At 53.5% G+C, this 113668-nt stretch carries 123 protein-coding genes and 2 pseudogenes; 75 read left to right on the forward strand and 50 right to left on the reverse strand.

Going from position 1 to position 113668, the window contains the following annotated elements; all coding sequences use genetic code 11:
* Positions 1-862 precede the first annotated feature (862 nt).
* The 9 genes from OS112_00005 (at position 863) to pdxT (ending at position 8202) form a co-directional block, all read left to right on the forward strand.
* Positions 863-2155 (forward strand): ORC1-type DNA replication protein, encoded by a 1293-nt coding sequence (locus OS112_00005; GenBank protein ID WAC05043.1) that lies wholly within the window; start codon positions 863-865, stop codon positions 2153-2155.
* Positions 2156-2161: 6 nt separating this feature from the next.
* Positions 2162-2653, forward strand: coding sequence for an Lrp/AsnC family transcriptional regulator (locus OS112_00010; GenBank protein WAC05044.1), 492 nt, complete (start codon positions 2162-2164; stop codon positions 2651-2653).
* 9 nt (positions 2654-2662) lie between these two features.
* Complete coding sequence (locus tag OS112_00015; GenBank protein ID WAC05045.1) at positions 2663-3820, forward strand: aminotransferase class I/II-fold pyridoxal phosphate-dependent enzyme; 1158 nt, start codon at positions 2663-2665, stop codon at positions 3818-3820.
* Between the two features lie 206 nt (positions 3821-4026).
* On the forward strand, positions 4027-5040 hold the full coding sequence (locus OS112_00020; protein ID WAC05046.1) for an adenylosuccinate synthetase: 1014 nt from the start codon (positions 4027-4029) through the stop codon (positions 5038-5040).
* Positions 5037-5219, forward strand: coding sequence for a methytransferase partner Trm112 (locus OS112_00025; GenBank protein ID WAC05047.1), 183 nt, complete (start codon positions 5037-5039; stop codon positions 5217-5219). The genes OS112_00020 and OS112_00025 overlap by 4 nt, the downstream gene beginning before the upstream one ends.
* Positions 5220-5230: 11 nt before the next feature.
* Positions 5231-5803 (forward strand): hypothetical protein, encoded by a 573-nt coding sequence (locus OS112_00030; protein ID WAC05048.1) that lies wholly within the window; start codon positions 5231-5233, stop codon positions 5801-5803.
* Positions 5782-6729, forward strand: coding sequence for an adenosylcobinamide-phosphate synthase CbiB (gene cbiB, locus OS112_00035; protein WAC05049.1), 948 nt, complete (start codon positions 5782-5784; stop codon positions 6727-6729). Before OS112_00030 ends, cbiB begins: the two co-directional genes overlap by 22 nt.
* The gene (gene pdxS, locus OS112_00040; GenBank protein WAC05050.1) at positions 6726-7622 is read left to right on the forward strand and encodes a pyridoxal 5'-phosphate synthase lyase subunit PdxS; all 897 of its coding nucleotides are present in this window, start codon (positions 6726-6728) and stop codon (positions 7620-7622) included. Before cbiB ends, pdxS begins: the two co-directional genes overlap by 4 nt.
* Positions 7612-8202, forward strand: coding sequence for a pyridoxal 5'-phosphate synthase glutaminase subunit PdxT (gene pdxT / locus OS112_00045; GenBank protein WAC05051.1), 591 nt, complete (start codon positions 7612-7614; stop codon positions 8200-8202). Before pdxS ends, pdxT begins: the two co-directional genes overlap by 11 nt.
* Before the next feature lie 156 nt (positions 8203-8358).
* Here pdxT and OS112_00050 read toward each other — a convergent pair whose 3' ends face one another.
* Positions 8359-8601, reverse strand: a complete 243-nt coding sequence (locus OS112_00050; GenBank protein ID WAC05052.1) for a DUF504 domain-containing protein — start codon at positions 8599-8601, stop codon at positions 8359-8361.
* A 65-nt stretch (positions 8602-8666) separates the two neighbouring features.
* On the opposite strand from OS112_00050, the gene OS112_00055 reads away from it, so the two are divergent.
* The 5 genes from OS112_00055 (at position 8667) to OS112_00075 (ending at position 11254) form a co-directional block, all read left to right on the forward strand.
* Positions 8667-9344, forward strand: coding sequence for a methyltransferase domain-containing protein (locus OS112_00055; GenBank protein WAC05053.1), 678 nt, complete (start codon positions 8667-8669; stop codon positions 9342-9344).
* A gap of 194 nt (positions 9345-9538) precedes the next feature.
* On the forward strand, positions 9539-9904 hold the full coding sequence (locus tag OS112_00060) for a hypothetical protein (GenBank protein ID WAC05054.1): 366 nt from the start codon (positions 9539-9541) through the stop codon (positions 9902-9904).
* 102 nt (positions 9905-10006) lie between these two features.
* The gene (locus OS112_00065; protein ID WAC05055.1) at positions 10007-10294 is read left to right on the forward strand and encodes a DUF2769 domain-containing protein; all 288 of its coding nucleotides are present in this window, start codon (positions 10007-10009) and stop codon (positions 10292-10294) included.
* A gap of 215 nt (positions 10295-10509) precedes the next feature.
* On the forward strand, positions 10510-10989 hold the full coding sequence (locus OS112_00070; protein ID WAC05056.1) for an AAA family ATPase: 480 nt from the start codon (positions 10510-10512) through the stop codon (positions 10987-10989).
* A complete protein-coding gene (locus tag OS112_00075) occupies positions 10970-11254 on the forward strand; it encodes an AAA family ATPase (GenBank protein ID WAC05057.1) in 285 nt (94 codons plus the stop codon). Before OS112_00070 ends, OS112_00075 begins: the two co-directional genes overlap by 20 nt.
* A gap of 8 nt (positions 11255-11262) precedes the next feature.
* On the opposite strand, the gene OS112_00080 is transcribed toward OS112_00075, so the two are convergent.
* The 5 genes from OS112_00080 to OS112_00100 form a co-directional block, all read right to left on the reverse strand.
* A complete protein-coding gene (locus OS112_00080) occupies positions 11263-11661 on the reverse strand; it encodes a DUF3795 domain-containing protein (GenBank protein ID WAC05058.1) in 399 nt (132 codons plus the stop codon).
* 24 nt (positions 11662-11685) lie between these two features.
* The gene (locus OS112_00085) at positions 11686-12399 is read right to left on the reverse strand and encodes a DNA alkylation repair protein (protein WAC05059.1); all 714 of its coding nucleotides are present in this window, start codon (positions 12397-12399) and stop codon (positions 11686-11688) included.
* Positions 12400-12515: 116 nt separating this feature from the next.
* Complete coding sequence (locus tag OS112_00090) at positions 12516-13943, reverse strand: amino acid permease (GenBank protein ID WAC05060.1); 1428 nt, start codon at positions 13941-13943, stop codon at positions 12516-12518.
* Complete coding sequence (locus OS112_00095; GenBank protein ID WAC05061.1) at positions 13940-16249, reverse strand: arginine decarboxylase; 2310 nt, start codon at positions 16247-16249, stop codon at positions 13940-13942. The genes OS112_00090 and OS112_00095 overlap by 4 nt, the downstream gene beginning before the upstream one ends.
* A 478-nt stretch (positions 16250-16727) precedes the next feature.
* On the reverse strand, positions 16728-17681 hold the full coding sequence (locus tag OS112_00100; protein WAC05062.1) for a hypothetical protein: 954 nt from the start codon (positions 17679-17681) through the stop codon (positions 16728-16730).
* A 194-nt stretch (positions 17682-17875) separates the two neighbouring features.
* Between OS112_00100 and OS112_00105 the strand changes: the two genes are divergently transcribed.
* Both OS112_00105 and OS112_00110 read left to right on the forward strand, forming a co-directional pair.
* Complete coding sequence (locus tag OS112_00105) at positions 17876-19009, forward strand: aryl-sulfate sulfotransferase (GenBank protein ID WAC05063.1); 1134 nt, start codon at positions 17876-17878, stop codon at positions 19007-19009.
* 487 nt (positions 19010-19496) lie between these two features.
* Positions 19497-19829 carry a DUF1622 domain-containing protein gene (locus OS112_00110; protein WAC05064.1) on the forward strand — a complete coding sequence of 111 codons (333 nt, stop codon included), beginning with the start codon at positions 19497-19499 and terminating at the stop codon, positions 19827-19829.
* 65 nt (positions 19830-19894) lie between these two features.
* On the opposite strand, the gene OS112_00115 is transcribed toward OS112_00110, so the two are convergent.
* Positions 19895-20398 (reverse strand): flavodoxin domain-containing protein, encoded by a 504-nt coding sequence (locus OS112_00115; GenBank protein ID WAC05065.1) that lies wholly within the window; start codon positions 20396-20398, stop codon positions 19895-19897.
* 5 nt (positions 20399-20403) lie between these two features.
* A complete protein-coding gene (locus tag OS112_00120; protein ID WAC05066.1) occupies positions 20404-20970 on the reverse strand; it encodes a hypothetical protein in 567 nt (188 codons plus the stop codon).
* Positions 20971-21178: 208 nt separating this feature from the next.
* On the opposite strand from OS112_00120, the gene OS112_00125 reads away from it, so the two are divergent.
* Together OS112_00125 and OS112_00130 are read left to right on the forward strand one after the other, a co-directional pair.
* Positions 21179-21895 (forward strand): DUF6498-containing protein, encoded by a 717-nt coding sequence (locus OS112_00125; GenBank protein WAC05067.1) that lies wholly within the window; start codon positions 21179-21181, stop codon positions 21893-21895.
* Positions 21896-21976: 81 nt separating this feature from the next.
* Entirely contained in the window at positions 21977-22162 is a 186-nt protein-coding gene (locus tag OS112_00130) for a YHS domain-containing protein (protein WAC05068.1), read from the forward strand.
* 259 nt (positions 22163-22421) lie between these two features.
* Here the strand turns inward: OS112_00130 and OS112_00135 are convergent, their stop codons facing one another.
* The gene (locus tag OS112_00135; protein WAC05069.1) at positions 22422-23672 is read right to left on the reverse strand and encodes a PAS domain-containing protein; all 1251 of its coding nucleotides are present in this window, start codon (positions 23670-23672) and stop codon (positions 22422-22424) included.
* Between the two features lie 9 nt (positions 23673-23681).
* Here OS112_00135 and OS112_00140 point away from each other — a divergent pair, with 9 nt between their 5' ends.
* From OS112_00140 to OS112_00150, 3 genes are all read left to right on the forward strand, one after another.
* On the forward strand, positions 23682-24095 hold the full coding sequence (locus OS112_00140; GenBank protein ID WAC05070.1) for a hypothetical protein: 414 nt from the start codon (positions 23682-23684) through the stop codon (positions 24093-24095).
* Positions 24043-24483, forward strand: coding sequence for a HEAT repeat domain-containing protein (locus tag OS112_00145; GenBank protein WAC05071.1), 441 nt, complete (start codon positions 24043-24045; stop codon positions 24481-24483). The genes OS112_00140 and OS112_00145 overlap by 53 nt, the downstream gene beginning before the upstream one ends.
* A gap of 73 nt (positions 24484-24556) precedes the next feature.
* Complete coding sequence (locus OS112_00150) at positions 24557-24886, forward strand: hypothetical protein (GenBank protein ID WAC05072.1); 330 nt, start codon at positions 24557-24559, stop codon at positions 24884-24886.
* A gap of 91 nt (positions 24887-24977) precedes the next feature.
* Here OS112_00150 and OS112_00155 read toward each other — a convergent pair whose 3' ends face one another.
* Positions 24978-27065, reverse strand: coding sequence for a sodium-translocating pyrophosphatase (locus OS112_00155; GenBank protein ID WAC05073.1), 2088 nt, complete (start codon positions 27063-27065; stop codon positions 24978-24980).
* A 559-nt stretch (positions 27066-27624) separates the two neighbouring features.
* On the opposite strand from OS112_00155, the gene OS112_00160 reads away from it, so the two are divergent.
* Genes OS112_00160 through OS112_00225 form a run of 14 tightly spaced genes read left to right on the forward strand, consistent with a single transcriptional unit; the run spans position 27625 to position 35743 of the window.
* Positions 27625-28152, forward strand: a complete 528-nt coding sequence (locus tag OS112_00160; protein ID WAC05074.1) for a Na+/H+ antiporter subunit E — start codon at positions 27625-27627, stop codon at positions 28150-28152.
* Positions 28149-28406: a monovalent cation/H+ antiporter complex subunit F gene (locus OS112_00165; GenBank protein WAC05075.1), complete on the forward strand. Its 258-nt coding sequence runs from the start codon at positions 28149-28151 to the stop codon at positions 28404-28406. Before OS112_00160 ends, OS112_00165 begins: the two co-directional genes overlap by 4 nt.
* 1 nt (position 28407) lies before the next feature.
* Positions 28408-28767, forward strand: a complete 360-nt coding sequence (gene mnhG / locus OS112_00170) for a monovalent cation/H(+) antiporter subunit G (GenBank protein ID WAC05076.1) — start codon at positions 28408-28410, stop codon at positions 28765-28767.
* Positions 28764-29018 carry a DUF4040 domain-containing protein gene (locus tag OS112_00175; GenBank protein ID WAC05077.1) on the forward strand — a complete coding sequence of 85 codons (255 nt, stop codon included), beginning with the start codon at positions 28764-28766 and terminating at the stop codon, positions 29016-29018. Before mnhG ends, OS112_00175 begins: the two co-directional genes overlap by 4 nt.
* Positions 29015-29302, forward strand: coding sequence for a hypothetical protein (locus OS112_00180; GenBank protein ID WAC05078.1), 288 nt, complete (start codon positions 29015-29017; stop codon positions 29300-29302). The genes OS112_00175 and OS112_00180 overlap by 4 nt, the downstream gene beginning before the upstream one ends.
* The gene (locus OS112_00185) at positions 29295-29756 is read left to right on the forward strand and encodes a sodium:proton antiporter (GenBank protein ID WAC05079.1); all 462 of its coding nucleotides are present in this window, start codon (positions 29295-29297) and stop codon (positions 29754-29756) included. The genes OS112_00180 and OS112_00185 overlap by 8 nt, the downstream gene beginning before the upstream one ends.
* 1 nt (position 29757) lies before the next feature.
* Positions 29758-30102: a cation:proton antiporter subunit C gene (locus tag OS112_00190; protein ID WAC05080.1), complete on the forward strand. Its 345-nt coding sequence runs from the start codon at positions 29758-29760 to the stop codon at positions 30100-30102.
* Positions 30099-31676 (forward strand): proton-conducting transporter membrane subunit, encoded by a 1578-nt coding sequence (locus OS112_00195; GenBank protein ID WAC05081.1) that lies wholly within the window; start codon positions 30099-30101, stop codon positions 31674-31676. The genes OS112_00190 and OS112_00195 overlap by 4 nt, the downstream gene beginning before the upstream one ends.
* Position 31677: 1 nt before the next feature.
* Entirely contained in the window at positions 31678-32025 is a 348-nt protein-coding gene (locus OS112_00200) for a hydrogenase (protein WAC05082.1), read from the forward strand.
* The gene (locus OS112_00205) at positions 32022-32453 is read left to right on the forward strand and encodes an NADH-quinone oxidoreductase subunit B family protein (GenBank protein ID WAC05083.1); all 432 of its coding nucleotides are present in this window, start codon (positions 32022-32024) and stop codon (positions 32451-32453) included. The genes OS112_00200 and OS112_00205 overlap by 4 nt, the downstream gene beginning before the upstream one ends.
* The gene (locus OS112_00210; protein WAC05084.1) at positions 32450-33103 is read left to right on the forward strand and encodes an NADH-quinone oxidoreductase subunit C; all 654 of its coding nucleotides are present in this window, start codon (positions 32450-32452) and stop codon (positions 33101-33103) included. Before OS112_00205 ends, OS112_00210 begins: the two co-directional genes overlap by 4 nt.
* Entirely contained in the window at positions 33100-34344 is a 1245-nt protein-coding gene (locus OS112_00215; protein ID WAC05085.1) for a nickel-dependent hydrogenase large subunit, read from the forward strand. Before OS112_00210 ends, OS112_00215 begins: the two co-directional genes overlap by 4 nt.
* Complete coding sequence (locus tag OS112_00220) at positions 34335-35336, forward strand: NADH-quinone oxidoreductase subunit H (GenBank protein WAC05086.1); 1002 nt, start codon at positions 34335-34337, stop codon at positions 35334-35336. The genes OS112_00215 and OS112_00220 overlap by 10 nt, the downstream gene beginning before the upstream one ends.
* Before the next feature lie 2 nt (positions 35337-35338).
* The gene (locus OS112_00225; protein ID WAC05087.1) at positions 35339-35743 is read left to right on the forward strand and encodes a 4Fe-4S binding protein; all 405 of its coding nucleotides are present in this window, start codon (positions 35339-35341) and stop codon (positions 35741-35743) included.
* Positions 35744-35863: 120 nt separating this feature from the next.
* On the opposite strand, the gene hycI is transcribed toward OS112_00225, so the two are convergent.
* Both hycI and OS112_00235 read right to left on the reverse strand, forming a co-directional pair.
* The gene (hycI, locus tag OS112_00230; GenBank protein WAC05088.1) at positions 35864-36310 is read right to left on the reverse strand and encodes a hydrogenase maturation peptidase HycI; all 447 of its coding nucleotides are present in this window, start codon (positions 36308-36310) and stop codon (positions 35864-35866) included.
* Positions 36311-36359: 49 nt separating this feature from the next.
* Positions 36360-37757 carry a DNA-directed DNA polymerase II small subunit gene (locus OS112_00235; protein ID WAC05089.1) on the reverse strand — a complete coding sequence of 466 codons (1398 nt, stop codon included), beginning with the start codon at positions 37755-37757 and terminating at the stop codon, positions 36360-36362.
* A 225-nt stretch (positions 37758-37982) separates the two neighbouring features.
* Here OS112_00235 and OS112_00240 point away from each other — a divergent pair, with 225 nt between their 5' ends.
* Complete coding sequence (locus OS112_00240; GenBank protein ID WAC05090.1) at positions 37983-38924, forward strand: S26 family signal peptidase; 942 nt, start codon at positions 37983-37985, stop codon at positions 38922-38924.
* Between the two features lie 96 nt (positions 38925-39020).
* Here OS112_00240 and OS112_00245 read toward each other — a convergent pair whose 3' ends face one another.
* Positions 39021-40055, reverse strand: coding sequence for an AbrB/MazE/SpoVT family DNA-binding domain-containing protein (locus tag OS112_00245; GenBank protein ID WAC05091.1), 1035 nt, complete (start codon positions 40053-40055; stop codon positions 39021-39023).
* A gap of 125 nt (positions 40056-40180) precedes the next feature.
* Between OS112_00245 and OS112_00250 the strand changes: the two genes are divergently transcribed.
* From OS112_00250 to OS112_00270, 5 genes and pseudogenes are all read left to right on the forward strand, one after another.
* A complete protein-coding gene (locus tag OS112_00250; protein WAC05092.1) occupies positions 40181-41185 on the forward strand; it encodes a phosphate ABC transporter substrate-binding protein in 1005 nt (334 codons plus the stop codon).
* A gap of 38 nt (positions 41186-41223) precedes the next feature.
* Complete coding sequence (gene pstA / locus OS112_00255; protein WAC05093.1) at positions 41224-43203, forward strand: phosphate ABC transporter permease PstA; 1980 nt, start codon at positions 41224-41226, stop codon at positions 43201-43203.
* A gap of 1 nt (position 43204) precedes the next feature.
* The gene (pstB, locus tag OS112_00260; GenBank protein WAC05094.1) at positions 43205-43966 is read left to right on the forward strand and encodes a phosphate ABC transporter ATP-binding protein PstB; all 762 of its coding nucleotides are present in this window, start codon (positions 43205-43207) and stop codon (positions 43964-43966) included.
* Between the two features lie 10 nt (positions 43967-43976).
* Positions 43977-44627 (forward strand): phosphate signaling complex protein PhoU, encoded by a 651-nt coding sequence (gene phoU, locus OS112_00265; protein WAC05095.1) that lies wholly within the window; start codon positions 43977-43979, stop codon positions 44625-44627.
* Positions 44628-44678: 51 nt separating this feature from the next.
* Positions 44679-44828, forward strand: a pseudogene (locus tag OS112_00270) (inorganic phosphate transporter).
* A 291-nt stretch (positions 44829-45119) separates the two neighbouring features.
* On the opposite strand, the gene OS112_00275 reads toward OS112_00270, so the two are convergent.
* Positions 45120-45419: a YunC family protein gene (locus tag OS112_00275; protein WAC05096.1), complete on the reverse strand. Its 300-nt coding sequence runs from the start codon at positions 45417-45419 to the stop codon at positions 45120-45122.
* Positions 45420-45535: 116 nt separating this feature from the next.
* Between OS112_00275 and cofH the strand changes: the two genes are divergently transcribed.
* Positions 45536-46624, forward strand: a complete 1089-nt coding sequence (gene cofH, locus OS112_00280) for a 5-amino-6-(D-ribitylamino)uracil--L-tyrosine 4-hydroxyphenyl transferase CofH (protein ID WAC05097.1) — start codon at positions 45536-45538, stop codon at positions 46622-46624.
* Positions 46625-46773: 149 nt separating this feature from the next.
* On the opposite strand, the gene OS112_00285 is transcribed toward cofH, so the two are convergent.
* Positions 46774-49482, reverse strand: coding sequence for a PAS domain S-box protein (locus OS112_00285; protein WAC05098.1), 2709 nt, complete (start codon positions 49480-49482; stop codon positions 46774-46776).
* A gap of 26 nt (positions 49483-49508) precedes the next feature.
* Entirely contained in the window at positions 49509-49640 is a 132-nt protein-coding gene (locus OS112_00290) for a hypothetical protein (GenBank protein ID WAC05099.1), read from the reverse strand.
* Positions 49641-49939: 299 nt separating this feature from the next.
* Here OS112_00290 and OS112_00295 point away from each other — a divergent pair, with 299 nt between their 5' ends.
* On the forward strand, positions 49940-50398 hold the full coding sequence (locus OS112_00295; protein ID WAC05100.1) for a pyridoxamine 5'-phosphate oxidase family protein: 459 nt from the start codon (positions 49940-49942) through the stop codon (positions 50396-50398).
* 4 nt (positions 50399-50402) lie between these two features.
* Here OS112_00295 and OS112_00300 read toward each other — a convergent pair whose 3' ends face one another.
* The 3 genes from OS112_00300 to OS112_00310 are packed head-to-tail and all read right to left on the reverse strand — an operon-like array spanning position 50403 to position 52004.
* Positions 50403-50957, reverse strand: coding sequence for a flavodoxin family protein (locus OS112_00300; protein WAC05101.1), 555 nt, complete (start codon positions 50955-50957; stop codon positions 50403-50405).
* On the reverse strand, positions 50954-51409 hold the full coding sequence (locus OS112_00305) for a DUF123 domain-containing protein (GenBank protein WAC05102.1): 456 nt from the start codon (positions 51407-51409) through the stop codon (positions 50954-50956). Before OS112_00305 ends, OS112_00300 begins: the two co-directional genes overlap by 4 nt.
* Positions 51402-52004 (reverse strand): MBL fold metallo-hydrolase, encoded by a 603-nt coding sequence (locus OS112_00310; GenBank protein ID WAC05103.1) that lies wholly within the window; start codon positions 52002-52004, stop codon positions 51402-51404. The genes OS112_00305 and OS112_00310 overlap by 8 nt, the downstream gene beginning before the upstream one ends.
* 25 nt (positions 52005-52029) lie before the next feature.
* Here OS112_00310 and thiC point away from each other — a divergent pair, with 25 nt between their 5' ends.
* Positions 52030-53319: a phosphomethylpyrimidine synthase ThiC gene (gene thiC, locus OS112_00315; GenBank protein WAC05104.1), complete on the forward strand. Its 1290-nt coding sequence runs from the start codon at positions 52030-52032 to the stop codon at positions 53317-53319.
* A gap of 12 nt (positions 53320-53331) precedes the next feature.
* On the opposite strand, the gene OS112_00320 is transcribed toward thiC, so the two are convergent.
* The 3 genes from OS112_00320 to asnB all read right to left on the reverse strand — a co-directional run bounded on the left by OS112_00320 (position 53332) and on the right by asnB (position 57118).
* Complete coding sequence (locus OS112_00320; GenBank protein WAC05105.1) at positions 53332-53769, reverse strand: LEA type 2 family protein; 438 nt, start codon at positions 53767-53769, stop codon at positions 53332-53334.
* A 99-nt stretch (positions 53770-53868) separates the two neighbouring features.
* The gene (locus OS112_00325; protein ID WAC05106.1) at positions 53869-55215 is read right to left on the reverse strand and encodes a mannose-1-phosphate guanylyltransferase/mannose-6-phosphate isomerase; all 1347 of its coding nucleotides are present in this window, start codon (positions 55213-55215) and stop codon (positions 53869-53871) included.
* Between the two features lie 70 nt (positions 55216-55285).
* Positions 55286-57118, reverse strand: a complete 1833-nt coding sequence (gene asnB / locus OS112_00330) for an asparagine synthase (glutamine-hydrolyzing) (protein WAC05107.1) — start codon at positions 57116-57118, stop codon at positions 55286-55288.
* 158 nt (positions 57119-57276) lie between these two features.
* Between asnB and OS112_00335 the strand changes: the two genes are divergently transcribed.
* Together OS112_00335 and OS112_00340 are read left to right on the forward strand one after the other, a co-directional pair.
* Positions 57277-60111 carry a DEAD/DEAH box helicase family protein gene (locus OS112_00335; protein ID WAC05108.1) on the forward strand — a complete coding sequence of 945 codons (2835 nt, stop codon included), beginning with the start codon at positions 57277-57279 and terminating at the stop codon, positions 60109-60111.
* A gap of 3 nt (positions 60112-60114) precedes the next feature.
* Positions 60115-61347, forward strand: coding sequence for a restriction endonuclease subunit S (locus OS112_00340; GenBank protein WAC05109.1), 1233 nt, complete (start codon positions 60115-60117; stop codon positions 61345-61347).
* Between the two features lie 14 nt (positions 61348-61361).
* Here OS112_00340 and OS112_00345 read toward each other — a convergent pair whose 3' ends face one another.
* Positions 61362-63179, reverse strand: a complete 1818-nt coding sequence (locus tag OS112_00345) for a DUF4209 domain-containing protein (GenBank protein ID WAC05110.1) — start codon at positions 63177-63179, stop codon at positions 61362-61364.
* Positions 63180-63217: 38 nt separating this feature from the next.
* Here OS112_00345 and OS112_00350 point away from each other — a divergent pair, with 38 nt between their 5' ends.
* Entirely contained in the window at positions 63218-63418 is a 201-nt protein-coding gene (locus OS112_00350; protein WAC05111.1) for a hypothetical protein, read from the forward strand.
* A gap of 15 nt (positions 63419-63433) precedes the next feature.
* Here the strand turns inward: OS112_00350 and OS112_00355 are convergent, their stop codons facing one another.
* Positions 63434-64261 (reverse strand): hypothetical protein, encoded by an 828-nt coding sequence (locus tag OS112_00355; GenBank protein WAC05112.1) that lies wholly within the window; start codon positions 64259-64261, stop codon positions 63434-63436.
* A 272-nt stretch (positions 64262-64533) separates the two neighbouring features.
* On the opposite strand from OS112_00355, the gene OS112_00360 reads away from it, so the two are divergent.
* The 3 genes from OS112_00360 to OS112_00370 all read left to right on the forward strand — a co-directional run bounded on the left by OS112_00360 (position 64534) and on the right by OS112_00370 (position 66833).
* Entirely contained in the window at positions 64534-65733 is a 1200-nt protein-coding gene (locus OS112_00360) for a hypothetical protein (protein WAC05113.1), read from the forward strand.
* Between the two features lie 132 nt (positions 65734-65865).
* On the forward strand, positions 65866-66510 hold the full coding sequence (locus tag OS112_00365) for a Panacea domain-containing protein (GenBank protein ID WAC05114.1): 645 nt from the start codon (positions 65866-65868) through the stop codon (positions 66508-66510).
* The gene (locus tag OS112_00370; GenBank protein ID WAC05115.1) at positions 66495-66833 is read left to right on the forward strand and encodes a type II toxin-antitoxin system PemK/MazF family toxin; all 339 of its coding nucleotides are present in this window, start codon (positions 66495-66497) and stop codon (positions 66831-66833) included. Before OS112_00365 ends, OS112_00370 begins: the two co-directional genes overlap by 16 nt.
* Before the next feature lie 176 nt (positions 66834-67009).
* On the opposite strand, the gene OS112_00375 is transcribed toward OS112_00370, so the two are convergent.
* Complete coding sequence (locus OS112_00375; GenBank protein WAC05116.1) at positions 67010-67189, reverse strand: hypothetical protein; 180 nt, start codon at positions 67187-67189, stop codon at positions 67010-67012.
* 121 nt (positions 67190-67310) lie between these two features.
* Between OS112_00375 and OS112_00380 the strand changes: the two genes are divergently transcribed.
* The 3 genes from OS112_00380 (at position 67311) to OS112_00390 (ending at position 70666) form a co-directional block, all read left to right on the forward strand.
* Positions 67311-68819, forward strand: a complete 1509-nt coding sequence (locus tag OS112_00380; protein ID WAC05117.1) for a class I SAM-dependent DNA methyltransferase — start codon at positions 67311-67313, stop codon at positions 68817-68819.
* 310 nt (positions 68820-69129) lie between these two features.
* Positions 69130-70155, forward strand: coding sequence for an XRE family transcriptional regulator (locus OS112_00385; GenBank protein ID WAC05118.1), 1026 nt, complete (start codon positions 69130-69132; stop codon positions 70153-70155).
* A 7-nt stretch (positions 70156-70162) separates the two neighbouring features.
* A complete protein-coding gene (locus tag OS112_00390; protein ID WAC05119.1) occupies positions 70163-70666 on the forward strand; it encodes a hypothetical protein in 504 nt (167 codons plus the stop codon).
* A 265-nt stretch (positions 70667-70931) separates the two neighbouring features.
* Here the strand turns inward: OS112_00390 and OS112_00395 are convergent, their stop codons facing one another.
* Together OS112_00395 and OS112_00400 are read right to left on the reverse strand one after the other, a co-directional pair.
* Complete coding sequence (locus tag OS112_00395; protein WAC06178.1) at positions 70932-71408, reverse strand: pyridoxamine 5'-phosphate oxidase family protein; 477 nt, start codon at positions 71406-71408, stop codon at positions 70932-70934.
* Between the two features lie 313 nt (positions 71409-71721).
* Positions 71722-72408 carry a DUF6293 family protein gene (locus OS112_00400; protein ID WAC05120.1) on the reverse strand — a complete coding sequence of 229 codons (687 nt, stop codon included), beginning with the start codon at positions 72406-72408 and terminating at the stop codon, positions 71722-71724.
* Positions 72409-72605: 197 nt separating this feature from the next.
* On the opposite strand from OS112_00400, the gene OS112_00405 reads away from it, so the two are divergent.
* The 13 genes and pseudogenes from OS112_00405 (at position 72606) to OS112_00465 (ending at position 79557) form a co-directional block, all read left to right on the forward strand.
* Positions 72606-72938: a hypothetical protein gene (locus tag OS112_00405; GenBank protein ID WAC05121.1), complete on the forward strand. Its 333-nt coding sequence runs from the start codon at positions 72606-72608 to the stop codon at positions 72936-72938.
* A 122-nt stretch (positions 72939-73060) separates the two neighbouring features.
* Positions 73061-73279, forward strand: coding sequence for a hypothetical protein (locus tag OS112_00410; protein WAC05122.1), 219 nt, complete (start codon positions 73061-73063; stop codon positions 73277-73279).
* A gap of 69 nt (positions 73280-73348) precedes the next feature.
* The gene (locus tag OS112_00415) at positions 73349-73477 is read left to right on the forward strand and encodes a hypothetical protein (GenBank protein WAC05123.1); all 129 of its coding nucleotides are present in this window, start codon (positions 73349-73351) and stop codon (positions 73475-73477) included.
* An 89-nt stretch (positions 73478-73566) separates the two neighbouring features.
* The gene (locus OS112_00420) at positions 73567-74094 is read left to right on the forward strand and encodes a hypothetical protein (protein ID WAC05124.1); all 528 of its coding nucleotides are present in this window, start codon (positions 73567-73569) and stop codon (positions 74092-74094) included.
* Positions 74091-74450, forward strand: coding sequence for a hypothetical protein (locus tag OS112_00425; GenBank protein WAC05125.1), 360 nt, complete (start codon positions 74091-74093; stop codon positions 74448-74450). Before OS112_00420 ends, OS112_00425 begins: the two co-directional genes overlap by 4 nt.
* Before the next feature lie 15 nt (positions 74451-74465).
* Positions 74466-74672: a hypothetical protein gene (locus tag OS112_00430; protein ID WAC05126.1), complete on the forward strand. Its 207-nt coding sequence runs from the start codon at positions 74466-74468 to the stop codon at positions 74670-74672.
* Positions 74669-74998: an MBL fold metallo-hydrolase gene (locus tag OS112_00435; GenBank protein WAC05127.1), complete on the forward strand. Its 330-nt coding sequence runs from the start codon at positions 74669-74671 to the stop codon at positions 74996-74998. The genes OS112_00430 and OS112_00435 overlap by 4 nt, the downstream gene beginning before the upstream one ends.
* Before the next feature lie 74 nt (positions 74999-75072).
* A complete protein-coding gene (locus tag OS112_00440; protein WAC05128.1) occupies positions 75073-75384 on the forward strand; it encodes a nucleotidyltransferase domain-containing protein in 312 nt (103 codons plus the stop codon).
* Positions 75385-75433: 49 nt separating this feature from the next.
* Positions 75434-75718: pseudogene (locus tag OS112_00445) on the forward strand (DUF86 domain-containing protein).
* 150 nt (positions 75719-75868) lie between these two features.
* On the forward strand, positions 75869-77416 hold the full coding sequence (locus OS112_00450; GenBank protein WAC05129.1) for an MBL fold metallo-hydrolase: 1548 nt from the start codon (positions 75869-75871) through the stop codon (positions 77414-77416).
* Complete coding sequence (locus OS112_00455; protein WAC05130.1) at positions 77406-77897, forward strand: hypothetical protein; 492 nt, start codon at positions 77406-77408, stop codon at positions 77895-77897. The genes OS112_00450 and OS112_00455 overlap by 11 nt, the downstream gene beginning before the upstream one ends.
* Entirely contained in the window at positions 77894-78904 is a 1011-nt protein-coding gene (locus OS112_00460; GenBank protein ID WAC05131.1) for a PIN domain-containing protein, read from the forward strand. Before OS112_00455 ends, OS112_00460 begins: the two co-directional genes overlap by 4 nt.
* Positions 78868-79557, forward strand: a complete 690-nt coding sequence (locus tag OS112_00465; protein ID WAC05132.1) for an HAD family hydrolase — start codon at positions 78868-78870, stop codon at positions 79555-79557. Before OS112_00460 ends, OS112_00465 begins: the two co-directional genes overlap by 37 nt.
* A 721-nt stretch (positions 79558-80278) precedes the next feature.
* On the opposite strand, the gene OS112_00470 is transcribed toward OS112_00465, so the two are convergent.
* From OS112_00470 to OS112_00540, 15 genes are all read right to left on the reverse strand, one after another.
* Positions 80279-80713, reverse strand: a complete 435-nt coding sequence (locus tag OS112_00470; GenBank protein WAC05133.1) for a hypothetical protein — start codon at positions 80711-80713, stop codon at positions 80279-80281.
* A complete protein-coding gene (locus tag OS112_00475; GenBank protein WAC05134.1) occupies positions 80710-80955 on the reverse strand; it encodes a hypothetical protein in 246 nt (81 codons plus the stop codon). The genes OS112_00470 and OS112_00475 overlap by 4 nt, the downstream gene beginning before the upstream one ends.
* A 200-nt stretch (positions 80956-81155) precedes the next feature.
* Positions 81156-81467: a hypothetical protein gene (locus OS112_00480; GenBank protein ID WAC05135.1), complete on the reverse strand. Its 312-nt coding sequence runs from the start codon at positions 81465-81467 to the stop codon at positions 81156-81158.
* 359 nt (positions 81468-81826) lie between these two features.
* On the reverse strand, positions 81827-82159 hold the full coding sequence (locus OS112_00485) for a type II toxin-antitoxin system PemK/MazF family toxin (protein WAC05136.1): 333 nt from the start codon (positions 82157-82159) through the stop codon (positions 81827-81829).
* Positions 82144-82329, reverse strand: coding sequence for a hypothetical protein (locus OS112_00490; protein ID WAC05137.1), 186 nt, complete (start codon positions 82327-82329; stop codon positions 82144-82146). Before OS112_00490 ends, OS112_00485 begins: the two co-directional genes overlap by 16 nt.
* A gap of 61 nt (positions 82330-82390) precedes the next feature.
* On the reverse strand, positions 82391-82957 hold the full coding sequence (locus OS112_00495) for a DUF2281 domain-containing protein (protein WAC05138.1): 567 nt from the start codon (positions 82955-82957) through the stop codon (positions 82391-82393).
* Positions 82958-83139: 182 nt separating this feature from the next.
* Entirely contained in the window at positions 83140-83625 is a 486-nt protein-coding gene (locus tag OS112_00500) for a carboxymuconolactone decarboxylase family protein (GenBank protein ID WAC05139.1), read from the reverse strand.
* Complete coding sequence (locus OS112_00505; GenBank protein WAC05140.1) at positions 83626-84564, reverse strand: methanogenesis marker 7 protein; 939 nt, start codon at positions 84562-84564, stop codon at positions 83626-83628.
* Positions 84561-85145, reverse strand: a complete 585-nt coding sequence (locus tag OS112_00510; protein ID WAC05141.1) for a methanogenesis marker 17 protein — start codon at positions 85143-85145, stop codon at positions 84561-84563. Before OS112_00510 ends, OS112_00505 begins: the two co-directional genes overlap by 4 nt.
* Entirely contained in the window at positions 85146-86384 is a 1239-nt protein-coding gene (locus tag OS112_00515) for a methanogenesis marker 15 protein (GenBank protein WAC05142.1), read from the reverse strand.
* On the reverse strand, positions 86381-86827 hold the full coding sequence (locus tag OS112_00520) for a methanogenesis marker 5 protein (protein ID WAC05143.1): 447 nt from the start codon (positions 86825-86827) through the stop codon (positions 86381-86383). Before OS112_00520 ends, OS112_00515 begins: the two co-directional genes overlap by 4 nt.
* 6 nt (positions 86828-86833) lie before the next feature.
* A complete protein-coding gene (locus OS112_00525; GenBank protein ID WAC05144.1) occupies positions 86834-87292 on the reverse strand; it encodes a methanogenesis marker 6 protein in 459 nt (152 codons plus the stop codon).
* Positions 87289-88815 carry a methanogenesis marker 3 protein gene (locus OS112_00530; GenBank protein ID WAC05145.1) on the reverse strand — a complete coding sequence of 509 codons (1527 nt, stop codon included), beginning with the start codon at positions 88813-88815 and terminating at the stop codon, positions 87289-87291. Before OS112_00530 ends, OS112_00525 begins: the two co-directional genes overlap by 4 nt.
* Before the next feature lie 8 nt (positions 88816-88823).
* On the reverse strand, positions 88824-90437 hold the full coding sequence (atwA, locus tag OS112_00535) for a methyl coenzyme M reductase system, component A2 (protein WAC05146.1): 1614 nt from the start codon (positions 90435-90437) through the stop codon (positions 88824-88826).
* A gap of 92 nt (positions 90438-90529) precedes the next feature.
* Positions 90530-91357, reverse strand: a complete 828-nt coding sequence (locus OS112_00540) for an HAD family hydrolase (GenBank protein WAC05147.1) — start codon at positions 91355-91357, stop codon at positions 90530-90532.
* Between the two features lie 59 nt (positions 91358-91416).
* Here OS112_00540 and OS112_00545 point away from each other — a divergent pair, with 59 nt between their 5' ends.
* The 5 genes from OS112_00545 to OS112_00565 all read left to right on the forward strand — a co-directional run bounded on the left by OS112_00545 (position 91417) and on the right by OS112_00565 (position 99501).
* On the forward strand, positions 91417-92379 hold the full coding sequence (locus OS112_00545) for a ribose 1,5-bisphosphate isomerase (protein ID WAC06179.1): 963 nt from the start codon (positions 91417-91419) through the stop codon (positions 92377-92379).
* Between the two features lie 4 nt (positions 92380-92383).
* On the forward strand, positions 92384-93583 hold the full coding sequence (locus tag OS112_00550; GenBank protein WAC05148.1) for a RuBisCO large subunit C-terminal-like domain-containing protein: 1200 nt from the start codon (positions 92384-92386) through the stop codon (positions 93581-93583).
* Between the two features lie 32 nt (positions 93584-93615).
* The gene (gene dapF / locus OS112_00555) at positions 93616-94434 is read left to right on the forward strand and encodes a diaminopimelate epimerase (GenBank protein ID WAC05149.1); all 819 of its coding nucleotides are present in this window, start codon (positions 93616-93618) and stop codon (positions 94432-94434) included.
* 488 nt (positions 94435-94922) lie between these two features.
* Entirely contained in the window at positions 94923-97940 is a 3018-nt protein-coding gene (locus tag OS112_00560) for a PAS domain S-box protein (protein ID WAC05150.1), read from the forward strand.
* A 652-nt stretch (positions 97941-98592) separates the two neighbouring features.
* Positions 98593-99501 carry a PAS domain S-box protein gene (locus tag OS112_00565; protein WAC05151.1) on the forward strand — a complete coding sequence of 303 codons (909 nt, stop codon included), beginning with the start codon at positions 98593-98595 and terminating at the stop codon, positions 99499-99501.
* Positions 99502-99664: 163 nt separating this feature from the next.
* Here the strand turns inward: OS112_00565 and OS112_00570 are convergent, their stop codons facing one another.
* From OS112_00570 to larC, 3 genes are all read right to left on the reverse strand, one after another.
* Positions 99665-102073 (reverse strand): PAS domain S-box protein, encoded by a 2409-nt coding sequence (locus tag OS112_00570; GenBank protein WAC05152.1) that lies wholly within the window; start codon positions 102071-102073, stop codon positions 99665-99667.
* Positions 102074-102138: 65 nt separating this feature from the next.
* Positions 102139-102816 (reverse strand): DNA repair and recombination protein RadB, encoded by a 678-nt coding sequence (gene radB, locus OS112_00575; GenBank protein WAC06180.1) that lies wholly within the window; start codon positions 102814-102816, stop codon positions 102139-102141.
* A complete protein-coding gene (gene larC / locus OS112_00580) occupies positions 102806-104008 on the reverse strand; it encodes a nickel pincer cofactor biosynthesis protein LarC (protein WAC05153.1) in 1203 nt (400 codons plus the stop codon). The genes radB and larC overlap by 11 nt, the downstream gene beginning before the upstream one ends.
* Before the next feature lie 46 nt (positions 104009-104054).
* Here larC and OS112_00585 point away from each other — a divergent pair, with 46 nt between their 5' ends.
* Positions 104055-106472, forward strand: a complete 2418-nt coding sequence (locus OS112_00585) for a CDC48 family AAA ATPase (protein ID WAC05154.1) — start codon at positions 104055-104057, stop codon at positions 106470-106472.
* Between the two features lie 23 nt (positions 106473-106495).
* On the opposite strand, the gene OS112_00590 is transcribed toward OS112_00585, so the two are convergent.
* Positions 106496-107302: a sulfite exporter TauE/SafE family protein gene (locus OS112_00590; GenBank protein ID WAC05155.1), complete on the reverse strand. Its 807-nt coding sequence runs from the start codon at positions 107300-107302 to the stop codon at positions 106496-106498.
* 190 nt (positions 107303-107492) lie between these two features.
* Positions 107493-108545: a hypothetical protein gene (locus OS112_00595; protein ID WAC05156.1), complete on the reverse strand. Its 1053-nt coding sequence runs from the start codon at positions 108543-108545 to the stop codon at positions 107493-107495.
* A 183-nt stretch (positions 108546-108728) separates the two neighbouring features.
* Here OS112_00595 and OS112_00600 point away from each other — a divergent pair, with 183 nt between their 5' ends.
* Together OS112_00600 and OS112_00605 are read left to right on the forward strand one after the other, a co-directional pair.
* The gene (locus tag OS112_00600; protein WAC05157.1) at positions 108729-108854 is read left to right on the forward strand and encodes a hypothetical protein; all 126 of its coding nucleotides are present in this window, start codon (positions 108729-108731) and stop codon (positions 108852-108854) included.
* Positions 108855-108879: 25 nt separating this feature from the next.
* The gene (locus tag OS112_00605) at positions 108880-109500 is read left to right on the forward strand and encodes a hypothetical protein (protein WAC05158.1); all 621 of its coding nucleotides are present in this window, start codon (positions 108880-108882) and stop codon (positions 109498-109500) included.
* A 21-nt stretch (positions 109501-109521) separates the two neighbouring features.
* On the opposite strand, the gene OS112_00610 is transcribed toward OS112_00605, so the two are convergent.
* Together OS112_00610 and aspS are read right to left on the reverse strand one after the other, a co-directional pair.
* Complete coding sequence (locus tag OS112_00610) at positions 109522-110427, reverse strand: methionine synthase (protein ID WAC05159.1); 906 nt, start codon at positions 110425-110427, stop codon at positions 109522-109524.
* 61 nt (positions 110428-110488) lie between these two features.
* Complete coding sequence (gene aspS, locus OS112_00615) at positions 110489-111781, reverse strand: aspartate--tRNA(Asn) ligase (protein ID WAC05160.1); 1293 nt, start codon at positions 111779-111781, stop codon at positions 110489-110491.
* An 89-nt stretch (positions 111782-111870) separates the two neighbouring features.
* Between aspS and OS112_00620 the strand changes: the two genes are divergently transcribed.
* Positions 111871-112404, forward strand: a complete 534-nt coding sequence (locus OS112_00620; protein WAC05161.1) for a hypothetical protein — start codon at positions 111871-111873, stop codon at positions 112402-112404.
* A 130-nt stretch (positions 112405-112534) separates the two neighbouring features.
* Here OS112_00620 and OS112_00625 read toward each other — a convergent pair whose 3' ends face one another.
* Entirely contained in the window at positions 112535-113440 is a 906-nt protein-coding gene (locus tag OS112_00625; GenBank protein WAC05162.1) for an IS5 family transposase, read from the reverse strand.
* Between the last annotated feature and the right edge of the window lie 228 nt (positions 113441-113668).

A 113668-nucleotide genomic window follows, 5' to 3' on the forward strand; every position in this document is an offset into this window, starting at 1 on the left:
TTCCACTGGAACCTGCGTCGGGGCTCCAGATCCCTGCAAGTATTATTTATAGATTTAAACAGGGGTTCGACTGGTCACCTGTTGCAATTATCAAATCCAGTACGGTCCATATTTACCATTTTATTAGAGTATCAAATCACAAAATCCACTGGTATTGATAATCTGAATCCATCCTTTAAATAAAAAATCAAATGACCGGTCTTTTTTCATCATACGTTTTTTTGATCTTGTTTCGAACAGGCACTTGGGAGTGTCCCGGGAATACTTTTAATTGGTAATTCTTTTTTTTTCCGGTCCTGATGGATTATCCGGTAAGAGAATTACTGAAATACTGTTTTTCCTATCAGCAGATTTATGTGATAAACACTTGGAATTGGGATCTTTGTTGGATCCTGTTGAGAAGAATATCAATTTGGTTTTCCTGATAAGTAGCGGAGTAATTGACGAGATGTGGTTTTCTGTAACTTCTTATCAATTCGTTTGTTGAGACTTTTCAAACACCCATTTTAATCAATTTTTCAGAACAATTTCGATTTATTTTTATAGGATAAACGAGAGAATTACCAAATGCTTGTGATATAACAAAAAATTTTGATGTGTCTGGTTAATATCGTCCATTTCCAAGCGAAACAAAGGGGTCCCCCTCTTTTTCCTTTGAGAGGCAAAATCTCCTGATTTTCCATAGCACTCTTTAAAATATAATTTATCAGAATATTACATCAGAAATTACTAAAATCGAGCCCAAATGCAAAAATCACCAAATATTTGAGTGTGTTCCATAGGAAACAAAGGGGTTTATAAATCAAACAAACAATCACATTTTTTACTTCAAACCACCAAGTCTCAGCTCCTTAGTGACATTATGCCCGAAATCGAAGACCCTGCAACCGGACTTTTTAAAAAATACCTGACGAATAATAAAATATTCAAAGACCGGGAGGTCCTCCGGCACTCCTACCGACCCCAGATCCTTCCCCACCGCAAACCCCAGATTGATGAAATTGCCTCTATCCTTGCACCATCACTGCGCAACGAGACCCCATCAAATATCCTCATCTACGGCAAGACCGGCACAGGAAAGACCGCATGCGCACGGTATGTCGGGACCGAACTTGAAAAAGCAAGCAGCAACATGGGGACCAGCTGCCAGATTGTTCACCTGAACTGCGAAGTGATCGATACCCAGTACCGTGTACTTGCACAGATCGCAAAATGCCTTGATCCTGTGGATGAAGGGGGCAGCGACAAGACCCGTACCCACATCCCTATGACCGGCTGGCCCACCGACCAGGTATATTCCGAACTCAAGAACCAGCTCGATTCCCGCGGCGGGGTGCTTGTTATCGTACTGGACGAAATTGACAAGCTGGTGAAAAAGAGCGGGGACGACACACTCTATAACCTGACACGTATCAACTCCGACCTCAAGAACTCCAAGGTGAGCATTATCGGGATCTCAAATGACCTGAGTTTCAAGGACTTCCTTGACCCCCGCGTCCTCTCCTCTCTTTCGGAAGAAGAGATTGTATTTCCTCCCTATAATGCCCCGCAGCTTGTTGACATCCTTACGCAGCGCGCGGAGGCAGCATTTGTACCGGGCGCGATCACGGAGGGGGTTATCCGCCTCTGTTCCGCCCTTGCCGCACAGGAACATGGCGACGCACGGCGCGCTCTCGATTTACTCCGCATTTCAGGTGAACTGGCAGACCGTGACGAATCGGAAAAGGTCACCGAGGACCATGCGAAACAGGCGCAGGCCAAGATGGAAACCGACAGCATGATCGAGTGCATTTCGACGCTGCCGACGCAGAGCAAACTCATACTGTATTCGATGCTGATCTTAGAGCAGCTCGGACAGAATATCTTTACGAGCGGGGAAGTTTCACGTATATATCAGGATATTGCGCCGACAATCCAGCTCGATGTGCTCACCCACCGTCGGATTACAGACCTAATTTCAGAGTTGAACATGCTCGGTGTCATCAACACCCGCGTGGTGAGCCGTGGGCGCTACGGGCGGACAAAAGAGATGTGGTTTGACACTAACACCGGCAAGATCCGCGAAGTTGTCCTCAAAGACCCGCGGTTGAACGGGTTAAAGGACCTTGACGTAGCCCAGATGGGAACAAAATGGTTAAAGACATGGTTCAGGTGACGTGGAATGGATGAAAAAGATCTCGAAATCCTGCATATTCTCGAAGAGAACGGGCGGATCTCACCAGAAGAAATCGCGAATTTGATCACGCTTCCGGCAAAGGATGTTGCCGGCAGAATCTGCGCACTTGAAGAAGCACGCATCATCAGGAAGTATACCGCTGTCATCAACTGGGAAAAGGCTGGCAACGGGCAGGTTTCTGCAATCATCGAGTTAAAGGTCAGCCCCGAACGCGATTTTGGCTACGACCGGATTGCAGAGCGCCTCTCACGGTTTAACCAGGTCAAGAGCGTACGCCTCATCACGGGCACGTATGACCTCCAGGTCCTTGTCACGGGTAAGGATATGCAGGAGGTCTCCCGGTTTGTCTCGGAACATGTTGCACCGATGGACCGTATCCGCGAGACGGCGACGCATATTATCATGAAGCCGTACAAGGAAAACGGGAACATACTTTTTGAACAACCGGAAGCGGAACGGCTGCCCTACTCTTTTTAAGGTGCGTAAATGAGAGATTTTATTTCAGGGCGTGCGCAGGAAATTCCCCCGTCAGGGATCCGAAAATTTTTTGATCTTGTACTCACGATGCAGGACGTGATATCGCTGGGAGTAGGAGAGCCGGATTTTTCCACCCCGTGGAACATCTGTGAATCAAGCATCTACTCGATCGAGCAGGGGTCGACTTCATACACGTCAAACAAAGGTCTGCAGTCGCTGCGGGAAGCGCTGTCCCGGTATCTTGACCAGCACTACTGCCTGAAGTATGACAGCGAGGACGAGATCATCATCACGAGCGGCGTATCGGAAGCCCTGGACATTTCAATCCGTGCAATCACTGACCCCGGTGATGAAATTCTCATTGCCCAGCCCAGTTATGTCTCCTATGCGCCCTGTGTCACCCTTGCAGGGGGGATTCCCGTCCCGGTTGAATGCACGGAAAAAGACCGTTTCAAGCTCAACTCCGACACCCTCGCTGAAAAGATAACCAGGAAGTCCAAGGCGCTCATGATAAATTTCCCCAACAACCCGACAGGGGCCGTCATGCGGGAGGAGGATCTCAAGCCAATCGCTGACCTTGTCATCGACAATGACCTATTGCTTATTTCCGACGAGGTGTATGCAGAGCTTACCTATGAAGGAAGGCATGTCGCCACCGCGACTATTCAGGATCTCCGGGAACGGACGATCACGCTCAACGGGTTCTCCAAGGCATATGCGATGACCGGGTGGCGTGTCGGATTTCTCTGCGCCCCCAAACCGCTCTGCGAGGCGGCGCTTAAAATTCACCAGTACGTGATGCTCTGTGCCCCGGCGATGGGGCAGGTTGCGGCGCTTGAGGCGATCCGGTCTGCGGAGGAGGAGAAGAACAGGATGGTGGATGAGTATCGGCTCCGGCGCAACATGTTTATTGCCGGCTTAAACCGGATCGGGCTTCCCTGCCATACTCCGGACGGGGCGTTCTATGCGTTCCCATCGGTGAAGGAGACCGGGCTTTCCGATACGGAATTTGCCGAACGACTCTTAAAGGAACAAAGGGTCGCCGTTGTCCCCGGCAGTGTGTTTGGAGCTGGCGGAAAAGACCATCTCCGCTGCGCCTATGCAGTTTCCCGGAAACAACTGACTGATGCACTGGGGCGGATAGAAAAATTCATGGCAGACCTCTAGGCCTGTCCGGCGCAGGAAACGATCCTTATTTTGCCGGTTAAAAAAACCCGGGATTTTTTTAAAAAATTGCATGTCCTGCCAAAACGACAATTTCTTACTTGTTCTCATGGAATTTCCCTGATTTTTTTTATCGCGTCATTCCGTTCGCGCATTTTAGCTGAGGGATATTTTATTTCCAGATTCAACCAACACTACTTGATATCTCAATGAGCTGTTCAATTATCGTTGGTGGTTTTTTTGGTGATGAGGGGAAGGGCAAGATCGTCGCCCACATCGCTTTCAAGGACAAACCCGTCATCATTTCCCGCGGCGGTGTCGGCCCGAACGCCGGGCACACCGTAAAAGTCGGCGAGAAGGAATACGGGGTCAGGATGGTCCCGTCAGGTTTTGTATACAAGGATGCGAAACTCTGCATAGGGAGCGGCGTACTCGTCGATCCCCGGGTCCTCAAACAGGAGGTGGAACGCCTCAATGTCCGGGGAAGGGTCTTTGTTGACCGGCGGTGCGGTATTATAACCGAGGACCATATCGCCCGGGACAAAGGCAGCGCTCACCTGTCAAAGAAGATCGGCAGCACTGGTTCCGGCTGCGGCCCCGCAAACTCGGACCGGGTGATGCGGGTAGCCCCGCAGGCAAAGGATGTGCCGGAGCTTGCAGAGTACCTGCTCGATGTGCCAAAGGCGATCGACGACGAACTGAAGGCAGGAAACGTCGTCCTGCTGGAAGGGACCCAGGGGTTTGGGATCTCGCTCTATTACGGTACGTACCCGTTTGTCACGAGCAAGGATACATCCGCATCCCAGATCGCGGCGGACAACGGTGTCGGCCCCACCAAAATCGATGACGTTATCGTAGTCTTCAAGGCATACCCGACCCGTGTCGGGGAAGGACCGTTCTCCACCGAGATGACTGCCGACACGTCAGATGCGATGGGGATCCAGGAGTTTGGCACGGTGACCCACCGCAAGCGCAGGATTGGCGGGTGGGACGGCGGGATGGCACGGTATTCCGCGATGATCAACGGATGCACCCAGGCGGCAATCACGGGAATTGACAGGGTGGACAAGTCCTGTTTTGGTGTGACCGAATATGAAAAACTCACAAAAAAAGCAAAAGACTTTGTAAAACAGGCTGAAGCAGATATCGGATGCCCCGTCACCCTCATCTCTACCGGCCCCGAGATCACCCAGATCATCGATATCAGGGATGAAGTCCGATGAGGCGCAAGCTCCTCGATATTCTCTGCTGCCCCGTCTGCAAGGGAGACCTCGGGCTCACTGTTGGCGAAGAGAACGAGCACGAGATCCTTGAGGGAGTGCTTGCCTGTAAAAAGTGCGGGGTCGATTACCCCATACATGAAGGCATCCCCGATCTCCTTCCCCGCCCCCTCAACGAATAACAGGTGTTTACATGTCGCTGCCGTTGTCTGTTGCCTCCGTCCTGCAGGGGCAGGGAGCACCGGACAACGCGTATGATATTTACTTAAACAGGAGCGGGATCAATGCCATCGAGGTCCCGAAAGGACCTGTCAACGTGGAGATCGGGGGTATCCTGACATTAAAATTTTTAAACCGCGGATCACCGATCCATATCACGATCACCACCTCAAATGCCGGGATGTATACCTCCTTTTTTCACGAAAACCTCTATATTGTCGATGAGACGCACTTCTCGATCTCCATAAACCCGGACTGCCCCGCAGGGTTCTTTGACATCGAGATCATCACCGGGTATGGCGTGATGAAGGCAACGTTCCGTGTCGAAGTTGTCCGCGGGCTCCTCCAGCCCGCATCACAGAGGATCCGGGAACCGCCACTGCAGCCGGTTGCCCGCGGCCGCCCGCACCCCCTCATGATATCCATGGGGATTGCCCTCATACTGTATTCTGCCTGGCTGTACCTGAAGATCGATCTCCTCAACACGGCCTCATTTCTCACGCTGATCATCGGGGCTGTCTATACATGGTACCGGCAGACCCTGTGATAGCGCTCCCGGTATTCGTGCTCGCTGCTGCTCTTATCATCGACCGGTGTATCGGGGATCCGCACTCGCCACTCCACCCGGTTGCCCTCATCGGCCGGTTTATCGCATGGTGGGGAAAACCCGGGCGATACGATGCGGGCCTGCAACGCGCCACCGGTGCAGTCCTCTGGGTTGTGACGGTGACAGTCGTTGCAGTCCCCGTCTTCCTTTTCGGGAAATTCGCACCCTGGTACCTGTATCTTCTTATTGCACCGTTCCTGCTCAAGTACTGTTTTGCCTGGCGGTCTCTTGAGGAACATGCAGGTGCTGTAATCGAAGCGCTCAAAGATGGAGCGGACGCCGGGAGAGTCCGGGTGCGGATGCTTGTCTCCCGGGATACAGCAACCCTTGACACGGACCAGATCCTTTCTGCTGCCTACGAGTCACTGGCCGAGAACCTTACCGACAGCATCGTCTCCCCGTTTTTCTGGTACTCACTCTTCGGGCTTGCCGGGGCAGCGGTGTACCGTGCGGCAAATACGATGGATGCGATGCTCGGGTACCGCGACGAGCGGGAACGGCTCGGCTGGTTTTCTGCCCGGATGGACGACATCCTCAACTGGATCCCGGCCCGGGTCACGGTCATCCTCCTTTTTGTCTATTTTGCCTGCCGGGGCAGGTTAACGCCATCCTATCACATGATGCGGCGTGACGGGGCGCACCGCCCCGGCTTCAATGGCGGGATCGTAATGGCAGCGATGGCGGGCGGGGCAGGGGTCAGGTTCGAAAAGCCCGGTGTGTACACCATCGGTGACGGTGAACGGTCTCTTGAAGAGGGCGGCAGGGAGATTTTAAGGGCGGTCCGTGCGGTTACGCTGATGGCGGCTCTTGCTGCCGCTTGTACTCTGATTTTATTGGGAACATGGATCAATAGTATGGGCATATGAAACTTGAGGAACTAAGGTTCGGGACCGAGCTTCTCAAGCGCGGCTTTGCATCCATGCAGAAGGGGGGCGTTATCATGGATGTCGTCAATGCCGGGCAGGCAAAGATTGCCGAGGAGGCGGGTGCCGTGGCAGTCATGGCATTGGAGCGGGTGCCAGCCGATATCCGGAAGACAGGGGGGGTCGCCCGCATGGCAGACCCCCAGATCGTGGCAGAGATCATCGATGCGGTCTCTATTCCGGTGATGGGCAAGGTGCGGATCGGCCATTTTGTCGAGGCGCAGGTGCTGGAGACCCTTGGCGTTGACATGATCGACGAGAGCGAGGTGCTGACACCGGCAGACGAACAATACCATATCGATAAGAAAAAATTCACTGTCCCCTTCGTCTGTGGTGCGCGCGACCTCGGCGAGGCGCTGCGAAGGATTCACGAGGGTGCAGCGATGATCCGGACAAAAGGAGAGGCAGGCACGGGCAATGTTGTCGAAGCAGTCCGGCACATGCGTGCGATCATGGGGTCAATCCGGGCCCTTAAAGGGATGGACAAGCAGGAGATGACTGATTATGCCCGCGATATCGAAGCACCGGCCGAGCTTGTCATCGAATGCTCCGAACGCGGCAGGCTCCCGGTAGTAAACTTCTCCGCGGGTGGGATCGCCACACCTGCAGATGCAGGGCTCATGATGCAGCTTGGTGCAGATGGCGTATTTGTCGGCTCCGGGATTTTCAAGTCCTCAAACCCCCAGAAGATGGCAAAAGCGATCGTCGAAGCGGTCAACCATTACGAGGACGCAAAAGTCATCGCCTCTGTCAGCAGGGGGCTCGGTGACGCAATGCCCGGGCTCGATGTCCACACGCTGCGCGAGGACGAGGTGCTGCAGTACCGTGGGCGTTAGGATCGGCGTGCTGGCCCTGCAGGGTAATGTGAGCGAGCACATCGATGCGTTCGTGTGTGCTCTCGGGCGCACAGGGCAGGCGCCCCATTCCTTTGTTTTTCCAGTTAAAAAAGCTAAAGAGATATCCGGGTGCGATGCGCTTGCTATTCCTGGTGGCGAGTCCACAACAATTTCCCGGCTGATTGAAAAGAACCAGCTCTATGAACCTATCCGGAACTTTTCCGGGGGCATTTTTGCGACCTGTGCAGGGATGGTGCTCATGGCAACCCGTGTGGACGATCCCCGCGTCCGCCCGCTCGGGCTCATTGATATGGCCGTCGACAGGAATGCATTCGGACGCCAGAAGGATTCATTTGAGGCAGATCTCTTCGTGCAGGGGATTGTAGGTGGGCCGTTCCATGCCATCTTCATCCGGGCGCCGGTTGCAACAGATGCAGGTACCGGTGTGCATGTGCTTGCCCGCATCAGCCAGGGAATTGTTGCTGTAGAGCAGGGGAAACACATGGCGCTTGCGTTCCACCCGGAACTTGTCAGTGATACCCGGCTGCATGAGCGCTTTTTAACAAAACAGGTATTATAACACATCCATCCGGATACAACCAAAAACCATTATCTCTCCCCTAGATCATGCTCTTTGAATGGCGGCAAAAAAGAAGCGCCATCCTTTCCCCGGACTAATACGGCCTGATTATTTTCAGGAGACCTGATCAGGAAAAGAGGGGTTTATCGTTCCCTTTTATCTTTCCCATATGGTTTCGTTGTCATACAGGATCTTCCGTATCCGGTGATAGGGGATATATTTTGCACCGGATTCCATTTGGATCTCGAAATAATAAGGTCCGAGGGTGCGTATTTCTCTGCCCCTGACACATGAGCGGTCTCCGGGTGCACCCCGGTCAACATACCATATAAGCAAATCTGAAAAATCATATCGTGCATCGTGCCAGTATTTCAAGAGAAGTTCATGGCTTGTCAGCATTGGCCACCAGCACTGAATTGATTACATAGTGTGCACCACATATCAGGAAAAAGGAATCCTGCATCATGGAACACATTCGCACCGCGTTTGACGCTGTCGCATCTGAGTATGACGCCCAACGGCAATATGTGATCCCCGCGCTTGACACATTTTACGGGACCGCTGTCTGGGCGGCGGACTGGACTGGGCCCAGCCCGGCGATTCTGGACATCGGAGCAGGCACGGGCCTGCTCAGCGCCCTGATGCTGCAGAGATACCCGGACGCGGCTCTCACACTCCTTGACATATCCGATGAAATGCTCAAGGTTGCACGACAGCGTTTTTTTAAAAATACGAAAGTCCGTTATATTGTCGGTGATTATGTTAAAACGGGTCTTGAAGGCCGGTACGACCTGATTTGTTCTGCGCTCTCGATCCATCATCTCACACACGAGGACAAGGAGCACCTTTACCGGCGGATTTACATGGCACTGAACCCGGGCGGCGTTTTTGTGAATGCCGACCAGGCGGCAGGGGAGACCCCTGCGCTGGACCGGCACTATATGCAGTACTGGGATGAATTTGTCCGCAACGGCCCGCTGGGTGCAGATGAGCAGGCCGCGATCCTGAAGCGGCGGGCTGAGCTGGATCGGAACGCGAAACTTTCCGTGCAACTGGGATGGCTGCGGGACTGCGGTTTTTCTGATGTGGATGTCGTATACCGGAACCGGATTTTTGTTGTGCTGACGGGCAGGAAGGAATAAACCGACGCCATTAGTGGGTGAGGCAGGTTTCAAAACGGGCCGATAAATGAGACCCGGTTGCACGAAGGCTTTTTTACCGGAACGTACGGGTTTCAAGGCACCCCGGCGCTGCAACCCTGCAATTTGTTTCGAGGTGAGAGTCCGGCTGATCCCAAGCCTTAAAGCCTGAAAAAGAGAGGGACTGGTATATGCCAATGGGAAGATCACTTGTTTTTGTCTATAATGCTGACAGCGGGATACTGCCGAGGATGAAGGACCAGATCAGCAGGCAAGAAACAACCGGGACGGACCGGTGCAACCTCTGGACCCTTACCTTCAGCCCGATTGGCATGAAGAAAGAATGGAAGCGTGTTGTCCATGACCTTGGCATACCGGTGAGGTTTCTCTCCCGGGATGAGTTTGCACGTGAGTTCCGTTCTGTTGCTGCCACATTTCCTGCTGCATTCCTTCAGACCGGAAACGACCTGTTCCATTTCATCAGTACCGATGAGATCAACCAGTGTGCCCAGCTCGAGGACCTCATCACTATAGTCCGGCAACGCCTTGCCAAAATCCCCTAAAAAAAAATCAGAAAATGCCTACAACAGGCGGCCGAACCGCTGCATTATTATTTCATGGTGGGAAATATGCACGTATTCCCGTATACCGGGCAGAGGTGTTGTGTGGACAAATTCGAGGAAATGATGCAGAAAATGGCAAAGATGACTGATGCAGAACGCACGATGATGATGGATAAGAACAAGGTGTTGTGCATCTGCGGGAAATGTCCGACCTACAATGATTGCGCAAAGGAAAAGACGGAGATCCTGTACTGTGTGACCGGTAAAAGCGCCTGCACGCTTTCAAAGACAGGATGTATCTGTCCGGCCTGCCCGATAACCCCGATGCTGGGGCTAAAGCACGCATATTATTGTACCAACGGGTCTGAACCCGAACTGCGCGGGATGTAATATCCACATTATCCTTTCAGGCATCAGTCTTTAATTGTCGCCCTGGATTCTGCTTTACCGGCATCAACCAGATCGTGAACACCAGCATCACCAGTGTACTGGCAGCCCGGCTCCTGTGAGTTTCTGTAGAGCCGTTTCGCATGATCGCCCGGATTCTAAAAAAAATCCAATTTTTACAGGCTGCGGTTTTATGACCGCCAATAACAACAATTGTAGTGAAAACCGTGCATATAACAAAAATACATCTTCTCAGGGACAGATTTCCGACATTGGAATATTACCCGTTCAGTCTTGGCGTATTCAATACAACAGAAACCTTTGAATTTACAAAACCCGTGACTTTTTTTGTCGGTGAGAACGGAACCGGCAAATCCACGCTGTTACAGGCAATTGCCAGGTGCTGCAACATCCATATCTGGAAAGATGAAGAACGGACGAGATACCATTACAATAAAATCGAGGACGGTCTCTATACCTGCTTAAAGGTCGAGTGGAACGAAGAAAAGGTGCCGGGAGCTTTCTTTGCATCGGAATTCTTCCGCCACTTCACTGAAATCCTCGACGAATGGGCGGCTGCCGATCCGGGTGTTTTGAACAGTTTTGGCAGCGAATCGCTGGTGAAGAAATCCCACGGGCAGCGCCACATGGCATATTTTAAGAACCGTTTCAGGATCAGTGGGGCTGTATCTCCTTGATGAGCCTGAGAATGCATTCTCCCCGAAAATGCAGCTTGCATTACTGGACCTGTTGCGGGAAATGAGCTCGGCCGGGAACGTCCAGTTCATTATCGCCTCCCATTCGCCTATCCTGCTCGCATATCCCGACGCCGATATCTTCAGTTTTGATTACAGCCCGATCCTTAATGTCAGGTATGAGGAGACCGATTATTACCAGCTCTATAAGGATTTCCGCAATAACCGGGAGCGGTATCTGGGCGGGACGAACGCGGGCGGTACCTGAACGTCCCGCTATTTTATAACTTTCCCACACCCGTAACACGTGCGTTTGTAGGGATCGATACACTCTCCACAGGAAGGGCACATGTGCTTTAACCGTGACTGCTGCACCCATTCCTCCGGCCCGATCTCAGCAAGGAGCCTGCAATTCTCCTGAAGATCGATACAATAAGCGTCAAGATATCGTTTGTCAAGATTTCTTCGGATTGAACAGGGGAATTCTTTGCACTTACCGCAGTGGTTCAGCCTTCTCTCAAGAACGCAGGTGCGGATCCGGCACTTCCATTTGGAGGTGCGTGGCTGGCGGGGATTGTCTGACCAGCAGCCACGACACCGTCCGGTCCGAAAGCAGGATGCAAGAGAGCAGTAAACGCCACACATGCCGATGGTATCAAGATAGGGCGGTGTCATGATACTACTCATATATCGATTGTATCACCAGTCCTTCCTCATAGCCTCTGCCTTCAGATCCTTTGGCATCAGCTCAATAGCATACCGGAGCGCTGTCCGTGGCATTGCTTTCTTATTTCTCATGATATAATCGAACACTTCCTGCTGGTGCTGCCGGCTTGCCTCCTTGAGCATCCAGCCATAACCTTTCTGCACCATGTCGTCGTTATCGGTCAGGAGCAGATCAGCAATTTCCAGGACATCGTCAAAAAATTTCCCGTGTTTTGCCGGCACAATCAGCGATACTGCCGCCGCCCGGCGCACCCACCGGTTCTCTGACCTCGTCCAGTCTTTCAGTTCCTTCACGTACTCAGGGTATTTCTCAATAAAGTTCCCGACGGCATGGTTGCATAACCCGTCGCAGGCAGCCCAGTTGGTGATGTAGCTGTCGATGAAGTGCCGGAGCGTGCGGATGTCCGAGGGTTCGAACCTTTTTGAAATGAGTGCAGCCCACGTCGAGACGACAAACGCCTCCTCGCAGTAGCCGGATTTGTAGAGTTCCTCGCAGAGCGAGAAGATCTCTTTCTTGTCGCGGGATTTGATCTCGTTCCAGTACTTCTTTGCGATTTTTACAACTGGCCCGGTCTTTACGCCGTAATACCTGACCTCCTCCTTAAAAAACCGCTGGAAATTCTGTTGAGTCTTTGGATCTGCGTTCCTTATGAGTTCATTTCGGATTTGGGTGATGAGCGGGTCCATGGGTAAAAATGGGGTGGGGACCGGCATAAAAGATACGTAAAATATCTTCCAAGGAAATCCAGACAGGAGCTGTACCAGTACTATTCAGTCGAGAAAAAAAGATGATAAAATTGCATTTATTCCTTTACAGGTTTCCTGCCCCACTCCGGTTTCTTGAATTTTAAAAAGATCATCGGCGGCACCGCGAGCAGGAACGTTCCTAGCAGCACTGCACCAATATAGACCGGGGCGTTGGGGAAGAAGGAGGGTGGCATGAGTCCAACGATAAAGGCAAAACAGACGCCAAACAGGCCAAGTCCCCCCACCAGCCAGACCCCCGCCATCCCGCCGGGGATCCTGAACGGTCGCGGCACGTCAGGTTTTGTATACCGGAGCTTGATCAATGCCGCAAAGACAAAGAAATACACGATACAGAGCAGCTCGGTTGTCATCGCCGACAAGATCCAGTACGCCTGGTTGACCGACGGGAGGAACACATACAGGAGCGATATCCCCGAACCGATCAGCGCCTGCATGACAAGGATCGCCACCGGCGCCCCGTACTTGTTTGTGCGGTCAAATACCGGGGGCATGTTGCCCTCCTCGGCGACCACGCCCAAGCCCAGTGCCGGGCCAATCAGCCATGCTGCAAGCGATACAACGCCGCCAATCGTGATCAGGACAGCCATCGGGGCTACATATTGTGAGAGCCCGGCGGCTTCAAAGAAGTACTGGATCGCCTGCATAACCCCGGAAGCGAGGTTCAGTTTATCAGTAGGTATTACAAAGGCGATGGCAAGCGTTGCAAAGACCGTACAGATGAAGATGATAACAGCGGAAAACGCCATTGCCACCGGGTAGTCCTTCTGCGGGTTCTTTGTTTCAAGTGCATGGAACCCTGCCATCTCCATGCCGGCAAAGAGCAGGATGATGGTTGAGAAGAACGGCAGCGTGGCAAGGCTGATTGCCGGGACCATTGCTGCCGGTGAGAACGGCGGCAGGACGATTGCGGAGCCGGAAGAAAACCACCAGATACCAAGGAATATGATCAGGATTGAGGGGATGATGCTCCCGAGGATGACGCCGATGTTGCCAAACTTTGTGGAAACATCAGGGCCGAAATAGGCGATCAGAGTTGTCCCCCAGAACGCAATCATCATCACTGAGAACATGTATATGTGGTTGTTTGCAAGGTCCGGGGTCAGGGCAAAGGCAAGGGTGGATGCGATAAATGACAGGACGGTAGGGAACCAGACAAGGTTGTTGGACCACTCGCAGAAGAGCGCGGTAAACCCGCCCTTGTCGCCAAATGCCTGTTTGACCCAGGCGTAGATACCCCCGCCCTCAGGCCAGCCGGTCGCAAGTTCCGCACCTGCAAGCGAGATGGGGATAAGGAAGAGAACCGTACCTAAGATGTACCACCCGATACTCGACCACCCGTACTCTGCCATCGACGGGAAATTCCGAATAGACAGTACTGCCGCGACGTTGATCATCGCGAGCGCAAAGACACCAAGGATCTTTCCCGACGGGGCTTTTCCTTCTGCCGCATCAGTATCGCTCATCTCTTCCGCTCCTTTGTGCAATACATCCTGTACTCACCGTTGATCATTTCGATGCCATGGATATCATGCGAAAAGCCGGGGAAGCGGTTATCGAAGTCCTGTAAGGCAATCAGGTACTGGAGCACCGGGCCATCCCGCCTGCCGGTCCGCTCACCCGGGGTGAGTATGGGGATACCCGGTGGGTACGGGACGATCCCGGTCGCAACGACATGGTCAGCTGCCTTTGCAACCGGTATGTGTTCGACCTCGTTGTGCACGAGGTCCCTGAATGCTTCGACATAGGTGACAGCCGGCTCCGGCAGGAGCGAGAACGCTTCCTGGAGGAGTTCGCACATCCTGTGTTCTTTTTTGAATGCATGCATCTCATCTGCAAGGTCTTTGAGCGTCATGCCACCGTACCGGTCCGGGTATCCCTTGATGAGATCCGGGAAAACCTCCTCAAGCGGGGCTTTTTCATCATATAATCGTTTGAACTCGAAGAGCTCGGTGATAAGCGTCCCCCATTTGCCCTTCGTAATACCCATCGAGAAGAGAAACAGGATGGAATAATCGCCGGATTTTTCATTGATGATCCCCCGCGTGTCAAGGAATTTTACGACAATAGCCGCCGGGATGCCCCATGTGGCAAGGGTCCCGCCATCGTTGACTCCGGGCATGAGCACGGTCACCTTGATAGGGTCGAGCATGCAGTAATTGTCCGGGAGGTCTGGAAAACCGTGCCATGTCTCACCGGGGTGAAGGACCCAGCACGAGGGGTTATCGCGGAGCGTGTCGAGGTGGGCATCGGCAAAGGACACGGGTTTCCCGGTTTTGGGATCGGTAACAGTGTCCGGCTGCCACATCGGGAACCACCAGTCCTTTTTTGTCTTCTTTGTCCCGACCTCCTGCATGATGCGTGCCATCGTCCGCCGGAACCGGATCGCTTCTTCGATGCTTTCGGTAGTAAGCACCTTTCCTGATGCGCCGTCCATCATCTTTGAGGAGACATCCAGCGATGCGATGATGGTATAGAGCGGGGAGGTGGAGGTGTGCATCATGAACCCCTCGTTGAACCGCCCGTGTTCCATGGGAACTCTGCCGTTCCTGATATGGATCATGGATGCCTGCGAGAGTGCTGCAAGAAGTTTATGGGTGGACTGGGTCGCAAAGACTGTCGGTCCCCTGCTGCTCTTGGCCCCGTCCCGCATCGCAAACCGGTCGCGGTAGAGTGGGTTGAACCGTGCGTAGCCGTACCACGCCTCGTCAAAGTGGATGGTGTCCACGCTCTTTCCCAGCAGTTCCTCAACGTGTGAGGCATTGTAGCAGAGCCCGTCGTAGGTGGAGTTTGTTATGATAGCATGGACTGGCTTTTTGCCGGATGCCGTCTTTGATAACGGGCATGCGGCAATCTTTGCCTTGAGCGCCCCGGGAGCCATTTCGTCCGGGGGGATCGGCCCGATGATGCCGTACCTGTTCCTCGTCGGGATCATGTAAACTGCGACCGAGTGGGTCATCGTGAGTGCATGTTCGGCGGATTTGTGGCAGTTCCGGTCTACAAGGACGACATCGTCCTTTGTTACCCGCCCGAAGAATACGATCTTGTTTGCCGTGGAGGTCCCGTTTGTGACAAAATAGGTCATGTCAGCGCCAAACACCTTGGCTGCGTACTTCTCCGCTTCGCCGACCGGCCCCGAATGGTCAAGGAGCGAGCCGAGCTCCCCGACAGAGATGGAGAGGTCCGACCTGAAGAGCTGTTCGCCAAAGAACTTGAAAAACGCCCGTCCCGCCGGTGATTTCCTGAATGCCGTCCCGCCGGCATGGCCCGGGGTGTGCCACGAATACTCGAAGTCACGGGAGAACCGTACAAGTTCGCCAAAGAACGGGGGGAGGATCCGGTCCCGGTACCGCTTTGCGGCAGCAGTGATCCTGCCGGCGATGAACTCCGGCGTATCCTCCATCACCCAGATGTACTCGCTGATCTCTCTCACGAGATGGACGGGCGGGAGGTGTGCGGACTCCTTTGGCGGCTCGGCCATGAGAAATACCGGGATCGTTTCGTTGATCTTCCGGAGGTCATGGATGAGGTCGGCTGTTTCCTTGTGTTTCTTCTTTGTATCCCCGCCCAGGTTCCAGTTGATGAGTATACAATCGAGCTCCGGCAGCGCGGCATACGCCGCCCTTGCATCTGCGGGCGATGCGACTTCCCCGACCCGGATGCCAAATCCCTTCACGCCGTCAATGATGCGCTGGATGGCACGCCCCTGCGGGGTATCGGTCTTGTGGACATCATCGATGACCGCGATCGTCAGCTGTTCTTCAGGGTTCATAAAAAATCCTCCTTGCAGGCCTGCCGGATCCCCCGGCCGATTATGCCGGAACTGCAGGAACCATATGTGCAAAAAACCGAATCGTTCATTCTTATCCCGTCTCCTCCTGATGTCTCTTCTCGACGATCCGACGGGTTTCTTTGCCTGATCCGGTGGTTTGCCTGAGCTTGTGCCGGATACCTGTTACGTAAGAAATGTAGGAACTGCGAGAAATGCCTGAAGCGATTTTGTGGGCAATGACTGGTTGTTGAAGAAATACATTCGGATTATCCGCCGGCTATCCCCGATTAGTAGAACATCAATAGAATCGGTATTTAACCTTTCGTGGTTCAAAGAGAAGGGCTCCCCCTCTGCACAACCGGTGACCGGTATAAACCCTGCACAGAACAGGAGTACCGGAAAAAGAGTTTTATTTATCATTATAACGGTATGACCGGCTGCAATTGAATGTTTCAGAACCCCAAAAATAATAATAATATTATGTCGTATTCCTTGCTGCAAAATAAATATCTGCCTCGACCATCTTGTCGTCTTTAAAGAAGTGGTGCACGAAGTACACGTTTCCCTGCCTGTCAATCGATGCCTCTCCAGCAAGTGGGGAAAACATTTTTTCAGGAGCTGTCCATTCTCCGTTTGCCTTTTTTGAGCGCCAAACGCTGTAATCCTTGCTGATCCAGAGCTCGCTCCCGTCCGGGCTGAGTGCCGGCCACCCCTCGTCTCCCAAAGTGTTGACCGCTGCCACATTCTGGGGCTGTTGACAGTTCCCGTTCGCCTTTTTTAAAACCCAGATGTCCAGACCACCTTTGCCCCCCGCCCGGTCCGAGTGGTAGTACAGCTCATTGTTGAAGATGTGGAGTTCGCCTACTTTATATTCCGGGTTGAAATCAGCGTTCTTCCAGTTGGTCCACGACCCGCCCACCAGATCTGCGGTGAACCAGTGTATTCCTGAATAACCCTCCCTTACCGAGCAGAACCACATGGTGTTGCCTAAGACAAATTCGCACCCGTCACCGGAGACCTTGCCGCTGTCCTGCAGGACCACCCTCTCCGGTTTCTGCCAGACGCCTTTTACCTTTTTTGACACCCAGATACCGGTAACCCCGTCGACGATCTGCTTCTCGACCGGCACCCGGACATCGGGTGTGAAGAAGACATAGAGCGTGTTGCCGTCAGGCAGGACAAACGGGGAATCCTCTGCCCCGGCCGTGTTGATATCCCCCGTCACCGGCTCGGGATCCTTGTAATCCGTCGAAAGGGATTCTGGCGGATTGGGGTCTGTCTGCGGTGTCACCTTCACTGCATCGGCTGGGATTTTACTCTCGCGGTCTGCAGGAGGGCTGCTTATGGCATCCGGTTGCTCTGCACAACCTGCGGAAAAAATGACGACAATACAAAGCAGGAAAACGAGGAGATTTAAGTTTGTGCTCATCATGTAAACGATGCATTACCGTGAAATTTAAATGTTTCAGGACCTGTCCGGGATTCCTTGACATACTATGAACCTGACAGCCCCCCTCACTGTATGAATGCGGTGCCGGACCAGGTTGCGGCAATCCTGCCCAGGAGAAGAATAGCTGAGGAGGAGAAATCGACAACTTGAAATTACAATATACAAACTTCAATTATATGAGACGATGTTACTCCCTCTCTCTTTGCTCTCTGGCTCTCATTGTAATCCTTGTCACCGGTTGCACGCAGCCCGGCACGGATCCGCAAAAAGCAGTCACCCCGGCACCCGCTGTGGCTGGATCTTCAGCCGGGGAAATCTCCCCGCAGACAACAACATCGCAGATCACGCGGCTGGCCTCACCGGCTGTAACGGTTACTGAAGTACAGAAACGCGGCACACCGGACCCGGATTTTATCGTTGACATTTCTGTTCCGGAGAAGATCTGGCCGGGGACAACAATACTCCCCGACAACCATGATGCCGCCCACCCCCGGATCATCGAGGTTAACCAGCTGGGGGAGATTGTCTGGGAGTACCCGCTGCCCGATGAACTGAAATCCTATACAAACCCTGGATGGGACGTAGAGGTACTGCAAAACGGCAATATCCTGACCCTTCTTCCAAGGAACGGGGTGTACGAGATCAACCGGGACAAACAGGTCGTGTGGAAATACATTGACTCAAAGGTCTCTCACGATGCCGACAGGATTGGGAATGGCAACACCCTGATTGCGTTTGGGGGTGGCGATACGGCAGGAGATGCACAGGTTAAAGAGATCGATCCGGATGGGAAACGGGTATGGTCATGGTATGCAAAGGATGTGTTTACCGGGGCAGAATATACAGGCATATCGAATGAGGGATGGACGCATACGAACGCGGTTTCAAGGCTGGAGTCCGGCAACACGCTGATCAGCCTGAGAAATTTCAATGTGATTGTCGAGGTCGATCGCAATGGAAAACTTGTGCGGACGATAGGCAAAGGGCTCTTTGAGGCACAACACGATCCCCTTGTACTGTCAAACGGAAAACTCCTTGTAGCAAACCATGTTGAACCGCATGAAATACTTGAGCTCGATCCATACGGTGCCGTGATATGGCGGTATACAATTATGAGGAAGGGTTCCTGGCCGGTTCGTGACGCCAATCGTCTGCCAAATGGCAACACCCTGATCACTGCATCCGACAGGATTATCGAGGTGACCCCCGATCTCCAGGTAGTCTGGCAGTTCAGGCTTGTTGCGGGCCCGTTCACTGATAAGACGGCCCCTGCAAGGGGTTTTTACAAGGCCGAGAGGATATCCGGATAATTTTTTTCATTCATTGTACCACGATAATTGAACGACAGACTCCCCTTCTATCAGCATGAGTGACCTCCCTTTAAGGGGGGTCGCGGCTTTTCCAGCTGGAAAATGACCCGGCTTTTGCGCTTGGCTAATATCGACTAATTGATACCCGGTGAGACCGACAGGAAATAAAAAAACCACAGTTGACTGTGCATAATCTGATGAGTTCTCCTTCTCCTCGTGATTCTGATGAACCTCCCGGAATTTACCAATACCGCAATCGTGTTCCAGTCACAGAAGTTGGACGCGGGAATTTTTACCATCTCGATAAATTTCCGTTTTAAAAAATTGGGCTTTACATAATCCAGCTGATCCCCAGACAGGGTTGATGCCCCCGGTGCAAGGAAGAAAGTGATTTATAAAGTGTTTTTGTGCTCCCTTTGATCTGCCGGGTCACCTTTGAGATTGGGGCAACCCCAAGGTTCATGTGGTCGTATGAACCTGTTCTGGTATGGATATTCCCACGATCTTCAATATTATCCATCTCTGTGCTGAAATCCTCGGGTATGCAGGGGCGGTACTGATCATCTACGGGGGATTCCGGGCGATTGTCAAGGTCCTCTTTCTTGAATTTTCAAAGCCGGTATATACCTATAACCTGATCAAGCTGGAATTTACGGAAAAGATTGTCTTCGGGCTGGAATTTCTTATCGCGGGGGATATACTCTCCACGCTGCTCTCACCGACCCAGCAGGACTTAATCAACCTCGCCGTCGTCGTTGTTATCAGGACGGTGCTTGGTTATTTCCTCTCAAAGGAAGCGCCGGAATCCGGTCTCCACTGACATTATCATCTTTTTTTAAAAGCGTCACTGGAGAGCGGTTTTTTTTAGCCGTGTTCACCATCGGCTCACACCTTCAGCTTTTCCGGCAGCCCCTTTGCCCACGCAGAAATTGCACTCCAGTCACGGAAGTCACCTACCGGAGCCTTGACAAACCCGGTCATCATCCGCTGGACAAACGAGAGATTTGCCGGGTCCAGCTTACCCGCAAACACGGTTGATGCCATTGGCAGCAGTGGAGCAAGTGATGCATGGAGGGCTTTTATGCTATCTTCGATCTTTTGGGTATCCTTTGAGACCGGGGCAACCCCGACCGCAAACGCTGCGACCGGGATTTTTACAAGCTGGTCGCGGTACCGGCCGACAAATGTTCCTGCGTCTTTTACAATACTTCCCATATAGAGTGGCGCCCCGATCACCACCGCATTGTATCCCGAGACATTTGTAACCGTTTTCATCTCGGTGACATCGACGCTGTACCCTGCGGATTGCAGTTCCTTTCCAACCGCCTGTGCAATCCCGGCAGTCGACCCCTTCCGCGTCGCGTACGCGACAAGAATACGCCCGGCCATCACAATCACTGACGTTTATTGTCTGGGGGGGCATCAAGGTATGGTTTCCCGGTTTCTGCTGCCGGGGAAGCCCGCCAGCTCCTGTACTCCGGTGCCGTTTCCCTCATATCCTCCCAGAGCCACACCATCCGGTCAAGGAACCAGAGCTTGCTCAAGTAGACAACCGCGGCACCGGACAGGGTTGGCCAGATGCTGAATTCGAGCACCCCCCAGATCACGAGGAGCATCCCGATCCCGCCAACTGCCGAGAGGACATTCGGAACCGTCCGGTGGTGCACCGGCACGGACACAACGTCGCGGTTCAGCCAGACCCGTTCTCCCAGTACGGCTTTCGATGCCCAGTGGTCGAGCGTGTCAGGAGCCTTAAAAAGACGGGGGTTAAGCCACATCCAGAGAAGAGCAAGGCTGATCGGAACGACCGCCCACCACCCGAGCCAGAGACGGCTCCAGAACGCAATGATGAGAGCCGGCAGCACGGTGTTGCGCAGGAATACACTCCACGGGCTGGCGTGGCGCATCCACGTGTCGTCGTCCAGCTGGAAGAGCCCTGCAATCGTCCGCTCGACCGTCATACCTGTAATTATCCGGTTATTACGATTTGGTTGTTCCGGTTGCGGGAATGACATTAAAAGGGAGGATGTGCCGGTGCCGGAGGCAATCGCGGATCAGGCCCTGACTGCATTGAAGAATCATTCGCAGTCCCGGTTATCGTGCGTCTGGGACATGGGAGCACCCGCCCGTCCCCAGCAGCTTTTTGTTGCGACAGACATACTGTAGTTCATGCGAATGCCGGTCCCGGTCTCCCGCCTCCTTCCCGGTGAGAACGCGCTCACCCCGCCGGTCATCTCGCTGCTCTTTGCCAATCTTGTCACCATTGTCCTTGCCATCGTCCAGCACTGGGACCTTGCAACAGTGATGTTCATCTACTGGGCGCAGAGCGTCATCATCGGCATCTTTACGGTCGTCTCGCTCTTGAATGCCGATACTGCAGCCCTTGCAGAAAACATGGAGAAATCCATGAGGGAGAAGGGTGGATCGGGAACAGTCAGCACCCGTTTTGTCCAGGCCTACATGTGCCTCCTTGCCGGGTTCTTTGCCCTCCATTATGGCCTTTTCCACTGGGGATATTACGGATTTATCGTGGAGTCCGGGCTCTTTGGCCCCGTGAATTTCTCGGACCCGAACATCTGGTTCTCCTGTGCTCTCTTCTTTGCCAACCACCTCTATTCGCATATCCGGTACCGGCATGAGGGGCCAAAGGGAGTGGATTTTGTCAACGAGGAGTTCTTCCGGCCGTACCAGCGGATCATCCCGATGCACCTCACCATCCTCTTTGGCAGCATCATCGTGCTGGTCCTTCAGTTCTTCGGTATTGACGCAACCATGCCGGTCCTTTTGCTCTTCCTCCTCCTCAAGACACGGTCCGATATTTTTTCCCATCTCTTCAAACATGCGCAGCAGGAGCACCCGGACGAACCTGTCCGGTATATCGGATAACCCAAAAATGCCAGGCTAAAAAGACGATACCACGAAAGTAAATAACCACGATCCGAATACATGATACTGAGGTAAAGTACGATGGCAACCGATCCCGTCTGTCTGGCAATCGTTGATGAAGACGACGCGAAATTTTCGAGCACACACAGGGAGCAGAAATATTATTTCTGTTGCAACTGGTGCAAAAAGAAGTTTGACGAAAACCCAAGGAAATATACCAGGATCGCATGTGATCTCAATATCTCACTAAGTAAGGAATCGTGCTGAACGAAGTATCGCGGAGCACAAAGCTGCATAACCCACCCTTTCGTCAGGATCCACTGGAAGGAGAACTCAAAAGATACGCTCCGCATCATCATTAGTGAGAACTGATAAATCAGAAAAAAGTCGCTTTTTTGGCCTCCCGTTTGCGGAGCTCGATGCGCCAGCTGGGGGGCCGGTTTTTCCATGGATCCGGGGTGGATTTATTCCCCAATGGGGCCAAGATATTTTTAAAAGTTAACCAATCCGTAAAATCTATGGCTGTCTATGGCTGGTGGTTTGTAAACCCGGTGATATCCTGCACGATGCCGTTGATGAAGACAAGGTTCTTGTTCTCGTCAAATTCCGCAAGTGCCGTGACACTGACGCTCACAGGCGTCCCGTTCTGCCGTTTGAGATGAAGAACCCGGTTTTTCACAAACCGGTGTTTTCGAAGCTCATCAAGAAGTTCAAGGCGTCCATCCGGTTTTGAGAACACATCGATGACACGGGCCTCCTGGAGATCGGAAAAGGAATCATATCCAAGGATGTTTAGCAGTGCCGTATTGCCCCAGACAAACCTGCCGTGAGGGTCACCGGTGCTCCGGTAAATGCCTACGTTGAGATCCTCAACAAGCGTGCGGTACTGGTCCTCGTGTTCCCGCAGGCACTGTTCCATTCTCTCTCCGGTAATGTCCCGGGCGATCGACGACGCCCCGGCGATTGCCCCGTTATCATTTATTATCGGTGAGATCGTTATCAGGACATCGAGGGGGGCTCCGCCTTTTCTGAGCATTTTCATTTCGTGCCGCCGGACACTGTCTCCCCTCTCCACTTTTTTTAAGATAGCATCAAGATCTCCGTGATTGCCGGGCGGCACGAGCATATGGACTGGATTTTTCAGCACCTCTCCTTCGCTATACCCAAAGAGACGTTCTGCGGCAGGATTCCAGCTGATGATGCTGCCGTCTGATCCATTGCCGATAATTGCCTCGCCCGATGACTGGACGAGCCCGCGGTACCGGGCCTCGCTTATTTTAAGCATCTCCTCGTACTTTTTCCGGGGCGTAATATCTTCGACGATATACGTGAAACCGTCGCTCCCGTCTTCAAACACGGTGGGAACCTGTTTTGCCCGGAAATAATGCTCCTCATCCCGGATCCGGCAGCTTATTTCGGTCGCCTGTTCGCTGCCGTCAGGCTGTTTGATCCTTGTCCCGCTTTGAAAAAGGGCACGGAGCAGGGGATTGTTGATCTCTTCAAGGCGTTTTTTGATCAGCGATTCCTTTGTCTCATCCAGCAGGAGGGGGACCTGCTCGTTTACCTGAAGGATCCGCTGGTCCTTATCGACCACTATTACAAGATCTGAAGAAAATTCAAGGAGTGCAGAGATGGGAACCCGGCGGGAGACAAAAAATACTTTTGCAGCACCGATGACCTGCATCTCTACCTGGCCGGAGATCAGGAGCATATCAAGGTATTTTGCCACAAGGTTCCTGTTCATGTTCATTTCGGACGCAAGATCCGAAATCGTCATACCCCTTTGATGCCATTTGAGAACTCTTTTAATCTTGTCGACCCTCTCCTGATCGAGGACTCCCATAGTAGATACTTGAGCAGTACTGATAGTAAATATATTGACTTAAGCGATATTTTAAAAAAGGCGGGATTTTTTACCATAGCAATGAACCGCAGATATGAGAGGGGGTTCGCTCTTTTAAAACACATAAAATATCCTGCAGATAACAAAAAATCTGCCTGTTTTCACAGGGAACCAAAATTTGCATGGCAGATATCTGTACAATTCGTGATTGCAGTCCTGTATGGCGTAGTTATTGTGCAAATTTTGATTATAACCCCCCAACCAACAACGGTTATACTCTCTAGTATGAGCGGGTGGAGGGGGTATGGAATACAAACCAGAAAAAATCAAAGGGGAGCACTTAACCGGTTGTATTGAATCGGCAACTGCATTAAAAAAATTCAGGAAGCCTCTCGTCGAGTACCTCATCAGCGGCCTTGAAGAAAAGGACAAGTGGGTACGGTGTATGGCTGCGGGGATGCTCGGGGATCTCGGGGACTCCCGGGCAGTTGACTCCTTAAAACCTCTTCTTGCTGACCCGGACCCGGACCTCCGTGCAGTAGCAGCATATGCGCTGGATATGATCTGCTATAACCGGGCACCGGTTGACGGGTCACGGACAGGGATTTGCGAACACTGCATGGTCCGGTTCATTGCTGATGAAGCGCTCAACCAGATGAAATCACAGACAGAGAGTTCATATCATGCATACTGGAAGGGAGAAACGGCATATCAGAAGGAATTTCCGGACAATTCTCGGGTTTGAAGAACCCCCGGTACCGGAAAGGAAAACCAACGACACCTGCCAAAAAGAGGAAAAAGAGAAGGAAGGAAAGTAAATGAACATTTATGGCACGAACGGGATCCCGCTGGAAGCACAATACCTGTACCGGCGGGGGATGGAAATGCTGGGCCGGCAAAAGGATGAACTCGCAATGAAATACTTCAGACAGGCGGTCTTTATCGCCCCGGGCTTTTCAAAAGCATACCATGAACTGGCAAACTGCCTCAGGAAACAAAACCGGGCAGACGATGCTGCGATATATGAGATGAAGGCATGGAGAAATGACCCGTTCACAAGGGGAATAGCTCATAACGGGTTTAATATGGAGAGACCAGATGTGGAAATGAAGGACTCGCGGATAATCTCTCCGCAATTAACCTGTTAAAAATCCACTATTTTGCAGTTTTAAAAATACAAGAACAATTTTCCGGCTGTCTGGGAATAACGTACGTAAGAAAAAGGTTTGGATATCAATATCAGATAAACAGCGGTGCAAAGACCACAGATACGATCGCCATCAGTTTTATCAGGATGTTGAGTGCCGGGCCTGCGGTGTCCTTGAACGGGTCGCCGACGGTATCCCCTGTGACTGCTGCCTTGTGGGCAGGCGAGCCCTTTCCGCCGAGGTGTCCTTGTTCGATGTATTTCTTCGTGTTGTCCCATGCACCTCCGGTATTTGCCATCATGACGGCAACGATGAAGCCGGTGGCGATAGCACCGACGAGGAGCCCGGCAAGCGCCGCAGTCCCGAGGAGAAGTCCGCAGAGAACCGGTGCAAGGATTGCCATGAGCCCCGGGATTACCATCTGCTTGAGAGCGGCGTTGGTTGAGATCGTGATGCATGCCTCATAGTCCGGTTCCGCCGTGCCCTCCATGAGCCCGGTAATTTCCTTGAACTGCCTGCGCACCTCCTGCACGATGTCGCCCGCTGCCTTGCCGACAGCGGTCATCGCAAACGAGCAGAAGAGGAAAGGGAGCATTGCGCCGATCAGGACCCCGACAAAGACCACCGGGCTGAGGAGGTCGACAAGCGGGAGGGCGACCGCCTGCGTGTACGCAATCACGAGCCCGAGGGCGGTAAGCGCGGCGCCCCCGATGGCAAAGCCCTTGCCGATTGCGGCGGTCGTGTTGCCGACGGAGTCAAGGGTGTCGGTAATCTCACGCACACCCTTCTCCTGGTGTGACATCTCGGCAATACCGCCGGCGTTGTCCGCGACCGGGCCGTAGGCGTCGACTGAGAGTGTGATCCCCAGTGTTGCGAGCATCCCGACGCCGGCAATTGCAACTCCGTACAGCCCCGCCTGTTGTGCGGCGACGAGGATTGCACATGCAACGATGAGTACAGGAAATACTGTGCTTTCAAATCCAACGGCAAGACCGGTGATGATGCCGGTTGCTGCCCCGGTCTCCGTGGATTTTACAATCCGCTGGGTTGGCGGGCGTTCATAGGACGTGTAGTACTCGGTCACCAGCCCGATTAAAAATCCCCCGACCAGTCCTGCAACGGTGGCGATAAATACCCCGACATACAGCTGTCCGAGAAGCGTGACGACGAGGAAATACGTGGCAACCGCGGTGATGATCAGGCTGGCAAACGTGCCCGCGTTGAACGCCTTGTGGATGGCACTGCTCTCATTTTTCGAACTCCTTACAAAGAACGAACCGATCACGGAGGCGACAATTCCGACAGCCGCAACCAGCAGCGGCAGGAGAACGAGGTTCATGATACCGGCTGCGTCCGGAACGATATTGATTGCAGAACCGAGCGTCAGGTGGATGGCGTCCATCAGGCCCGAACCCTTGGATGACGCAATCATGACCGCGATAGAACCGCCAATCAGCATGGTTGCAATAATGGATCCGACATAGGACTCATACAGATCGGCCCCCATCCCGGCGATATCGCCAACATTATCCCCGACATTGTCGGCAATGACTGCAGGGTTGCGGGGGTCGTCTTCCGGGATCCCCGCCTCGACTTTCCCGACAAGGTCGGCACCGACATCGGCTGCTTTCGTGAAGATCCCGCCGCCGACACGGGCAAAAAGGGCTATCGAACTTGCGCCAAGGGAGAACCCTGAAAGGATATTGATCACTTCATAAATACCGACATTCGTGAAGGTATCGACGACAAAGAAGACAACTGAAAGGCCAAGCAGCCCGAGCCCGACAACGGTCAGCCCCATGACCATTCCGCTGGAGAACGAGACGCGGAATGCTTTCGCCATACCCTCCCGTGCGGCATTGGTTGTGCGGACATTTGCCATGGTCGCTGCGGTCATGCCGACATATCCGGCTGTTGCTGAGAGGCCTGCACCTACAACAAAGCACCCGGCAGTCAGGGGGTTAATCGCGATGGCGAGGATAACCGCCATTACCAAGACAAAGATCGCAATGGCAGTATACTGGCGTTTCAGGTACACCATTGCTCCCTTGTGTATCGCCGCAGCAATCTTCTGCATCAGTTCAGTTCCCGTACCCTCTTTTTTCATGCTGAAAAAAGAAAAGGCTGCAAAAAGCAGCCCGATAATGGCACAAATAGGTGCTATAATCAACAAATCCATTTTTCTCAGGCCCTCCATTTGAAATAGTGCATAATGCCCGACAATTTTACATCAATAATTTGCCACCCGGCCTTAAAAACCAGTCGCAGGAAGCTGCATGTGATAAGATGTTGAAACCCGGAGGGGAATTAAAAGGCGTACTAGCAACCCCCGGATGTTTCCACTCCAACCATACCAGGTGTCCCGGTGCCGGGGATTATCCGGCAATCATGATAAGGGAAATCAATCACCAGCGATCTTCCGTTTAGCTGTTAACAGGTCGGTTCTACGAAAACAGCGTTCGCATGGATATATTCTTTCACGTTTGTGTAAAATCAAATCTTTTTTCCGGCAATAGTTCACGAATTCTCTCAATTCTTTTATTTTTTTAAATTTTTGATAAAACAAACACGTTTTTTTAGATTGAACATCATAAATCATTGACAATTATGGTGGCGCTATTGTGTTCCTGAACAATGCTTACGGTGACATTATCAAAAAATCAGGAGTCCGGTTCTGGGCCGGCACGAATGAAAATTCATTTTCTGAACAACGAAAGGGACGGCATTAAGGTGAATCTGTGATAGCATTTCTTGTAACTGCGGGTGCTGCATTTCTGATATACTTGGTACTGACCGCCGGTTCGGGCAGTATCGGTTTCTGGTCGTTATCCGAGCTTGTTATGGGACTCCTGCTTGCGATCCTGACCGGACTGATTACACAAAACTTCCTGTGCAGGTCGGAGAGTTACCGCCTGCTCGATCCGCGCCGGTTTTTGCGTCTGCTTGTCTATGTGCCGGGCCCCTTTTTTGTTGAGCTTACAAAAGCAAACCTGGACGTCGCATACCGGGTGATCACGATGAAGATCAGGCCCGGTATTATACGGGTGGATTCTGGACTGAAGACCGATCTCGGCATTTTCATGCTGGCAAACTCGATCACCCTGACTCCGGGTACCCTCACCGTAGGCATTGACGAAGGGACAAACGATCTCTTCATCCATAACATCAATGTCGGCGAGGGGGATGAGAAGAAAGAGGCCATTGAAAGCACCGAGCTCTTCGGGCTTGTAAACCTCCCGTCATGGATACGGAGGATCGCCGAATGATCGATGCCTGGATCCTTGCTGTCCTGTGCCTGGTTGTTCTCATGGCATTCGCAACGGTCAGGCTGGTGCTCGGGCCCACAGCCCCCGACCGTGTAATAGCACTCGATACGGTGAACACCCTTGTCATCGCCTCGATGATCCTTCTCGGGGTAGTGTATCAGGAGATTGTCTTTGTCGACGTTGCAATTGTTTACGGGCTGCTCTCGTTTGTCAGTACGCTCTACATTGCAAAATATATCGGGGGGGAGTTCTGACATGCCAGCAATTGACCTCGTCATATACATCTTTCTGGCAATCGGGGTGACCTTCAATGCGCTCGGCGTGATCGGGCTCCTGCGCTTCCCTGACCTCTACACACGCATGCATGCTACAACAAAAGCAACAACATTTGGCTCAATCTTCACGTCGCTTGCCGTTATCGTCTACGGGCTATACCTGTTTATCACTGTACGTGACAGCCAGTACCTCACCCTTGCCATTCATGCATTTCTGGCGGTTGCGTGTCTTGCGTTTACGAATGCTGTCAGCGCCCATGCGATTGCCAGAGCAGCCCATAAGAGCGGGATAATGCCAACACCTGCAGTCGTCGACCGGCTGGCGGAGGCAAAACTATGATCGAACAAATTCCCCAGATTCTGGTGCTGCTGGGGCTGATTGCCTCGGCAATCCTTACATATCATTTCAAAGACCTGCTGGCAGCAACCCTTGCGGCGGGCCTCTTCAGTTTCCTGATATCGCTTGAGTTCTATATCCTGCAGGCCCCGGATGTTGCGATATCGCAGGCGGCGATTGGCGCCGGCCTGACGACTGCGATCTTTATCATTGCCATCCGGGCGACCGGGCGGTTTGAGGGGGAAAGCTCATGAAAAAGACGCTCGTTGTGGCAGCATCCCTCCTTATCCTTGCGGCATTTTTTGGGGTGATGGCAATGACACTGACGTTTGGCTCCCCGAAGATGACAGATATGGATGACTACTTCCTCCGGCACGGGCAGGAGCAGACCGGCAGCAACAACGAATGCACGGCAGTTGTCTTCGATTTCAGGGGCTTTGATACCCTTGGGGAATCGACCGTGCTGTTCTGCGCCATCATCGGCGTGGCGCTGATGTTCCGGAAGATGCAGGGAGGTGAGGAATATGAGGATGAGTAGGATTGTGCGGACAGCAGCAGACATCCTCTACCCTGCGATCCTGATCTTCGGGCTCTATATTGTAGCGCACGGCCACCTGACCCCGGGCGGAGGTTTCCAGGGCGGGGCGGTCATTGCAACCGCCGGAGCACTTGTTATCGTGGCCTTCAGCTACAAAGAAGTCACCGGGTGGCTTACCAAAAATGTCCTGATGGGACAGGAAGTCATCGGGCTTGTCGGGTTTATTGGCGTTGCCCTCCTCGCACTTGCATTCGGGCAGGTCTTCTTCTTCAATTACCTTGCCGGCAGCGGCTCACTCTTTGGGATGCCGGTCCCGTACGGGATCAATGCGGGCGAACTCAACACCGCTGGTGTCCTCCCGCTCATGAACTTCGCTGTCGGGATCGAAGTATGGGGAGGGCTCACGATCGTGATCCTCTACATGCTTTCCGGGCTGGAAAAGGAGGGGTGCTGAAATGCTCTGGAACCTGCCTTTCATCACCGTGGTCGTCCTGACCCTTATCGGCCTTGTGACCGTTCTTTTGAAAAAGAACATCATCAAGATCCTCCTTGGCATCAACATCTTGCAGTCCGCGGCAAACCTGTTCCTCATTGCCCTTGGCTACCGCGAGGGGGGTGTCGCCCCGATCTTCACGCTTGCGCCATCGGAACTGATGGTGCTGCCCACCCCGCAGGCACTGGTGCTGACCTCGATCGTGATCGGGGTGGCGACAAGTGCGCTGGTACTCTCGTTTGCCATGGTGCTGCAGAAAAAGTACGGTACGGTAGACATCGATAAGATACGGAGGCTCCACGGATGACTTTTGCCGATTTCATCGTCACCAATTCACCGGCACTGCTGGTAGCCCTCCCGCTGTTTGCGGCATTCCTCAGTCCGGTTATGGGAAAAATTTCCACAACGGCCAGGAACACGTGGGTGATGGGGATGATGCTTGTCACCGCGGCGGTTGCGTTCGTCCTCGCGTTCCGGGTGTTCGCAACCGGCCCCGTTCTCTACGTGTTCGGTGCCGCTGCAGCAAATCTTGCCGTCCCGCTGGATTCCGGGGGCATCCCGATACGGATTATCTTCACCGTTGATGCAATAAGCGCGTTCATGGACATCATCTGTGCGATTGTCGGGACATCGGTCCTTTTGTATTCACTGTCTTCTGAGTCCCGCAACAGCAGTCTCGATGGTTATTACACCCTGTTTTTCCTGATGATCTCCGGTGTCTTCGGGATGGTCTCCACCGGGGATATCTTCAACTTCTTCGTATTTTTGGAGATCCTTTCCCTTGCATCAGCCGGGCTGATCGCGTACCGGATTGACGGGGGGATTGCAGTCGAGGCTGCATTGAAATATCTCGTACTTTCCACGCTCGGTGCGATCCTCGTCCTGTTTGCCATCGGCATCTACTACGGCCAGTATAACGCCCTCAACATCGCGATGATTGCGCAGAGGATGCAGTTTACAATGCTGGACAAGATCGCGCTTGTCCTCCTCGTCGCTGCACTTGCGATGAAGTGCGGGGCCGTGCCCCTGCATTTCTGGACACCGGATGCTTACTCCATGGCGCCTTCATCGGTAACGGCATTCCTAGTGGTTGCAAGCCAGGCAAGCCTGTACGGGCTCTTCCGGGTGGTGTTCACCATGTATAATGTCACCATGAACTGCGCCACCGTGGGCTGGATCATCATCATCCTCGGCGTGCTCTCCATGGTGGTCGGGGTGACGATGGCAATTCCCCAGAAAGACATCAAGCGCCTGATGGCATACCACGCGGTCTCCCAGACCGGGTATATGCTTCTTGGTGTCGGTGTCGGGCTCGCGGTGCTCGGCAACGCCGCACTCACAAGCGCGTACGGGTTTATGGCAATGGAAGGGGGCATCTTCCATATCTTCAACCATGCGATGTACAAGGGGCTCCTCTTCCTGACTGCAGGAGCAATATTCTACCGGATCGGTACCCGAGACCTCAACAAAATGGGCGGGCTCGGGCACACCATGAAGTACACCATGATCTTCTTCATTATCGGTGCCCTCGCAATCGCAGGAATCCCGCCCTTCAATGGTTTTGCCTCAAAACTGATGATCTACGAGTCCGTCTACCTCTTCAACCCGCTCCTTGCGATCATCGCGATGGTTGTTTCAATCCTCACACTCGCCTCGTTTGTCAAGGTCTTCCATTCAGTATTCATGGGGCCGAAGCTTCCGGAGTATGCAGAGGTTAAGGAAGCCCCGCTTCCGATGCTGATCGGCATGGGTGTCCTTGCTGCAATCGTCATCCTCTTTGGCCTGTTCCCGCAGCCGGTGGTGGACATGCTTGTCGCCCCTGCCGCCCATGCGCTGGCAAACCAGGGCGGGTATATCGCATCAGTACTGGGAGGTGCCTGAGATGGACCTGACCGCACCGGTGCTGACCGGGTATGGCATATGGGCACCTGTTGCCTGGCTGGCTGCATTCGTGGCTGCCACCATCGTTGTGTACATCCTCTGGAAAACGGGAGAGTCCTCGTACAAGAAAGGGACTGAGCAGGGGCGCCCCTACCTCTCCGGAAATGCGGAACCGGAGAAGGGGGCAGTCCATATCAGGGCCAGCAACCTGTACTGGGGATTTTTGCAGGCGCTCAAAGGCTATTATGACGCCATTGTGCCAATGCACACGGGGGTGCTCACCGATTATATGGTCTGGTTTGTTGCCGTAACCGCGGTGCTTCTTGTCATTATCGGGGTGCTATCATGAAACTGACAAAATCCTTCAACCGTTCGCTATGGGTGTTCCACCTCAACACCGGCTCCTGCAATGGCTGCGAGATCGAGATTGTGGCAACAATCACCCCGCGATATGACCCCGAGCGCTTCGGCATGAAACTGGTGGGCTCGCCAAAGCATGCCGATGTCCTGCTGGTGACCGGGCCGGTGACAAAAAAGATGGCGCAGAAAGTCCGGAGGGTCTACGAGCAGGTTCCTGATCCAAAGCTGGTCATGTGCATCGGCACATGCGGCCAGTCTGGCGGGGTCTTCTATGACTCGTACAACCTTGACGGACCGATCGACCAGATACTTCCTGTCGATGTGTATGTTCCCGGGTGCCCACCCCGGCCGGAAGCAATCATCTTCGGTGTCGTAAAGGCATTGGAGAAACTGGAGCGGCTGGAGGCGGCACAATGAACGGGACACCGCATCTCACCCCCCCGCAGGTTGTCGATCTCTACAAGGCAGAGTTCGGGGCAGGTATTCTCGATGCCAGAATCACCGAACGCGGGGAAGGTGCGAAAAAGACAAAGGGCTACAATATCTGGATCCGGCTCGACCGGAAACTCCTCAAACCTGCGATCAAAAAACTCATTGATATCAGGTTCCCGCACTTCGCGGTGATCGCAGGAAATGATCTCGGGGATGAGATTGAACTCCTCTACATCATGTCAGTCTTCTATGGCACGAAATTCGGCGAGTACATGATAACCTTCGGGATCCGTCTCCCCAAAACCGACCTTACAGTGCCCACCATCACCGATCTCATACCCGGCGCCCTGTTATCGGAACGCGAAAAACAGGAGTTTTTCGGCATTACGGTGACAGATATCCCGGACGGGCGAAGGCTCTTCCTTCCCGATGATTTCCCGCAGGGAGTTTACCCGTGGAGGAAGGACGAGACGGGGATAAAGCCCGAGATGGTAAGGGAACTGTGGGCCATCAACCGGCCAAAGGATCGCCCGGTACCACCGGTCCCGGAAAAACCGGTTCCGGAAAAGAAACCTGTTGCAGAAGTGCCGGCAGCTGAAGGAAAGGAGAAAAAAGCGGGGGGCGCAGCAGAATGAACGGCGATACAACGAAAAAATCGACTCCCTATACGGTCCCGATCGGGCCGGTACATCCGGCATTAAAAGAGCCGGTCATGTTCACCTTCAAGGTGGAGGGGGAAGTGGTCAAATCGGTGGACTTTGCCCCGGGCAATACCCACCGGGGCATCGAATGGATGGGCATGAGGAGGAACCCGGTCCAGATCGTCCACCTCACCGACAGGATATGCGGCATCTGCGGGATTGTGCACTCGCTCTCGTTTGCACGGGCGGTAGAGCAGATTGCCGAGATCGAAGTCCCCCAACGCGCCGACTACATCAGGACCATCCTGCACGAGCTCGAGCGGATGCAGTCGCATATCCTGTGGGCAGGAGTGGCAGCCCACGAACTCGGGTTCGATACGCTCCTCTTCCTTACATGGCGGGTGAGGGAGCAGGCGATGGACCTTATCGAGAACCTCACCGGCAACCGGGTGAACTACGGGATTATCCAGATCGGCGGCGTCCGCAGGGATATCAGTGACGACCAGATCCCTTTAATCAAACAGGGCCTTGACTACTACCGGGGGCTGCTTGCCCAGATGAAGACCGTGTTTCTTGACGACAGCACCATACGCATGCGGTGCAGGGGCCACGGTCTTCTGAGCTACCGGGATGCCGAGCTCCTCTGTGCCATCGGGCCGACTGCACGGGCATCGGGCGTCGCCATGGATGTCCGGCACGATTACCCCTACTGCGCATATGGCGACCTCGATGTCCACCCCATCATTCCCCCGCAGGAATTCGGGGGACCTCAGGGGGACGTGTACGACCGGATCATCGTGAGGCTCCTCGAAATCGCCCAGTCCATCGATATCATCCAGCAGTGCCTGGACAACATGCCTGCCGGAGAGATCCTCTGGGAGAAGAAGCTGCCCAAGCTGCTCCTTACCTTAAAAAAGGCACAGGGTGAGGCGATTGGCAGGGTGGAGGCCCCGAGAGGAGAGTGCATGCACTATGTCCGGATGGACGGTAATGACTCCCCGGCGACATGGAAGGTGAAAGCGTCCTCCTACAGCAACCTGATGTCATGGATCCCCATGCTCAGGGGCGAGCAGCTGGCAGACGTCCCCATCATCGTCGCATCCATTGATCCCTGCATGTCCTGTACGGACCGGGTCTCTGTCATACGGGACGGTGGTTCTCCGGGTTACCTGACAAAGGAAGAGCTGACACGGCTCTCCGTTGAAAAGACAAGGAGGATTGAACAATGCCATTAGACCTGATCCGGACGGTGGCAGGAGCAATTCTTGTCGGGATCTTCGGACTACTTGTCGCAATATTCCTGCTAGGTGTTGACCGGATCCTGACTGCACGGATGCAGGCCCGCATCGGGCCCCCGCTCAGCCAACCCCTTACAGACTTACGCAAGCTCTTCACCAAGGAGAATGTGGTGCCCGCAAATGCCATCCCCTGGCTCTTCAACATGGCGCCTGTTGTGGCACTTGCATCAGCCCTCACCATCCTGCTCTACATACCTATCGGCGGGTTTGAACCGGTCCTTTCCGGCGGTGGAGACCTGGTACTGGTCATGTATCTCCTGACCCTGCCGGCCCTCGCACTTGTTGCCGGGGGTTTTGCATCCGGGTCACCGTACGCCACCGTGGGGGCGCAGAGGGAGATGGTGACCATGATCGCGTACGAGTTCCCGCTTGCCGTTGTCATCATCGCCATTGCGTGGAAGCTTGCCGCTTCCGGCATCCCGCTCCCGTTTATGCTGGCAAGCGTGCAGGCCAATCCTGTCTGGGGGCTTGTGGGGCCGCTTGGGATTATCGGCGCCCTGATCCTGTTTGTTGTTCTCATCATCGTAACCCCGGCAGAACTCTCCCGCATCCCGTTTGACACCCCCGAAGCGGAAACGGAACTTGCAGGGGGGATCCTCGTGGAATATTCAGGAAAGAACCTTGCCCTCTTCACGCTCACGCAGGGTGTGAAGACCGTGGTCATGGCATCGCTTGTTGTGGCGCTCTTTATCCCGTACCGGCTCTCCGCATTACTTCCGGCACCGGCGATCCTGCAACCGGTTCTTGACCTGCTGTTCTACCTTGTCCTTGTAGTGCTGGTAGCTTTTGTATCGGTAAGCCTGATCCGGGTTTCCATGGCCCGGTTCCGCATCAACCAGGTTGTTTCGGTGTACTGGATATACCTCAGCCTCATCGGCATTACCGGCCTGCTGCTTGTAATGGCCGATCATTTCCTGAGGGGGGTGTGACCATGGCCCGCCTTCCCATGGTGCCTGAACTGCTCAGGCAGCTCTTCAGAAAACCGGCCACCAACGCGTTTCCGGCCCGCTACCTCCCGCCATCGGTCACAGAGTTCCTTTCGCAGGTGGCAAAGGGCAAAGCGGCCATCAGCCCGCCTGTGCCGGCACCCCCGAAATTCCGGGGAAAAATCGCATATGACCGGGAGTCGTGCATCGGCTGTTCGCTCTGCATCAAGGTCTGCCCGGCGCATGCAATCGAATTCCTCCCGTCAACAAAGCGTGTCCGCATCTATGTCACCCAGTGCATCTTCTGCTCCCAGTGCAATGACATCTGCCCTAAGGACTGCCTGCACATGACCCCGGAGTTCCTGCTTGCCTGCGAGGACAGGTACGCGGATACCCAGATTGTGGAGTAGCCGGCAACAGCTTCCTTTTTGATATTTTTTTTATCGCCCGACGGACCGTTTGCCGGTAAATATTAAAAAAGATCCCGCCGGGCAGCATCCGGCTTGCGTGAGTCCTGCCACCGGTTAATCTCATTTCAGGACCGGGACCCGGTCAATTCTTCCGGCCATGAGCTCCTCTACAAGCCGGTCCGCCCCTTCCCTTACCCGTGCCGAGATCTCCTCCCCTGCGGCAACCCGGTCCGGCTGGATGCCGATCAGGACGATCCGGCCGGCACAGTCCGCGACAAAATCGATGAGCATTGAGAGTGGGAGCTGGTGGGTCCCGATACTTACGTCTGAAATCCTGTGCCGTGGGATGACCCGGTACTCTCCCGGGGAAAGCCCCATTGCCGCAGCATCGACAAGCACAAGGCAGCCGGGGCGGGTCTTCCGGATGATCCCGGTGAAATTCTCCGGGGCGGTTCCGCAGGAGAGCGGGATCCAGCCCTCCTTCCTGAACCGTTCGGCCACATAGGTACCGGCGCCATCGTCCCCGTTTACCGGGTTGCCGATACCAAGCAGGATGTTTGTTGCCATGATCTAAAGGGTGATACCGTCTCTTTTTTTGCCCGGCAGTCCGGGGCCGTTACCCGAACTCCTGTATTTCCGGGCGGAGTGTCTGCAGGTCCACAACGACCGCCTGTGCCGGGGTCGGGTTGACGTTCATCTGTTTCTGGAACGAGGTCTGCGACTGCCATGTGCCGGCATTGATGCCCAGCACGCCCCGGTAGGTCGTGATCCCCCTGATGTGGACATGGCCGGTATGCAGGATCTCGGGGACCGGATCGATAATCATCCTGTCCTGCCTGCCTGCAGCAATCGGCGTCTTCCTGCCGTATGCCGGGGCAAGGTGCCGGCGCTGGAGCATCTCCTCCATCATCTTCCCGCTCTTTTCGTAACTTGCGCCCGGGATAAGGCCGATCATGTCGTCAATCGACCTGCCGTGATACATCAGGATCCTGACCCCCTGCAGGTTGACAAGCGCCGGGTTCTCGACAAGGGTGCAGTTGGCGGGGAACTTACCGGTGAACTGCTCCGGGATCACGGGCTGGGGCTCGGCCCCCCGCACTACGTCATGGTTGCCCGGGGCAACAATGATCTGCACACTTGAAGGCAGGTCACGGAGCATTTCACCAAACCGGTCGTACTGCTCGTATATGTTTTTGATTGAGAGTTCCTGCTCCTGTCCCGGGAACACCCCGATACCGTCAACAAGGTCGCCGGCGATCAGCAGGTATGGCGTCGGGTCGTCCTGCAGCCAGTCGGCAAACCGGTTCCATTCCTTCTCGAGGAACGTGTTGCTGCCCACGTGCGTATCCGAGATCAGGACTGCCTTTCCCGGCATATCGCTTGTAAACGGGGTATTGTCTATGCGGATATCGGGGCGGAAGAGCTGTTCGGCAAAGAAGAGTTTCCCGTCATGCGACAGCTTCCCGCGGACGCCAATCGTCTCGTCAGGGATGATCCGTTCCCCATCGGGAAACACCGGCCGGTCTTTCCGAAATAGCACCGGGATGGTACCGGTGGGGTCTTCGAGCTCGGCGATGCGGTGGCCGTTTTTTGTGCTCTTGACTTCGACAACCATTCCGATGACCGTGCACTCCTCCTGCCGGTACCGGGTGGAGCGGATAAGCCCCTCGATCGGCATTGCCCCGGTACGGCTCCGGATCATGCCGCCCAGCCGCTGGTACCGGTCACGGAAATAGTGGAGGAAGTCGGCAGTCCCGTTCACGCCCCCGCTTGTCCCGGCACTCCCGCTGACAATATCGACCGCCGGGGTTGCCAGAAACCGGGTCCCGTCGCGCAGCGTGCTCATGCCCGGTATGCATTTTGGGGTGACGACAACGGTGCCCGGCGGGGCCTGCGCAATGATCTGCCCGACAAGGTCAAGGTCGCCCTTCTCCTGGATGTACCGCACGACATCTGGGTGCACCTGGTGTTTTGCCTCAAGGAACCGGAGCGCGATCTGCTGCGCATCGAGCATGAATAATGTATTGCCGGCAGGATGGATATAGCATATCATCCCCGTGCTTTCACGCCGGAGCGTCCGGCCGGTTTCCCTTTTTTTTAATTTTTTGCTACCGCACCTTCACGCGGATCTGCGATTCCCTCTCTTTTCTCTCTTCGAGTCCGCATGAGGTTTTTTGACCATCCCGGCAGGCGGAACGGTGCTGTATATTAACCGCCACATCCAACAGAGAGCAGGAGAATGGCAGGGGAGAGGGAGCAAACGGGCATTCGGGCACGAATTGAGCAGTTCCGGACGAGTGAACACTGGGTCGTCTCGCTTGCCCGGGACATCCTGTGGCTCGTTGCAGTTGTCGGGGGGATCGCACTTGCGCTCTACCTTATCTGCGGGACATGGCCGGCAGTCGTCACGATCGAGTCCGAGAGCATGGTGCCGCACATGAACGTGGGCGATCTGGTCGTCGTCGTGCAGAAAGACAGGTACGGGGAGTTTCAGACATGGGACGAAGGCAAAAAGACAAGTACGATTCGGTTCGGCGATTACGGCGACGTCCTCATCTACCAGCCAAACGGCGCAAACAACCCCGTCCTCCCCATCCCGCTCATCTCGAAGGGAGTCCACCCGATCATCCACCGTGCGATGACAATCGCCGTCGCCGGCACTCCGGTGCCCTCGTATATCAACCCGTACCGGGGCCAGCTCACCCCATCGGAATATCTCCCTTTGAGCACGGGCAATACAACCGTTGAAGGGTTTACTCTCCTGTATACCGGCACCTGGAACGAATCGGTAAACATTGTGCCGGGAAAAAAAGACCTCTATATCCAGACTCCTGACGGGCGGTATGTGCTGCCCGCCGCCTTCATCACGCCCGGCGCGGGATATGTGTGGGTGCACGGGGAACCGTCAGTGCATAGCGGCTACATCACAAAGGGTGACAATAATATCGCAAGCGACCAGGCAAGCGCCATTGCCGGTCTCGGGGCGCTTGAACCCGTAAAGGATGAGTGGGTCATAGGAAAAGCACTCTTTGCCATCCCGCTTGTCGGCTTGCTTCCGCTCCATATCGTGGAAGTGATCATTGTGGTCGTCGCCATCATGGTGATCCATGAACTGTACCTGCGGCGAAAAGGGAACGGGCCGGAGAAATCGCAGAAGAAGTCCGGTAAGAAAAAGCGGTGACCGGCAGGGCACTCAGACAGAAGGAGACGTTATACGATCCGGTGCACGGACCGGCCCTTTTTTAAAAAAAGAAAAATGGAATTTTTTTGTGCCGTATCATCCGGCAGGTTTCCCTTTCTTCTGAATTTGTTTTTCTTCTACAAGATAATTGATCACATTTTCCGAGATATCCGCTGCATATTCCCCCGATCTCCTGAGACTCTCCGTGATGTAGCCGAGCGCGATGGCATCGGGAGTCTCCTGCTGGAGCACCAGATTGTTGATCTCCCCGCAAAGGGATTCGAGCACCTGCACGGACTCGATGTTCTTATTTGACTTTTTCATATCGTTATTGAAAAACGAAACAATGCTCCGGTCGAAGATGCCGACCGAAAGCTCGCTTGCCTTTGCGATCTTTTCGATGATTGCCGGATCGATGTCTTTTGTCAGGATTGCCTGTGCGTTGTCTACAATCCGTTCCGCATGATCGCCAATCCGCTCGATGATCCGGCTGATCACGAAGTAGTGCACCGCTGTTCCAGATGTAATCCCCATCTTTTTTGAAAGTGCGACATTGGACAGGATCATGTGCGTCTGCCGGGCGATGAGCCAGTGGAGGCGATCCACGTCATTGTCGCGGGCGGTCACATCGGCAGCAAGCGACTGGTTTCCTGTCCTTATCGCTGTGATCGCATCCTCGTGCATCGCTTTTACTATCACAAACATCCGCTTGATGGTGTTTGCAAACGGCATCTCCGACGGGTTGAGCAGGTCTTTTAATGTGATAACCATATCATTCTCTTCGACAACTTCCTGCCCGATCGTCATCTGGGTGAAATTCCGGACCACCGCCCTGACAAACGGTTGTAACCGTTCTTTTGATGTAATCACGATCGTGGTGATGCCCGAGATATATGCACCGATCAACAGCCGGAACAGGTACGCCGGTTCTGTAATCCCGTCTACAGTTAAATCCAATTTCCGCTGCAGGGACTCTGGTTCAATGGTCTTTGTTACAAGCAGCGTCCCATCTGCCTGGAACTCAATCCCGAGCGGATCGTTCTTCTTGATCTTCTGGTCATCAATCCATTCCTTCGGCAGCGTCACAACGTATGATGACCCACCGGTAAACTGGACTCTCCGGATCTCCACAGTATTCACACCCTCCAGCGGCAGATATCCTGTATTACTCTATCTTCTCCATTGACAATATATATAACTATATTCTATGTCGAAAAAGGGTATATCTTCCGCTGGTAATCTCATGAAAGAACACCATGAACAAGCGAACACATTCCAGTCTTTTCGTGACGCTGGGCCTCGTCATACTGCTCGTCGGAGCAATGGCGGTGGCCGGCTGTACTGATAGTGCGAAGAAAACCAGCCCGGCAACACTCGTTCCGACAACTGCTGTACTCACTCCATCACAGGCACCCGTATCAACACCGGCGGCGCACCAGAGTGTTGCGACCCCCAGAACTACTGCTCCGGCAATCCCGGGTTCAAAAGGGAAACTGAAGGTCAGCGGTTCAACAACAGTTTTACCAATCGCCCAGAAAGCTGCCGAAGCTTTCATGGCCACCAACCCGAATGCTGATATTCAGGTAACCGGTGGCGGGTCAGGGGTCGGCGTCCAGCAGATTGGTGAAAAATCTGTTGACATCGGCATGTCCTCGCGAGAATTAAGTGCATCAGAGAAAACCAAATACCCGGCACTTGTGAAAACCGTAGTGGCAAAAGACGGGATCGCAATTATTGTCAACCCGGCAAATGAGGTCAAGGTCGTTTCTGCTGATGCGGCAAAGGATATCTATACCGGGAAAATTACCAAGTGGACCGAGATCCTTGGCGGTAATGTTCCCAATACCAACAACTTCATCGTGGTCGTAGGCCGCGACAGTGCATCAGGTACCCGCGAGTTCTTTGACAAGGATAGTGCCGGTATCCTCAAAGGAGCCGCACCGGTAAAATCCATGCTCGAGAAGAACTCCAACGGCGCAATCATCCAGACCATCGCCCAGACTCCGGGTGCAATCGGTTATGTTTCCATCGGGTTTGTCGATAAAAGTGTAAAGGCACTCCCCATCTGGTGGAACGATCCAAACAAGGCTGTCTCACCGACAAGGGAAAATGTGCTCGACAGGAGCTACCCGATTAACCGTGAACTGTTCATGTTCACCAATGGCCAGCCCGCCGGGCTTGCAAAGGACTACATCGATTTCATCCTGAGCCCGGATGGACAGAAGATTGTCTCTGAAGAAGGGTACGTATCAGTCACATGAGACTGGTGACGGGATAATCCAGGGACATTTTTTCTTGTATGAGACCTTCAAATGGAACAACGGGAAAGTATATCTCAGCTGATATCCGGAGGGCTGTCTCCCTAAAATCAGCAGCAACATCCCGCGAGCAAAAAGAAACAGCAATCAGGACAATCTGGTTCCTTGCCGCCACATCTGCAATCATCGCGATCTTCTTCATCCTGCTGTTTCTTCTGCGTGACAGCTTGCCGGTATTTGAAAACACCGGGATTATCCCTTTCCTTACCGTCACGACATGGTACCCGACAGGTAACCCGCCGGAGTATGGCATCTTTGTCCTGATTGTCGGGACCGTGCTGGTCACCCTCGGGGCAATGGCCTTTGCCATCCCGTTATCGATCGGGTGTGCAATCTACATCTCCGAGCTCGCCCCCTTGTGGGCAAAGAACATTCTCAAACCGGCAATCGAACTTCTCGCAGGAATACCCTCGGTAGTCTATGGCTTTTTCGGGCTTGTTGTCCTTACCGACGTGATACGTACAACGTTCGATACTCCCACCGGTGAAACATGGCTTGCCGGATCCATCCTGCTGGGCATCATGGCACTCCCCACCATCATCAGCATCTCAGAGGATGCCATCAGCATGGTGCCTCGGGAGTACAAAGAAGGGTCACTTGCGATCGGTGCCACGCGCTGGCAGACGATCAGCAGGGTCATCGTCCCGGGTGCTCTTTCAGGGATCACTGCGGCGATTATCCTCGGGTTCGGGCGGGCGATCGGGGAGACCATGGCAGTCCTGATGGTGACCGGGAATGCGGCCATCATCCCCGATCCGATCTGGAATGTCCTTTCACCGGTCAGAACCCTCACCGGAACACTGGGTATCGAGATGGGTGAAGTCGCGGTGGGCAGCAATCACTATGCGGCGCTCTTCGGCATTGCAGCAGTCCTCCTTGCCATAACGCTGATTGTAAACTCCATCGCAGTCATGATCCTGACCAATCTCCGCGAGCGTCATATGGGCGGGGCACACAGGAAATATATTGCCCTGCAAACCCTCATGGAATGGATCAAGCGGCCCCTTACCATCGGCGGATTCCTTCTTTTTCTCATTGCATTTTTTCTGGTTGTGCCCCTATATCTGGCCGTACCCCTCCTTGCCTGTTTCGGTGCCGGGTACTTCCTCAAAGGCCGTCTCAAACCAAAACAGGCAGAGAAGGTTGCATTCAGCTTCATCGTCACATCGGTCATCATCGTCCTCCTCATCCTTATCATTCTCCTCCAGGATATTGTCGTCCACGGTCTTCCTGCCCTTTCATGGGAATTTTTAACCCAGCCCCCCAAAGATCTCGGGCGTGCGGGAGGGATCTTCCCGGCAATTGTCGGGACATTCTACCTTGTTACTGGCGCAATACTCATCGCGCTGCCACTCGGTGTGGGTGCAGCGATCTACCTCATCGAATATACCAAAGAGGGCAGGGTCACCCGGTTTATCCGCATCGCAGTTGATTTATTGAACGGCACCCCGTCGATCGTCTTCGGGCTCTTTGGCTTGGCATTCCTTGTCTACTTCCTGAACTTTGGCGTCTCGCTGATCGCGGGGCAGGTCACGCTCGCACTCATGGTCCTGCCCACGATGATCCGCGCCACAGAGGAGTCGTTAAAGAACATCCCGCAATCACTGAGGGAGGGAAGCCTTGCACTGGGAGCGACCCGCTGGCAGACGATATACCGGGTTGTCCTGCCACCGGCAGTACCCGGTATCGTCACCGGTACTATCCTGTCCATCGGCAGGGCTGCAGGAGAAACGGCGCCGATCATGTTCACTGCCGTTGTCTTTTCCCAGAGATATCTCACAAGCTCGGTCTTTGAACCTGTGATGGCACTGCCCTACCACCTCTACATCCTTGCCACAAATGTGCCGGGCTCTTCGGCCAACAAGTACGGGACTGCGCTGGTACTCCTGCTCCTTGTGACCGGGATTTACTCGGTCGCGATCTTTGTGAGAACCAATTTCCAGAAAAAATTGCGGGGTTAATATGGCCTGTGAAGCGATCATTTCATCAAACGAACTCAATCTCTGGTACCATGATACTCATGCACTCCAGTCTGTCACCATGAAGATTCCCAAAAACAAGGTAACGGCGCTGATCGGCCCGTCCGGTTGCGGCAAATCGACACTGCTGCGCTGCTTCAACCGGTTAAACGACCTCATCGACCATGTCACGATTACGGGGGAGATTACCCTTGACAACCACAACATCCATGCACCCGGGACTGATGTTGTCATGCTCCGCAAAAGAGTCGGCATGGTGTTCCAGAAACCCAACCCGTTCCCGAAGTCCGTGTACGAGAACGTCGCTTACGGGCCGCGGGTCCATGGTGTGAGGGATAACCGGGAAATTGACACGATTGTTGAGCAGAGCCTCTGCCATGCCGCGCTCTGGGACGAGGTAAAAGACCGGCTTGATGATTCGGCGCTCGGCCTCTCCGGCGGACAGCAGCAGCGCCTCTGTATCGCACGGACGCTTGCAGTTGGCCCCGAGGTGATCCTGATGGATGAGCCATGCTCGTCACTCGACCCGATTGCTACGGCAAAGATCGAGAACCTGATTGACATGCTCAAACAGGAATATACCGTTATCATCGTCACGCATAATATGCAGCAGGCTGCACGGGTGAGTGATTATACCGGGTTTATGTACCTGGGAAAACTCATTGAGTGTGGCAGGACCAAGCAGATCTTCGAACACCCAAAAGAAGAACTTACAGAGAATTACATTACCGGGCGGTTCGGGTAGGTGATCAGTTATGTCAGAAAAATTTCATGCGGAACTGAATAACCTGAAGCAGGATACAGTTGAAATGGCTGAATTCGGGCGATACATGCTCCGGACAGCAGTCGATGCGCTTATCCAGCAGGATGTGGGCCTTGCGGAGTCGGTCGTGGCAAAAAAAGAGGAGATCCACGGGATGGAAGTGCAGATAGAAGAAAATTGCTACCAGCTGATTGCGCTCTACCAGCCGATGGCAAAGGACATGCGGGTCATTGCCTGCACATTAAAAGTTGCAACAGCGTCAATGCGCATTGGGCGGTACGGCAAGGTGATCGCAAAGATCGTAAAGGAGATCTCGGATAAACCTCATATCGCGAACCTGATGAGCATACCCCACATGGCAGACCTCGTCATAGAGATGGTTGATGATGCGGTCCGGGCATACAAATCAGATGATATCACACAGATTGCAGAATTTTCCTCGCGTGATGATACCATCGATGCACTCCGGCACTCTATCTTCCGTGAGGGGATCACCTACATGATGGAGGACCCCAAGAATATCCCGCGCTGCACGCACTACATCATGGTCGCCCGGTACCTGGAACGGTGCGCCGACCATGCATGCAAAATAGCAGAGAATGTGCACTATATGCAGACGGGAGAACGCATCGAGATCAAATAAGTGTGCAGCGGGATTCCAACCTTTCATCAGATTAACTTTTTAAAAAAGGATGCCATCATGGGTGTCGGTGCAACACGGGGATCTTCTGCTGTCCAGTGGGGGACTGTGCGCCGGATTGTGACTGCATGGGTCATCACGATCCCCATCACCGCAGCCTGTTCCTTTGCCTGCTCTGTCCTGTACAGCGTGATCTTTCCATAAAAAAACACTTGAGTTCTCACTCCCCTGCCTCCCTGATTTTAAAATGCAAAACCGGTTTTTTTAAGACGCACTACTAAAAAATCTTAATATGTATTGAGGGTCGTCATCACAATTTTTAATGGGCTTTACCAGCATGCTCAGACCGGAAATATCCGGGTGATAATTAAAAAAAGAGACGGGGGCCGGGGGACTGGTTTTAGACAATCCGCGACCTTTCTGATGATTTGTCTTCCTAAAACCAAAATTAAATCCATATATGCCCGCAAAGGCAAAAGGAATCAGGAAAAATAATTAAAGAAGGTCCAGCGCCTGCCGCCCGGTCATCCCGGTCCGGATCCCGCGCCCCATCGCCGAGCGGTTTGCCTCTTTTACGATCCCTTTGAGGATATCATCTGTATCAACAATCGACGGGCCGGTTGCCGGTCTCACCTTTGCGGCAGGGTAACTGAACGAGTCCAGTGCCGAAACGTCAAAAGCCCCGCACCCCACCAGCCCGACATCGGTCCTGATGGCGACAAGGTTTGCAGGACCAAGGGGGATGACAAAGCCGTCCGCTTCTTTTTTTGCCAGCTTGATTATATGGTGCTCCATAACACAACCTCTTTAGCACAATTGAGCGGTAAGGAAATAATAAGATATTGAAGACAGCTGCGCTGGATTTATCGTGCCTTGTGCGCTATACTGCGGAGTGCAGGTTGTGAAGGTGCATGGATAGCCTCAAAGAACTTCTGGATGATGTCGCGGCGGGTCACCGCCTGAATTCACGGGAAGCGCTCCTGCTCTTCCGCACCCATAACCGGGCTGTCTGGGACGTGGCAGCAGCAGCGGATGCCGTGAGGCACGAGAAGGCAGGCGATGCGGTGACCTATGTCCGGAACCAGAACATCAACGTCACCAACCTCTGCGTCAATGCCTGCGGGTTCTGCGGTTTCTCGAAAAAACCCGGCGACCCGGGCGTCTATTTCCACGACCGGGAGGAAATCTTAAAAAAAGCAGCGCAGGCCAAAAAGCGAAACGTGACCGAGATATGCACGGTCAGCGGGCTGCACCCGGATTTTAACGCACAGTCCTATTGTGATACGTACCGTTGGATTCGCGAGGCGGCGCCGGGCGTCCATATCCACGCGAGCAACCCGATGGAGGTCGCGTATGCGGCAAAGAAGAGCCGGATATCCACAGAAGACGTGCTCTCGCGGATGAGGGACGCCGGGCTGGGATCGATGTGCGGCACGGCGGCGGAGATCCTTGTTGACAGTGTGCGCAAAACGATCTGCCCGCAGAAGGTCAGCACAAAGGAGTGGGTGCGGATCATCAAAGAGGCGCATTACCTTGGCATCCCCACGACCGCCACCATCATGTACGGGCACTGCGAAAGCGACATCGACCGGTTAAAACACCTTGAAATCCTGCGGGAGATCCAGGACGAGACCGGAGGTTTTACCGAGTTTGTCCCGCTCTCATTCATCCACATGAACACCCCGCTCTACAAAAAAGGGGTCGCCCGTGCAGGGGCAACCGGCAGGGAAGACCTGCTTATGGTCGCAGTTTCGCGGTTGTTTTTGGACAATTTTAAAAACATACAGGTCTCGTGGGTGAAGGAAGGCGTCAGGCTTGCGCAGCTCGGGCTGATTGCCGGTGCAAACGACCTCGGCGGCACGATGTTTGAGGAGAGCATCTCAAAAGGTGCCGGGGCAACCAATACCGATTACCTTGACCCGGAAGAGATGCGGAGGATTGCCGGGGATATCGGGAGGAAGCTTGTCCAGCGAAGCACACTCTATGAGTTACTTTCCTGAAAAATATGGCATGAAAAAGTCACGTCTTTTTTTATCAGACATGCAATGAGAACTCTCCGATCCTCATTCCCGTCCGGCTTGTTTTTTGCCGGACGTGCCTGAAAGGCTCTTCCTTTTATCCCCGTTTTTTTTGGAATTTTACAGGTAGTTTATTCTTTTTCCTTTACCACGATGGTAAATGAAGTCCCCGCTGTCCGGTCAAGTTCAATCGTCCCGAAGAGCTGTTCCACCAGTGATATGACAAGCCGGAGACCGAGTGTTTTTCCGTTTCGCCAGTCCAAATCCGCCGGGAGTCCCGCTCCGGTATCTTTGAACAGGATCGTGAGCATATCATTTTCCCGTTTAATCCCGATGGAAATCTCGCCCTTTCTCCCTCCAGGGAATGCATGTTTTAAGGAATTGGAGAGCAGTTCGTTGAGGATAAGTCCGACCGGGATTGCCGTGTTGATGCCCACAGAAATACCAGAGATGTCTGTTTTCAGGGCGACATCCTGCCGCCTCACACCGTAGAAATCGACAAGGTTTCGCCCGAGGAACTTTACATACCCGTCAAGGTCGATCTTTGAGATGTCTTCGGACTGGTACAGTCTTTCATGGACAAGGGACATTGCTTTGAGCCGGTTCTGGCTTTCTTTAATGATCTGTTGCGTCTTCTCATCCTTGATATACCGTGACTGGAGATTCAAGAGCGAAATGATGATCTGCAGGTTGTTTTTCACCCGGTGGTGAATCTCGCGGAGCAGCACGACTTTTTCCTGCAGGGATGCGTTCAGTTCTCCGGTACGGGATATAACCTGCTTTTCCAGTTCTTCGGTGAAGTGTTTTTGCAGTTCTTCGGCCTTTTTCCGTTCGGTGACGTCAACACCAATTGCGACATAGCCGGTCGCGGCTCCTTTTGCATCCGGCAGACTGCGGGTATTCCACAGGATTGTTTTCTTTGTGCCGTTTTTACAGTGGATGATGGTTTCAAGGTTCTCCAGGAAATTGTTCTGGCTGATGATACGTTCGATATTTTTAGTGATCGTTTTACGGTACTCTTTATCCGGATAGAGCTTTTTCCAGACCGTACTGTTCCCCTTTACCTCCTGTTCCCCGTACCCGCTGATATCCTCTGCTGCCTGGTTCCATGTTTGTATATTGCCATGAGGATCGAGCACCATCAGCAAGACATTGGCGTTTGATATGATGCTGGTCTGGAACAGGTTCATCGCGCGGATCTCTTCTTCTGCCTTTTTGCGATCGGTAATATCTTCAAGCGTTTCTACGGCTCCGATAATCAGGCCGGAGGAATCGTTGATTGGGGCGGCGGTGAAATGAAGCCATGTCCCATTCTCTCCCATATGAGGGAAGAAATCCGTTGCTTCGTACGCCCCGTCAACAATCCTGGATTTTGCATATTTGCCCTCGTACCACTGTGGGATCTTTTCGGTTGCCCCGTCCACCAGCAGGTCAGCCATGCAGGGGCGTTCTTTTAAATAAAACGCCCGCCACTGCTGGTTTGTACCAAGCAATTCTCCGGCTTTAATCCCGCTGTATTTTTCAAGAGCACTGTTCCAGAAAATGACCCGGTGATCCCGGTCAATGACAAATTTCGGGATTGGAGAAGCCTGAATAATAGAATTCAACCGGGACTCGCTATCTCGCAGCTCTGCCTCTGCCTTCCTGCGCCCGGTGATGTCGACAAACGCCACCACCGCACCGGTAACCACACCGTTCCGCCGCCGGGGGTATGACCAGATCTCGGCAGAAAAACACGTCCCGTCTGCCCGCCAGAGCTTCTCATCATCGATGTGCACGCCTTCCCCTTTTACAAATGCCTGAAATAAACGGCATTTTTCAACCGGCTTGAATGTCCCGTTTGCATCATGGTGGTGGATCTGGAGGTGCATGTTCTTTCCCAGCAGTTCGCCTTCATTGCTGTAACCAAGAATACGGATGCACGCCTGATTGACAAAGGTGGAGTTGCCCTCCAGGTCAGTACCGTAGATCGCTTCACCGCTGGAGTCAAGGATAGAACGGAGTTTCTCCTCGCTTTCCCGCAGCTCTGCCTCTGCTTTCCTGCGCCCGGTGATATCGCGGGTAATGGAGAGTGCGACAGGCCTGCCCCTGAACGGGAATATATGGGTGCTTACTTCAACCGGAAAAATACTGCCGTCTTTTCGTTTATGCACGGATTCAAAGGTGGCACCCCCCTCTTTTTCCATCTGTTTCGTAATGTCTGGCAGGATGTCATGCAGAATAGCAGCCGGCACGATGTCACGGGGTGACATATGCCTCATCTCTTCACGGGTATATCCAAGCGACTGCACGGCAATATCATTGACCGTGATGTATTGTCCGGGGCCTTCCGGTGTCATTTCGTGCAGGAATATCGCATCGTTCGCATTGTTGAAGATCTCATGCAGGAGTTCTTCCTTGTCCCGCAGCGCTTCCTCTGCAAGCCTGCGTTTGGTGATATCGGTAATAATCCCGTTAATACCGATGAGTTGTCCATTCTCGTCATGGATTACGACATTTCGCTGGTGAAGCCATCGGCACTCCCCGGATTTGTGGACGATCTGATATTCAAAAAATGAGGGTACATCACCATGGCACAGCCTGATCTTCATATCGTTCCAGTACTGGCGGGAAACGGGGTGGATAATATCTTCGATAAACCAGGGTTTTTGATACATTTCATCGGGATGATACCCAAGCATGGGTTCCGATGCCGAACTCACGAACTTATAATGACCATCGGGGAGCGACAGGTGGTAGATAATGTAAGGGCAATTTTCGGCCAGAATAGAATATTTTGCCAGCAGATCCTCGGGGACACCCTCTGTTTCTTTATTTTTTGATCCGGTTGCCCTCTTCATGGTCCAGCTGCTCCTTTCCTTACTCATCACTCCCGATCTTTCATCACAATCGTAAACTTCGTAATGGCAAACCAGTCCGGTTCAATTGTCCCGGAGAGCTGCCTGCCCGGTGCAATCGCGAGACGTAATCCGGGCGATTTGGCGTTTCGCCGGTCCAAATCAGCCGGGATTCCCGCGCCGGTGTCCTGCACTGTTATCTCTACAGAACCACTCTTGACAGCTGCCTTTATATATCTTATCTTGTCCGGTGAACCTTGTTGCACCTTTCCGGTTATTTTTATTGATATGCGATCAGCCCGGAATGTCCCAGGTCGCGTCCCGCAACCGGGGCCGCCCAGTGCGCCAGGTTCGTTTGGGCCTGCCCCGGGACCGGTATGTGCAGGTGCGGCGTCCGGGACCCGATCGGGCTCCGGCAGACATCGATAAGTTAATGGGGCCGGACCGGACAAGGGCATTTATGAGAAGAAAAGAACGGGAAATCACGGATAAGGCTGAGGTGGAATCGATCCTTTCGGGGGCACTGGTGTGCCGGATTGGACTGGCAGATGGCGGCGAGCCCTACGTGGTCCCGGTCTGTTTTGGCTACGGGGACGGCACGATGTATCTCCACTCTGCGCATGAAGGAAAAAAGATTGATATGCTGAAGAAAAATCCCCGGTGCTGCTTTGAGGTTGACACGTGTGAAGGCACCATACCCTCAAAACGCCCGTGCAACTGGGAGATGCGGTACAGGAGCGTTATTGGTTTTGGCAATGCCACAATTGTTGAGGACGTGGAGGAGAAGAAGAAGGGGATGAACTGCATCCTTCGCCATTATAGCGGCACAACGTATGATTTTTCTGACGAGGAAATAAAAAGCGTCTGTGTCGTCAGGGTCGATATCTCTGAAATGACGGGAAAAAAGTTCGGGAGCTGACCGGTCAGCGGTGATCGCGCTTGACCAGCCGGACAATTTTATCGCCGATCTTCTGTGCTTTCTCCACTGCCTCCGCATCAGAGAGCACGTCGCCTTTATGGTACCCGCTCCCCGCGACCGAACCCAGCGATGAAAATTCATGGGTGTTCAAGAACCCCTCAAGCGTCTGGATCGTCCGGGTTGCACCCTTGTGGGCCTGCACGGCCACAGCGACGCCTTTCCTTCCTGCAAGCTTCCGGTCATGGTAGAGGCAATAGGTGCGGTCGATGAAATTTTTCAAATGCCCGCAGACGTCGTAGTAATAGGTCGGGGACCCGATAATGAGCACTTCGCAGCCCAGCACCTTTTTTGCAATGGCGTTCCAGTCATCATTCTCGATCACGCACCACTTCTCTTTTTTGCATTTCTCACAGCCCAGGCAGGGACCGATCTTCTTTCCTGAAAGCGAGACGAACTCGGTCTTAAGGCCCGCGGTCTCGCAGCGTTCGAGAATCACTTTGACAAGGTCTGCGGTGTTGCCATCCTTGCGCATGCTCCCGGATATTCCCAGCACTTTCATAAGGTACCCTTTGCGCGGGGAGTAATGAGTGTTTTGATGGCAGGATTAAGCCCCAGTTTCCGGAATGCGATCATTATGCCGTCCCGGGGGTCATCGCGTGAATAAAAGAGGTGTGAACTGCAGGAGCAGTCGCTGCAGCCGAAGTGCGGGACGGGCGATCCCGGGAGGTTTCCGGCAAGCCGGCACTCATATTTTTGTTCAGTCCGTGCGCAGACAACAGAAGCGAGGCGGAAGTTTCCGTTTGTCAGCAGGTAATCGATATGCCATTTCGGGCGACGGTTATGCTCCTGTGCAAGGAGAATGTGGCGCCGTACCCTTTGTAATCCGCCGCTGCCCTGCGCCGAGCCGGCGTATATATGGAAGCCGGCTTCAAATGCCAGCGCTCCAAGCGCCCCGACATTCACGGTGCACTCCGGGTTCTTAAGCACGAGGCAGTAAATCCCCTTATCCATACCCGCTCTTCAACAGCTCCTGTGCCGCTGCAATATGCCCGCTCCCCCCGGTCCCGACAGGCACCCCGTGGCCCGGGTAGAGCCCTTCGATATCAAGCAGCGAGAGCCGGTCGATTGACTTTGTGAGTTCTGCCCTGCTGCCGCCGATAAAGTCGTACCTGCCGTACCCGCCATCGGTAAACACGGTGTCCCCGCTGATCAGGAACTGTTCCGTTTCACAAAAGAGGCAGATGCTGCCCGGGGTGTGGCCCGGTGTATGCAGGACACGCAGGCCCCCGATCACGTCCCCCTCCTTTAAGATGATCTCCGGCACCATTGCCGGGGAGCGCGAGCCAAAATGCATCGAAAGGCTCCGGGCATCGTCAAGGAGTCCTGCGGCGTCCAGCCTGTGGATCGCGACCTTTGCTTTGCACATGTGGGCGATCTCTTTGACGTGCGCCGTGTGGTCGAAATGGCAGTGGGTAAGGACCACCGTGGATACGGAGCCTTTATAGGGCGCAACTGCCATGGGCATCACGCCCGCGTCGATGAGGACGTCGCCGACGATATACGAGTTCCCATAGAGCGTTCCCCCGGCAATCCACTGGACTGGCATGCACAATAATAAGGATTCCCGGCAGATGTTTGTTATGGATTTGCTCACCCGCAGATGCTCCCGCACCGTGCCCGATATCGTTTCAGCAGCGGCGCGGGCGGAAGGCATCGAACCGGAGCGGATGGCCCGGGGCATCGCTGCGGGCAGGATCGTGATCCCGAAGAACCGGAAACGGGACCACCATGCCTGTGCCATAGGCGAGGGGTGCCGGGTAAAAGTGAACGTGAACATCGGCACCTCCGGCCCGCTGTGCGACCCGGCGCTCGAGATCCGGAAGGCAAAGGCTGCGCTCAAAAACGGCGCCGATGCGATCATGGACCTCTCTACCGGCGGCAACCTTGTCGCGATACGGAAAAAAATTCTCAGGCTTGACACGACCGTCGGGACCGTCCCGGTCTACGAGGCCGTGCGCCGGGCGGGCAGCGCAGCGGACGTGGATGCCGACCTGATCTTCAAGGTCATCCGGGAGCACTGCAGGCAGGGCGTTGATTTCTTAACCCTCCACTGCGGCGTGAACCGGCAGGCGCTCTCTGCATTGCGATCAGACCCGCGCCTGATGGGAGTTGTCAGCCGGGGCGGGGCGTTCCACTGCGCGATGATGGTGCAGCGCGACGAGGAGAACCCGCTGTTCTCAGAATTCGATTACCTGCTGGAGATCCTTGCCGAGCACGATGTCACCATCAGCCTCGGCGACGGGATGAGGCCCGGATGTCTGCAGGACTCTGAGAAGCTTGCAAAATCGGTGGAGTACGTCACCCTGGGCACTCTCGCGCAGCAGGCGTTTGCCGCAGGGGTCCAGCGGATGATCGAGGGCCCGGGGCATATGCCGCTTGACCAGGTGAGCTATAACGTCCGGATGATCAAGGAGATAACAGACAACGCGCCGCTCTACCTGCTCGGGCCGGTCGTCACCGACCTCGCGCCCGGCTACGACCACGTTGTCACCGCCATAGGCGGCGCAACTGCCTGCATGCATGGCGCCGACTTCCTCTGCATGGTCTCGCCGTCCGAACACCTCGCCCTCCCGCTGGAAGCCGACATCATCGAAGGCACACGGATCGCAAAGATTGCCGCACATATCGGCGACACCGTCCGCCGGCCGGAAGGGTACCGGGACCCGCGTGAGGCTGCAATGGCGCAGGCCCGCAAAGACCTTGACTGGGATGAGCAGTTCCGGCTCGCGCTGTATGGCGACGTTGCAAGGAAGATACATGCCCGTGACGGCGAGCTGGACACCTGCTCGATGTGCGGGGATCTCTGTGCGATCAAGGTGGTAAAGGATCTGTTCGGGGCGATGGAAAAGAAGAAACGGTGAATGCCCGGCACCTTACGGGTTATTCCTCTTTTTTGTTAATGCACCGGCAACACCTGCCGCTGTCAGGGCGACTGTCTTCTCAAAGGGCACTGACAGGCCGGTAACAAGGGCATCGACCACTGCCGTCCCTTTGACCGTGACCTCCAGCCCCCTTCCTGCAACAAAGCCCGCTGCCGCCCGTACGATGGCTGAATTCTTTGAAGTGAGAGGCACGCTGATTGCCGTGCTGTCCCGTGCCTTTACCTTTATTGCGCCGGTGTTCCCGTCCGCAATCTCCGTCTGGCGCTCCCCGTCCCGGACAAGGACAACAAACGGGATCTCACGCAGGGTAATGCCGACCGGGTTTTTGTTCTGCACAAGTATTGCCACGTCAAGGTCTACGGATGAGAGTCTGGCAGCCCGGACCTTCACCCCTTCAAGGCTTATTGACGGCTCGTGCAGGATCGGCATGGTACGTGAATTGGGCAGCAGGACTCAAATACCCGGTACTTTTGATTTTTTATTGCCGGATTATTAAAAAAAAAGATGAGACGAGGGCAGGCAGGTGACCTATTTCCTGCCATAATCGTCCTCAAAGCGCACAATATCGTCCTCTCCCAGATAATCCCCGAGCGCGACCTCTATTACTTCGAGCGGGGCGGTGCCGGTGTTTTTAAGCCGGTGCCGGGTCCCGCTGCGGACAAATGTGCTCTCGCCTTTTTGTAACACACGCGTCTCCCCGTCGAGTTCAACCTGTGCGGTGCCGGACACGACCACCCAGTGCTCGCTCCGGTGGTTGTGGAGCTGGAGCGAGAGCTGCCGGCCGGGTTTTACGGTCACCCGTTTTATCTTGAAAGACTTTGAATCCTCCAAGATCGTGTACGAACCCCACGGGCGGTGCACCTGCCGGTGGTATTTTGTGATCGGGTCGTTCCGGTCGTTATACCTGCTGACGAGCGCCTTAACCATCTCCGCGTGCTTGTTGTCGCAGACAAGGAGGGCGTCGGCCGTGTCCACGACGATGAGGTTGTCGACCCCGATCAGCCCGACATGCCGGTCGGGTGCGAACACGTAATTGTTCCGTGCGGACAGGTACTCTGCTGTTCCTACATTTCCTTCAGCATCCGGTTGCCGGGACTCATAAAGTGCCCGGAACGTGCCAAGGTCGCTCCACGCACCTTCGAGAGGGACAACCGCCACGCGCTTTGAGTGTTCGAGGAGCCCGTAATCGATCGAGACGGGTTTAAGTGACTCGTAGTCCGGCTCTTTTTTGTCAAACGCGGCGTAAAGATCAGGAGCATAGCGCTGCAGTTCTTCGAAAAAGACCTTGGTTGAGAGGAGGAATATCCCGCTGTTCCACAGGTAGCCCTCTTTCACGTACTTCTCTGCGGTCTTTTCATCGGGTTTCTCTTTGAATGCATCGGCAACCGCACCGGTGCTTAATGATTTTCCAGGTTTTATGTACCCGTACCCTGTATGGGGCGATGCCGGGGGCACACCGAAGGTTACAAGGTACTGTTCTGCAAGCGGCCCGGCTCCTGCAATCTTTGAGATCGCCTCGTCCCCGAGGATGTGGTCGCTGGGGAAGACTGCGGCAGATGCCGACGGGTCGGCCGCCCGGATCCGGGACATCGCCCAGGTGATCGCGGGCAGGGTATTTTTCCCGGCCGGTTCTTTTAACAGGTTCTGTTCCAGCAGGATATGGCCGAGTTCCTCGATCTGGTTTCTGGCAAGGTACTGGTGGATCTCGTTTGTCACGATAATGACCTCGCCGGGTCCTGAAAGTCTGAGCGCCCGCAGGTATGTCTGCTGGAAAAGGGAGTGCCCGTCGAGTTGCATGAACTGCTTGGGATAAAACTCGCGGGAGAGCGGCCAGAGCCGCGTCCCGACGCCACCGGCAAGGATAATGGACTTCATGGATCCCTTCTTGTTATCTCATGTACTCTTATGGTCATGGGATGTTTGTGGTATTCCCTCATCTCTCTTTTTATGTACCAGGATTTATGCCCGGCCTGTCAAAAAGCATCCGCAGCCAGAGCTCTGCACAGGCAATCCGGAAGATCTCGGGGGAGTACCTGGATTTTCCATCGAGGAAGGCAAGGTAGTTTCTGATAACCGCCTCGGCGTCCCAGTACGGGCGTTTATGGAATTTCTTATCGGTGAATATTTTCAGCACGAACGGCCGGAGTTCCTCTTTCATCCAGACCTCTTCGGGCGTGACAAACCCCATCTTGTCCATCCGGCAGCGGACGGGTTCCGGCACGAGTCCTTTGATCGCCCGGCGGAGCAGGTACTTGGTCACGCCGTTTCTGACCTTCCGGTTGAGGGGGAGGGATGCGATGTATTCTCCCAGTCGTACATCAAGGTAGGGCACGCGGGACTCGATGGAAAACGCCATGGAGTTCCGGTCCTCGTAGTGGAGGAGGGCGGGGAGGTTTGTGGACGTGAGTTCCCGGTACAGGACCCGGTCCAGTTTCCCGCTGTACCGCAGGACTTGGGGTGCCTCACCCTTCAGCAGCTTCCGGCGCCCGGACCGGACGAGGAGCTGCCGGAACGCGTCAACAAAGAACCCGCGGTGGTGGCGCAGCGCCCCGATCTTTTCACAGAACGCCGTCCACCAGTGGAACGATGTGAACAGCCCGAAGATATAGCTCCATTCATAGGCAAGGTAGCCGGCAAGGAGTTCGTCTGCGCCCTGCCCGTCGAGCACCACCTTCACGCGCTCTGATGCGAGGCGCATGACGCAGTACTGGGCATAGATGGAGAGCGAGCCGAACGGTTCGTCCTGCATGTACAGGACCTTCTGGAGGTCGTCCCATACCTGTTCCGCCGAAGGCTCCGTCCGGTACGCATCGACCCCCGATACCGCGACGACCTCATCGATATACCGGCTCTCGTCAAACCGTTTGTCGGCAAATACTGCGGAGAACGTCTTCTGCCTTGCACCGACGCTCCCCGGCGCCTCGTCCCTGACGATCCCGTTGATCAGCATCGTGAGTGCCGAGGAGTCGATCCCGCCCGAGAGGCAGGTGCCCACGGCTACATCGCTGCGCAGGTGGACCCGTGTCGCATCCCGTAAGAGTTCCAGCAGCCGGTCGGCTGCCGGGCCGTCTGCGGTACCGGATGATATGGCCGGGCTGACCGTCACGTCCCAGTACCGGAACGGCTCCTTATGTCCTGTTGCCGTCACCACCATCGCGTGTGCCGGCCGGAGCTGGGAGACGCCCGCGACCATCGTGCGTCCCGTATGGTCGAGCACGCCCCACGCAAGGTAGGTCCGGAGCATTTCGTCATCTGGCTCTTTCCCAACCCCCGGGTGGGCGAGCAGCGCCTTGATCTCTGAGGCAAAGAGAAAGGACCCCCCCGCTTCGGTATAGTAGAACGGCTTGATCCCGAACCGGTCCCGGGAACAGAAGAGCTCCTGCTTCCTCTCATCCCAGAGTGCGAATGCCCACATGCCGTTGAACCGGGCAAGGCACTCGACTCCCCACTCCTCGTACGCGTGCACGATCACCTCGCTGTCGCCCTTGGACCGGAACACGTGCCCGCACCGGACGAGCTCCTCGCGGAGCTCCACGAAGTTGTAGATCTCGCCGTTGAAGACGAGCCGGAGCGAGCCGTCTTCGTTTGCCATCGGCTGGCGGGCATCTTCCGAGAGGTCGATGATTGCAAGGCGACGGTGGGCGAGGCCGACACTCCCCTTAATCCATGTCCCCTCGCCATCGGGACCGCGGTGGGCGATCCGCTCCGACATCGCGGCGAGGAGCCGGGGGTCAGGTGGGGCCCTGTTATAACAGTACTGGCCCGCAATCCCGCACATTACCTGACAGGTTTGCGTGGAAGGATAAAAGGAAGTTGGGTGGGGGGAGAAGGGGGAGTTTGCTCGTAAATATAAATTCTGAAGAAAATTCACACATAACCTTCATCTTGCATAATCCCGAAGCATATAATAATCGATATTCTGGTGAGGGAATACTCTTGGATCGCAACGAATTCCGGACACGGCTGGAGATGATCGATGTCCTGCTGAAAGAACAGGGCTGGGTTGTTGCCAATCGTTCCCGAGTTCAATCTGAAGTCGATACCAAACAGTCTGATTTTGTTGCGAAAAGTTACAAGACCGTTTCCGAGACCCTGAAAAACGATATGGAGAGCAAGTATGTCGATTACCTGCTGCTCGACAGTTTTGGTGCGCCGCTTGCCATAGTGGAGGCAAAGCGGACATCCAAGGATCCCCACCTCGGGCAGAAACAGGCCGAGATGTATGCTGATGACATCAAACGCCAGACCGGCAAGGACGTATTCATCTTTCTCTCGAACGGTTACCGGATCATTTTCTGGGACCGGGAGCGGTACAGCCCACGGGATGTGAAAGGGTTCTATGCACAGGCGGATCTGGAACGTCTCCGGTTCCAGAAGACGCAGGACGCGTCATCCCCGGTCGAAGTCGATACAACCATTGTCGACCGGACAAAAGGGATCGAGTGCGTCAAGCGGGTGGTGGAGCACCTCCAGCATGGGCACCGTAAGGGGCTCATCGTCATGGCTACTGGTACCGGGAAGACCCGGGTAGCGATGGCAATCATCAAGATCCTGATGGAGAAAGGTCTCGTCCAGAAAGTTCTGTTCCTTACAGATCGCCGGGCACTGCGGGACCAGGCGATGAATAAAGGATTCAAGACGTTTTTCCCCGAGGAAGGGCGGGATACGATCTTCGCCGGGAAGTACGATAAGAGCAAGCGGCTATACGTCTCCACCATCCAGACGTTTCAGGAAATTTATCTCGACAAGGATAAGAATGGGCAGTTCAGGCTTTCCCCCGGGGAGTTCGACCTGATCATCTCCGATGAGGCGCACCGCTCGATCTATAACAAGTGGAAAGATGTGTTCACGTACTTCGATGCAATCCAGATCGGATTGACGGCTACACCTTCGGAGATCATTGAGAAAGACACCCTCCGGTTTTTTGAGTGTCATGACGGGTCACCTACCGCGTTGTACTCCTATGACGAAGCGGTAAGAGATGGGGTACTGGTGGATTTCCGAAAGAGTATTTTCGGCGCCCAGACTCATTTCCAGATTGCCGGGGTGCGGCGGCAGGATCTTTCGGAAGGTGAGCGGTTAAGGCTGCTGGAGCAGGGGATCGATCCGGACGAAATCGATTTCGAGGGCACGGAACTGGAGAAGAAGGTGGCGGTCAAGGGTACTTCGGAAGCGATCGTCCGCGAGTTCATGGAGAATGCTCTCATGGACCAGACCGGGACGTTGCCGGCAAAGTCGATCATCTTTGCGATCTCAAAGAAGCACGCGTACCGGTTGCAGGAAGCATTTGATACACTCTATCCCGAGTACAAGGGCACGCTCGCCCGGACGATCGTATCGGAGGACTCCCGGGCGGACCAGCTGATCAAAGCCTTCGAGAAGGAATCGATGCCCCGGGTTGCGATCTCGGTTGATATGCTGGATACAGGTATCGATGTGCCCGAAGTCTGCAACCTTGTCTTTGCAAAACCGGTCTTCTCGAAGATCAAATTCTGGCAGATGCTTGGCAGGGGTACGCGGGCAAACAGCGCCTGTGAACATTTTACGTGGCTGCCGGAGGGGAAGAAGGAGTATTTCCAGGTCTTTGATTTCTGGAATAACTTCGAATACTGGCAGATGAACCCGGACGGGGTGAAGAACGAATCGCCGGATGCCATCACGAACCGGATCTTCCTCTCCAAGATCAAGCAGCTCGCATTCCTCCGGGAGCAGGGTGACGAGGCGCGTGCAGGGCAGGTGAAGGACCAGATCCTTGCCGATATCCGCTCGCTGCCCCCGGACTCGGTGAGCATCCGCGACAACAAACAGGAGATTGCAAAGGCTCTCGACCCGCACCTCTGGGACAACGTGGCCATCGACCCGCTCCAGTTCCTGACCCAGAAGATCATGCCCCTGATGCGGTACCAGCAGGACGTGAACCTCAACACCGCGATCTTCTCGCTGCGCTGCGAGCAGCTCAAGCACGCGATCCTCCGGGGCGATGCGGGCGAGATCGAGCGGCAGCAGAAGATGATCGCCCTGATGGTGGAGTGCCTGCCGCTCACGATCAACAGGGTGCAGGAACGGGAGGGATTCATCTGCGAGGTGCTCTCGAAGTCGTTCTGGCAATCCGTATCCTACGAGGCAGCGGAGCGGATGCTTGCCGAGCTTGCGCCGCTGATGCCCTTCATGCGCAAGGAACCGCAGCAGACCATTGTCATCGACATGGGCGACAAGATCGAGATGCGGGAACTGATCCAGATGCTCGGCGAGAAGGAGCAGACCTACATCACCAAGTACCGCGAGCATGTCGAGGAGCGGATCAAACAACTCGCGGCCGAGAACCCGGTCATCCGGAAGATCGCCCGCGACGAAGTGCTCTCCGAAGCCGATCTCCAGCAGCTCGAAGCCACCATCTTCGGCCCCGACCTCGCGAAGAACAGCGCGGAGCTGGGGAAAGCCGTGACCAGCACCGAGAGCATCCTCGTCTCGTTCATCAAGCGGGTGCTCGGGATGTACGGCGAGGCCAACCCGGCGGAGCGGATCCGGGATGCGTTCCGGACGTACATGATCGAGAACAACAAGCACTATTCGGCAGACCAGCTCAATTTCATCCGCATGGTCGAATCGGTCTTTTCCCAGAAGAAGCACATCACCTACGCCGACTTCTGGGAGCCGCCGTTCATCACGCTCGGGAATGCGCCGGAGCCAATGTTTTCCACAGATGAACTGAATTCGTTTGTCGGGATATGTACGCGGGTTGAGCGGGAACTGTTTGCGGCTGGGGTGTAGGGTGTGAAGCGGGGGGAGCTGCCGGAGGGGTGGGAGTGGAAGAGGCTCGAAGAAATAGCGGAAATAAATTCAAGATTTGAGAAGAATTCCTTCAATGATGAAACCAAAGTTACATTTTTACCGATGAGATGTGTTGAGGAATTGACCGGCAGGATGGACACATCGATCGAGAAAAAATATGGTGAAATAAAAACCGGCTATACCCCAATTCAGGAAGGGGATTTACTTTTTGCAAAAATTACACCCTGTATTGAGAATGGAAAAATCGCAATCGCCCAGAATTTAATAAATGGAATCGGTTTCGCTTCCACAGAATTTCACACGTTGAAATTTTCACCGGATAACGCAACAAAATTTTATTTCTTTTACTTGATGCAAGAAAAAATCCGGCAGGAAGCAGCACAAAACATGACCGGAACTGCCGGACAACAAAGAGTGCCAGTGACTTTCTTAAAAAGATTGAAAGTACCAGTCCCCCCGCTACCTGTCCAGCGCCAGATCGTTGCCGTGCTCGAACAGGCGGAGACAGTGAAGCGGCAGCGGCAGGAGGCGGACGCACTGACGGGAGCGCTGTTGCAGAGCGTGTTCTATGAGATGTTTGGGGATCCGGTGAGGAATGAGCGGGGATGGGAAGTAAAAGTTCTTAATGATCTTGTTATTGATAAAAAATCAATTTCATGCGGTCCTTTTGGAAGTCAATTGAAGATCGGAGAATATACTGCTGACGGAATTCCTGTATTGGGAATCGACAATGTAGCAATTAACAAGTTCATCCAAGCCAAGCCAAAATTCATCTCAAAAGAGAAATTTAAACAACTAATCGCGTTCAAGGTTAGAGATGATGACGTTTTAATTTCACGCACAGGAACGATCGCCCGTACTTGTGTTCTTCCGAAGGATTTCGGTGATGCAATTATCGGTCCGAATTTACTTAGAATTTCATTAAACCAAAAAGAAATTTTACCAATATTCCTGTCTGTTTCATTCAGTTATTTCCCATCAATGATTGATCAAATTTTACGAGTATCCCCTGGCGCAACCGTAGCAGTATTGAATACAGAAAACCTCCGTAAAATCAGAATAATAGTTCCCCCGCTCGCCCTCCAGCAGCATTTCGCCCGCGTTGTCGAGGAAGTAGAGCGGATTCGTGAGCAGCAGGTGGCATCGGGTAAGGAGATCAAGGGGTTGTGCGAGGGGCTGATGGCGAGGGCGTTTGCTGGGGAGTTGGTTGGATAAATATTCAGACATGCTCAATTTTCATTCTGAACTATATCGTATTTGCAGATCCTTAGCATACCGATGAAGAGGTAATTCATATAATCGAAATTATAGTCTTGAAAATTCATCAGGGAATGCGCAACCCGGTGTCTCAGATTAAATCCCGATTGCTCAACCAATAAAAATTTTAAAAATTCAAGTTCATCATCACTGAATTTGGTTTTTAACTTCTCTTCGATTAGAAAATCATTCAGTATTTTTTCCCTAGCGATTCCATCTCTTTTTACATCTGATATTGGAATTCCATTCAATTCAGAAAAGTCTCTTAATAAGCCTTCGATTTTTAAAGTCAGGGAATCGATACAGAGAATAAAATTCGGAATCATCGAATTGTTAAGGAAATAATTATTCATCTGGGAAAAGTATTCATCGAGTGCAGGAGCAAGAAGGCCAATCCAGTTTTTAGTAATTTCTTGGTTGTTGGGCATTTGTTTGACGAAATTTTTACCAGCCCACGAATTATCCGCAAGGAATTTGACTACTATCTCCGTATTGATTTTATTTTCTCGAATCCCGGCAAGGAGAATCTCTTGAATGATGAATTTATTATTTAAATTGAGTTCGATCTGGTATCTTTTTAGTATACTATGCTTTTCCCGTTCTTCATCAGTCCTGAAATTCTGTGCAGGATTACCCTGCTGATCAGTTACAACTGCCGGAAAAAGATTGCTCATTGGATACTCATCACCCAATTTTTTTGCATGTTCTCTGACCAACTGAACATTGGGGAGAATGTATTTGTTATCTGTGGCAAGAAAACCGATAATTTCTTCCGGAGTTCTTTGCATGAGATTCTTAGCAAAAGTTCTACACCTTCGAACATGATCGCTTAAATCTAAAGATTGTGAAAATTCTTTAAATTCAACCTTATTTTTAATTTGTTGATAGATTTGCCCTAATTCATCAATTTTTTCCGTATCTTTTATCATTCGATAATTTTCAATTGCATCCATACAAAATGACACTGCCACAGCATATTCTTCTTTTTCAAGCCGGCGTCGCATTATTGATTCGTAAGATTCAGCTACTTTCCGTCGCCAAATTCCACTATTTTTTCCGTAATTTTTCATCTCCCAGCGTTCAGCAAGCTCATATACATTAATCGCTGCATGGAGATTATCCCTCGAAATCCAAATTCCCGCAACCTCGTCACAGAGTTTATCGAATCCTGCCAGATCTTCTTTTTCAAATATTTTTTTATCTTCCAAGGTCAATGCGAAAAGTTGTGTCCGTAATGAGGGGCAGGAGCTACTTTCGGGATTGTAAGATGTCATTAATCGTTGGAATTCTGTTTTTATATCCTCTGATCGATAATTGATAACAATCGCCAAGAAATAGGCTTGTTTTAAACAATCGAGAGCTTTTAGACCGAAATGTTCTGTCGGGCAATCTCTATCTTTTTGTTCATAAATCTTTACAAGAAGAAGGTAATTTTCAATGGCGATTTGAGCATATTTCCCATGTTTTTTCGGGCTGCACCAGAGTATATGAGCATAATTCGCTTTAAGAACAGGATTTTTTACAGTATCGACACGTTCAATTAAATAGGACCATTGCTTCTCTTCGATTTTTTTTAAATCTGGATATTCAATACATTCACCTTTATCGTTGTAGGCTTCTGAGAAAGGTTTTGATTTGCCATCGGAGAACATTACAAAGAAAAAGGTTGTTTCCCATTGTGCCTTTTCAGCGTCAATTTCATTTCCTGATGTTTTTAAAGAATTCACCAACTGATTAAAAAGTTGACCGATAGTAAAGGAAATCGAATAATCCTGTGCATGTTGTTCCAAATGTTCATACAATGAAGTAAGATCGGTAAATTCTGTCAATGGAACCACTACTTACCACTTCATTTTCTCTCATCATACTATCAATAGTTGCTTTTCCCCCGCTCGCTCTCCAGCATCAGTTCGCCCGTGTCGTAGAAGAGGTGGAGCGGATACGTGAGCAGCAGGCGGAATCGAAGAAGGAAATTGATACGCTGTTTGAGGGGCTGATGGCGGGGGTGTTTAGAGGCGATTCGATCTAAAAAACGTAGAAAAATTCATTTTATTAATATTCCAGCGATTGTTAAAATTAATGGAATGACGATAATCGTAATTATTGTATAAAGTGAATCACGTTTCCTTTTTTCAGATTGCCCATAATCTGGACCTGTATTTAGCTCAACACTTGGATATAAATCTGAAATTTTATCAGAAATATAGAATGCAGGCCCCATTCCCCCTAATAAAGATCCAAATATAAGAATTGGAACAATTGAAATTTTAATGAGGTTTTTTACATTATCGGATATGGTAATATTTTGGACAGGTGTGTGGGAGAGATAAAAATAAAAATCCCAGAAAAGAGACGAAACCCCGATAAGGATAATTCCACAAATAAAACTTAATACTATTGTTATTGGAATTTTATATTCTTTAAAAACACTAGATTGTTTTTGAAAAGAATCAACTGCTTCTTTTAATGAATTAAATAGACCATTAACCTTTACTTTATCTAAACCAGCGATATCAAAATAATTGTAGGAGCCACAATACTTTGCATGATTTAAATTCACTGAAATATCTAAATTTGATGAATTAAATTGTATTTCAAATGATGAGATTTTCTCATCATCTAAAACCGGAATTAAATCTTCAATAGTATTACAACGAATTGTGTTATGCGAATATTGTATTTTATAACGTAAAGATGGTTTTGTTGGATAGTCGGTTTCACCCTTTGATTCTTTATATTTTTTATAATCAATTTCGTAATCTTTTATAGCGTTATTATAGACTTCTTGAATGATTCTCGATATTTTCTTAATTTCTTGGGGATTTACTATGACCCAGCAAACATCGTATCTTTTTGAAAATTTTAAAGGCATATTCAATCAGCATTCACTATTTTCTAATATTTAATTTGTTGATTACTACGCTATCATTAATTAATCTCCCTCTCTCTTGCTCATCCGCTAGCAGCAGTTCGCTCGCGTTTTTGAGAGCGTGGAGTGGGTTCGTGGGTGGCAAGGGTATCAAGGCGGGAGATTGATACACTTTTTGATGGATTGATGGATGGGGTGTTCTCAGGAGAAATAATGAGTGTTTCCAATTAAATGAAGCAATCTATTAAGGTTAGAGAAGTATCCATCTGTAACTAATGGAAAGAGCATATATCACAAATATTTCTCAAAGAATTATTCAAAATTGTAATGTCCTTGGTTTTGAACCAGACGTAGATGAAATTGAAAGAAAATTACAGTGTCTTGTAGAAGATTTTGGTGTACAACCCTCTGAAGCAGAAAAATCAGTCACGGAAGAGCTTATTAAAAAACATAAATCTTTACCGAAAAAAGCGAAAATATTGAAAAATTTTTCTGAATATGATTTACATGAACTGGATGATCTACTAAATGTAACCAAATCTATCGATATGGATATAAACTGGTTAATGGCAGTGGCATCATTATCTGCTCAAGAAATTGCAATTAAAAGAAAATTGTTTGAGCTAACTGGATCGTATAGTGAAGGATTGGATTTTCAAAAGACGGTTAATGCTCTGACAGGGGAACTGAAAAAAAGAAAACAGAAAGTTCCCAATATATTAATTATCATCGGGAGATCGTACTCACCCATCAGAGCTAAAATATTGCATGACCCCAATGAATGTTTGTGTTCGAAAGAAGAAGCGGACCTTATGGTGAAAAACACGACTCTGCTTCTCAAGACTCTTTTTAAACAAAATATACTTCAAACCGATGTCACCGCATTTTTAAAATCAGTCAATAAAGATTCAATCGAATCGAAGATTTTGGAATTTTCAAATTTTGACAGTTCCCTAAAAAAGCAAATTTTTGAGAATATTTTAGAAAAACTTTCTTTAAGTTATGAAGGTATGAGTAAGTACTCCGACCATTTTATTTTCCTTAGTCGAGCATTAACTTCTGAACTCGATATTGAGATTCAAAAAGAGTTGTTGAGAACGATTTTATTCAAAAGTCCTTTTCGAAGTAATGTGATTATTAAAGAGAGAATAATGTCGGCAATTTCTGAATTGACATATCTTGAATCGATCAGAATTGATATTCGGAACAATAAATTGATAGATTCAATCCTTCAGGAATTTGAAGATAGTAAAAGTTATGCTATTGCCGGAATCAACGCAAAAATTATCGTTGACTTCTTATCTCTATTCGATAATAACCAACTCATCAGAGTAATCGATGCATCAATCAAGAATCGACAGATATACGAGTCTGTCAAAGCCCAAGGTTATTTGAAACAAATTATTTTATCATGTGAAGATCGAATTCCTGAAGCGAAAATAAAAAAGTTAGAGAAATTGATGGATAAAGAATAGATTTCCGCTCACCCTTCAGCAATAGTACGCCCAAGTTATTCATTTATTACTTTCACTCCTCCCACGCCCTTACCTTGATACCTTTATAATAGAAAACGGAATATGTTACACAAAGACAGGTTGTCATCTGGTATGAAAACGAAAAAACAGATCAATGCTCTCCTGTATGCGATTGAAGAGTATCCGGATATCGGCAGGACCAAGTTGATGAAGTTTGTTTTTTTTGTTGACCTCGTCATGTATAACCGCAGGGGGGAAACGCTCCTTCAGGACGAATATGTCCGCATGCCTCACGGCCCGGTTCCTCCTTTAGCATACACACTGACCTCGTGTTCAAATGATTTCTTCAATGTAAGACAAGTCCTCGTCAGTTATCAAAACAACCGGTACCGTGAATACCGTTTCACCCCTTTGAAAAAAGCTGACATGTCGCTGTTCGATCATGAACAGAAAACTATCTTTGCCAAGGTTCTTGATCTCCTGAAGAAAAATACCGCAGTCGCGATCAGTACACTTACCCACCAGTTGGATCTGTGGAAAACAGTGGAAAACGGATACAAAATTCCTCTCGATCTCTTCAAACTGGAAGAACGGGAATTGACCGAACAGAAGGCAGAACCAGCCGTAATGAATGAAACTATGTGCGATATAGAATTTGACGATCAGATGCAGGTTGCCGGTGTGTATGAAGTGCCGGTTACAGCTCTTTTAAGTGAGCGGTCCCTTGCAAAGGAGTGGCTCAAACCCGAGGAGGACAAAGCTTGGGATTATTTGTAAAAGGACAGGTTGTAAAAGTCCTTTTTCCCTTTTCTGATCTCAGTGGTTCCAAAAAAAGACCGGGTTTTGTTGTGGCAAACCTGCATGGGGATGATACACTCATCTGCCAGATTACAAGCCAGAATGACGAGCATGATCCCTATGCAATTTCCTTAAACTCCTCGGATTTTGAAGACGGCAGTTTACGATATTCGAGTTTCATCCGTCCCAGCAAACTGTTCACAGCAGATTCCACGATTATCTCCGATGTAATTGGGTATGTGAACCAGACAAAAATGGATGAAGTCGAACAATCGATTATCCGGATTTTGCAATCGAAATAGGATTCCGCAACACAAGACCTTCAGATTTACCCATTTTTGAACCGTACCTAGTTCTCGCCCCCAGCCCCAAAACGATCCTGATAGTTTGAATCAGTTCTTTTCGCATCGTTTTTGCTGATCAAATTGATATTACACGCTTTTTAAAAAGGGGTGGAAAAGCAGGATCTTTTAGAGATCTAATTCTCAAGACAACGGATAAAATCGTCCATCGAATTGAACATCTTCCCTTTTCCGGCAGCAATATTCGCTTGGGCTTTCTTCACCCGCTTGATAAATTCCGGTTTGATCGCCGATTCGGGAGGGTAGACGTTCTCATTGAACTTCTTATTTGTTCCAGCTGCTGGCTTGTATGTCATTGCACTATTCAGATCTTGACTCGGCGTGTTCAATAGCCTTTTCGTCTAGGTCGTTTCTCTGCGAAAAAACCGATATCCCTTAATCCCCCAATCACCCAACTCCTGTCAGGATAGCACAACCATGCGCCTCGCCTCCGAACTCAAATCAAAGATCGACTCCCTCTGGGACAAGTTCTGGAGCGGCGGCCTCTCTAACCCGCTCCAGTCCATCGAGCAGATGTCCTATCTCATCTTTATGAACCGGCTTGAGGAGATGGATACCTTCGAGCAAAAAAAGGCACAGGCAAACAAACAATCCTACAAATCCATCTTTGAAGGGCAGGAGGATTGCCGCTGGTCCCACTGGAAACATTACCCGGCAGACAAGATGCTCGTCCATGTCCGGGACTTGGCCTTTCCCTTTATCAAGAATATTCATGACGGGGAAAAGACGCTCTTTGCCCAGCACATGAAAGATGCCGTCTTCATGATCCCCAAACCTTCGCTCCTGCAGGAAGCCGTCGCCATCATCGATGACCTCAAGATATCGGCACAGAACCGGGACACACAGGGCGACATCTATGAATACCTGCTCTCGCAGCTCTCGACCGCAGGGAAGAACGGGCAGTTCCGTACGCCCCGGCATATCATCCGGATGATGGTTGAGCTCGTGGACCCGGACATCAATGACCGGATCTGCGATCCTGCCTGCGGTACAGCCGGGTTCCTGGTCAACTCATACGAGCACATCCTCAGGAAATACACAAGCAAAGACAAGATCGAAGAAGATCCCGAAGGAGGATATCATAACCTTCTCGGCGATAAGATCACCGACCCGAAACACTGGGACAAGCTCTGGACTGACACGTTCTATGGCTATGATTTTGATACTACCATGGTCAGGATCTCGCTGATGAACATGGTGCTCCACGGGATCAAAGCACCACGGGTCGAGCAGAAAGACACGCTTTCCAAGGGATTCAGGGAATCGGAGTGGTATACCATCGTGCTTGCCAATCCCCCGTTCAAAGGCAGCATTGACAAGAGCGATATCAACGACGCCCTCACCATCCAGACCACCAAGACCGAACTGCTCTTTGTCGAACGGATGATGCACCTCCTCCAGATTGGCGGGAAGTGCGGGGTCATCGTGCCGGATGGCGTGCTGTTCGGCAGCTCCAATGCCCATAAGAAACTCAGGCAGATCCTGCTGGAAAAGTGCCAGCTCGAAGGGATTGTTTCGATGCCATCCGGTGTGTTCAAGCCGTATGCCGGTGTCTCAACCGCAGTCCTGATCTTTACCAAAGGCGGGAACACTGATCGCGTCTGGTTCTATGACATGGATGCTGACGGGTACTCTCTGGATGACAAACGGACTTTCATTGATGGGAAAGGGGATATCCCGAATATCATCCAGCACTACCGCAACAGAAAGAAAGAGAATCCCACAGACCGGAAGGATAAATGTTTCTTTGTGCCACTCAGTGAGATCAAGGAAAACGGATACGATCTCTCCATATCCCGGTATAAGGAAATTGAGTACGAAGAAGTCCAGTACGAGAAGCCGGAAGTAATTATTCAGAAGATTGAGACGCTTGAGAACGAGATACAGAAAGGGTTGAATGATCTCAAATCATTGATTAAAAAATAATTAATTTTTCATCCGCTCAATATTGGCAGTTTCCTTAAACTGCTCATGTTAATCAAAACCGATTCACTATATTTATAAACTTCTGTCAATTATGTTGTAATCAATCATGCCATCTGAATTAACTTACCTGCATACAGACAAACACATATTCATACACATTTTCAGATGAACATGCCGACATAGAAACAATACTGGAAAATAAATTTTTTGTGTTCTCCGACAAAATATTTTATATAGAATCAAAGGTTTACTTAAATTGTAGAAATTTCTAAATTTGTAAACTTGGAGAGATGAGGCTCTGCGGTGCATTATGTCAATAGGTGAACGTATCAAATCGGCCAGGATTAATGCCGGGTTATCGCAACAGGTGCTTGCCGAAAAGATGGGACTTTCCAAAATGGCGATCTCAAAATATGAGAACGGGACGGTTACTCCGAATTCAACCGCCCTTATCGGCTTGTCGGATGCTCTCAATGTCAGGGTGGAGTTCTTCTTCCGTCCGCGAGCCCCCCGGCTCTCAAAACCGGATTACCGTTGCCGGAAAGCTCTGTCGCCAAAGGACGAGACGAAAATCCTCGGCAAGACCAGCGACTGGCTTGAGCGGTACCTTACTATCGAGCAGATCACCGGCTCGGAAAAGCCACTCACCCTTCCGGATGAAGATCGCTGCCGGGTCTCTTCGTTGGATGACATCGAGGAAGTGTCGATGAACATCCGGAATGCATGGGATCTCGGCCTTGATCCTATCGAGAACCTGATGGACGTTCTGGAGCAGCATGGGATAAAGGTCGGTGTCATTGATGCGCCGGTGAAATTCGATGCTCTCACGATGTGGTATAACAATGTGCGCCCGCTCATCATTGTCAATATGAGGTTCTCCGGAGACCGCCAGCGTCTTAGCCTTGCGCATGAACTCGGGCATTTGCTCCTGAAGCTTGAAGAAGGCATCGATTCTGAAGAAGCTGCGTTTCATTTTGCCGGTGCGTTCCTGATTCCAAAACCGATGGCGATCATGGAGCTCGGGCCGAAACGAAAGATGCTGGACTTCCGGGAACTATACGTGATCAAACATAAGTACGGGATAAGCATGGGGGCGTTGATTTACCGCGCAAAGAACCTTCACATCATCTCAGATGCGGCAGCAAACCGGCACTGGGTCGAGATGCGGTTGCATAAATGGCACAAAACGGAACCGGGTGCACAAATCGAACCGGAGGTCCCGACTCATCTCGAACTCCTCCTGCTCCGGGCCCTGAGTGAACACAAGATATCGGAGTCCAGGTTTAATGAATTGAGAGACGAACACACTCCGATACTTGCCGTACCATGCCAGTGATGTAAGAATGAAGAGCAGAAGGCCGTGTTGCATCGATACCAATATCTTCTTCGATTTTATTGCAGGGGATATTTTCGATCAACTGTTTCTTCTGCCATTCAGCTTCCAGACCTCCGAGTTTATTCCCAAAGAGATTTCCGGATCATTCTCCCGTCAACAGTTGAAGGATCTGGGAGTGAATCTTCTGATCCTTACAGATGCGGAAGTAAAAGAATTACATGCAATCAAACAACAGCACATCGAGCTCTCTATTGACGATGTCTCAGTTTTTTACCTCAGTCGGAAACATAACATCATGATCCTTTCCAGTGACGAACTATTGCGAAATCTCGCCGCTGAAAGCGGGATCGAATACCATGGTACTCTCTGGCTGCTGGAAGAACTCATTAAAAATGATCTTCTCTCGTCGCAGGAAGCAGCTGATGCATTGCGAAAGATGCTCGGAAAGAAACGCTGGCTGCCAATAGCAGAATGCGAGAAACTAATCAATATGTGGGAATCAGAAAAATAGCTGAAACATTGTTCTGGTTGCGGTTGATGCGTCATTGGCCCGATACAACCATTCCCATCATCCGGTTTTCCCTTTTTCCATTGGCGTAATCATCAGCATTCTCATGCGCTTGCATCCCCTGTTGGATCCACAGAAATGTCCTGTCATCCAAGGGAGATCATATTGTTTTAAAAAAGACGTTTTACTGTTTTTTGCCCTTTTTGAGAGATGAAATAAAAAATAGGATCCTGAAGGTGATTCAGGATTGTTGGATTGATGCCGTACCTTACCCGTTTTTCAGGGCAACGATATCTTTCACGCCCACCAGTTTCCAGACCAGCGACCGTTCCTCGTTGACGATTGCTTCCGGGGGATCACCGGGGGAATGACCAAGCGCACTCAGCACCCGCATCGAGAGTTTCCTTTTCTTTATCATTTCGAGGAAGAGTTTCCGGACCTTCTTTTTCTGTGCGGGTGCCTGCACCTCTTCCAAAGAGCCCTGCAGGCTGACAAAGGTAAAGGATGAGAGATCCGGGGCATACTCCTCGATCTCAACAGACACATGCGGATTGTTTTTGAAATACTCGATCTTTCTCCCATACTTGGTAGAGAGGAAATAGAGATGCGTTCCATCAAACATGTACATGAACGGGGCAATGTAGGCGTGCCCGCCTGCACAAAACGCAATTCTCGATACATTCTGGCGTTTGATCAGGGCGTCATACTCCGCTTTTGGCATTTTGGGGATTTTTACCGGGTCCATGATGTCACCACTATCTCCACTATCTGGTGTATCCTCTAGTAAAAACTTTCCTGACACGATCACGGGCGGGATGTGTTTTGCGGCGCTGATGATTATTTCATACATTTTTGCGAACCAGCATACAAATCCAACATCTCTAAACTGGCTGTTGAGATTTTTCCAGTTTATGATCTACGGTCCACTGTAGTATCTTGATGACAGGAATTTATTGCCGGCGATAATCGCTCACTCGGCGTGGAATCTGGTTTTGTTGAATCCCATTGTGGTTTAGATTATCCCCAATCGCTGCCGGTGCGTTCATGAAGCAAAAAAATTACAATCGCAGTAATTCGCCTAACTTCGTCAGCTTCACCCCGACATTCTTCCCCTTCTTCTCCTTCTCAATCAGCCCCATCTCTTCGAAATTTTTCAAATGGTGGGAGAGCCGGCTCCGTTCCTTGGGAAATGCATCCGAGTTCTTCCTGATATCGGGTGTGAGCCGGATGACGAGGTCATCGAGTGACGTAACCCCCTCCCCAATAGCGTCAAGAATGCGCCGTTGCTCCGGCTTAATAACATTGAGCGGGAGCGGGGGCAATGCAACGATGTCTTCGATCCCGACCTCTTCATCGTCCTCATCATATTCCGGAATCGCGGTGATCATCTTCGAGCGTGTGATGCACCCGGCAATATAGGCGGCGATCGAGAACGTGCGCAAAGAGCCGCTCATGTTGAGGATCACATCGCTGCCGCCTTCCTGATCGGTGCGTATAATGTCCGTGATCTGCTGGGCAGCCCGCATGACATCCTTCTTGTCAATTTGCCTTATCCCGACATCGAAGAATACGCGAAGATCTTTTTTGAGTTCTTCCGCGATCCCGCGGGCTTTCCGCTCACCGGTTGACTGCTGTTCGCCAATCACAAGGATGATCTTATTGATAGAAAACGATTGCACGCTGCGGATGGACTCGATCAGCCGCTCTTTTGAATGTCCTACAAAGACAATTGCCGTAGTTCCCATTGGTTACACTACAATTATCAATCATAATAAAAAAGTTTGTTGGTAAAAAATAATTTTACACATGAAAAATTATTTTAAGTATGAGTGCTTATTTATTTGTTACACCTGCAGCCATGGGGGTGGCTGCTAGGACCAACCTGCGGTCGGGGGGGCCGTGGGACGGACAGATGAATATTCAAAATGAAGGAGTGGAGTGTTTGTCTGATTTCGAGAGTTTGCTGTTGGAAGATCCGGAGATTGAATGGGTCAAGCTCAAAGTTTTCGATGACCACAATGTCGCGGTCGGGTTGTACCGGAGCCGGAATACAATGACAGGCCGGGTCCATGTGTCAGCCTACCGGTTCAGCACAGAAGAGTTCCTGGGCGAGGAGATGCAGCAGGCCGATGTCCTGCCCGGGACCAGACGAAGCTTTAAAAAACGGGACCTGAAGATCGCCCGCTGGTACTACAAACAGCTCTGCAAATCGTTCAAAAACGGCATCGTCGTCTGGAAAGGATCCAGTAAATCATCGCTCGGGAGATGGGACTGATCCATCCTCCCGGTTATTCAAAAGAGAGGAGATGGGGTAAAAAAATGTCAGTCAGATCGCGCTATAGCGCATCATCAAACATTAACAGGGGATTTGGAGCGAACTTAAGGAAAAACAGGGCAGTGAAATCCAAACAATCCGGAGAAGTTCAGCACAAAGAGCCGCAGAAGAGAAAAAGCATCCTGCGGCGGTTCGGTGAATATGTTGCCCGGAACCAGGCAGCACTGAGAGCTGCCGGGGAGACAACCCTGGCAGAAGACCTGTCTGATATGGGCAGGAAGATGTGTAACGGACTGGGATCTCTTGGAGAAGAAGAACTGGATAAGGTCCACGGGAGATGATGCCTGCTCAAGCCTGCCGGGAGTTCAAGTAAGAAATCTACGTTGTGAGTGAGTCGAAGAAATCATCGAATGGGAGATGGGACTGAACAGTCCCTCATCCCTGCAATCAGGGGGTTTGCTATGGATCACGAGAGGAAGATGCCGGTAGACGGCTGGAGCAATATGTTCCCGCCGGAGGATGGCAGGTATGGCCTGTGAGTCGCAGTTCGGGCTCGGCTTCCTGCTGGGCGTGCTGACGAGCACGGCCATTGGGGTTATCATCATGATGATGACGCAGAGGAAAGGGGATGTTTCCCGGAAACCGTAGGCAGGATACGGATCCGTTCTCATGCCATGGGAACGACCTGCCCGCTGCTGCGGGAGAGGTCATGGAAGTAAGGGGTGTCGAGGCACAGGAAACTCCGGCAGCGGACGGTGATAAAAAATTATCCCGGGAATGGTATTTCCGTGCAAGCGCGGGGTTCTCCTCGCTCGTCATCAACCATGAGCTTGAGCGGATCATAACGTATGCGCTGGATGTGGACACCCATGCGCATAACCTGGGGGTGCTGTGGAAGAATGAGCCATTCCCGACGGAGCGGTTCTTCCAGGAAGCTGCCCGGATTGTCGAACGGTCGGACCTGGTTGAGGAGAATGTGGTCGCGCTCAAGAACGCGGTTGTCCGCTTTGTGCGTGCGGGCCAGCCTGCCCAAGAACACGCATCCCGGCTGTCGTGCAGGAGCCACAGGTCACGGTGGCGGGTGTCGCACAGATACATGGCGCCTGCCCTTCGTGAGGGCGAGGGCCCCGGGCAGCCTGATGGAGTGGGACCATGACCGGGGACCCTGCTCCGGTGCCGGTCGCCCAAGTGCCGGCACTCATCCGGCACGATGACGAGGAGGCAGTCATCCTGATGGTGACCCGCATGATCACGCACCGGAACCACAGGATCGCCGAACTCCTTGACCAGTTCGAAGAGGGCACCAGCCGGATGCACCGCGAGCGCATGCCCCGGAGCATCAGGAAGTCATCCGATGAACTGATCGGGATCGCCGACCAGATCCACGGGCTTGCAGAGGACAATGGCTACGACACGCGGAAGATGATGGTCTACCTCGAACGCCGGCAGAAGCAGGGCGAGAGCGAGGAAGGGATTACCGGCCACCACGGTCAGGTGTGCTATATCCAGTAAACGGGGGGTTTTGGTATGGGATCAGACAAGAAGGCAGGAGGAAAGCGGGGTGCGGAAAAACCACCGCATGAAGGCCACAGGCCTTCTGGAAAGGATGTGACCGAGATCATCTGCATCATCGACCGGAGCGGCTCGATGGAATCGATCCGCAGCGATGCAATCGGGGCATTCAATAGTTACCTTTCCCTCCCTACATCGCCATATCGCAGGGGACCCCCATGACCTCCATCACCATCCATGACGGCGCGGAACCGATTGGCGGAAACAAGATCCACGTCGAACACAAAGGCCGGGGCGTCTTTCTGGACTTCGGCACCAACTTTTTCAAAACCTCGCAATTCTACTCCGGCTTTCTCCAGAACCGGGCCTCGCGGGGCATCAGCGATGCGCTCGCGCTCAATATCATCCCGTCGCTCAACATCTACCGCAAAGACCTCGTGCCGGCTGATGTGAACGTGGCCGGGTTCGCGGCCTGTCCGGTCGATGCGGTGCTGCTCTCGCATGCCCATGTGGATCATTTCGGGGCCAGTCGGCTGATCCAACAATAAACCATCGTTTCGGACCATCGGGATCATGATTAAAAAGGATATTCACCGTATATTGATCGGAAGGAGCGGGTCATGTGCATGCACTTATCAGGCGCCGGAAAAAAAAGATAGAGGCATTCTGTAAGGCATGGAACGTCAGGGAGCTCCAGGTCTTCGGCTCCGTGACAACCGATCGTTTCCGACCGGAGAGTGACATCGATATCATCGTCGATTTTCTTCCCGGCACCCGTCATACCCTCATCCAGCTTGCAAAAATGGAAGTGGAGCTCGAACAGATCTTCGGACGGCACACCGATCTCATCACCCGGCAGGCGGTAGAGGAGAGCAGGAACTACATCCGCAGAAAGAGCATCCTTGCATCCCTTGAGAAAGTCTATGGCGCGTGATGATGCGTATCTTCTCGATATTCTCTTTTAAGCACAGGATGCCCGCGAATTTATACGAGAACATACCAGGGAATCATTCGGTGCTGATCGCCAGTGCCAGTACGCGGTCATCCGCTGTCTTGAAGTGATCGGGGAAGTCTCCAAGCGGCTCTCTCCAGAGACACTCAACCGGCTCGACTCCATCGAATGGTCAGCAATGGCACGGATGCGGGACATGCTCATCCACTCGTACGGAAAGGTGGACCTTGATGACGTCTGGAACACCGTAAATCTGGATATCCCCCGGCTTATCCGTGTCATCGGACCGGAAGTCCAACAGAAGAATCAGAATTAAACGACAGGAACCGGGGACTATCTTTTTTTTTAAAATTTTAAAAAAATATCACATCCCGGGACATATGCCTGTCAACGCTCTCATCACAGACAACAACCCCCCCATTTTATCCTCTTTCCCGCCAACCCTCCATCATCTCAGGTGCATCCCATGACCTCCATCACCATCCATGACGGCGCCGAATCGATTGGCGGCAACAAGATCCATGTTGAGGAGAAGGGCCGGGGCGTCTTTCTGGACTTTGGCAAGAACTTTGCAAAATCCGGTGCATTCTTCTCGGAATTTTTGAAGGAGCGACCGGGCAGGGGCCTCAACGATGCATTCTTCCTCGACCTTGTGCCAAAACTCAATATCTACCGGAAGGACCTGGGAACCACCGATCTTCCGCTCACCCGTTTTCCCTCTCCCTCCGTTGAAGCAGTACTCATCTCGCATGCCCATGTGGATCATTTCGGGAACATCGGGCTCTTAAACGAGAAAATCCCCATCATTGCAACACCGGTCAGCCTTGCCATTATGAAAGGGATGCAGGACACCTCCCCCACGGTCGGCTCCGATACGGTCTACTTCTCAAAAAAAGTACCCAATGATAAGAAAGGACTTCTCCTGATGACCGGTAAGGACTCTTACCGGGGCAGGAATTTTTACTGTACAGGAAAGCCGTCGGATGCCCTGCATAAATTTCTTGCATTGCGCCCCTCAGGAGAGAAAGCGCATAAGTCTCTCGTTCCCGGGATTCTTTCCTCGTATGACCAGCTCAACCTCCCGTTTGAGGTGAGGTCGTATGAAGTGGACCACTCAATCTACGGGGCCTGTGCCTACCTCCTCACCGGGCAGAACACCATCGCATATACCGGGGATTTCCGTCTCCACGGAAAGCATGGCGACAAGACACGGAAGTTTGTGGATGCGGCAAAGGAAGCATCCGTCCTCATCTGTGAAGGGACGACGGTGACACGGAAGAGTGCCTGCGATGCGAAAGGTCCCGTGTCCGAAGAATCGGTACGGGAAACCTGCCGGGCGGCAGCAGAGTCAGCCAAAGGGCTGGTGATTGCAGATTTCTCGCCCCGTAATTTCGAGCGGCTTGAATCATTCCTCTCGATTGCCGGAAAGACCGGGCGTGAACTCGTAGTCACGGCAAAGGATCTGTACCTGTTCCTGGCGCTCAGCTGCACTGATATGCCCTGCCCGAACGACCGGTTGAAGATCTATTATGAACTCAAGGACCGGAAGAATGCAAAATGGGAGACCGAAGTGGTGATGAAGCAGTGTCCGGACCAGTATATCGATGGTGCGGCAATTGCAAAGAACCCGGACAAATATATCCTGTGCTTCTCGTTCTTTGATATGAAAAATCTCCTCGACATAAAACCGGATGGCGGGACCTACATCTACTCGTCGTGCGAGGCCTTCTCCGAAGAGATGGAATTTGACTTCAAACGCCTTGCAGAGTGGCTCAAATATTTCAACTTCGATGTGAAGGGCTTTGGACTGTGTGCAGAGGGAGATGCAATAACCCCGGTGTTTGATTCTGCATTCCACGCTTCGGGGCATGCATCACCGGACGATATTACCCGGGCTATCGATACCATCGACCCGGACATCATCATCCCCGTCCACACAGAAAACCCTGCCTGGTTTGCGGAGAAGTGGGAAAAGACGCGGATCGTGCACAACGGTGAGCGTGTTGAGTTCTGAATCCACCTACATCACAATGACCGGCCGGTCGGTCTGGGCCCTGCTAAACGCATACTATGCAGTGCTCCGCGAGACCGCATTCCGGCCCACGCAGATCATCATCCTGTCCGAGACCGAGCACGCGGGTCAGATTCCGGTCGTGAAGAACGGGCTTAAAATTCTTTCAGACGGGTACAAGATCAACCCTCAAGTGGATGTGGAGCAGGTCCCGACCGGGGATTTCATCGAAGCGGGCAGGAAAATCTCCGCACGGATAAGGGCCGGTAAAGAACAGGGGAGCAGGGTTGCCATCGATATCACACCGGGCCGGAAAGCGCTGGTGGCCGGGGCGCTCATCCCGCTTGCCAGCCTTTCTGTGGATCACGTCTTCTACCTCCAGATCGCCTCCACAGACGATGCTGCAAAACCCTACATGATGATCCCGCTCGCGTCCCAGCAGCTCAAGGATCTTTGTGCCACATCCCCGCAGGTGGTACCATGACACAGGAAGAGCAGATCTTCATCCACGAACTCCCCCTGCTGCTCAATTACCTGGAATCCTCCCTGTCGGTGTCGTATCCCCTCTACGAATTCGACCTTTTTTCCGCGAGACCTGATGGCAATGTATACCTGCTTGGTGGTTTTGGGTCCCGCGAAATGTTCGAAGATGCCCGTGCATCATGTGGCACTACAGCACAGGAGATGCCGGCGTTCAATGACCTCCTGTCCTGCCTGATGAACAGCGGGATCCTTCCGTATGCCAACAGGGATGCATTTGAGGAAAAACTGCGCATGTACAACCAGCTGAAGAAAGGCGTGCGGTTCGGGCCTGATACGAATGTCTTTTACCATGGCCTGCCGCTCAATGCCGGCATCGACCCGGCAGCATTTCTGCTGGTTGATACGGTCAAAAACGAGATTGAGTCCTCGATGAATTACAAGTACTCCCCGAAACAGATCGCCGATTTTAAGCGCACCGCACGGTACCAGAAGCAGCTGCTGGACGAGCTGGTCAATGCCAGGACCAAGCGGGCGCGTCTGGCAGCCCACCTCGCACTCCCCCAGTTCAGAGCCATCCGGGACCGGGCCACTATGGTGCCCGCCCTGGAACCGTCATCGTCTGACAAAGAGGCAAACGATCTCATCATCGTCAGATCGCTCAAAGCATTTGAAAAGGAAAAGTTCGCCCTTCCGGTGATGCTGACTGCTGACCGGAACCTTGCAACGCTCTGCGATGCGGAGGGCGTTGAGCATTTCCTCTTTGAGATGCCTGCTGCCATCGGAAAACCCCACTGTACTCCGGCAGCATTTACGAACCTGCTGGCAACCCTCGCGGGAGTCCTGGGGTTCATCCAGTGCAACTCGGCCGTCATCTTCGGGGAGTACCGGGGAAAAGGCGGCAGGAGTGATGAACTGAAAGTACAGTTCCTCAACGAAACGCTTATTGAACCGTTCAGGAAGGATCTCACCATATGCCGGAAGCTGCAGGCACTCAACATCGCCATATAACCGCGGTCATCTTCGATATGGACAACACCCTGTTTGACTTTGTCGAAGCCAAGCTCATCTCGTGTGCGGCAGTCATTGCCTACCTGAATGTTCCCGTTGAACCCGTGGTGCTGCTCAGATATTTCCTCCGCCCGGCTCACGGGTTCGAGGACCATGAGAACATCCGGGACTTCCTCCGTGACAACGACTGCAACTCAGAGACCGCATTCGCCCGGTGCTGCGCCATTTACGATGAGGAGAAAGTCGCCGCGATCAGGCCCTACCCGCATGTTGCCGAGACGCTCTCGGCGCTCCGGTCCCGCGGGCTCAAACTGGCAGTTGTCACCGATGCCCACAACGGCAATGCGCTGAAGCGGCTGAGGAAAGCCGGGCTCGAAGAATTCTTTGATGCAATCATCACCATGGATATGCACGGGAAGGCAAAACCCTCGCCCGAGCCGTTCCTGCTTGTCATGAAGAAACTGGGAGTGGCTGCCAGCGAGACAATGCTTGTCGGAGACAGCATCCGCAGGGACATCCTGCCGGCAAAAGCGCTGGGGATTCTCACGGTGCATGCGGTATACGGGGACCGGAACTTCCATGAGGGGGAAAGGGATGGGGCGGATTTTGTTATTCACGGGATAAAGGATTTGATCGGAATAGTACAAGGATAAATTATCATGCCGGATAAAAAGTGTTATTACCAAAGATAATTTTTTAATTTTATTATTTTTACTATTAGTAATTATAATGCCGAAAAACAGTCCCACTTCCCGTCTTCAGGAACTACAGTCCGACCCGGCACCCTATCCTGCCCGTAATTAGGCCTGTTTGGTCTTTTTTCGGGGCACTATACGAACCCGGATACCCCGAACCGGCCGTAAATCTGGCGATTCGCAAATAATTATTCCTGTGTTTTGGCGAATTAGTCCTGAAAATGGCTTCCGGACAGGTCACCTTGGGAAACCTCTCCGACGGAGACGATGTGATCTCTTCTCTGAGGCTCTCAGGCTCTCTCTAAGTCTCCCTAGGTGTTTCATATTGGTTGATGGGTCTGACATCCGGAACCCTATCCGGATCCCCCAAATTACAACCCCAGTATCCCCCCCTTTCGGGCTGTAGTCCGGCCCGGCAACCTATCCTGCCCGCATTTAGGCCCATTTGGTCTTTTTTTGGGGCACGATACCGCCCCGGATACCATGAACCGGCTGCAAATCTGGCGGTTCGCAAATAATTATTCCTGTGTTTTGGCGAATTAGTCCTGAAAATGGCTTCCGGACAGGTCACCTTGGGAAACCTCTCCGACGGAGACGATCCGGGTCCCCCCTCCAAGGCCGATCCCTCCCGAAAAAGGGGTGTTGAAGGGGTGTTGAAAGTGCACCCGGTTGGCAGCTTTTACGCCGGGGCAGGTCCCGTCTCTCCTGCTCCTGCAGTCACCCCGCTCCCGGTTGTGGCAGGCGCAGGCCCCTTCTCCGGCAGGAGTACCGGGTTTCCGTCCCGGCCAATCTCCACAAGACCGGTACTTTTTACCCGGAAGTACCGCTTTGAATTTTGTTTGGTATACACCCAGAGCTCGCAGAGGATGGATTCCGAAACGGGAAACGAGCGGAGGAGGATGAGCCACTCCTGGCACTCCGCCTCAATCTCTTCTTTTGTGCACCGGATTTTTGTGACTCTTTTGATCCGGACAAAAACGAGGTGAACGGACGTGCGGATCATCAGGTCGCACATGCTCTCCGTCTCAGGACAAAACCTCATGACATCTCCTCTCGCTCGTGCAACCGGAAGCGCGTTGTCCAGTGCTTTTGTCATCGGCCGTCCTCTCGTCATGCCTCCTCCTCCTCTTCATCCTCCTCATCAGGTGATGTCCCTGACACTTTCCGTTTCACCTTGTATCTTAGCTTCACACCCCAGCCAATGATCTCGGTCTTGCGAACCGGAAGGTAGGGATCCAGCGGCACATGCCTCCGTGCCCATTCCAGTTCTTCATTCTCCTGTCCGTTCCCGGCCGCACCGGTGACAACCTGCCCCGGCCCGGCCATGTCTGTATCGTTCATCTCGATCGTTTCCATGATTGTATCATCTGAATTTTTTTCACCCGCTGTCCCGCGACACGAAAGCGGTTACACTCCCCATCGCAAAATTTCCAGAAAAGCCGGCCGCCCGGACACGGGGCCGCGTGGAGCCGTGGCTGTTATTCCGTATTAAATCCCGTTACGCTGGACGGGACCTGCGGTAGGTCAGCATCACGGCATCAGGGGGGCACCGTGCTCTAGAGAGCCGGCGGCCGACGTTGTATGGTAAAGATGAGCAGTTGCAGCGGTGCACGGACGCCCAAAGAAATATTCCCGTGCCCCCGGTTCAAAAGAATCTCAACAGATGGTACCATCATGGGCAGTCGAAGAGGACGTTCGCCCTCTTCTCCAGCCATGCTCTTCATCGACGGATCGAGCATGGCTCCCATCAACCCGCAGACAGACAGCATGGAAACATGGCAGAACCGGGCGATGCGGGCTGCAACCTTTGGTGCATACCCGATCTTCCGGATCCTCCTCGCCGTTCTGTTGCAGAAATCTTCGGTCATGTGTGGTAAAAGAAACAAAGATATGCGGGGTTAAATGCTCTGTGGTGGGTGCGAAAGATTTTGAAGTCATCCCGTGTCTGACAGGGCAATTGGGGTTTGAACCGGGCCCGGATATGTCAGACAACAGGCAGCCGCGATCCGGGTGCGGGAATTTTTTTAAAAAATCCGGTTTTATGGGGAGATTTGCAAGAAGTGTTGTGAGAGGTGCGGCAGTTTGATAAATTTTACAGGAATGAGCGAGGTGTCGTTATGAGATGACAATCTGGAGGTTACAGGAGTGTTCATTAAAATGAACATATGTTCATAATTTTAAACATTGTCAGATTGAAAAATGAAACGACCGATGATGCATTATCAGATCAATCTTTGACGATTCTGATTATCCGGTCAATGACTGCATTCAATGCCGGGTCTTTCAGGTGTCCTGTACGGTACTGGATAATCCGGCTGTCTGCGGTGAACAACCGGTTCGGCCGGACATTGCTGTCCTGCCTGAGCGATCCTTCACTGAAATCCTCTTCACCTATTGAGATGCTGTACTGATCCATCACCTGCCGGCTGGTTATCTGGCAGAGGATCATATCATCACCTTCGAGCGGAGCAATCACAAGAGCCGGCCGTTTCTTTGCTGCGCTGAGATTTGAGAAGGGAAAGAGGACAACGACGACGTCGCCTTTTACAAATTCGCCCATGCTTCGTCCTCCTCAGGGCGCAGCCAATCTTTCTTTAAGGAGGACTCGCTTGCGTACGCGGTTTCGTTCGCGGTCTTCTTTTGTACTGACCTGATGAAGTTAAGGATCTCACGATAGCGCTGTCGTGGTACCTGGTGCAGTTCCCTGATAATCTGTTCCTCAACTTTCATAGGCGTTCACAACCCTGTGCCGGGTTATTACTCAGTCCATTATTCCGGGTACGTAATCAGGTTATCTGTCAGGCCTGGTGCGAGAGCGGGGTTCCCGCCACTCGAGTGCCGCATGCTGGAGCTCAACAGACGTTGTGCTTTTTTTGAGATGGGAAAGCCCACCCGCCCATGTAAGGTGGAACTTCTTCTTTAATGGTTTTTTCTTCCGCTTCGCAAGCTTGTCGATATAGTGGATCGCTTCGCTCCTGAGATCGGGCGGGAGATTGTCAATCATGCGATGCACGCGTTCTGCGGATGTCATGAAGTTCTTCCGGGATATTTTTTCTGCGCCTGCATGAACCTGCACCGGATCGTACTTCTCATCATCGCCGGGGTCACACCATGCAAAATGCTTACAGTCCATACAGGTGCTGCGGACAGAACGCGGACAGCCGTCAGGATACGGGTCCGGCTTTTTGGAGGGATCATACTCCTTATTCTTCACCCGTTTCAAAGAGTGGTCTGGTTTAAGTTCATAGCTATACCGGCTATAACACCCTCCATAATCCATATTGAGCATACAATACCCTTCTACGGTGATGAACGACCATGTACGAACAGACGGGTACTCATCTTTGGTCTTTTGCATAGCTGCTTCGATTGTTTGTGTTTTTTTATTTCAATGGTTTTGTGGTCGGGTGGTAGTGGGCAGATTGAGAACTCTCTCAAGCCGCAACTGTAAAGGAATACTTGACAGTTCAAACCGGTATCGGATGTATGTGTCGTACCGTTATACGATCTTCTTGTCGCTAAAAAAGAGGTTTGTAAGCCTTACTTCCCTTTCTTCCCTGCCGCCCTCTTCTTAGGGGCTGCCTTGTTCACCCCTTTTGTCTCGCACGGCACGCACATCTCAAGTTTCTCGTCGACTATGCGGTACGCGTTTGCGAGCACCGACGAGTTCGCGATCATGCCTGACAGAAGGATCACTTCAAGGATCTCCTCGCGGGTCGCACCCATCTTGAGTGCCGCGACCATGTGGTAGCCGGTACAGTGCGGGCACTTGAGCGCTGCGCCAACCGCCATGCTGATCAGCTCCACGTACTTGGGGTCGAGCGGGCTCGTCTGTGCAACGGTCCCCTTGTAGAGCAGGTGGGAGATGAGCACCTCGGGCCGTTCCCCCATCCGCTTGAAGATGAGCGGGACCCGCCCGTAATCCTTCTCGATGTCCTTCATCCACTCTTCGGCAGTCGTCTCTGCCCCATGCCGGACGATCTGCGCCAGCTTCTCCTCAAACTGAACCTTGCTTGCTTTTCCCATTCATACCACCACGTTCGTCTCAGAGAACGGACGGATCCTTACAAGAATATAGTCCCGCATCCGTGACGGGCTCAGGTCGGACACGTCCCCGACCGTTATCCCGTCCTCGACCCCGATGCTTTTGATCGTTTCAGCAAACGAGTCGTACGGGAGTTTCACCCGCAGCCCGCTCATCTGGACAGTCAGCGGTGTCGGGGAGGTCACGGCATGGATCTCCGGCACATGCTCCTTGATCAGGTCCATGATGCGTGCAGGGGAGACCGAGAGCGGGTCCTTTGCAATGGAAACCCGCTTCTTCTCGAGCACTCTTGTGATCTCACTGACGATCTCATCGAGCTTGGTGAGCTCCTCGGTCTCCTTTGTCCGGTGCATGAACCTGCCCACGTTGCCGACATACCCGTCCACCGGCGGGTTGGTGATTCGCCCGAGCGCCTCCGCATCCGGCCCGCCGCAGAGCACGATCGGGACCTCAATTCCCCGGCGCAGGGCCGGCATCTTGTGCTCAATGCACTTCTCGAAGTTGCCCAGCACGTACACGGCGATGTCGTGCTCGTTTATCACATCCCGCTCCTCGTCGTTGAGCGCCGCAATCCGCTTGCCAACGCCCCGTGCAAGCCCGACCATGTTGCTCTTTGCCCCGAGCCTTCGTAAGTATTCGGCAATGTCGCAGGCAGGGTGCGGGAGGTGGTGGATCTCAAGGCTCGGGATCACAACCGCGATCTCGGTGCCCACGAGAGGCGAATCGATCACCTCGCCGCCGAGGGGTTTTGCTGCGGCCCGGAGGATATCCACGTCGTCCTTTGGCATGAAGCACAGGAGCACGACCTCGGATGCGATCACCTGTCTCTGGACAATGTATCCCCCGATATCCTCGATCAAGTCCACGATCTCGTTGTTCCGGTAGATGCCGCCCCGGTAGGTGATGGGGACAAGCATCATGGCGGCACCTCGCCCATTTTCGCAAACTTTTCCTGCACAATCGCGTCCACGTCCGCTTCGAGCGTGTCCTCGCTTGCAACAAACCAGAACCTGTCCTTAAAAAAGCGCTCGCGCCGGACCCGGAACCCCTCGGGGGCGATGCACCTGAGCGCGTAGATCAGGTCCTTGTACACCGACTCGCTGGGGTCTGCGACGACAATGTCCTCGACCTCCCCGGGTGTGATGGAGACGTCCCGCAGGATCACCGTGAACCTGTCCGCCTGCTCGACATGGTCCTGCCCGAACCTTTCCAAAAAAATCCTGAGCATAAGGGCGAGGTATGTCTCGTTTGCAAGGACGAGCGTGATCTTGCCTGCGAGCGGGTTGACCGCAGCAAAATCGCGGATCCGCACCAGGCTTGTGATCTTATGCAGCACGCCAACGGCGACAAAGATCGGGATGCCGGGGTCGACCCAGATGTGGAGCTTGAAGATTGCCCGGATCAGGTTATGGTCAAGCAGCACGTCGTTTGCGATCTGCTTGTAGTACTCACCCCCCAACGGTTCGGGGCATTCCACCTCGAAGTACTCAACCGTCTGCATCTAACCTTCCTTGACAAACCCGCTTGCGAGCAGCGCCGAGCCCACGGCACCGATATACTGGGAGTGGCGGGGCACCACGACCTTTACCTGCAGCAGCTCCCCCATCGCGTGCACCAGCCCCTCGATGAGAGATGTCCCGCCGACCATGATGACCGGTTCCTTGATGTCCACTTCCTGCAGCTGCTGCTCGAACACCTGTTCCGCAACGGAATGGCAGGCGGCGGCCGCGACATCCTCCCGGGTGCTGCCCGCGGCAAGGGCATTGACAAGGCTCTGGGTGCCAAAGACGATGCAGTAGCTGTTCATGGGCACGCGGTTGCCGGACCCTTTCATCGCGAGCGGGCCAAGCTCTGTGATGTCGACACCGAGCCGTTTTGCCGTCATCTCTAAAAACCTCCCGCTTGCGCCGGCACAGATCCCGCCCATCGTAAACGACCCCGGGATGCCGTCCTGCACGGAGATCGCCTTGTTGTCCATGCCGCCGATATCGATCACCGTTGCAGGGCCGTGCTGCCGGTCGGCTAGGTACACCGCACCCTTCGAGTTGACGGTCAGCTCCTCCTGGATAAGGTCGGCGCTGATATCCCTGCCGACGAGGAACCGGCCGTATCCCGTTGTGCCTACGGCCTCGATCTCGTCTCTTTTGACCCCTGCCTCGGCGAGCGCGTGGGCGACGACGTCCCGGGCGCTTCCTAAGACCTCTGTGGTGGGCTGCCAGCCCGTGCCGATGATCCGGTTGTCCTTCATGACCACCGCCTTTGTTGTCGATGACCCGGAATCAACGCCCAGCGTGAGCCCCTGCTGGGCTTCCCGGGCGAGCAGCGCCCTCCGGCGTGCGATTGTCGTGAGCGCCTCCATGCGGGTGAGCAGGGTCCCCGCCGTCGTCCGCTCCGTAAACGAGTAGCTGACGACCGGCAGCCGGGAATTGTTGCGGATATACCTGCGGAGCTCGTTTCTCACGATCGCCGCCTCGGCGCACCGGAAGCAGGTGGCAATGAAGATGGCGTCGGCGTCCACGCGCCCTTCGACAAGCGCTTTTGCCCGGGCAATCGCGAGCTTGAGGTCGGGGCTCCGCACCTCAAGGCCGAACTCTTCGAAGTTCTTAATGATGTCCTTTAACGCAATATCCGGGAAGAAGATCTCCCCGTTCACGGACTTTGCCGCCTCGTTGATCTCCTGCTGGACCCCGCTGTACTCAGGGCCGCACGAGAGCTGGGCGATCCGGACCGGTGATGTCATTTCCCGCCTCCCTGCTCAGCGAGGAACCGTTTGATCGCCGCGACGAACCGCACGCCCTCTTCCTCGGATTTGGGGTAGTTTAAGTCAAGGCGCGGGACTTTCTTTTCCCGCACAAGGTACTTGATCAGCTCGTTTGTCCGGGCGCAGCCCATGCAGCCGAATGCAAGGTCGGCTTCGCTGATGACGATCGCCGCGTCGCACGCCTCGATCATCGGGCCGTACAGCGCCATCCTGCCCCTGACCCCGCTGGGCACTTCGACGGCAGCCCACTTCAGCCCCTTCTTGGGCTCCTCCGGCGTGATCTGGAGGGGCACCGATTCGATGCCCGCGGTCTGGATCCGTTCGCGGATGGCGGTTGCAGACGAGAGCGGGGTGTGCCCGTACCGAGCGACAAGGTCGGAGAGTATCAGGCTCGTTGCGGGATAGATGAATATCTTTGCCATAGTCTTTCAGGGCTCCTGCGCTTCGATCAGCTTTTTGAGGGTGTAGATGTCCAGTTTCTTTGACTCCGCCGTGCTCTCCGGTGCCGGGACGCCCCCCGCATCACGGGCCCGGAGTTCAAAAAGCCCGTGCGAAACATACGGCAGGACGGTGGTCTCAAACTCGATCCCGTGGAAACCCGGCCGCGCCCCGCCAAGGTTTGCGCGGCACCTGCGGGGGTCCCCCGGGACAAACCCGCGGTCCTTGGTGAAGATATGGTCCGGATCAACGGCACGCAGTTTTTCGATCAGCCTGTCAACGACATCTTCTGCCCCGTTGATCAAAAGCCCAAAACAGGTCTCCTTGATCATGGCCCCCTCCGAGATCTCATACGCACGGATTGCCAGTTCCGCCGGTGTCAGTGTCGGCGACTCGACCAAGATATACCGGGTTACGCTCCCGGGGTTTTTGGGCACGTATTCCGTCAACGCCCGACCTCCCTGATGTACACAGTCTCCCGCTCCTTAAAATTTTTGAGTTTTCCGGTATCGGTCACGGTCCCGATGATATTGGTCCCTTCAAACGGCTCCGAGGTCGGGCCAAACTCCCGGTTTGCCGACAGCCGCACGCCGACCATCCCCGATCCCTTCCGGGAATCGTTTGTTATCGCAAGGGCTGCGGCAGGGACTTCGCCCGCCGGCAGGTTCTCCGGTATGATCCTGGTGTCGGCCGGGATCCCCGGTTTGAAGAGGAACACATCGTCAAACTTGAAGAACAGGGGCATCATGCCGGCATCATGGTCGGCTAGTCCAGTCAGCCTCCGGAATGTTGCGCAGCTTGCCGGTGCCGCCGCATCGTCAAGGACAATGTCCACGACCTTTGATTCCGGGGCGGTGACGACCGTTGCCGCTTTCTCGTTGAGCACGTCCAGCGTCGTCCCCGGTTCCTGGGAGACGACGATCCGGTCAGCGCCCCGGCTGTCCGCGTGCAGGGTAAACCCGCGGTCCCGTGCGATCTCCTCGGCCCGGGGAAGGGGAACACCGAGAAGGTCGATACGGGCCGGCCGGACGGTGACGCTCAATGTATCCCCGTCCTTTGCGAGCTTTACAAGCTCGATCCCGTGCACCACGTGCCCGACGACACTGTGCGCCGGGCTGCTCTGCACGTCGGAGCGGTAGATGTACACCCCTCCTGAAGAAGGCCCGGAGTTGCGCACCGTGACCGTCCCTTCGCGCCGCGGGTGCCGGTTCTCTGCTGGCACGTCAACTCCGGCATGCGTAGCGTCAAGGATGTGGGTGCTTGTCGCACGGCTGACGGCAAAGGTCCCACTTTCCTGAGCAAAGAGCAGGTGTTCGACGCTCCCGGCAGCTTCGGTCGTGATCTTTTCGGGGCTGTATCCATGTGCGGTCACATCGACCCGTGTGACGACCTGCATCCCCTCTTCAGGCACAAGGTCAAAGTCCGTTGTCGTGAACGACCGGCTCGTGTCCGCCCAGCTGATCACCGGTTCGACTTTTATGATCCGGTCGCCGGTCGACCAGCGGTCAAGGACCGCCCGGCCGCTCACCACGCTCCCGATGACCCCGCCGCTCTCATCTGCGCCGTGATCGGCAGAATGGCGGATCTTTGAAAAGACCAGGTACGAGCGCTGCGGGTCGTACCCCCCGCACCCGAGAATTACGTCCCCGCGCTCGTACAGGGCCTGCCTGCGCTCCGGACGGATGGCGGAGGGAAACGGACCGAACGCGGCAGCGTACCGGTCCTGCCAGTGCAGAAGGAGCCGGTCTGTTATGTCCCCTGCGCCAGAAAATGCCGTCCCCTTCCCCGCGACCTCAACTGTGATCTCGCCGGCTGTGGTGCTGATCGCGAGGCTGTTTGTGGCGGCCTGCTCCTGTGCCGCGGGACGGATTACCGCAACGCAGCAACCCGGGGGTACCGCCGGTAGAATATCCTTAAGCCGGCTTTGCCCATCGACGTCCAGCCTCCTGCCGTCGATGAGGATGGTGACCATGGCCCGCCTCAGGCAGCCGGTTTGCTCATGACCTGCCGCTCTTCTTCTGTCAGGCTTGCAAGCACCTCGGCAGTCTCGCCGATCATGACGATCTTTCCCCCGCGCATGAGCGCAATCCGGTCGCAGATGTCGCGGACAAACTCCATGTCGTGGGACACGACGATAAAAGTCTCTTCCATCTCCTCCCGGGCGTGCATGATGGAGTGCTTGACATCGATTTTGGTGATCGGGTCCATGGTGCCGGTCGGTTCATCGAGGATGACAATGCGGGGCTCGTGGATCAGCACCTGCGCCAGCGCGACCCGGTGGCGCTCCCCCTCGCTGAGCTGTGCGGGCATGCGGTTGAGGATCTCCATGCTTTTTTCCTCGGTAAACCCTGCCATGCGGAGCGTGACGACAGCTTTTCTCATGGCAAGCTCCTTTGGGAACTCCAGCCCGATTGCATCTGTGAGGTTATCAAGCACGTTCCGGTGCGGGAAGAGGTCGTACTCCTGGTGCAGGAGGCCGATGTACTCCTTGGCCCGCCCCCGCTCCTCGACGCCGGGTTTGGTCATGTCGACCCATTCCTCGCCGATCCGGATATTGATCTCCCCGCTCGTGGGTTCGATGATGCCCGAGATGATGCGGGAGAGCGTGGTCTTGCCCGCCCCGCTCTTCCCGATGATCCCGAAGATCTCTTTGGTGAACACCTCGAAATTCACCCCGTTGACCGCACGGACGACTCCCCGGTCCACGGAAATGTAGCGCTTGACCAGGTCGCGGGCAACAACCACTTTCTCGCCAAGCTGGCACTCCTCAAACGTCTCGGTGTCTTCAGCCCCTTTCATGAAGCTGTCGATCACGGCTTTCGGGGTCCCGATTGTTGTGATCTGGCCGTCGACAAGGAGGATTGCGCGGGTCGCCACGTCCTCGATGACCTTGGAGAAGTGGGAGGTGACCACCATGCCCATGTTGTTTGCCGATGCAGCAGTCTTGAGCATGTCATGGACGAGCCGGGCGGTGTTGGGGTCAAGGGTGCCGGTGGGTTCATCGGCAAACAGCATGAACGGCTCTTTTGCGAGCTGGCGTGCGAGCACGACACGCTGCTTTTCCCCTCCCGAGAGGTCGCGGGCGATATGCATCATCCGGTGGGAGAGCTTGACCTGATCGATGAGGTCTGCGGCGCGGTTGATCTTTTTTTCTTCCGGGTATTCCACATCATCGAGTGCATGGATGACGTTCTCGATGACACGGTCGTTCCCGTAGAGGGCAAACGTGCGCTGGAACATGATCGCGGTGCGCACCATCAGCCTGCGGCGCAGCAACTCGTCGGTCCCACCCCAGAGGTCAATGTCAACGGGCGCAAGCCTGCCGCCGCAGCGCGGGCATGGTTTTCCCCCGGCACTCCGGACGTCAATAAAATCGCAGCTGCCGCAGGCAACGACATGGTAGATGATCCTTCCGCTCGTGGGTGGTTGTTCAACTCCCCGCATCAGGTGCATGAGTACCGTCTTACCGGCACCGCTCCTGCCGATGATGCCAAGGACTTCCCCCTCGCCTATCTCGAAATTGATGTTTTTTAACACCCTCGTGCCATTAAAATCCATGCAGAGGTTATCGATCGTAATTAACGGAGCCCTCATAATCCTCTCTTATACCTAATGTGGTACTGGTCACTTATTACTTTTTATATCATACACCGCGACCGCCGCCCTGCCAAAAAATTAAATCCGGCTTACCGGCCCGGCGCTTCGCGTGACAGGACCTCCTGAACAATGGCGATCACCTCGTCAACATGCCTGATCACGTGGTTGGCAGTCCTGTAGAGTTCGGCAGGCCGGTCGCCAGGCTGCTGTTCGGTAAGGATGGCGCAGTCTGCCGCCTGCATGGCACAAAGGTCGTTGATCCCGTCCCCCACCATTACGACACGGTCGTATTCCAGTTTTAGGTCCGCGACGATCTGGGCTTTGATGGACGGTGTTGCCACGCCGTACACCCGGTCACGGGGGATGCCAAGGTGGTCTGCCATGCGCTCAAGTTTTGCCGACCGGTCACCGGACGCGATGAACGTCGGCACGCCCATCCGGTGCAGCGCGGTGACCGCCTCTTTTGCGCCAGGGAACGGGGACCCGCCGGCAGTGATTGTAAACTCAATGGCTTTCTGTGCCATATTCACGATCGCCCCGGAGTTGAGGGTAAGGATCGATTCCCGTTTGCAGACGTGCCACACATCTTTTATGCATTCCTGCAGGTCTCTTACGAGCGCATGGGTATCGGTATAGAGCACATCGCCCACCTCTTCTGCCGTCGTGACCTTGCGCGTGCAGCTCACGCCAAACCCGATATCATTCTCGACAAGGTAGGTGGACAGGAGCGTGTCCGGCAGCGCACTGATGATCGCCTTGGAGCTGACCGGTAGGACGACCAGCACGCGGTCAGCGGACGCGAACGTAAGCGTCGTGGTCTCAACTCCGGGCAACAACTTCCCGGACCCGATATCCTTTGCAACGCGGTAGGTTGAGAGCAGGGTCCCGGCACTGTCAAAAACAACGGCGACGCTCATGCTTGATCCCTCATTGATAAACTCTATGTAGTCCGGTATTCATTGAATCTTTGAAGATGATGTTGGTTACTGAAACTGCAGACAAAATAAAGCGCATGGAGATACGCGGGGCGGGGAGGATCGCACGGGCTGCGGCGCAGGCGCTGCGCGACCATGCAGTGGCGACAGGCACCCGGGACCTGGAAGCGTTCAGGAGCGAAATGCGCAGGGCTGCCGACGCCCTCGTCGCCACCCGGCCGACGGCGGTCTCCCTCCCAAACGCCGTCCATATTGTTATTGCCGGGCTGGATGGGGCAGACAGTGCGGAGGTGGCAAGGGAGAGCGTGGTCCGGCGTGCAGAAGAGTTCATCGAATCGTCCCTGCACGCGGTGGAAGAGATCGCACAGATCGGCGCCCGGCATATCAGCGACGGTGACACGATCCTCACCCACTGCAACTCCGAAGCAGCCCTTGCCTGCATCGTCACTGCGCATAAAGCGGGTAAGGATATCGGGGTGTTTGCCACGGAAGTGCGCCCACGCAACCAGGGGCTTGTTACGATCCGGACCTTGAACGATGCCGGCATAAAAACGAACTTCATAGTGGACTCTGCCGTGCGGTCGTTCATGAACGATATCGACCTCGTGATCGTCGGGGCGGACGCGGTGACCGTGAACGGGGCGGTCATCAACAAGATCGGCACCTCGCAGGTCGCACAAGCGGCGCACGAGGCGCGGGTGAACGTGGTCGTTGCAGCGGAGACCTACAAGTTTGCGCCGCGCACGATCATCGGCGAAATGATCGAGATCGAGGAGCGCCCTGCACAGGAGGTGCTCCCCGACGATATCGCCCGCACCCTCCCGCACGTGACGGTAAGAAACCCGGGCTTTGATGTCACTCCCGCGGGATACATCGACATGATCATCACCGAGGCGGGGGCGATCCCGCCGCAGATGGCGTACGTGATCATCAGGGAATACCTTGGCTGGGGGATTGAGGAATTCCATAAGACCTTTGAGATCAATACCAGACATATGGAGTGAGCCCATGCAGGACGTCATTGCGACCTATTATTTCAGGCCGGCAGACGGCACAACACCCGGGGCGGCGGCACAGGCGATCTGCGAGGAGCAGACGACAGGCACGTGGACCGATATCTCGACCCGGGCCGACTATGTAAAAAGGCTTGACGGGATAGTCGATTCCCTTGTCCCGCAGGGAAACGGGTACGTCGCCCGCATACGGTACCCTGCCGAAATATTTGAGCCGGGCAACATGGCGCAGTACGTCTCGGTGGTGGCAGGAAACCTCTTTGGCCTTCGCCGGCTTGAATCGGTCCGGCTCATGGACGTCGAATTACCGGACGCGCTCGCACGGTTCAGGGGCCCGAAGTTCGGCATCACCGGTGTCCGGAGGCTGATCGGGAGCAGGGACCGGCCCCACGTGGGCACCATCATCAAACCGAAGGTCGGCCTGAGCCCGGAAGACACCGCCTCGGTCGCGTACCAGGCGGCAATCGGCGGCATTGACCTGATCAAGGACGACGAGACGCTCACCGACCAGCAGTTCTGCCCGATCGACCGCCGCCTCCCGCTGGTCATGAAGCGCCTCGAGGAGGCAAAGGACGAGACCGGGAGGGAGGTGCTGTACGCTGTAAACATCTCCACCCGGGCTGACCAGATCATCGGGCGAGCACTGCACGCGCTCGAACTGGGCGCAAACATGCTCATGGTCGATGTGTTCACAACCGGCTTTGGCGCCCTGCAGGCAATTGGCGAGGACTCAAGAATCAGGGTGCCAGTCCATGTCCACCGCACCATGCATGCAGCATTCACAAGGAACCCGGAGCATGGCATCGCGATGCGCCCGTGGGCGAGGATCATACGGATGCTGGGGGCCGACCAGCTCCACACCGGGGCTGTCGGCGGGAAGATGAGCCATGATGCGCCGGAAGTGAAAGCGAGTGTCGAAGCGCTCAGGTGCGCCTGTTATGGCATGAAGCCGGCATTCCCCGTTTCGAGCGGGGGGCTCCATCCCGGGAACGTATCACACGAGCTTGCCACGCTGGGCACGGACATCATACTGCAGGCCGGCGGGGGGATCCATGGGCACCCGGACGGGACTGCCGCCGGTGCAAAGGCGATGCAGCAGGCAGTGGACGCGTTCATGGAGCACATCAGCGTAGAAGAGTATGCAAAAGACCATTATGAACTTGAGCGGGCACTCAGGAAATGGGGCACCGGCTGAAAGATTTAAAAAAAAAAGGTGGAGAATTTTTTATGGAGATACCGTTTACAAAGATGCACGGGAATGGCAACGACTTTATCTTAATTGATGAATTTGAAAAGACGATCATACCGGATGAGATGAAAGCGCAGTTTGCCGCCAGTTACTGCGACCGCCGGTTCGGGATCGGGGCGGACGGCGTCATCTACCTCTTAAAATCACAAAAAAGCGATCTTAAGATGCGTATCCTCCAGCCCGATGAGAGCGAGGCGGAGATGTGCGGGAACGGCATCCGCTGCCTCGCAAAGTTCGCGTATGATAAAAAATACGCAAAGGAGTCCTGCACGGTAGAGACTCCTGCAGGCGGGATCGGCGTCGCAATGGGATACAAAGAGGACGAGTTCTCCGCCACCATCGCCATGCCTGCCCCGAAATTCGACCGCAAGGACATTCCGGCAACCGGCGAGGGTGAATACAGGGAAAGAATAGGGGAGTACGAGGTCTATGCCGTCAACACCGGAGTCCCCCATGCCGTGATCTTTGTCGGTGACGTGGAGAGCGTGGACATCGCAGCCGTCGCCCCTGCCATCCGTCGCCACGCATCGTTCCCGAACGGGGCGAACGTGAACTTTGTCCAGAAGGGCAGTGACGACACCATCACCATCCGCACGTTTGAACGGGGCGTGGAGGCAGAGACGCTTTCGTGCGGCACCGGCGCGACGGCTGCCGCTGCGGTGGCGCACAAGCTCGGGTTTGCCGGAACCACGGTACATGTCGAGACCAATGGCGGGCCGCTCACGATAACTCTTAACGGTGTCGCAAAGATGGAAGGGGCGGCAACAACGGTGTTTGCGGGTTTTATCACATTCTGATCATTTTATCCCCACAACTTCTCCCGGCAAGAGGGACAACCGATCGCCCGGTGTTGATTTTTGGAAATTGTGCAGGGTCCGTCCCCACCTTTGTAACAATAGTAATCACGATTTTTTAAAAGCAGACGCACATTAATTATAAAAACCGTGAGGAAAAGAAGAATGCTTATTGGAGTATTTTTACACCATTCTTCTGTATTTTTTTCGACCTGTGATTTGAACTGACTGTGCGAAGAGTTGAGGGTTCTCAAACGCTGGTCATAACCTTTTTTCAGGTTCAACCTTCTCATGCCACTGCCTTTCTCCAGTGCCCGCAGTATTAGTAAACCATTAATACTTGACACAGCGATGAGAACGTATTTATAAATCAGAATATCTGTCGCATATCGGGTCTGTCTGCAGCATTCCGGGAGCACGGGGAGCCGGGCAGCATCGCGGGGTCAGGACCCCAAAGACCTGGAACGAAAGTCAAACGGTCGGGGTGACTGGTGGCGGCAAAAAAGAAGAAGGTGCCGGTAAAGAAAGGCGCAGGTACGGAACGCCCCGAACGTCCCCCGAATAATGAGGTGGAAAAAGCGCTGCCGGAAGGTGAGGTAAACCTCCATCAGGCGCTTTCCGGATCTGAAACCGGCATGTGGGAACTGGACATTCCCACGATGAGGGGTGCAATCGATGACCGGGCTGCACAGATCCTCGGTTACCGGAAACAGGATATCGGATCTCATATTACTGATTGGAATGCATTAGCGCATCCTGACGACATTCCCCTTATTCAAAAAAGACTTTCCGATTGTCTGGAGGGGCGCACACCCCTTTTTGAATCTGAACACCGTATGCGGCATGCTTCGGGTGAATGGATCTGGGTAGCTGGCAAAGGAAGAGTAGCCCACAGACTTCGGGACGGGTCACCCGTTTCGATCAACGGGACCATGCAGAACATCACCGGACGCAAGAAAGTGGAAGAGGAGCTCAAAAAGAGCGAGGAGCGGTACCGTGATCTTGCCGACAGCATCACCGATATTTTCTTTGCAATGGATAAGGATCTGCGCTATACCTACTGGAATAAAGCATCTGAAGAGCTGACAGGGATTCCGGCGCAGGATGCAATCGGAAAAACCATCTATGAGATCTTTTCTGATACTCCGGACACCCTGCGGGCAGTGGATGTGTATAAGGAGGTGATCCGGACTCACCAGCCGCGGAGTTTTGTAAACGAATATATTCTGGGGGGAAAGCATCTCTTTTTTGAGATTGAAGCCTACCCGTCTGCGGGTGGCATTGCTGTTTTCACCAAGAACATTTCCGGGCGCAAGCAGGCAGACGAAACGATGCAGCGCCAGGCTCAGATCATAGATCAGGTTCATGAGGCGATCATCAGCACCGACCTGAAAGGTTTCATTGTGGGGTGGAACCGGGGCGCAGAAAAGATGTTTGGATATTCTGCAGAGGAAGTGTTGGGCAAACCGGTGTCCCTTATTTATCCTAAGGATCAGCTCTTGTTTCTCACAGAAGAGATCCAGCCGCAGGTAAGAGTGAAAGGCTGGCATGAAACCGAGGCCCGGTTACGCAGCAAATCCGAAAAAGAGTTTCCGGTCCACCTCCTGCTTGCGGTGCTCAGGGACGCCAAAGGCACGGTGGTCGGGTTCACCGGGTCTGCATTCGATATCTCCGAACGCAAGCGGGCAGAAGCAGCACTCAAAAAAGCGGCACTCGACTGGCAGACCACTTTTGACTCAGCTCAGGACGGCATCTGCCTTTTTGACGCCGGCCAGCGGATAAAAATGTGCAACCACATGATGCTGGAGATCTTCGGTATCAAGGATGCAGGTGATATTATCGGGCGGCACTGCTGGGAAGTGGTGCATGGTACCACTGGACCGATCCCCGGCTGCCCATATGTCCGGATGAAGGTTTCGCTCCAGCGGGAGACGATGGAGCTGGAGTTCGATGGCCGCTGGTTTATTGTTGTTGTTGACCCGATTCTTGATGAGGCACGAACCCTCGTAGGTGCAGTTCACAGCATCCGCGACATCACCAAGAGAAAACAGGCAGAAGAGGCGTTGCGCGAGTCAGAAAATACTTTTGCCGCTGCATTCCGGAACAGCCCGGTTGCGTTAACGATCGTGTCCGCAGCCGATGGTACATTTGTCGATGTAAACGATACCTTTGTGAGGAACACCGGCTTTTCACTCCAGGAAATCATCGGCAAGACAGCAGAAAAGCTGGGGATTTTTGCCGATACTGCTGAACATGAGCGGATGATTGCCCTGCTCAGGAAGCAGGGTTCTGTTGATGGGATGGAGATGAAGGTCCGGATAAAAACCGGAGAGTTCCGGATCTGCCGGATTTCAACCAGTCTTATTATAAAGGGGAAAAAGCCGCATTCCCTCTCTACCATAGAAGATATCACCGATATCAAACGGGCAGAAGAGGCGCTCCTGGAATTCAATAAAAAATTACAGCAGGGGATTGAGGAAAAAACGGCAGCACTCCGCGAGAACGAACTCAGGCACCGCCTGCTGTTTGAGTCCTCACGGGACGCCATCATGACGCTGGAACCGCCGGACTGGCGGTTCACATCAGGCAATCCCGCCGCACTTGCAATGTTTTGTGCAAAAGACGAGCCTGAATTTACCTCAGCAGCACCGTGGGATCTGTCGCCGGAATACCAGCCGGACGGACGGCCATCAGGTGAGAAGGCAAAGGAGATGATTGAAAAGGCGGTCCGGGAGGGATCCAATTACTTCGAATGGACCCACAAACGCATGAATGGCGGGGAGTTTCCGGCAACCGTCCTCTTAACGAGGTTTGAATGGAAGAAAAAGCAGATCCTGCAGGCAACTGTACGGGACATCACCGAACGGAAAAATTCCGAGAATAAAATCAGGGCCTCCCTTGATGAGAAAGTCCTCCTTCTCCGCGAGATCCACCACCGGGTGAAAAACAACCTCCAGATCATCATCTCCCTCTTAAACCTCCAGTCACGGTATGTCGAGGACGAGAAAATCTCCCAGGTGATCAGGGAGAGCCAGAACCGGATCAGGGCGATGGCACTCGTCCATGAAAAACTGTGCCAGTCCGAAGACATTGCGAAGATCGACCTTGACGATTATGTCAGGTATCTTGGAAACAGCCTGCTCAGGTTCTATGATATAAAAGAAAAGAGGATCGTGCTTACCACCGATATTCAAAGCATCACTCTCGATATCAATACTGCCATTGCGGTCGGTCTCATCCTCAATGAACTTATCTCCAACTCATTAAAACACGCATTCCCCGGTGGAAGAAAAGGAGAGATCTCCGTTACGATACAGAGGCAGGACCACACCCTTACCCTGCTCTACAGGGATGACGGCGTCGGTCTCCCGGCAGATTTTGACTGGCATAATGCAAAATCACTCGGGATCCGGCTTGTCAAATCGCTCGTGGAGCAGCTGTTTGGGACAATCGTACTTGACCGGACTGCGGGGACGGCGTTTACTATTGTCGTAAAGGAGAAGGAATGAACCGGAAATGAGCATCCGGTATCTCCATTTTATTTATTTTTCCTAGTTATTATGAGAACGGGAACGATTTTTAAAAAATAATACCCTGTTGACTTTTGTGTTTTTTGATGTGATGGGGGGGATCAGGTCTGAATATGCCCAAAAAAATGGTTTTTTAAATTTAAAGTCGTAGAGAACTTAAGGATATGAGGGCATCGATCTATGACGACAAGGGTTGCACGTTTAAAATGCAACCGGTCTGTTTCCGGCAGGATTGATCATTTGTTCCGGTTGAATGGAGTCAGCCGGAAAGTAACCATTCGGAGCGGAAAAAAACCGGCCCGCTTTCCTGACTTTTTTTAAATTGAACTGCAGGAATCAAAACAGCTGATACAACAGACAAATATTTTTTTATCTAATCAATCAAAAGGATTGGATTGACATTCCAATGGCAGAAAACTTCCTGGAACGGGCAGTAAATTATCCAAATTTTTTCCGGGCACTGATTGTAGTAGTAACAATTTTAGTCATTATCCTGAATTATTACACACTCGTTGCAGATCATTCTGTGATTTTTGATCAACTGTTTTATTTTCCAATCGTGCTTGCGGCATATTATTATCCACGCCGTGGAGTATATATCGCCACCGGGTTAGCATTATTTTACCTTGCCATGGTGGTCATTATCCTCCCTGACATACCAAAACTCATCATCACCAGCATCGGGCATGCAGGTACTTTTATTCTCATGGGTTTTGTGGTTGCGTACCTGTCCCTCCGGTTTTCTCATGAAAGGGATATCCATAATCTTCTTTCAGAGATTGTTGTATCATCGAGCAGCGCGATAATCGGAAAAACACTGGACGGCATCATTACCGAATGGAACAAAAGCGCCCAGCAGCTGTACGGATATACCGGACAGGAAGTCGTGGGAAAGTCATCCAATATCCTGATTCCTCCGGAAAGGAAAGGCGAACTCGAATCAATCCTCGACAAGATGCGCCAGGGCAAATCCATTGACAACTTTGAAACCGAACGGATGACAAAAAATGGGGAGCGGATCCAGGTCGTCCTTTACATTTCCCCGGTCAGAAACGACGAGGGTGCGGTCATAGGTGTATCGACAATCGCGTATGATATCAGCAACAGGAAAAAACTTGAACAGTTAAGAGCCGAAGCGTGTAAGGAGGCTGAACTGGAGAGGGGGAGATTACAGACACAGCTGATACATGAGAAAGAGGAACTCCTCAAATTTTTAAAAGCAATCCAGAGCATGGACGACAGTGTCATCCTGACTGACCATCTCGGTAATATCGATTACATGAACCTTGCCGCTGAAAAGCTGCTGGGATATCCACTTCTGGAAATCAAGGGAATGCATATCAGTGAATTCAAGGTCCCGGGAACAGGGTTTGCGATTGATAAAGGAGCATTTTTGTCCGATCCCTATCGTGTCTGGGTTGGAAAACTGGTCCTGAAAAATAAGTATGGGGTCAAAATTCCCACCTCCTTAAAGAGCACCCCCGTTATGAAACGCAAAGTTCCGATATCCCGCACATTTGTGTTGCGGGAAGAACGGTGAGCCTTGCCGGACAGTTGGGCGGGACAACCAGGCGGCAGAGACCATATTTACGATTGTCGTGAAGTAAAAAGAATGAGGGTATAATACTTTTGCATCCTTTCAGCAATCCGGTTCAGGCGCCCTGTACCGTAAGCAGACGATACGCTTACAAGCACCCGTGCAGTCACTCCTCACCCTTTTTCCGGTCGTTTATATCACGGATAATGATGAGATCCCCGGGTTTTCCGCCATAGGTAACAAGACCGGCATTTACCTCGGCATAAAACACGCTCCCGTCCTTGCGCATAAGTCTCGTCGTGTAAATTGAAGGGACAGTCTCACCGGCCATCCTCCGCTTATACAGGTCGGTTATTTCAGGGACCGCATCAGGGTGAACGAAATCGGTAAAATTCCTTCCGAGAGTTTCTTGTATCGAACCTCCCCAGAACTCCGTAATCCTGCGGTTACAGAATTTTACCACCCCATCCTGTATGACACAAACACCATCGTTTGCCCGTTCGATCAGGTTCCGGTATTTCTCCTCGCTCTCCCGCAGGCTCTCCTCAGCCTGTTTCCACTCGGTAATATCCCGCGAGATCTCAAGGACGGCGGTCGGTCTGCCGGTCTCATCTCTCAGGGCGACATTTGCCGTGCAGTCAAAGAACCGTGTCTTTCCCTGCAGATCAATCACGGTCGTCTCATGACGGTGTATCTTCCCGTCCCGGAATGCTTTGAGTGTCAGGCAGGGCGAGGGTTCGCATGGGTTCTGCCGCTGGTGAAATACCTCGTAACATTTTCTGCCAACGATATCGTTGCCAAAGCACCGTCTGGCCATATCGTTAGCCCAGATGAGGGTGAGGTTCCCGTCCATCATGGTCATGGGGTCGGTGATGGATTGCAGCATCGCATTGAGCTTTCCCTCACTCTGCCGCAGTGCCTCTTCAACCCGCTTACGGTCGGTGATGTCACGGGCGATTATTGCAATCCTTTTCACTTCACCATTCGCGCCACGTACCGGGTATGCAACGGTATCGAACCAGATCCCGTCCCGGTGGTCCTCAAAACGGACCGCCTCCTTTGTAGTGATCACACGGGAGATCATCGAACGTCTCGCTTGTGCAACGTCTTTTGGAAGGACAGTATCTGCAAGCATACCGATCATCTCATTTTTTGGTTTCCCCAGTCGCCGGGCAGCAGTCTCATTCAGGTCAAGGATTACACCCTGCATATCCAGCAACAACACGGAGTCCGTCGGTGCATTGATGAGCGCCCGTGCAGTCGCCTCGCTCTCGCGCAATGCAGCTTCCACCCGCCTGCGCTTTGTGACATCCCTTGCATTTATGACAAGGACCTTAACCTCGTTATTGCAAAAGACGGGGCCGACTACGGACTCATAATGCCGTTTCTCCCCATCCGGGAAAAGATATTCCGTGCTGTATTCAGCCTGTTTTCCGGTCTTTACGACCCGTTCAAAGCAGGAGACGGCTGCATCCTTAAATCCCTCCGGTATGAAATCGAGCACCGTCTTTCCTACGATGTCTTCCTGGCCCAGGGTAATTGTCCGGTTGATAAAGAGGATCTCCCACCTGGTGTCGATCAGCAGGATCATATCCGGGGAGTTTACGGTGATCGAACGCAGCCTCTCTTCTGATTCCCGCAATGCCGCTTCGGAATGCTTCTGTTCGGTGATGTCCCGTATTGCCACCTGCACTGCAGGTCTCCCTTCAATGGATGTCCTCACACCCCTGCCCTCAACCGTCAGGCATGTCCCGTCGGCCCGGAACATCTGTAATTCCATCGCAGGCGTTCTTTCCCCCCGGACATCTTTCTGGATACTGGTGCTGACCGCGTCCCGGAAAGCAGGATGAACGAGATCAAGTACATTTGTACCGGTGACCTCACCAAGACGCGAAAATCCAAGGAGCTGGAGGGCTGCCGGGTTCATGTACATGATCCTGCCATCGCGGTGAAGGATGACCGCATCTGGCGATATCTCTACCAGTTTGCGGTAACGGTCTTGGCTCTCCTTAAGCGAGTCTTCAGCCCGTTTCCAGTCTGTAATATCCTCTAAGAGGACCGAAACCCCCCGCTGCCCCTCCTCAAATACGGCAGGTGCGATCCGGCAGAAAAAGATCACCCCTTTTTGGGTCAGCGGCAGTTCACCCCTCCATTCCCTGCCGGCAAGGCCTGTTTTGATGTGTTTTTTTAATGAGTCAAATGTATCATCAAATACGGCAATGCAGGGGGTAAACTCGATATTTTTCCCGTAGAGTTCGTCCTGTGTGGTGTCAAGGAACCGGTACATCGGCTCGTTTGCATAGATGATCCGGAGGCTGTTGTCCAGCAGCATGATCAGCTCTGAGGAGATAGAGAGCATCGCGGAGAGGGGGATGCGCTGGGCAAGCCGGTAGATCTTTGCCATCCCGTACTTGCGCATCTCCACCTGCCCGGATACCATGAGGTTCTCGAGATATCTCCCGGCGGTGTTCCGGTTGATATCGATCTTATTCACGATCTGGGTGATGCTCAGGCCCTTCGGGTTCTGACCCAACAGATCCTTGATCTTCGCTGTGGTCTCCCGTTTCAGAACCATTGTATTGAAAATATCAATTGAACCAAGATATAAAAGTTAAGATGTTGCCTTGCGGACGGGTATTATTATGTAATAATCCTGATGCCGGACTCCGCCATCTCAAAATCAAACGAGGTGCGTGATGGAAGGGACCGGTGCTTTACCAGATGTGCCCGCCGTTCGCCCATGCCTCCCCGTTTCTCGAGACTGACGATCGCCTTTGATATGTGCCCGAGGGCAGTGCCGCCAAGGCCCAGGTACCTGTTGGTCGCTGTATCGACGTATACCTGGTTGGTGATGAGCACCGGTATGTCGTACCGCTTTGCATAGCCAAGCAGCATCAGCATCTGGCGGGTGAGCGCCTGCATCGCATCCCTGCCCCGGTCAAGCTCTGTCCGGTAAAGCGCGGTCGCCGAGTCCATCACAACGAGCCCGGTATTGTTTGCCTTAAGGACACGGTCTGCGTCGAGGATCATGGAGCCCTGCTGCACGAAATCCACGGGTTCGTAAAGGACGAGCCGTTCGGCAAGCTTCTCTGCCCCGTTCCCGGCGACCTGCCGGAAGCGCTCGACCGAAAAGCCTTCAGTATCGATCCAGACGACCGTATGCCCGGCCCGCAGGCATGCGGCAGCAGCAATCAGGCAGAGCGTGGTCTTCCCGGCTGCCGGTTCGCCCACAAACTGGGTGAGGGTTTTTTTTTCGATTCCGCCACCGAGGAGACGGTCGAGAGCCTCGTTCCCTGAACTCACCCGCTCACTTTTCATCATGTACCCCGCCACGGTTCCGGGCAACCTGCCACCCGGCTTCGGTTACTGCCTGCAGCACGTCCCGCACCGGGACATCCATCTCTGCTGCCCATGCACGCGCAGGTTCAAACTCCGGTTTGAGGGTATAGATCCTGCGCCGGATCCACCCGCACTTGACCGGCATCTTCCGGTGCTGCTCATCAAAAGTAACATCTACTTCCATCGTTGTCCGGTCTGCGATGAACCGGTGGACCGCAGGGGTGCACCGGATGCCCAGCGTACCCAGTTCGCGGGCCAGAAGTTCAGAGAGCGCTACGCTCGTCTCCGGTGTGCAGATCACGCGGACGAGATACCCGGGCCGGCCTTTCTTCATGATGCAGGGCACCGCGCTTGCATCCTTCGCTCCCGCATCCATAAACCGGGTGATGGCTTGAGCGATCACTTCCCCGCTCACATCGTCCACGTTTGTTTCCAGGACATCGACAGAGTCCCCGCTCATCGCCGGCACCGTGGTCCCGGCGATCATTGCCCGCAGCACATTGGGGGTGCCCGGGGTGTCCCGGCTCCCGGCGCCATAGCCCACCGAGAGAATTTTGTACGGGCCGATGTCAGGCTCCTGCAGGGTCATAAATTCTGCAAGCAGTGCAGCTCCCGTGGGGGTGCAGAGCTCGCCCTCCTCCTCCCCTGCTTCCGCGGAAATACCTGTCCCTGCAAGGATGTTTAACGTCGCGGGTGCCGGGACCGGGTATGTTCCATGTGCACCTTTGACAGTTCCCCGGCCCAGAGTGACAGGGAGGACTGCAACACCGCCAACGCCCAGCGAGTGAAGGGCAGTGCATGCACCGACAACATCCGCGACTGCATCGTCCGCCCCGACCTCGTGGAAGTGCGCATGTTTCCCGTGCACCCTCTCCTCTGCCGCCCCGATCCGGGCAAAGACCCGGTGCGCCATCGCGAGCGCTTCCGGTGGTACATCTGCCTGATCACACCGTGCCAGCACCTCAGTAAGAGTCCGGCTGGTTCTGGCCGCACGGGTTTTCACGGAGATCCCCCGTACCCCGCACCGGGTGACCGTGCTGATTTTTGGCGCTGCTACAACGGACTTCATCGCCCGGACGACAAGGTCGCGGTCGGCCCCGCAGCCGAGCAGGGCGCCGGTGACCATGTCCCCTGCTGCGCCATGGAAGGGATCAAGGATGAGGATTCGCATACCGTTACAGTACCTATAAATCCCTCCGTATATGACCTTTAAGGTAATGGCTGAAGTTCAACTGAGGGTGGATTCTGCGTATCCCGGCGACCAGGGGGGCGGGAAGGCGCGGCTCGATCCCGAGACGATGCTGCTTTTAAAAATATCTCCCGGGGATCTGGTGGTAATAGAGGGGAAACGCCGCACGGTGGCAAAGGTCTGGCGTGCGCTTGTGGAGGACTGGAACCAGCGCAAGATCCGGATTGATAATTTTACGCGGATGAACGCCGGCGTGAGCATCGGGGACACGGTCAAGGTCTCGACCATGTCTGAAGAGATCGAGGCAAAAAGGGTTGTCCTTGCGCCTCCCGAGGACCTGCCCAAGAAGATACCGATAGCAAATAACCCCCACGTCATGAACGGGCTGATCGATTTCCCGGTGACGATCAACGACTCGGTGCCGATCATGCTGGGGCTCCCCTTCGTCCAGCCCCAAATCGTCGCGTTCAAGGTTGTTGTCATCGAGCCTGAAGAGGCAGTGATCATCACCAAGAACACGAGCGTCGAGTTCTCGGACAAGCCCGCTGCCGGCTTTGAGGGGCTCAAACGTTTCTCGTACGAGGACATCGGCGGGTTGAAAGACGAGCTCCAGCGCCTGCGCGAGACAATCGAGCTGCCGCTGCGCCACCCCGAGCTCTTCCAGAAGCTGGGCATTGAGCCGCCCAAGGGGGTGCTCCTCTATGGCCCGCCGGGGACCGGCAAGACGCTGATCGCAAAGGCGGTGGCAAGCGAGAGCGGGGCGCACTTCATCTCGATTGCAGGCCCGGAGGTCATATCGAAATACTATGGCGAGAGCGAACAGCGCCTGCGGGAGGTCTTTGAGGAGGCGCGGGAGAACGCACCCTCGATCATCTTCATCGATGAGCTGGACTCGATTGCCCCCCGGCGCGAGGAAGTGACCGGCGAAGTCGAGCGGCGTGTTGTCGCCCAGCTGCTCACCATGATGGACGGCCTTGAGGAGCGCGGGCAGGTGGTCGTGATCGGCGCGACGAACCGTGTCGATGCGATCGATGCGGCACTCCGCCGCCCCGGCCGGTTCGACCGGGAGATCGAGATTGGCGTCCCTGCGGAGCCGGACAGGGTTGATATCTTAAAGATCCACACCCGGGGCATGCCGCTTGCCGAAGATGTCAGTCTTGACGTGCTCGCCCAGCAGACGCACGGGTTCGTGGGTGCCGACCTTGCTGCGCTCGCCAGAGAGGCAGCGATCCGCGCCCTGCGCAGGTACCTGCCCTCACTAGACCTTGACGCCAAGGAGATCCCGCAGGAAATCCTAGACACCCTCAAAGTCCTCGCAGCAGATTTCCGCAGCGCACAGCGCGATGTCGGCCCGAGCGCGATGCGCGAGGTGATGCTCGAAGTATCCCATGTAAAGTGGGAGCATGTCGGCGGCCTGGAATCGGCAAAGACGGAGGTGCGCGAGGCGATCGAACTCCCGCTCACGCACCACCAGAAGTTCGAAGACTTAGGCATAGAACCTCCCCGGGGGGTGCTTCTCTACGGCCCGCCGGGGACCGGCAAGACGCTGATCGCAAAGGCGGTGGCAAGCGAGAGCGGCGCGAACTTCATCCCGATACGTGGGCCGCAGCTCCTCTCCAAGTGGGTCGGCGAGAGCGAACGGGCGGTCCGCGAGGTCTTCAAGAAGGCACGGCAGGTCGCCCCCTCAATTGTGTTCTTTGACGAGATCGATGCGCTTGCCCCTTCCCGCGGATCTTCGAGCGACTCGCACGTGATCGACAACGTGCTCAACCAGATCCTGACCGACATGGACGGGCTCGTCGAGCTCAAGGACGTCGTGGTGATGGGCGCAACGAACCGGCCGGACATTGTTGACCCGGCGCTCCTGCGGGCAGGAAGGTTCGACAGGCTCGTGTATATCGGCGAGCCAACACTTGACGACCGGAAAAAGATCATCGCGATCCACACCCGGCTCATGCCGCTGGAAGGCTCGGCTCTTGAAAAACTTGTCCAGCTGACCGAAGGTTATAATGACGACGCACTCGGCGAGCTTGTCGAAACATGGGGCAAGGACCGTAAAGTGACCGCAGAGGACCTGAGCTCCGGCATTGCACAGAAATCCGGCGAGGTGCCCGGGCTCCCCAAAGGCGAACGCCGGCGCAGGATCGTCGAGATGATGGCCGAAAAATCACTAGTGCTCACCGACAAAAAACGCGACACGTTTGTGGCAAAGCTTGCAGGAGAGACCGAGGGATTTGTGGGCTCCGACCTTGAAGCGTTCTGCAGGGAAGCGGGGATGTTTGCACTCCGCGAGGAATCGGTGACGGTCACCTTCAAGCATTTTGAAGAGGCGCAGAAGAAAGTCCATCCCACGATGAACCCGAACCTGCGGGACTATTACGCGAGGATCCAGCAGCACTTCAAGGGCGGTCTCCCAAAGCAGGTGCAGCCCCCGGAATACCAGTAACACTTTTTTTAGGGTTTTTGCATTCACCCGCCTGCCAGCACCAGCACCCCGACCAGCACCATGACGCCGGCAAAAATGAGCTGAAGTTTTTGGGGCTCGCAGGCATGGGCGCACCGGACACCGAGCCGGGCGGGCGGGATGGTGGTTGCAGCAAGGACGGCCCACGTGAACAGGTCAACGTACCCAAGGGAATACGGGGGCAGGCCGGTGACAGGCAGGCCGTTGATAATATACGCGGTCACTGCTCCTGCCGAGGAGAAGATCAGGCAGGCAGAGGAGGTGCCGACGGCAGAGTGCACCGGGTAGCCAAGGAGGATGACCAGCACCGGCACCAGCAGGATCCCCCCGCCGATCCCGGCAAGGCCGGAGACAATCCCGACCAGCAGGCCGAGAAGAAGGAAGATGCCGGCCGATCCCCGCTTCTCGCAGGACGTGCAGCTCCGGATATGCCATGCCATCCGTACGGCCATCGCGATCACGAGCAGGGCAAAGACCGTGCGCAATACGTTACCCGGCAGGTGCGCCGCAAGGGTGCCGCCCAGAAATCCTCCGGCAACCGCCCCGATGCCCAGAGGGACTGCCGCCTTCCAGTCAACAGCCCCATGCCTGTGGTGGCCGGCTGCCCCGCTGACCATGGTTGGGAGCATGACCGCAAGGGATGTCCCGAACGCAAGCCGGGTTGCAAGCGTATTGTCGATCCCCGCTGCAGAATAGAGCCAGTACTGGACCGGCGTCATCAAAAAACCACCGCCAACACCAAAGAGGCCGGACGCGAAGCCGGTCGCGATACCGGTCATCCCAAGTATGAGCGTTGAAACCAGCGGGTCCATTGTAGAGCCTGTTGAGGATTGTTTGTGTACCAGTATTCTTACCCGGCGGGTATATGATTGGTGGGAAAGCGTGGGGGGCACCCTGCAAAGCACATCACCGGTATATAAAAACGATTATGCCGGAAAGGATGCTCCCCTGCAGGTTCCTCCAGCAGGTACAGTCCCCGGAATACCCAATTTCTCTCTCGTTCTAGTTCATTGTCCACTGGTTATAAGCATGGTTCAGTAATGGTACGAATTCCTCTGTCGCCTTCATGTTACCGGCACTGGTCGGGTGGTCATCATCTCCCGCCTGTGCATACGCAGAGGTGTCCTTGTATGTTCCAACGATATGCTGGATCTGCCCGTTCCACCACCGGTGATGGTTTCCGGTCGCTTTACCGGCATCGTTAACATCGCGGTTTCCCCCGTTGCTTGTCAGTACATTGTAAAAGTCAAAGACCGCGACGTTTTTGTACGGGTAGCCTCTCAGCCAGTCATTGACAAGCCAGTTATTGAATGCCCGGGCATTCGCGGCGTTTGCCGGATCGCTCACCGGCGGTGCCGTGATGACAACAAAGAGGGTATCCTGGTGAGCCCCGAAATATTCGAGCAGGTCATTATAGATCCCTTTTGCATTTGCCACGGTATGGAACTCCGAACCGCTGCCCTCGCTTTTCAGCGGGTTCGCGCCGATGGCTGGAACCGGATCGCCGGGGCTGCCCTGCAGGTTGGAGTTGGGGAAGCAGGACTTGAACATCACGATCCTGTTCTTCCCGCCGGGATCATTTTCCAGTCGCGAATAGCCGGAATTCTGCCCGGATTCTGTAAAGAGCTTATCAGTTATGGCAGCGGCATTCGGCCCGCGGAACCAAGTATACCAGTGTCCGATGTCGGTATAGTCACCGATTGGCCCGTTGCCGTACCCGTCGTCAAGGCCCCAGTTGTAATTCGTATCGCTGACAAAGTAGTTGTTATCCCGTAGCGCGATCCCCAGCCCCCCGTTATCGTCAGAGAGCCAGTTCTCTCCCGAAGAATGGTGGATAAAGATGAGCTTGACCGGTTTTGATGGCGGCACCAGACCTCCCGTTTTTGGGTTTGCCTGTTGCGTTACCAAAGGTGCATCCCCCGGATTTACCGTAGTCTGGGCCGGGGCCCGACTGTCTTCTGAACCAGGGGCTTTTTGCGTACATAGGGCGCACAGGCACATCCCGACAAGCAGGAGGGCAATCAGCACCGAAGCAATGGTTCTTACCTGACTCATTTCCGATCACATTTCCCTTTTGTGAAATACCCTGCTTCCTGATATGTACTTTTCTCTATATGCCTGTTTTTGCCTGAAAGTAAAACAAAAATTCTGCCGCTGCCGTGCCCTGAGTAACCGGCAATCAACCCCTAAATACAACAACCCCTCTCCTTTGTCCAGCATAACCTGCATGGTGCCCCCATGGCTGGCAACTATTGCGCCGCACACTGCGGGAAACTCACTGCAGGCGCGGCGCATGAGTATATCAGGGGATTATTCTGCGACAAAACAGGCAAAATCGGCACAAACCTTTTAAAGAGCCTGTAAAATATATTAGCCGGTACAACCTGATATGGCAACTGCAACAAAAATCGAAGACATCTCTATAGGCGCAAAACCCAAGAAGCGGTCGACCGGCATCGTGGGGCTCAACCTCCTGCTGGACGGCGGGTACCCTGCCGGCTCGATCGTTATGATGTACGGGACGGCGCTGTCGGGTGTTGATATTGCTGCCAAGCAGTTCTGGCAGGTGGAAGGCGAAGAAGGTACGTACCTGATGAATGACGGGGAGATTGAAACCGGTATGATCGATGCGACCGAGCTTCACCCTGAAATGTATCTCCCCCAGATGGCCGGGGGGCGGATCGTGATTGACTCCCTCTCCACGATCGTCATAAAGTACGGCATTGACGGGGCGTTGAAGTTCCTCCACCTTGCCAGAGAAGAAATGCGCAAACGTGGTGCAAACCTTGTCTTCATCGTCTACACCGGGATCCACACTCCGGTAGAGATGACACGCCTGATGCGTGCGGCAGACATCGTGATGGAGCTTGGGACAGAGACCAGCCAGAACGAGATCCAGCGGTTCCTTGCCGTCCAGAAGATCAGGGACTCGGCAGCCCCCTCACGCATGTTGCCGTTCATCATCACCGACAGGGGCATCGAGGCATCGACCACCTCAAGGGTCGTATAAAAAAAACTTTTTTTATTTTTTTTACAATGCGAGACGGACTTCCTTTGCGGCCTCGCACATGTTCCTTAACTTCGCAAACGCCGCGTTACGGCTACGCATCCGCATCCCGCAGTCCGGGTCAATAAGCATCGTCCTTGGCCCGAAGATTGCAACGCCGCTCTCGATCCGCCGTTTGATCTCGGCGACGCTCTCCACCGTGTCCGTTGTCGAGTCCACGCACCCGTACCCGATCATCCGGCCGCCAAGGTCCCTCCGTGACATCAGGTCGAGGTTTGCCGGGTTCTTTGAGAATTCAAAGTCAAAGACATGCACGTTGAACTTCAGGATCTCATCGAGCACGTTCCCGAGGTTGCCACAGACATGCATGCAGACCGGCACCCGCACGGACTTTGTGATCAGGCCTATCGCGTCCTTTGCAACGTTAAGGTCGGCAATGCCGGTTGAGAGGATGGGCTCGTCAACCTGCAGGAGCGTGATCCCTGCCGCTTCCAGTGCCTGGGCTTCAGGGATAAGCGCAGCGGCAAGGTCTGCTGCCAGCTCCTCCTTGTTCCGGTACATAGGGGTGCTGATGTGCAGCCCGTATGCGAGCGTTGACGGGCCGGTAATGATCCCCTTCACCCGCGGGGCTTTGCTGCAGGCGTATTTCGTATCCGCAACGGTTATTAAAACGGCTGCCGGCTGGACCTTGCCGACGACCTCCTGGCCTTTGATCCCGGGGATCTTGCCGGAGAACGCCCCGATCATGTCGCCCCGGACCTGCCCATCGGAGATGATATCGATGCCTGCCCTGACCTGGTCGGCAACCGCAGTCTCGACGGCGGAATGGAGCGGATCAAACAGGCTCGTCAAGCCGCCGGTTTTAACCACAGGATAACTGCCCACGACCGTTGTCGCCAGCACCTTGTTGATAAAGTAGTCCTTTGCCATATGGATTCCAGGAGTTGTTCCGGTAGATCCGGGTTGACCCGCTCGGTAAAATAGTATGTGGTCAGGGGACGAGCCGGTGCATGTCACGCGGGAAGAGCACGGCCTCCCGCACGTTTGACAACCCGAGCATGGTCATGACGAGCCGCTCGGCGCCAAGCCCCCAGCCCGCATGAGGGGGCATCCCGTACCGGAACGGGCGCAGGTAAAACCCGAAGCTCTCGGGGTTGAGCCCCTTCTTTTTGATCTGCTGCACGAGCAGGTCATGCCGGTGGACACGCTCTGCACCGCTCGCGAGCTCCATCCTCGGGTGCATCAGGTCAAACGCCATGCATACCGAAGGGTCATGCTCGTACGGCATCGCGTAATACGGGCGGATCGCTGTCGGCCAGTCCACGATAAAGTAATGGCCCCCCATCTCCGCACCGATTGCCCGCTCCGCGGCAGAGCTGATGTCGTCGCCATACTTAATCGGCTCCTCGATCTTTTTCTGTGCGATCTCAATCGCCTCCGGATACGGGAGCCGGGGGAACGGGGCACGTGGTACCGTAAAATCTGCAATCTCAAGGTTTGCAAGCTGGTCGGCGCAGGCATCCTTCACGTGCCGGTAGGTGTACACGATCAGGTCTTCGAGGATGCACATCACTTCGTTGTGGTCGGCAAACGAGACCTCGATATCGATACTCGTCGCCTCGTTGAGGTGCTTTGTTGTGTTGTGCTCCTCGGCGCGGAAGATCGGCCCGATCTCAAAAACCTTCTCAAACCCCGCCGCCATCATCATCTGCTTGTAGAGCTGCGGGCTCTGGTTTAAAAACGCCTCCTTGTCAAAGTAGGCGATCGGGAATAGTTCCGTCCCTCCCTCGGTAGCGGCGGCGACTATTTTGGGAGTCGTGATGCCGATGAACCCGTTTGCGATCAAAAATTCCTGGATTGCATGGAGGGCAGCGCTGCGGACCTGGAATACGGCTGTAACCCTCGGCCGCCGTGCGTCAAGGAACCGGGAATCAAGACGGGTATCGAGATCCGCGGGCACCTTCTCCACCACGTCAAGCGGCATCGGGCTCTCACTCATATTGATGATCTCGAAGGTATCGGGGACGAGCTCGCGCCCGCCCGGTGCCTTGTCGATTGCCCTGACGGTTCCGGTAACCCGGACCACCGATTCCCGGGAGACAGCCTTTGCAGCGGCAAGCACCGCTTCGCCTGCCTTCTTCTTTACGATGGTTACCTGGATGATGCCGGTCCGGTCGCGAATTAAAAAGAACGCAAGGCCACCGAGGTCGCGCACTTCATGCACCCACCCGATGACCTCCGCGGTGCCGGTCGTGGGTGTAACTGACTGTATCGGTATCCGCATTGAAATCCTTATAATGATGGGGCACCGCAGATAATGGATTTTTGGGAGTGCACCACTTTTAAATATCACCGCTCCCTCTGTACGATGTGATGAACGAGAACGAGGTGATCCCCACTAAAAAAGAACCATCCTCCGGAACAGGAGGGGGCGGCGGGATGAGCCGCAGTGCAAAGGTATCCATAGCATTAATTTCAGTCCTGATCGTAATCCTCGTGACAGCCTTTTTTTCGATCACTGTAGCAACGACTGGCCCGACCGGTGGAGCAGCGTTCCCCTATACGACAATGTACGCGGTCTCCTTCCCGGAAGGCCAGCAGATGGTAATCGGGAGTACGCACATCGTTGTACTATCTTTCGAAAACGAGATGGTTGCTGATGTCGACGGAGTCCGTGAAAAACTAGCTGTAGGAGAGGACAGGACGTTTGCCCCCCGTCATGCCCGCGTCACGGTGCTTGGAATACCGTTGCTTGATACCGATTTCCAGATCCTGATGAAGTATAAAGGGGTCAGGGACAACCGGGCGTACTTTGATCTTGCCGTAAAGACGGAAAAGCAGGTCCCCGAATACCTGCTCAAACGGTTGCTTCCAGCAGAAATGGATGCCCGGCCGATGCAGCAGTAATTAACCCTCCCTTGTTTTTTAAAAAATACGCTGCTGATAGTGTGAATCCTTCGGAATAACCGGGAAATAAAAAGTGAAACCATTTCTGGTTTTAAACCGGTGGTTTCAGGAGCGTTTTAAAAATCAATGATTAACCGGCTCTGTAGAATTCCTCAATACGAATAAGAACTGAAATTGTTAACATCATTCTTGAGAGGTTATAGAGGATCACTTTAATTTTGATCTCCTTGATCTGGAGTCTGTATTTTCGAGCCTTGAGGGCTTCTCCGAACTTTCTTTTCAGGACGGAGAATACCGTTTCGACCTTATTTCTCTGATGATACTTATCTTCATCGAATGACTGAGCGATTCGTCTTCGGTAATACCCGGAGATTCGTTTCCGTTTTCTGTTTCTGACCGGGATAAGGGAACAGGAGTTGAGGGAGTCCCGGATCAATTCATGGATCTCTTCAGAGTCGTATCCTTTGTCCATGACATAGAGGTCGGATTGTCTGGTTCTGTGAGTTTGTTTCAGGAGTTTTTCAGCGTGAGGGATATCATGGACCGGGTGCTGGGAGATCTTCAGACCGGTGATAATCTGACGATCAGTATCAACGGAGATCGAGGTTTTCAGGAACCGTTTTCTGGTCTTACCGGTTCTCCACGAATAATAATGGCTGGCATAGGAGCTGGTGAACCCGGATGAATCGATAGCAGTACAAGGGATCCTCTCGCCCCAGTCGTAGAACATTTTCATGAGCCGGTTAAGTAACCGGGTGAAAGTGAATGATCGGATCCGTTGACAGAACTTCTGGATAGTCGTGAAATGAGGTACTTCATCGAGGTGAATCTTCTCTCTGAGAGAATCCATGATCTCAGTTAGTTCGATCGTGTCCCGGTAATCTTCAGACAGATATTCTTTCAGGAGAAGGAGAATGAGTAACTGGTGTTGGGTATAGGTTTTTCTTGAGAACTTGGAAGAGAAAAGAGGAATTCTTGAATCTTTGATCAATCCGGATGATATTTCAACAAACCTGATATACCGGTTTGCTGACACTATATCGTCTCCTTACAGGTTGATTGCATAACAAGGTAAGGAGACACCGTACCTTAGCTCTTTCGGTCGTCGGTACAACTCTGTTTTAGATCAGGTTTTCTACAGAGCCGATTAACCATGAGAGCCCCGCAGAGCCCGGTTCCTTGACCGGATGGTCTGGCTCTGGGAGGATATGAGGGACGCGACCCCAAAATACCATAGCTGGCGGGTTTTTCCGGATGCTTGACA

This window comes from Methanoregula sp., assembly GCA_026625165.1.
Classification (GTDB): domain Archaea; phylum Halobacteriota; class Methanomicrobia; order Methanomicrobiales; family Methanospirillaceae; genus MVRE01.

Coding starts and splice junctions, on each gene's coding strand:
- OS112_00005 (WAC05043.1), top strand. CDS start 863: ATGCCCGAAATCGAAGACCCTGCAACCGGACTTTTTAAAAAATACCTG.
- OS112_00010 (WAC05044.1), top strand. CDS start 2,162: ATGGATGAAAAAGATCTCGAAATCCTGCATATTCTCGAAGAGAACGGG.
- OS112_00015 (WAC05045.1), top strand. CDS start 2,663: ATGAGAGATTTTATTTCAGGGCGTGCGCAGGAAATTCCCCCGTCAGGG.
- OS112_00020 (WAC05046.1), top strand. CDS start 4,027: ATGAGCTGTTCAATTATCGTTGGTGGTTTTTTTGGTGATGAGGGGAAG.
- OS112_00025 (WAC05047.1), top strand. CDS start 5,037: ATGAGGCGCAAGCTCCTCGATATTCTCTGCTGCCCCGTCTGCAAGGGA.
- OS112_00030 (WAC05048.1), top strand. CDS start 5,231: ATGTCGCTGCCGTTGTCTGTTGCCTCCGTCCTGCAGGGGCAGGGAGCA.
- cbiB (WAC05049.1), top strand. CDS start 5,782: ATGGTACCGGCAGACCCTGTGATAGCGCTCCCGGTATTCGTGCTCGCT.
- pdxS (WAC05050.1), top strand. CDS start 6,726: ATGAAACTTGAGGAACTAAGGTTCGGGACCGAGCTTCTCAAGCGCGGC.
- OS112_00050 (WAC05052.1), bottom strand. CDS start 8,601: ATGCTGACAAGCCATGAACTTCTCTTGAAATACTGGCACGATGCACGA.
- OS112_00055 (WAC05053.1), top strand. CDS start 8,667: ATGGAACACATTCGCACCGCGTTTGACGCTGTCGCATCTGAGTATGAC.
- OS112_00060 (WAC05054.1), top strand. CDS start 9,539: ATGGGAAGATCACTTGTTTTTGTCTATAATGCTGACAGCGGGATACTG.
- OS112_00080 (WAC05058.1), bottom strand. CDS start 11,661: ATGACACCGCCCTATCTTGATACCATCGGCATGTGTGGCGTTTACTGC.
- OS112_00085 (WAC05059.1), bottom strand. CDS start 12,399: ATGGACCCGCTCATCACCCAAATCCGAAATGAACTCATAAGGAACGCA.
- OS112_00090 (WAC05060.1), bottom strand. CDS start 13,943: ATGAGCGATACTGATGCGGCAGAAGGAAAAGCCCCGTCGGGAAAGATC.
- OS112_00095 (WAC05061.1), bottom strand. CDS start 16,249: ATGAACCCTGAAGAACAGCTGACGATCGCGGTCATCGATGATGTCCAC.
- OS112_00100 (WAC05062.1), bottom strand. CDS start 17,681: ATGATGAGCACAAACTTAAATCTCCTCGTTTTCCTGCTTTGTATTGTC.
- OS112_00105 (WAC05063.1), top strand. CDS start 17,876: ATGAGACGATGTTACTCCCTCTCTCTTTGCTCTCTGGCTCTCATTGTA.
- OS112_00110 (WAC05064.1), top strand. CDS start 19,497: ATGGATATTCCCACGATCTTCAATATTATCCATCTCTGTGCTGAAATC.
- OS112_00115 (WAC05065.1), bottom strand. CDS start 20,398: ATGGCCGGGCGTATTCTTGTCGCGTACGCGACGCGGAAGGGGTCGACT.
- OS112_00120 (WAC05066.1), bottom strand. CDS start 20,970: ATGACGGTCGAGCGGACGATTGCAGGGCTCTTCCAGCTGGACGACGAC.
- OS112_00125 (WAC05067.1), top strand. CDS start 21,179: ATGCGAATGCCGGTCCCGGTCTCCCGCCTCCTTCCCGGTGAGAACGCG.
- OS112_00130 (WAC05068.1), top strand. CDS start 21,977: ATGGCAACCGATCCCGTCTGTCTGGCAATCGTTGATGAAGACGACGCG.
- OS112_00135 (WAC05069.1), bottom strand. CDS start 23,672: ATGACGATTTCGGATCTTGCGTCCGAAATGAACATGAACAGGAACCTT.
- OS112_00140 (WAC05070.1), top strand. CDS start 23,682: ATGCCATTTGAGAACTCTTTTAATCTTGTCGACCCTCTCCTGATCGAG.
- OS112_00145 (WAC05071.1), top strand. CDS start 24,043: ATGGAATACAAACCAGAAAAAATCAAAGGGGAGCACTTAACCGGTTGT.
- OS112_00150 (WAC05072.1), top strand. CDS start 24,557: ATGAACATTTATGGCACGAACGGGATCCCGCTGGAAGCACAATACCTG.
- OS112_00155 (WAC05073.1), bottom strand. CDS start 27,065: ATGGATTTGTTGATTATAGCACCTATTTGTGCCATTATCGGGCTGCTT.
- OS112_00165 (WAC05075.1), top strand. CDS start 28,149: ATGATCGATGCCTGGATCCTTGCTGTCCTGTGCCTGGTTGTTCTCATG.
- mnhG (WAC05076.1), top strand. CDS start 28,408: ATGCCAGCAATTGACCTCGTCATATACATCTTTCTGGCAATCGGGGTG.
- OS112_00175 (WAC05077.1), top strand. CDS start 28,764: ATGATCGAACAAATTCCCCAGATTCTGGTGCTGCTGGGGCTGATTGCC.
- OS112_00180 (WAC05078.1), top strand. CDS start 29,015: ATGAAAAAGACGCTCGTTGTGGCAGCATCCCTCCTTATCCTTGCGGCA.
- OS112_00185 (WAC05079.1), top strand. CDS start 29,295: ATGAGTAGGATTGTGCGGACAGCAGCAGACATCCTCTACCCTGCGATC.
- OS112_00190 (WAC05080.1), top strand. CDS start 29,758: ATGCTCTGGAACCTGCCTTTCATCACCGTGGTCGTCCTGACCCTTATC.
- OS112_00195 (WAC05081.1), top strand. CDS start 30,099: ATGACTTTTGCCGATTTCATCGTCACCAATTCACCGGCACTGCTGGTA.
- OS112_00200 (WAC05082.1), top strand. CDS start 31,678: ATGGACCTGACCGCACCGGTGCTGACCGGGTATGGCATATGGGCACCT.
- OS112_00205 (WAC05083.1), top strand. CDS start 32,022: ATGAAACTGACAAAATCCTTCAACCGTTCGCTATGGGTGTTCCACCTC.
- OS112_00210 (WAC05084.1), top strand. CDS start 32,450: ATGAACGGGACACCGCATCTCACCCCCCCGCAGGTTGTCGATCTCTAC.
- OS112_00215 (WAC05085.1), top strand. CDS start 33,100: ATGAACGGCGATACAACGAAAAAATCGACTCCCTATACGGTCCCGATC.
- OS112_00220 (WAC05086.1), top strand. CDS start 34,335: ATGCCATTAGACCTGATCCGGACGGTGGCAGGAGCAATTCTTGTCGGG.
- OS112_00225 (WAC05087.1), top strand. CDS start 35,339: ATGGCCCGCCTTCCCATGGTGCCTGAACTGCTCAGGCAGCTCTTCAGA.
- hycI (WAC05088.1), bottom strand. CDS start 36,310: ATGGCAACAAACATCCTGCTTGGTATCGGCAACCCGGTAAACGGGGAC.
- OS112_00235 (WAC05089.1), bottom strand. CDS start 37,757: ATGCTCGATGCGCAGCAGATCGCGCTCCGGTTCCTTGAGGCAAAACAC.
- OS112_00240 (WAC05090.1), top strand. CDS start 37,983: ATGGCAGGGGAGAGGGAGCAAACGGGCATTCGGGCACGAATTGAGCAG.
- OS112_00250 (WAC05092.1), top strand. CDS start 40,181: ATGAACAAGCGAACACATTCCAGTCTTTTCGTGACGCTGGGCCTCGTC.
- pstA (WAC05093.1), top strand. CDS start 41,224: ATGAGACCTTCAAATGGAACAACGGGAAAGTATATCTCAGCTGATATC.
- pstB (WAC05094.1), top strand. CDS start 43,205: ATGGCCTGTGAAGCGATCATTTCATCAAACGAACTCAATCTCTGGTAC.
- phoU (WAC05095.1), top strand. CDS start 43,977: ATGTCAGAAAAATTTCATGCGGAACTGAATAACCTGAAGCAGGATACA.
- OS112_00275 (WAC05096.1), bottom strand. CDS start 45,419: ATGGAGCACCATATAATCAAGCTGGCAAAAAAAGAAGCGGACGGCTTT.
- cofH (WAC05097.1), top strand. CDS start 45,536: ATGGATAGCCTCAAAGAACTTCTGGATGATGTCGCGGCGGGTCACCGC.
- OS112_00285 (WAC05098.1), bottom strand. CDS start 49,482: ATGAAGAGGGCAACCGGATCAAAAAATAAAGAAACAGAGGGTGTCCCC.
- OS112_00295 (WAC05100.1), top strand. CDS start 49,940: ATGAGAAGAAAAGAACGGGAAATCACGGATAAGGCTGAGGTGGAATCG.
- OS112_00300 (WAC05101.1), bottom strand. CDS start 50,957: ATGAAAGTGCTGGGAATATCCGGGAGCATGCGCAAGGATGGCAACACC.
- OS112_00305 (WAC05102.1), bottom strand. CDS start 51,409: ATGGATAAGGGGATTTACTGCCTCGTGCTTAAGAACCCGGAGTGCACC.
- OS112_00310 (WAC05103.1), bottom strand. CDS start 52,004: ATGCCAGTCCAGTGGATTGCCGGGGGAACGCTCTATGGGAACTCGTAT.
- thiC (WAC05104.1), top strand. CDS start 52,030: ATGTTTGTTATGGATTTGCTCACCCGCAGATGCTCCCGCACCGTGCCC.
- OS112_00320 (WAC05105.1), bottom strand. CDS start 53,769: ATGCCGATCCTGCACGAGCCGTCAATAAGCCTTGAAGGGGTGAAGGTC.
- OS112_00325 (WAC05106.1), bottom strand. CDS start 55,215: ATGAAGTCCATTATCCTTGCCGGTGGCGTCGGGACGCGGCTCTGGCCG.
- asnB (WAC05107.1), bottom strand. CDS start 57,118: ATGTGCGGGATTGCGGGCCAGTACTGTTATAACAGGGCCCCACCTGAC.
- OS112_00350 (WAC05111.1), top strand. CDS start 63,218: ATGGAACCACTACTTACCACTTCATTTTCTCTCATCATACTATCAATA.
- OS112_00355 (WAC05112.1), bottom strand. CDS start 64,261: ATGCCTTTAAAATTTTCAAAAAGATACGATGTTTGCTGGGTCATAGTA.
- OS112_00360 (WAC05113.1), top strand. CDS start 64,534: ATGGAAAGAGCATATATCACAAATATTTCTCAAAGAATTATTCAAAAT.
- OS112_00365 (WAC05114.1), top strand. CDS start 65,866: ATGAAAACGAAAAAACAGATCAATGCTCTCCTGTATGCGATTGAAGAG.
- OS112_00375 (WAC05116.1), bottom strand. CDS start 67,189: ATGACATACAAGCCAGCAGCTGGAACAAATAAGAAGTTCAATGAGAAC.
- OS112_00380 (WAC05117.1), top strand. CDS start 67,311: ATGCGCCTCGCCTCCGAACTCAAATCAAAGATCGACTCCCTCTGGGAC.
- OS112_00385 (WAC05118.1), top strand. CDS start 69,130: ATGTCAATAGGTGAACGTATCAAATCGGCCAGGATTAATGCCGGGTTA.
- OS112_00390 (WAC05119.1), top strand. CDS start 70,163: ATGAAGAGCAGAAGGCCGTGTTGCATCGATACCAATATCTTCTTCGAT.
- OS112_00395 (WAC06178.1), bottom strand. CDS start 71,408: ATGGACCCGGTAAAAATCCCCAAAATGCCAAAAGCGGAGTATGACGCC.
- OS112_00400 (WAC05120.1), bottom strand. CDS start 72,408: ATGGGAACTACGGCAATTGTCTTTGTAGGACATTCAAAAGAGCGGCTG.
- OS112_00415 (WAC05123.1), top strand. CDS start 73,349: ATGGGAGATGGGACTGAACAGTCCCTCATCCCTGCAATCAGGGGGTTT.
- OS112_00420 (WAC05124.1), top strand. CDS start 73,567: ATGTTTCCCGGAAACCGTAGGCAGGATACGGATCCGTTCTCATGCCAT.
- OS112_00425 (WAC05125.1), top strand. CDS start 74,091: ATGACCGGGGACCCTGCTCCGGTGCCGGTCGCCCAAGTGCCGGCACTC.
- OS112_00430 (WAC05126.1), top strand. CDS start 74,466: ATGGGATCAGACAAGAAGGCAGGAGGAAAGCGGGGTGCGGAAAAACCA.
- OS112_00435 (WAC05127.1), top strand. CDS start 74,669: ATGACCTCCATCACCATCCATGACGGCGCGGAACCGATTGGCGGAAAC.
- OS112_00450 (WAC05129.1), top strand. CDS start 75,869: ATGACCTCCATCACCATCCATGACGGCGCCGAATCGATTGGCGGCAAC.
- OS112_00460 (WAC05131.1), top strand. CDS start 77,894: ATGACACAGGAAGAGCAGATCTTCATCCACGAACTCCCCCTGCTGCTC.
- OS112_00465 (WAC05132.1), top strand. CDS start 78,868: ATGCCGGAAGCTGCAGGCACTCAACATCGCCATATAACCGCGGTCATC.
- OS112_00470 (WAC05133.1), bottom strand. CDS start 80,713: ATGACGAGAGGACGGCCGATGACAAAAGCACTGGACAACGCGCTTCCG.
- OS112_00475 (WAC05134.1), bottom strand. CDS start 80,955: ATGGAAACGATCGAGATGAACGATACAGACATGGCCGGGCCGGGGCAG.
- OS112_00480 (WAC05135.1), bottom strand. CDS start 81,467: ATGACCGAAGATTTCTGCAACAGAACGGCGAGGAGGATCCGGAAGATC.
- OS112_00485 (WAC05136.1), bottom strand. CDS start 82,159: ATGGGCGAATTTGTAAAAGGCGACGTCGTCGTTGTCCTCTTTCCCTTC.
- OS112_00490 (WAC05137.1), bottom strand. CDS start 82,329: ATGAAAGTTGAGGAACAGATTATCAGGGAACTGCACCAGGTACCACGA.
- OS112_00495 (WAC05138.1), bottom strand. CDS start 82,957: ATGCAAAAGACCAAAGATGAGTACCCGTCTGTTCGTACATGGTCGTTC.
- OS112_00500 (WAC05139.1), bottom strand. CDS start 83,625: ATGGGAAAAGCAAGCAAGGTTCAGTTTGAGGAGAAGCTGGCGCAGATC.
- OS112_00505 (WAC05140.1), bottom strand. CDS start 84,564: ATGATGCTTGTCCCCATCACCTACCGGGGCGGCATCTACCGGAACAAC.
- OS112_00510 (WAC05141.1), bottom strand. CDS start 85,145: ATGCAGACGGTTGAGTACTTCGAGGTGGAATGCCCCGAACCGTTGGGG.
- OS112_00515 (WAC05142.1), bottom strand. CDS start 86,384: ATGACATCACCGGTCCGGATCGCCCAGCTCTCGTGCGGCCCTGAGTAC.
- OS112_00520 (WAC05143.1), bottom strand. CDS start 86,827: ATGGCAAAGATATTCATCTATCCCGCAACGAGCCTGATACTCTCCGAC.
- OS112_00530 (WAC05145.1), bottom strand. CDS start 88,815: ATGGTCACCATCCTCATCGACGGCAGGAGGCTGGACGTCGATGGGCAA.
- atwA (WAC05146.1), bottom strand. CDS start 90,437: ATGAGGGCTCCGTTAATTACGATCGATAACCTCTGCATGGATTTTAAT.
- OS112_00540 (WAC05147.1), bottom strand. CDS start 91,357: ATGAGCGTCGCCGTTGTTTTTGACAGTGCCGGGACCCTGCTCTCAACC.
- OS112_00545 (WAC06179.1), top strand. CDS start 91,417: ATGTTGGTTACTGAAACTGCAGACAAAATAAAGCGCATGGAGATACGC.
- OS112_00550 (WAC05148.1), top strand. CDS start 92,384: ATGCAGGACGTCATTGCGACCTATTATTTCAGGCCGGCAGACGGCACA.
- dapF (WAC05149.1), top strand. CDS start 93,616: ATGGAGATACCGTTTACAAAGATGCACGGGAATGGCAACGACTTTATC.
- OS112_00565 (WAC05151.1), top strand. CDS start 98,593: ATGGTGGTCATTATCCTCCCTGACATACCAAAACTCATCATCACCAGC.
- OS112_00570 (WAC05152.1), bottom strand. CDS start 102,073: ATGGTTCTGAAACGGGAGACCACAGCGAAGATCAAGGATCTGTTGGGT.
- radB (WAC06180.1), bottom strand. CDS start 102,816: ATGAAAAGTGAGCGGGTGAGTTCAGGGAACGAGGCTCTCGACCGTCTC.
- larC (WAC05153.1), bottom strand. CDS start 104,008: ATGCGAATCCTCATCCTTGATCCCTTCCATGGCGCAGCAGGGGACATG.
- OS112_00585 (WAC05154.1), top strand. CDS start 104,055: ATGGCTGAAGTTCAACTGAGGGTGGATTCTGCGTATCCCGGCGACCAG.
- OS112_00590 (WAC05155.1), bottom strand. CDS start 107,302: ATGGACCCGCTGGTTTCAACGCTCATACTTGGGATGACCGGTATCGCG.
- OS112_00595 (WAC05156.1), bottom strand. CDS start 108,545: ATGAGTCAGGTAAGAACCATTGCTTCGGTGCTGATTGCCCTCCTGCTT.
- OS112_00600 (WAC05157.1), top strand. CDS start 108,729: ATGGCTGGCAACTATTGCGCCGCACACTGCGGGAAACTCACTGCAGGC.
- OS112_00605 (WAC05158.1), top strand. CDS start 108,880: ATGGCAACTGCAACAAAAATCGAAGACATCTCTATAGGCGCAAAACCC.
- OS112_00610 (WAC05159.1), bottom strand. CDS start 110,427: ATGGCAAAGGACTACTTTATCAACAAGGTGCTGGCGACAACGGTCGTG.
- aspS (WAC05160.1), bottom strand. CDS start 111,781: ATGCGGATACCGATACAGTCAGTTACACCCACGACCGGCACCGCGGAG.
- OS112_00620 (WAC05161.1), top strand. CDS start 111,871: ATGAACGAGAACGAGGTGATCCCCACTAAAAAAGAACCATCCTCCGGA.